General features: G+C 43.5%; 100 protein-coding genes, 3 pseudogenes and 1 riboswitch (2 of these 104 running past the window's edge). Of the genes and pseudogenes, 31 read left to right on the forward strand and 72 right to left on the reverse strand.

Features of this window, described 5'->3' with window-relative positions:
* Positions 1-434, reverse strand: the 5' portion of a protein-coding gene (locus NYE72_RS29815; RefSeq protein WP_076099754.1) for a class I SAM-dependent methyltransferase. 322 nt of this gene lie to the left of the window's left edge; only the first 434 of its 756 coding nucleotides appear in the window; the start codon lies at positions 432-434; the stop codon falls past the left edge of the window.
* Complete coding sequence (locus NYE72_RS29820) at positions 431-991, reverse strand: hypothetical protein (RefSeq protein WP_036682293.1); 561 nt, start codon at positions 989-991, stop codon at positions 431-433. The genes NYE72_RS29815 and NYE72_RS29820 overlap by 4 nt, the downstream gene beginning before the upstream one ends.
* Positions 992-1,086: 95 nt before the next feature.
* Here NYE72_RS29820 and NYE72_RS29825 point away from each other — a divergent pair, with 95 nt between their 5' ends.
* Positions 1,087-2,001, forward strand: coding sequence for a phosphatidate cytidylyltransferase (locus tag NYE72_RS29825; RefSeq protein ID WP_076099755.1), 915 nt, complete (start codon positions 1,087-1,089; stop codon positions 1,999-2,001).
* Positions 2,002-2,023: 22 nt separating this feature from the next.
* On the opposite strand, the gene NYE72_RS29830 is transcribed toward NYE72_RS29825, so the two are convergent.
* The 6 genes from NYE72_RS29830 to NYE72_RS29855 form a co-directional block, all read right to left on the reverse strand.
* A complete protein-coding gene (locus NYE72_RS29830) occupies positions 2,024-2,683 on the reverse strand; it encodes a uracil-DNA glycosylase family protein (protein ID WP_256717289.1) in 660 nt (219 codons plus the stop codon).
* Between the two features lie 97 nt (positions 2,684-2,780).
* Complete coding sequence (locus tag NYE72_RS29835; RefSeq protein ID WP_036682298.1) at positions 2,781-4,019, reverse strand: amidohydrolase; 1,239 nt, start codon at positions 4,017-4,019, stop codon at positions 2,781-2,783.
* A 104-nt stretch (positions 4,020-4,123) separates the two neighbouring features.
* A complete protein-coding gene (locus NYE72_RS29840) occupies positions 4,124-4,888 on the reverse strand; it encodes a polysaccharide deacetylase family protein (protein WP_076099757.1) in 765 nt (254 codons plus the stop codon).
* Entirely contained in the window at positions 4,888-5,493 is a 606-nt protein-coding gene (locus NYE72_RS29845; protein WP_038573845.1) for a hypothetical protein, read from the reverse strand. The genes NYE72_RS29840 and NYE72_RS29845 overlap by 1 nt, the downstream gene beginning before the upstream one ends.
* 23 nt (positions 5,494-5,516) lie before the next feature.
* Positions 5,517-6,113, reverse strand: a complete 597-nt coding sequence (locus NYE72_RS29850) for a sensor domain-containing protein (RefSeq protein WP_036682302.1) — start codon at positions 6,111-6,113, stop codon at positions 5,517-5,519.
* Positions 6,114-6,302: 189 nt separating this feature from the next.
* A complete protein-coding gene (locus NYE72_RS29855; protein WP_076099758.1) occupies positions 6,303-8,093 on the reverse strand; it encodes a hybrid sensor histidine kinase/response regulator transcription factor in 1,791 nt (596 codons plus the stop codon).
* A 281-nt stretch (positions 8,094-8,374) separates the two neighbouring features.
* Between NYE72_RS29855 and NYE72_RS29860 the strand changes: the two genes are divergently transcribed.
* The 3 genes from NYE72_RS29860 (at position 8,375) to NYE72_RS29870 (ending at position 11,159) form a co-directional block, all read left to right on the forward strand.
* Entirely contained in the window at positions 8,375-8,983 is a 609-nt protein-coding gene (locus NYE72_RS29860) for a LysE/ArgO family amino acid transporter (RefSeq protein ID WP_036682305.1), read from the forward strand.
* Between the two features lie 166 nt (positions 8,984-9,149).
* Positions 9,150-10,133 carry a GMP reductase gene (gene guaC, locus NYE72_RS29865; RefSeq protein WP_036682307.1) on the forward strand — a complete coding sequence of 328 codons (984 nt, stop codon included), beginning with the start codon at positions 9,150-9,152 and terminating at the stop codon, positions 10,131-10,133.
* 135 nt (positions 10,134-10,268) lie between these two features.
* Positions 10,269-11,159, forward strand: a complete 891-nt coding sequence (locus NYE72_RS29870; protein WP_036682309.1) for a diacylglycerol kinase family protein — start codon at positions 10,269-10,271, stop codon at positions 11,157-11,159.
* Positions 11,160-11,265: 106 nt separating this feature from the next.
* Here the strand turns inward: NYE72_RS29870 and NYE72_RS29875 are convergent, their stop codons facing one another.
* From NYE72_RS29875 to NYE72_RS29885, 3 genes are all read right to left on the reverse strand, one after another.
* The gene (locus NYE72_RS29875) at positions 11,266-12,447 is read right to left on the reverse strand and encodes a multidrug effflux MFS transporter (protein WP_036682310.1); all 1,182 of its coding nucleotides are present in this window, start codon (positions 12,445-12,447) and stop codon (positions 11,266-11,268) included.
* A gap of 272 nt (positions 12,448-12,719) precedes the next feature.
* On the reverse strand, positions 12,720-13,256 hold the full coding sequence (locus NYE72_RS29880) for a DUF2798 domain-containing protein (RefSeq protein ID WP_036682312.1): 537 nt from the start codon (positions 13,254-13,256) through the stop codon (positions 12,720-12,722).
* A complete protein-coding gene (locus NYE72_RS29885; RefSeq protein ID WP_036682313.1) occupies positions 13,253-13,819 on the reverse strand; it encodes a TetR/AcrR family transcriptional regulator in 567 nt (188 codons plus the stop codon). Before NYE72_RS29885 ends, NYE72_RS29880 begins: the two co-directional genes overlap by 4 nt.
* A 414-nt stretch (positions 13,820-14,233) precedes the next feature.
* Between NYE72_RS29885 and NYE72_RS29890 the strand changes: the two genes are divergently transcribed.
* Positions 14,234-14,635: a RidA family protein gene (locus NYE72_RS29890; RefSeq protein ID WP_036682315.1), complete on the forward strand. Its 402-nt coding sequence runs from the start codon at positions 14,234-14,236 to the stop codon at positions 14,633-14,635.
* Positions 14,636-14,772: 137 nt separating this feature from the next.
* Here the strand turns inward: NYE72_RS29890 and NYE72_RS29895 are convergent, their stop codons facing one another.
* Entirely contained in the window at positions 14,773-16,185 is a 1,413-nt protein-coding gene (locus NYE72_RS29895) for an alanine/glycine:cation symporter family protein (RefSeq protein WP_036682317.1), read from the reverse strand.
* A gap of 449 nt (positions 16,186-16,634) precedes the next feature.
* Positions 16,635-17,222, reverse strand: coding sequence for an NAD(P)H-dependent oxidoreductase (locus tag NYE72_RS29900; RefSeq protein WP_036682318.1), 588 nt, complete (start codon positions 17,220-17,222; stop codon positions 16,635-16,637).
* A 121-nt stretch (positions 17,223-17,343) separates the two neighbouring features.
* Here NYE72_RS29900 and NYE72_RS29905 point away from each other — a divergent pair, with 121 nt between their 5' ends.
* Positions 17,344-17,781, forward strand: coding sequence for a MarR family transcriptional regulator (locus NYE72_RS29905; RefSeq protein ID WP_036682320.1), 438 nt, complete (start codon positions 17,344-17,346; stop codon positions 17,779-17,781).
* A gap of 447 nt (positions 17,782-18,228) precedes the next feature.
* Here NYE72_RS29905 and NYE72_RS29910 read toward each other — a convergent pair whose 3' ends face one another.
* The 7 genes and pseudogenes from NYE72_RS29910 to NYE72_RS29940 form a co-directional block, all read right to left on the reverse strand.
* Positions 18,229-19,110: an SMI1/KNR4 family protein gene (locus NYE72_RS29910; RefSeq protein ID WP_036682322.1), complete on the reverse strand. Its 882-nt coding sequence runs from the start codon at positions 19,108-19,110 to the stop codon at positions 18,229-18,231.
* A gap of 222 nt (positions 19,111-19,332) precedes the next feature.
* Positions 19,333-20,250, reverse strand: coding sequence for an HPr(Ser) kinase/phosphatase (gene hprK, locus NYE72_RS29915; RefSeq protein ID WP_036682323.1), 918 nt, complete (start codon positions 20,248-20,250; stop codon positions 19,333-19,335).
* A 118-nt stretch (positions 20,251-20,368) separates the two neighbouring features.
* The gene (locus tag NYE72_RS29920) at positions 20,369-21,445 is read right to left on the reverse strand and encodes an ankyrin repeat domain-containing protein (RefSeq protein ID WP_339211027.1); all 1,077 of its coding nucleotides are present in this window, start codon (positions 21,443-21,445) and stop codon (positions 20,369-20,371) included.
* 248 nt (positions 21,446-21,693) lie between these two features.
* A complete protein-coding gene (locus tag NYE72_RS29925; RefSeq protein ID WP_305953524.1) occupies positions 21,694-21,930 on the reverse strand; it encodes a YiaA/YiaB family inner membrane protein in 237 nt (78 codons plus the stop codon).
* A gap of 27 nt (positions 21,931-21,957) precedes the next feature.
* Positions 21,958-22,170, reverse strand: a pseudogene (locus tag NYE72_RS29930) (YiaA/YiaB family inner membrane protein); the annotation flags it as partial.
* 229 nt (positions 22,171-22,399) lie between these two features.
* The gene (locus NYE72_RS29935) at positions 22,400-22,684 is read right to left on the reverse strand and encodes an alpha/beta-type small acid-soluble spore protein (protein WP_036682328.1); all 285 of its coding nucleotides are present in this window, start codon (positions 22,682-22,684) and stop codon (positions 22,400-22,402) included.
* Positions 22,685-22,759: 75 nt separating this feature from the next.
* Positions 22,760-23,947: an MFS transporter gene (locus NYE72_RS29940; protein WP_051491242.1), complete on the reverse strand. Its 1,188-nt coding sequence runs from the start codon at positions 23,945-23,947 to the stop codon at positions 22,760-22,762.
* A 293-nt stretch (positions 23,948-24,240) separates the two neighbouring features.
* On the opposite strand from NYE72_RS29940, the gene NYE72_RS29945 reads away from it, so the two are divergent.
* Entirely contained in the window at positions 24,241-24,822 is a 582-nt protein-coding gene (locus NYE72_RS29945; protein ID WP_036682330.1) for a TetR/AcrR family transcriptional regulator, read from the forward strand.
* Positions 24,823-24,903: 81 nt separating this feature from the next.
* Positions 24,904-25,623 (forward strand): DUF4386 domain-containing protein, encoded by a 720-nt coding sequence (locus NYE72_RS29950; RefSeq protein ID WP_076099759.1) that lies wholly within the window; start codon positions 24,904-24,906, stop codon positions 25,621-25,623.
* Positions 25,624-25,631: 8 nt separating this feature from the next.
* Here NYE72_RS29950 and NYE72_RS29955 read toward each other — a convergent pair whose 3' ends face one another.
* The 8 genes from NYE72_RS29955 to NYE72_RS29990 form a co-directional block, all read right to left on the reverse strand.
* Entirely contained in the window at positions 25,632-26,216 is a 585-nt protein-coding gene (locus NYE72_RS29955; RefSeq protein WP_036682333.1) for a Crp/Fnr family transcriptional regulator, read from the reverse strand.
* A gap of 14 nt (positions 26,217-26,230) precedes the next feature.
* On the reverse strand, positions 26,231-28,657 hold the full coding sequence (helD, locus tag NYE72_RS29960) for an RNA polymerase recycling motor HelD (protein ID WP_076099760.1): 2,427 nt from the start codon (positions 28,655-28,657) through the stop codon (positions 26,231-26,233).
* A gap of 459 nt (positions 28,658-29,116) precedes the next feature.
* Positions 29,117-30,703 carry an ABC transporter substrate-binding protein gene (locus tag NYE72_RS29965; protein ID WP_036682336.1) on the reverse strand — a complete coding sequence of 529 codons (1,587 nt, stop codon included), beginning with the start codon at positions 30,701-30,703 and terminating at the stop codon, positions 29,117-29,119.
* Between the two features lie 54 nt (positions 30,704-30,757).
* Positions 30,758-31,639, reverse strand: a complete 882-nt coding sequence (locus tag NYE72_RS29970; protein ID WP_036682338.1) for a carbohydrate ABC transporter permease — start codon at positions 31,637-31,639, stop codon at positions 30,758-30,760.
* Positions 31,640-31,679: 40 nt separating this feature from the next.
* Positions 31,680-32,600, reverse strand: a complete 921-nt coding sequence (locus tag NYE72_RS29975) for an ABC transporter permease subunit (RefSeq protein ID WP_036682339.1) — start codon at positions 32,598-32,600, stop codon at positions 31,680-31,682.
* A gap of 195 nt (positions 32,601-32,795) precedes the next feature.
* Positions 32,796-34,376: a response regulator gene (locus NYE72_RS29980; protein WP_339211030.1), complete on the reverse strand. Its 1,581-nt coding sequence runs from the start codon at positions 34,374-34,376 to the stop codon at positions 32,796-32,798.
* A 5-nt stretch (positions 34,377-34,381) separates the two neighbouring features.
* Positions 34,382-36,118 (reverse strand): histidine kinase, encoded by a 1,737-nt coding sequence (locus tag NYE72_RS29985; RefSeq protein WP_326046189.1) that lies wholly within the window; start codon positions 36,116-36,118, stop codon positions 34,382-34,384.
* Positions 36,119-36,218: 100 nt separating this feature from the next.
* The gene (locus tag NYE72_RS29990) at positions 36,219-36,653 is read right to left on the reverse strand and encodes an Lrp/AsnC family transcriptional regulator (protein WP_076179256.1); all 435 of its coding nucleotides are present in this window, start codon (positions 36,651-36,653) and stop codon (positions 36,219-36,221) included.
* 158 nt (positions 36,654-36,811) lie between these two features.
* On the opposite strand from NYE72_RS29990, the gene NYE72_RS29995 reads away from it, so the two are divergent.
* The 5 genes from NYE72_RS29995 to NYE72_RS30015 all read left to right on the forward strand — a co-directional run bounded on the left by NYE72_RS29995 (position 36,812) and on the right by NYE72_RS30015 (position 41,093).
* Positions 36,812-37,276, forward strand: coding sequence for a VOC family protein (locus NYE72_RS29995; protein ID WP_036682343.1), 465 nt, complete (start codon positions 36,812-36,814; stop codon positions 37,274-37,276).
* Positions 37,277-37,662: 386 nt separating this feature from the next.
* Positions 37,663-38,250, forward strand: a complete 588-nt coding sequence (locus NYE72_RS30000) for a class I SAM-dependent methyltransferase (protein WP_038573872.1) — start codon at positions 37,663-37,665, stop codon at positions 38,248-38,250.
* 224 nt (positions 38,251-38,474) lie between these two features.
* Positions 38,475-39,017, forward strand: coding sequence for a sigma-70 family RNA polymerase sigma factor (locus tag NYE72_RS30005; RefSeq protein ID WP_235219471.1), 543 nt, complete (start codon positions 38,475-38,477; stop codon positions 39,015-39,017).
* Entirely contained in the window at positions 39,010-40,164 is a 1,155-nt protein-coding gene (locus tag NYE72_RS30010) for a DUF4179 domain-containing protein (RefSeq protein WP_076140594.1), read from the forward strand. Before NYE72_RS30005 ends, NYE72_RS30010 begins: the two co-directional genes overlap by 8 nt.
* Before the next feature lie 23 nt (positions 40,165-40,187).
* Positions 40,188-41,093 carry a DUF5643 domain-containing protein gene (locus tag NYE72_RS30015; protein ID WP_076140593.1) on the forward strand — a complete coding sequence of 302 codons (906 nt, stop codon included), beginning with the start codon at positions 40,188-40,190 and terminating at the stop codon, positions 41,091-41,093.
* Between the two features lie 87 nt (positions 41,094-41,180).
* On the opposite strand, the gene NYE72_RS30020 is transcribed toward NYE72_RS30015, so the two are convergent.
* From NYE72_RS30020 to NYE72_RS30035, 4 genes are all read right to left on the reverse strand, one after another.
* Positions 41,181-42,398 carry a HAMP domain-containing sensor histidine kinase gene (locus NYE72_RS30020; protein WP_076140591.1) on the reverse strand — a complete coding sequence of 406 codons (1,218 nt, stop codon included), beginning with the start codon at positions 42,396-42,398 and terminating at the stop codon, positions 41,181-41,183.
* Positions 42,399-42,719: 321 nt separating this feature from the next.
* Entirely contained in the window at positions 42,720-44,102 is a 1,383-nt protein-coding gene (locus NYE72_RS30025; protein WP_036682353.1) for an amino acid permease, read from the reverse strand.
* Between the two features lie 147 nt (positions 44,103-44,249).
* A riboswitch (glycine riboswitch) is annotated at positions 44,250-44,332 on the reverse strand.
* 244 nt (positions 44,333-44,576) lie between these two features.
* Entirely contained in the window at positions 44,577-45,284 is a 708-nt protein-coding gene (locus NYE72_RS30030; protein ID WP_038573880.1) for a DNA alkylation repair protein, read from the reverse strand.
* Between the two features lie 70 nt (positions 45,285-45,354).
* A complete protein-coding gene (locus NYE72_RS30035) occupies positions 45,355-45,909 on the reverse strand; it encodes a TetR-like C-terminal domain-containing protein (RefSeq protein WP_038573882.1) in 555 nt (184 codons plus the stop codon).
* A gap of 166 nt (positions 45,910-46,075) precedes the next feature.
* On the opposite strand from NYE72_RS30035, the gene NYE72_RS30040 reads away from it, so the two are divergent.
* The 3 genes from NYE72_RS30040 (at position 46,076) to NYE72_RS30050 (ending at position 49,186) form a co-directional block, all read left to right on the forward strand.
* Complete coding sequence (locus NYE72_RS30040; protein WP_038573885.1) at positions 46,076-47,548, forward strand: DHA2 family efflux MFS transporter permease subunit; 1,473 nt, start codon at positions 46,076-46,078, stop codon at positions 47,546-47,548.
* A 267-nt stretch (positions 47,549-47,815) separates the two neighbouring features.
* Complete coding sequence (locus tag NYE72_RS30045) at positions 47,816-48,391, forward strand: C39 family peptidase (protein WP_076105127.1); 576 nt, start codon at positions 47,816-47,818, stop codon at positions 48,389-48,391.
* Between the two features lie 135 nt (positions 48,392-48,526).
* A complete protein-coding gene (locus NYE72_RS30050) occupies positions 48,527-49,186 on the forward strand; it encodes a hypothetical protein (protein ID WP_076105128.1) in 660 nt (219 codons plus the stop codon).
* A 153-nt stretch (positions 49,187-49,339) separates the two neighbouring features.
* On the opposite strand, the gene NYE72_RS30055 is transcribed toward NYE72_RS30050, so the two are convergent.
* On the reverse strand, positions 49,340-49,888 hold the full coding sequence (locus tag NYE72_RS30055) for a pyridoxamine 5'-phosphate oxidase family protein (RefSeq protein WP_076140589.1): 549 nt from the start codon (positions 49,886-49,888) through the stop codon (positions 49,340-49,342).
* A 153-nt stretch (positions 49,889-50,041) separates the two neighbouring features.
* Between NYE72_RS30055 and NYE72_RS30060 the strand changes: the two genes are divergently transcribed.
* Positions 50,042-51,472, forward strand: coding sequence for a PLP-dependent aminotransferase family protein (locus tag NYE72_RS30060; RefSeq protein ID WP_076140587.1), 1,431 nt, complete (start codon positions 50,042-50,044; stop codon positions 51,470-51,472).
* Positions 51,473-51,980: 508 nt separating this feature from the next.
* Here NYE72_RS30060 and NYE72_RS30065 read toward each other — a convergent pair.
* From NYE72_RS30065 to NYE72_RS30095, 7 genes are all read right to left on the reverse strand, one after another.
* Positions 51,981-53,345, reverse strand: a complete 1,365-nt coding sequence (locus NYE72_RS30065) for an MATE family efflux transporter (RefSeq protein ID WP_076140586.1) — start codon at positions 53,343-53,345, stop codon at positions 51,981-51,983.
* Between the two features lie 75 nt (positions 53,346-53,420).
* Complete coding sequence (locus NYE72_RS30070) at positions 53,421-54,080, reverse strand: dihydrofolate reductase family protein (RefSeq protein WP_036682374.1); 660 nt, start codon at positions 54,078-54,080, stop codon at positions 53,421-53,423.
* A 20-nt stretch (positions 54,081-54,100) separates the two neighbouring features.
* Complete coding sequence (locus NYE72_RS30075; RefSeq protein ID WP_038573897.1) at positions 54,101-55,237, reverse strand: extracellular solute-binding protein; 1,137 nt, start codon at positions 55,235-55,237, stop codon at positions 54,101-54,103.
* Between the two features lie 15 nt (positions 55,238-55,252).
* The gene (locus tag NYE72_RS30080) at positions 55,253-57,193 is read right to left on the reverse strand and encodes an alpha-amylase (protein ID WP_081382521.1); all 1,941 of its coding nucleotides are present in this window, start codon (positions 57,191-57,193) and stop codon (positions 55,253-55,255) included.
* Between the two features lie 36 nt (positions 57,194-57,229).
* Entirely contained in the window at positions 57,230-58,270 is a 1,041-nt protein-coding gene (locus NYE72_RS30085; RefSeq protein ID WP_076099764.1) for an alcohol dehydrogenase catalytic domain-containing protein, read from the reverse strand.
* A 272-nt stretch (positions 58,271-58,542) separates the two neighbouring features.
* Positions 58,543-59,925, reverse strand: a complete 1,383-nt coding sequence (locus tag NYE72_RS30090; RefSeq protein WP_038573899.1) for an SMI1/KNR4 family protein — start codon at positions 59,923-59,925, stop codon at positions 58,543-58,545.
* 122 nt (positions 59,926-60,047) lie between these two features.
* The gene (locus tag NYE72_RS30095; protein ID WP_051491236.1) at positions 60,048-60,791 is read right to left on the reverse strand and encodes a glycoside hydrolase family 16 protein; all 744 of its coding nucleotides are present in this window, start codon (positions 60,789-60,791) and stop codon (positions 60,048-60,050) included.
* Positions 60,792-60,939: 148 nt separating this feature from the next.
* Between NYE72_RS30095 and NYE72_RS30100 the strand changes: the two genes are divergently transcribed.
* The 6 genes from NYE72_RS30100 (at position 60,940) to NYE72_RS30125 (ending at position 70,812) form a co-directional block, all read left to right on the forward strand.
* Positions 60,940-61,860, forward strand: a complete 921-nt coding sequence (locus tag NYE72_RS30100; RefSeq protein WP_036682380.1) for an ABC transporter permease subunit — start codon at positions 60,940-60,942, stop codon at positions 61,858-61,860.
* Positions 61,861-61,878: 18 nt separating this feature from the next.
* The gene (locus tag NYE72_RS30105; RefSeq protein WP_038573901.1) at positions 61,879-62,763 is read left to right on the forward strand and encodes a carbohydrate ABC transporter permease; all 885 of its coding nucleotides are present in this window, start codon (positions 61,879-61,881) and stop codon (positions 62,761-62,763) included.
* Between the two features lie 65 nt (positions 62,764-62,828).
* Positions 62,829-64,493 carry an extracellular solute-binding protein gene (locus NYE72_RS30110; protein WP_036682383.1) on the forward strand — a complete coding sequence of 555 codons (1,665 nt, stop codon included), beginning with the start codon at positions 62,829-62,831 and terminating at the stop codon, positions 64,491-64,493.
* Positions 64,494-64,640: 147 nt separating this feature from the next.
* The gene (locus NYE72_RS30115; RefSeq protein WP_038573903.1) at positions 64,641-66,479 is read left to right on the forward strand and encodes a histidine kinase; all 1,839 of its coding nucleotides are present in this window, start codon (positions 64,641-64,643) and stop codon (positions 66,477-66,479) included.
* A gap of 3 nt (positions 66,480-66,482) precedes the next feature.
* Positions 66,483-68,054: a response regulator gene (locus NYE72_RS30120; protein ID WP_038573904.1), complete on the forward strand. Its 1,572-nt coding sequence runs from the start codon at positions 66,483-66,485 to the stop codon at positions 68,052-68,054.
* Between the two features lie 136 nt (positions 68,055-68,190).
* The gene (locus tag NYE72_RS30125; protein ID WP_076099765.1) at positions 68,191-70,812 is read left to right on the forward strand and encodes a family 16 glycosylhydrolase; all 2,622 of its coding nucleotides are present in this window, start codon (positions 68,191-68,193) and stop codon (positions 70,810-70,812) included.
* A 187-nt stretch (positions 70,813-70,999) separates the two neighbouring features.
* Here the strand turns inward: NYE72_RS30125 and NYE72_RS30130 are convergent, their stop codons facing one another.
* From NYE72_RS30130 to NYE72_RS30145, 4 genes are all read right to left on the reverse strand, one after another.
* On the reverse strand, positions 71,000-71,380 hold the full coding sequence (locus NYE72_RS30130; RefSeq protein ID WP_038573907.1) for a FlxA-like family protein: 381 nt from the start codon (positions 71,378-71,380) through the stop codon (positions 71,000-71,002).
* 202 nt (positions 71,381-71,582) lie between these two features.
* Positions 71,583-72,293, reverse strand: a complete 711-nt coding sequence (locus NYE72_RS30135; RefSeq protein WP_038573909.1) for an ABC transporter permease — start codon at positions 72,291-72,293, stop codon at positions 71,583-71,585.
* Positions 72,290-73,135, reverse strand: coding sequence for an ABC transporter ATP-binding protein (locus NYE72_RS30140; protein ID WP_038573911.1), 846 nt, complete (start codon positions 73,133-73,135; stop codon positions 72,290-72,292). Before NYE72_RS30140 ends, NYE72_RS30135 begins: the two co-directional genes overlap by 4 nt.
* Before the next feature lie 104 nt (positions 73,136-73,239).
* Positions 73,240-74,175, reverse strand: coding sequence for a LytTR family transcriptional regulator DNA-binding domain-containing protein (locus NYE72_RS30145; RefSeq protein ID WP_038573913.1), 936 nt, complete (start codon positions 74,173-74,175; stop codon positions 73,240-73,242).
* Between the two features lie 673 nt (positions 74,176-74,848).
* Here NYE72_RS30145 and NYE72_RS30150 point away from each other — a divergent pair.
* From NYE72_RS30150 to NYE72_RS30170, 5 genes are read left to right on the forward strand one after another with little or no spacing between them, the layout of a single operon-like run.
* Positions 74,849-76,246, forward strand: coding sequence for a radical SAM protein (locus NYE72_RS30150; RefSeq protein ID WP_036682396.1), 1,398 nt, complete (start codon positions 74,849-74,851; stop codon positions 76,244-76,246).
* Positions 76,243-77,703: a radical SAM protein gene (locus NYE72_RS30155; protein ID WP_036682397.1), complete on the forward strand. Its 1,461-nt coding sequence runs from the start codon at positions 76,243-76,245 to the stop codon at positions 77,701-77,703. The genes NYE72_RS30150 and NYE72_RS30155 overlap by 4 nt, the downstream gene beginning before the upstream one ends.
* An 18-nt stretch (positions 77,704-77,721) precedes the next feature.
* A complete protein-coding gene (locus NYE72_RS30160; protein ID WP_052097394.1) occupies positions 77,722-78,954 on the forward strand; it encodes a hypothetical protein in 1,233 nt (410 codons plus the stop codon).
* On the forward strand, positions 78,914-79,627 hold the full coding sequence (locus tag NYE72_RS30165) for an ABC transporter ATP-binding protein (RefSeq protein WP_036682398.1): 714 nt from the start codon (positions 78,914-78,916) through the stop codon (positions 79,625-79,627). The genes NYE72_RS30160 and NYE72_RS30165 overlap by 41 nt, the downstream gene beginning before the upstream one ends.
* Before the next feature lie 7 nt (positions 79,628-79,634).
* Positions 79,635-82,190, forward strand: coding sequence for an FtsX-like permease family protein (locus NYE72_RS30170; protein WP_051491238.1), 2,556 nt, complete (start codon positions 79,635-79,637; stop codon positions 82,188-82,190).
* 126 nt (positions 82,191-82,316) lie between these two features.
* Here NYE72_RS30170 and NYE72_RS30175 read toward each other — a convergent pair whose 3' ends face one another.
* From NYE72_RS30175 to NYE72_RS30190, 4 genes are all read right to left on the reverse strand, one after another.
* A complete protein-coding gene (locus NYE72_RS30175; protein WP_036682399.1) occupies positions 82,317-82,850 on the reverse strand; it encodes a YceI family protein in 534 nt (177 codons plus the stop codon).
* A gap of 251 nt (positions 82,851-83,101) precedes the next feature.
* On the reverse strand, positions 83,102-83,536 hold the full coding sequence (locus NYE72_RS30180) for a MarR family winged helix-turn-helix transcriptional regulator (protein ID WP_036682401.1): 435 nt from the start codon (positions 83,534-83,536) through the stop codon (positions 83,102-83,104).
* Position 83,537: 1 nt separating this feature from the next.
* Positions 83,538-84,494, reverse strand: a complete 957-nt coding sequence (locus NYE72_RS30185) for a zinc-binding alcohol dehydrogenase family protein (protein WP_038573919.1) — start codon at positions 84,492-84,494, stop codon at positions 83,538-83,540.
* Between the two features lie 172 nt (positions 84,495-84,666).
* A complete protein-coding gene (locus NYE72_RS30190; RefSeq protein WP_038573921.1) occupies positions 84,667-87,555 on the reverse strand; it encodes an S-layer homology domain-containing protein in 2,889 nt (962 codons plus the stop codon).
* Between the two features lie 316 nt (positions 87,556-87,871).
* Here NYE72_RS30190 and NYE72_RS30195 point away from each other — a divergent pair, with 316 nt between their 5' ends.
* Positions 87,872-88,342, forward strand: a complete 471-nt coding sequence (locus NYE72_RS30195) for a pyridoxamine 5'-phosphate oxidase family protein (protein ID WP_036682406.1) — start codon at positions 87,872-87,874, stop codon at positions 88,340-88,342.
* A 98-nt stretch (positions 88,343-88,440) separates the two neighbouring features.
* Here the strand turns inward: NYE72_RS30195 and NYE72_RS30200 are convergent, their stop codons facing one another.
* From NYE72_RS30200 to NYE72_RS30255, 12 genes and pseudogenes are all read right to left on the reverse strand, one after another.
* Positions 88,441-88,767: a hypothetical protein gene (locus NYE72_RS30200; RefSeq protein ID WP_038573923.1), complete on the reverse strand. Its 327-nt coding sequence runs from the start codon at positions 88,765-88,767 to the stop codon at positions 88,441-88,443.
* Between the two features lie 327 nt (positions 88,768-89,094).
* Positions 89,095-89,763: a cyanophycinase gene (locus NYE72_RS30205; protein ID WP_038573925.1), complete on the reverse strand. Its 669-nt coding sequence runs from the start codon at positions 89,761-89,763 to the stop codon at positions 89,095-89,097.
* 21 nt (positions 89,764-89,784) lie between these two features.
* Entirely contained in the window at positions 89,785-90,678 is an 894-nt protein-coding gene (locus NYE72_RS30210; RefSeq protein ID WP_052097397.1) for a DUF2785 domain-containing protein, read from the reverse strand.
* Positions 90,679-90,772: 94 nt separating this feature from the next.
* Entirely contained in the window at positions 90,773-91,693 is a 921-nt protein-coding gene (locus NYE72_RS30215) for a YafY family protein (protein ID WP_038573927.1), read from the reverse strand.
* Between the two features lie 51 nt (positions 91,694-91,744).
* Complete coding sequence (locus NYE72_RS30220; RefSeq protein WP_038573929.1) at positions 91,745-94,336, reverse strand: FtsX-like permease family protein; 2,592 nt, start codon at positions 94,334-94,336, stop codon at positions 91,745-91,747.
* The gene (locus tag NYE72_RS30225) at positions 94,333-95,016 is read right to left on the reverse strand and encodes an ABC transporter ATP-binding protein (protein WP_339211036.1); all 684 of its coding nucleotides are present in this window, start codon (positions 95,014-95,016) and stop codon (positions 94,333-94,335) included. The genes NYE72_RS30220 and NYE72_RS30225 overlap by 4 nt, the downstream gene beginning before the upstream one ends.
* Positions 95,017-95,040: 24 nt before the next feature.
* A complete protein-coding gene (locus NYE72_RS30230; RefSeq protein ID WP_038573933.1) occupies positions 95,041-95,979 on the reverse strand; it encodes a VanZ family protein in 939 nt (312 codons plus the stop codon).
* Between the two features lie 101 nt (positions 95,980-96,080).
* Positions 96,081-96,920 (reverse strand): annotated as a pseudogene (locus NYE72_RS30235) (HAMP domain-containing sensor histidine kinase); the annotation flags it as partial.
* A pseudogene (locus NYE72_RS30240) lies at positions 96,917-97,063 on the reverse strand (DNA-binding response regulator); the annotation flags it as partial. The pseudogenes NYE72_RS30240 and NYE72_RS30235, both read right to left, overlap by 4 nt.
* A gap of 95 nt (positions 97,064-97,158) precedes the next feature.
* The gene (locus NYE72_RS30245) at positions 97,159-99,402 is read right to left on the reverse strand and encodes a U32 family peptidase (RefSeq protein WP_076099773.1); all 2,244 of its coding nucleotides are present in this window, start codon (positions 99,400-99,402) and stop codon (positions 97,159-97,161) included.
* A gap of 745 nt (positions 99,403-100,147) precedes the next feature.
* On the reverse strand, positions 100,148-100,627 hold the full coding sequence (gene rlmH / locus NYE72_RS30250; RefSeq protein ID WP_036677839.1) for a 23S rRNA (pseudouridine(1915)-N(3))-methyltransferase RlmH: 480 nt from the start codon (positions 100,625-100,627) through the stop codon (positions 100,148-100,150).
* Positions 100,628-100,884: 257 nt separating this feature from the next.
* Positions 100,885-101,235, reverse strand: coding sequence for a helix-turn-helix transcriptional regulator (locus tag NYE72_RS30255; RefSeq protein ID WP_038573939.1), 351 nt, complete (start codon positions 101,233-101,235; stop codon positions 100,885-100,887).
* Between the two features lie 142 nt (positions 101,236-101,377).
* Between NYE72_RS30255 and NYE72_RS30260 the strand changes: the two genes are divergently transcribed.
* On the forward strand, positions 101,378-102,790 hold the full coding sequence (locus NYE72_RS30260; protein WP_339211038.1) for an MFS transporter: 1,413 nt from the start codon (positions 101,378-101,380) through the stop codon (positions 102,788-102,790).
* A 98-nt stretch (positions 102,791-102,888) separates the two neighbouring features.
* Here NYE72_RS30260 and NYE72_RS30265 read toward each other — a convergent pair whose 3' ends face one another.
* From NYE72_RS30265 to NYE72_RS30300, 8 genes are all read right to left on the reverse strand, one after another.
* Complete coding sequence (locus tag NYE72_RS30265) at positions 102,889-103,056, reverse strand: CxxH/CxxC protein (protein WP_063829780.1); 168 nt, start codon at positions 103,054-103,056, stop codon at positions 102,889-102,891.
* Positions 103,057-103,286: 230 nt separating this feature from the next.
* Positions 103,287-105,038 carry a thiol reductant ABC exporter subunit CydC gene (cydC, locus tag NYE72_RS30270; RefSeq protein ID WP_339211040.1) on the reverse strand — a complete coding sequence of 584 codons (1,752 nt, stop codon included), beginning with the start codon at positions 105,036-105,038 and terminating at the stop codon, positions 103,287-103,289.
* Entirely contained in the window at positions 105,035-106,801 is a 1,767-nt protein-coding gene (cydD, locus tag NYE72_RS30275; RefSeq protein WP_339211042.1) for a thiol reductant ABC exporter subunit CydD, read from the reverse strand. The genes cydC and cydD overlap by 4 nt, the downstream gene beginning before the upstream one ends.
* Positions 106,801-107,817 carry a cytochrome d ubiquinol oxidase subunit II gene (gene cydB, locus NYE72_RS30280; protein ID WP_038573947.1) on the reverse strand — a complete coding sequence of 339 codons (1,017 nt, stop codon included), beginning with the start codon at positions 107,815-107,817 and terminating at the stop codon, positions 106,801-106,803. The genes cydD and cydB overlap by 1 nt, the downstream gene beginning before the upstream one ends.
* The gene (locus NYE72_RS30285) at positions 107,804-109,207 is read right to left on the reverse strand and encodes a cytochrome ubiquinol oxidase subunit I (protein ID WP_036677831.1); all 1,404 of its coding nucleotides are present in this window, start codon (positions 109,205-109,207) and stop codon (positions 107,804-107,806) included. The genes cydB and NYE72_RS30285 overlap by 14 nt, the downstream gene beginning before the upstream one ends.
* Before the next feature lie 222 nt (positions 109,208-109,429).
* Positions 109,430-109,657 carry a cold-shock protein gene (locus NYE72_RS30290; protein ID WP_036677829.1) on the reverse strand — a complete coding sequence of 76 codons (228 nt, stop codon included), beginning with the start codon at positions 109,655-109,657 and terminating at the stop codon, positions 109,430-109,432.
* A 92-nt stretch (positions 109,658-109,749) separates the two neighbouring features.
* Complete coding sequence (locus NYE72_RS30295) at positions 109,750-109,950, reverse strand: cold-shock protein (RefSeq protein WP_019914582.1); 201 nt, start codon at positions 109,948-109,950, stop codon at positions 109,750-109,752.
* A 419-nt stretch (positions 109,951-110,369) separates the two neighbouring features.
* A complete protein-coding gene (locus tag NYE72_RS30300; RefSeq protein WP_036677827.1) occupies positions 110,370-111,617 on the reverse strand; it encodes a trypsin-like peptidase domain-containing protein in 1,248 nt (415 codons plus the stop codon).
* A gap of 388 nt (positions 111,618-112,005) precedes the next feature.
* Here NYE72_RS30300 and NYE72_RS30305 point away from each other — a divergent pair, with 388 nt between their 5' ends.
* The gene (locus NYE72_RS30305) at positions 112,006-112,212 is read left to right on the forward strand and encodes a hypothetical protein (protein WP_036677826.1); all 207 of its coding nucleotides are present in this window, start codon (positions 112,006-112,008) and stop codon (positions 112,210-112,212) included.
* Here NYE72_RS30305 and NYE72_RS30310 read toward each other — a convergent pair.
* The 4 genes in view from NYE72_RS30310 to walK are tightly spaced (at most 38 nt apart) and all read right to left on the reverse strand, a layout consistent with a single transcriptional unit that may run on beyond the window.
* A complete protein-coding gene (locus NYE72_RS30310; protein WP_036677825.1) occupies positions 112,181-112,987 on the reverse strand; it encodes an MBL fold metallo-hydrolase in 807 nt (268 codons plus the stop codon). The two genes, NYE72_RS30305 and NYE72_RS30310, sit on opposite strands and share 32 nt — an antisense overlap.
* A gap of 14 nt (positions 112,988-113,001) precedes the next feature.
* Positions 113,002-113,742 (reverse strand): two-component system regulatory protein YycI, encoded by a 741-nt coding sequence (gene yycI / locus NYE72_RS30315; protein WP_036677823.1) that lies wholly within the window; start codon positions 113,740-113,742, stop codon positions 113,002-113,004.
* A 38-nt stretch (positions 113,743-113,780) separates the two neighbouring features.
* Complete coding sequence (gene yycH, locus NYE72_RS30320) at positions 113,781-115,073, reverse strand: two-component system activity regulator YycH (protein WP_036677820.1); 1,293 nt, start codon at positions 115,071-115,073, stop codon at positions 113,781-113,783.
* Positions 115,070-115,343 carry the 3' end of a cell wall metabolism sensor histidine kinase WalK gene (gene walK / locus NYE72_RS30325; RefSeq protein ID WP_036677817.1) on the reverse strand. It continues 1,556 nt past the right edge of the window, so the window shows 274 of its 1,830 coding nt (coding positions 1,557-1,830); the start codon falls outside the window, past its right edge; its stop codon occupies positions 115,070-115,072. Before walK ends, yycH begins: the two co-directional genes overlap by 4 nt.

The following is a 115,343-nucleotide window of genomic DNA, read 5'->3' on the forward strand; positions in this document are numbered from 1 at the left end:
GTACCGTAAGTAAGCCGGGAATTCCATATCAGAATAACTTTTCCACCCGGTTTTAGAATCCGCTTGAATTCCAATTGCGTTGCGTCCCTATCAAACCAGTGAAACGCTTGGGCGCATACTATAAAATCCATCGACTGATCTGATAATTCTGTATGTTCAGCAGACCCCGGCGATACAGAGAAATGGTTATCCTTTGCGAACTTCTCTTCCGCAGCTCTACGCATTTCCGGATTGGGTTCAACGGCAGTCACACAACTCCCGCGCTCCAGAAGTAATGCTGAGAATATTCCTGTTCCTGCACCAATATCAGCAATATCACAATTGGGTTGGAGCCCAATAGTATTGTACAAATAATTAATGGCTTCTCCAGGATAGCTCGGCCGATATTTCACATACGAATCTACCCGATTAGAAAATATTTCTTTGCTATTCATCCTTCGTCTCCTCCTAGGCGCTCAGGTTCATATTCACTTAATTTACCTTGGTAAACCAATCTCAGCCGATCACTTTGGCGAAAATCATCCGGAGTAACGAGTGCAGGCAGCTTATTCCATAACTTAATACCCGACCGCTCTAGAATTTCCGCTACAAATTGCGAACAAAAATAAGAGTTGCTGAATTCGACAGGCTCCTTTAGGGCAATGCCAATTACGCCGAGAATATTATAGAGATACTTTTGACGGCTTCGGATAAAGACTTGCAAGACCCGCTCCATTTTCTCCACTTCGCGGGCTGTAACTTGAAGTTCATATAGGACACATGTTGTATTTGGATATTTGCTGAACGTACCTGTCTTAATATCCTCCTTCACAAACCCTCCATTCAGGGGGTTGCTCGGATGCTTCCTGCCAAAGCTATACAGCTCAGAAAGCTCTCGATTAAAGGAGATCGAGGCATGATTATAGGGTGCTTTTGTATAGCCTTGAATGAGCTTCGTAAAAAGCGTCCCGGTATTCGTCAGTAATATAAAGACCGATGGATCTGCTGCCATTTACAATTTTCCCCTTATCAAGTTTGAACGTTTCCTTCATAATAACATATGAACCCATTAATGGAATCTACTCTAGGACAAGTTGGTGATCAGTTATCGACCGCTCTTTATTAACTATAATTCTTATCTTTGCGGCCCTATCGGCCATTCACTTGATGTATGTAGTTATAGGGAAGCTACAGCCAAATAAAGATTATACGGGCATTGGCTTTCGCATCAAGACGTGGTGGGGAATGCTTTTTATCTTTTGCCTAGCTACCCTATTTAATCCCCTCGTCTCTCTGCTGTCTCTCATGGTCCTCTGCTTCTTTGCACTGAAGGAGTATTTCTCCATGATGAAATCACGAAAATCCGACCGCAGGCTATTTCTGTGGGCGTACTTATCCATTCCGTTACAGTTCTACTGGATTTATATCGAGTGGTACGGAATGTTTATTGTCTTCATCCCAGTTTATGTATTCTTGCTCCTACCACTGCCCAGAATGATTAATAAAGGCACGGTTGGTTTTATGCGTAGTGTCAGCTCCACGCAATGGGGGCTAATGCTGATGGTATTCGGGCTTAGTCACTTGGCCTACTTTCAATTTGCTACACCGGAGTATGGAGCCGGGCTTGTACTTTTTCTAGTAGTGCTAACGCAGCTCAATGATGTGGTCCACTATCTGGCATCACTTTATGTAGGGAAGCGTAAAATAGTTCCCACCGCCAATCCGTATTTGACTTGGGAGGGTTTCGCTTTCGCATTTGTCATCACGACAGGAGTTTCCTATCTAATCTATCCCTACCTGACGCCGCTCAACCCAATCTTCGGGTTACTGTCAGGCATGTTGGTCAGCTTGAGCGGCTTCTTTGGCAGTTTAACGGTTTCCGTGTTAAAGCGGGATCTGCTAATCGGCGATGGCGATAAATTCGTGGCTTTGAAGCAAAGCCATTTAAGCCGGATCGATAGCTTGACCTACACTTCACCGGTCTTTTTTCATGTCATTCGTTATTTTTTCGACTTCATGTAGATCATCTGATGGGAAGCTTGAATCAGCCCTTCCATGAATGATTATGCAGTATCTTCATCATCTGTTCTTGATGGCTGGCGAACTGCTTATATCGATGTCCGTTGGCGCCCGAGGGGTGGGGAAATCCCCATAAGCAGCGTTGTTTATCTAGCTCACCTGCGGACACAAGGAGTTGAAGTATACTTTCCACTGTTTTTCCTAAGGGAATAATTAAGGCCCGGCTCAGTATGTTCAGCTCCTCACGCAAGGAAGATAATGCCTGCGCCCTGAGGAATGAATTTGAAAGTAGCTTGGGCTGGGTCCCACTATAATTTTTCTTATCCACGAACACAGGAAAACGCAATAAAGAGCTGGTGTGCAGGATCGTCTGCTGCTGCTGAAATAGTTCTTCACAAGAGGTTAGGTTCAAGTGTTGATGCAGTTTAAGTGTATCTAACATATGAATTAACGTGTTCCGCATGGAACCTGCGAATCTCGCCGCTTCCTTTGCTGTTCTACATACCTCTTCATCTGGCAAACCAGCTTCCAGACCTATGATCGCTTCTTGTATCGCTAAACCCATTTGTGTGAACCCGGGTGTTAACCCCATAATGATCACCTTAGCAGAAGGATTAATGTACTCATTATGGGGCGCATAATAAATTTCCACCTTGCCATTACGCTCCATTAGAAGCTTATCCACCTGCAGATCCTCTTTAGTTAGCACTGTACCCTTCGGGAGTGAGAGGATCGCCGATTTATACTGATGCAGATAGTTAGAGAGGAGCATATCATCTGCCTCACAGGTCTCTATTTGTTATCGAACCACTCACCAGACGGCCTTCGTACCAGACAGCTTGGCGCTGCGCTCTTCGGGCTACTGCTTCTGCCGAACAGCTGGCATGCAACAGCACAAAACTAGCAGTGTCGCCAACCTTTGGCCATACCTGCTCGCCTTTTGGATCAAGGGGTGTTAATCCTCCTGTTATAAATCCGAGGGATTGAGATAATGCCAATTCATCGTTGCAGCCGTACAACTCCGCGTAACGTCCTGCCTTTTCCAATTGATCTCCATTACCAAAAGGGGACCAGTGATCGGTAAGACTATCTGTTGCCAGCTTCACTTTTACCCCTTGGCTATGCAGCATCGGAAGTGGCATCATCATTCTTCCAATAGGCACTGTGGATGCAATAGTCATACCCAGTGATGCCATCCGTTTAGCTACCTCTTCTGCCTCTTGCTGCTGAGCTCCTGCGAACCAGAACGCATGACTGACCGTGACCTTTCCTTGCAAGCCAGCTTCTTCCGTCAGATCAGCTAACCGCGTCAGTGTTTTCTTTCCCGCTTCTTTTCCATCATGTAAATGAATATCAATGCCGGCATTACTCATCACTGCTAGTTCCACCATCGTCTGAAGTGACTTCTCGATATCTCCATCCACCGTATAAGGATCTACTCCGCCTACAAAGGTTGCCCCCTCTGCCAGAGATTGTTTTACCAGTTGCACAGAATCCGAGCGCAGCAGGCCATGCTGCGGAAACGCCACAATTTCAGCTGAAATTGTGCCCGCGAATGTATTTAATGCTTGTACAGTTGCCTCTAATCGCTGCAAACCACTGACAGGCTCAATATTGCAATGGCTACGCACATGTGTGGCACCAAACCCCTGAATAAGCGTCAGGATGCTCTCTGCTTGTTGTCTCGCCATGGGCAGCAGCTTAGGCAATAATACCTTCTCTTCCTCAATCCGTTCGAAAACACTGGACGCAGGCTTTACCGCTCTCCATGGTCCACCGTAATACGTTTTATCTAAATGGATATGTGCTTCTTCGAAAGAAGGCAACATCAACAACTCTTTACAGTCATATTTCGGGAGCTGGCTCTGAAGCTCTATGTCTGCTCCAACAACTTCTGATATCTTATCCCCGTCAATGCGGAGATGACAAATCTTCGTATTCGTACCCGCTACTTGCCCATCCTCAATAACATAACCTTGTTCTAATCTTATATTGGTTAACCAGTAAGAAGCATTCAACATGCTACCCCATCCTTTTCTCAACAATTTATATAGGAACGGACCGCTTTACTCTAAATGTTACCATAGCCCTTGCCATATAAAAAATGATTGAGAAATTTCAATAGCTACAGATCAATCTGCCCCCGATGTTTGACTCTGGATCTAGCTTCTCTACTATGACTAACTTCCTTGTTCAGCAGTTCATCCATCCGAAGACACTTCAGACCCTTTTTATCCATTTCTTTTAAGACTTCTTCTAATCCAGTGATCATATTCAAGGGCGCTTCTTCATCTGCCCACGGTGTATCTCCGCTGTCGTGTAGAACGATGATTGAGCCTGGTTTTATTTTTTTTATTAAGGCATCCTTTAATTGTTCTGCACTCAGTGACGCTTTCCAATCTCCGACCATGACAGACCACAATACGATTCGATAAGATTCTCTTAGCAAAAAGAAATCCCCTAAATTAAGAAGCCCCCAAGGTGGGCGGTAAAAGATAGGCCGCTCTCCTGTAATTCGCTCAACAATGTCTGCTGTGCGATCTACTTGCTTCCGTCTATTGGTCCAGGGGAAGTGGATCCAGTTGGGTGTATGAGTATAATTATGAATGCCGATTTGGTGTCCTTCTCTGTGCATACGCTCGATCAATTCCGGATATTGCTTTGCCTTTTTGCCTAATACGAAGAAGGTCGCCTTTATGCCATGCTCTTTTAATAGATCTAGAAGTTCAGGTGTATAACAAGGATCCGGACCGTCATCGAACGTAAAGGCAATTTCCTTCTCTGCACCTACCTCCGAGTGAACCCCCCATCCCAATATTCGGGTAAGTGCAAAAGGAACGATCATATAAAGAACAATCACATCCACTGCTAAAATTATGAAGGCCCACATTAGGAAGCCGCCTCTGTCTTACGCGGGGCAAACCGCGCTTTCAAGGACTGCTTACTAAGCACAAGCATCATGGGAGATAACTTCTCTGTGCTGTCCTCTACACGATGTTTCCCTTCCGGATGCAGCATGCGCAGTAAGAAACGAAGGTATATCCCGAACCAGTGCCGCTGCCATTTGGACTTGATGGGGCGCTGCTCAAAACCTATTCCATGAATAATCCCCCGGTGAAGCAGCGTAATCCCGGTTAGCGCATTTACTTTGCTTAGTTCCGGATTGCTGTCTAGATCACGACTGATCTCCTTCATAGCCTCGCGAAGCATGCGTGCCGTACGAATTCCGGCCCGATCTGCACCAAGCGTCCGTGTCAGCTGCACGATCTGGCGATTGTCCAAATGAAGCTCACCCACCCAATCTCCAGGAAGTATCCGTTGCCCATCTTGGCAGACCAAAATTTCTCCGTGATATTTCAACACTACCAATTTACATATCCCGTATCTACGCACGGACTGACTACGAAATTTGGTGATGACAGCAAATATGTTCTCCCACATCATCCAAAGGGATTGTGAGAATAATTTTATAAATGGAACTGAGGTTATCATCATTTTTCCTTCTTTCCTGTTTGAGTTTATCTTCTAGCAAAATCCTTCACTAAACGCCGCGTATACCTGCCGATCATCTTTACCAGACTGTTTCCGAGATAAGCACCTATCCATAGAGACACTGCACCTAACAACATGAAGAAAAGTGAGATGTTGAATGTTTTATTTTCAATCCCAAATAGCGTTATAGAGGATACATCTAATAAATACAGGATAGGTGACAACAGGAGAATAATAGGGGTCAAGTAAAAAAGAGTGGCACAAATGAGACTGACCATGCCGATGCCAAGTTGCAACATCAACCCTATAATCGCTCTCCAGTTATGATTATCCTGCAACTCCATCTTCACCTTTTCCCACAAGCTGCCTTCTTCGTGAGATCGGGTTGGTAGCGTGCGAACGGAGATATCCGTATAGACTTTAGTTCGAATTCGCTCATACTGTAAAAAAGTTTCGGTAGAACGCAAAACATAATAGAGGATCGGAATCCCCACTAAGGTGAAGGACATCGCAACTCCAAAGGTAATGCCCACCAAATAAAAACAAAAGTAAAATAGCCCTGTGGCAAAAGTAATTAATAAGAAACAGAAATTTCTCACATGTTTCCGTATCATTTGATTCATGCTTTTCTCTCCCTCTCTGCAATAAAAAATTGTTCATATCTAAGCAACTCTTATGCTAGTGCTTTTGGTGTAAAATCGACCAGTGCCATAATGTCATATGACAAAAAAAACACCCTACTGCCCACTCCCACAAGGGAAAGCAAACAATAAGGTGTTTCTCAATTTTAACTGATTTAGATTTAGTCAGCGTTAATCCGAAATGCCAAAAGCCTTCTCGACTGCCTCCTCACGGTTTCGTACCCCGAGCTTAGCATAGATGGTGGACGCGTAATTTCTCACCGTTCCATCGGACAGATATAGTTTAGCGGCAATAGATTTATAACGCATTCCCTTCGAGAGGCATTCTAGAATCTCCAGCTCACGCGAGGTCAGCCCATATTCATTATTCTTCTCCGTCGGCGACGCCTCTGAAGCTGGATGCATCTCATAGTGATCAATTAATACATTCGTAATATCGGGTGTAATCATCTTTACGCCCCGATGTACGAGACGTATTCCTTCGAACAGCTCCTGCGGCTCGGTAGACTTTAACAAGTAACCATCTGCCCCATTTTGCAGTGCCTCGACTGCCATATCTGCTTCTTGAAAAGTAGTTAGGACCAACACTCGTACCCCTGGCCACTTTTGCTTAATAAGCTTAGTCGCTTCTGCACCGTCCATGTCTGGCATATTTAAGTCCATCAGCACCACGTGAGGTTGTTCCTGCTCGCAGAGGCTTATTGCTTGTTCACCATTCTCAGCTAACCCAATAATCGCAAAATCCGGCTCCTGCTCTAGAATAATTCGCAGACTATCGCGGATATAGGGTTGATCATCCACCAGCAATAAACGAACCGTTTCCTCCTGTATCTCTTCAAGCCTTGGTAAACTGCAGGTCACTAAGGTTCCTTCCCCTGGCTTAGAGTAGAAATACACCTGTCCTTGCAAGTTGGAGGCACGCTCCTTCATCGCATTCACACCAAATCCTGCTTTTAAATCTTCAGTGCCTAATCCATTATCCTGCACATCCAGCCGAATCAACTTCTCTTCATAATGTAAGCTGATGACAATTTCAGTGGCGTGACCATGACGTGCAGCGTTGGTTATCGACTCCTGCAAACATCTGTATAGTGCCATTTGGGCCTGCTTAGATACTGTATACGGCTCTCCGAATGTTCTTAAGCGAATCTTAACCTTGGAGAAGGTCTGGAAGTCATCCACTAATTTCTGTAGGGACTGCATAAGCGTCAATGCATCCTCCGAAGCGCCCACATGGTGCAAATATCGCCGAACATCATCCAAGCCATTGCGGGTTAGCTTTAACAAGGCATCTATTTTGTGCTCTCCTTCAGAGGTGTTCACCTCCGAACGTAAAGTCTCTAGCCCCATAATAATTGAAGTATAAGAATGCCCCACCGTATCATGCAGATCTTTGGATAAACGATCTCGTTCTTCCAGAAGTGTCATACGTTCAACTTGCGAGATATACTGCTCTAAAACAGCATTTTGCTCCTTAATAATTCTACCCTGCTTGTGATTCACCACTAGTAAATGAAAAGCGAACCCAAGCGTATACACTAAACCCATGTTAAAAATCATTGATACAGCATCCATTTGTTGTGACAATCTAGATAACATAATTGGAATCAAAATGACCGTGATCGGAGCTGTCCAACGATAGGACTTCTCTGCACTATTGCTGGCAATCATAAAAGCGATAGGCAGAAAAGTTACGTATGATTCAGGAAACAAAGCAGCCAAATATAAGCAAAGTCCACCCGAAAAGAGGATCTCCGCCATCAGATAATACTTGTAGTGCAGCTGCAAACAAAACCAAGGCACAGAAAAAGAGACCACGCCCCAAACAAACGCGATCCAGAACGGAATCGTAAAATCCTCCGAAAGATAACACATGGTGACCAAAAAAGAAGTAGAAAAACAAATCCGAAACAGGAGGACGAGCCAATCGTACCAGAACCACTGTTTGACCAGATTAAACAAGACATTTCCCCCTATATACTCTGCTGACTTAATCTTTATTATAGTGTAACCCCTTAAGGGCTCACTAGTTACAAAAAGTCATGAGTTGAGATGACATTCTTACTAATGGTGTAATTAGTGTAATTGATCATTCAATGTCCCTCTGAATAAGCAGCTTTTTAAATCAAAACACAGACTGTATGATAGTACATATTATTTATCCATAAAATTGTAGTAGACCAATCAAACCAATAGGTCCGTAAATTTCATAACGTATGACCAGTATCGGGGGAATAATAACTATGTTAGCCGCACTACTTCATGGCATTGCACTAGCCTTTGGATTAATTCTTCCACTTGGCGCACAAAATGTCTTTGTATTTAACCAAGGGGCCTCGCAGCCACATTTTAAAAAAGCCATTCCCGTTATTGTTACAGCCGCTTTATGCGATACCCTGCTTATTTTATTAGCCGTATTAGGTGTTTCAGTCCTTGTGTTTGCCATCCCCGTTCTGCAGACCGCTTTATTTGCTGTAGGACTTTTATTTCTTTTGTATATGGGATGGTCTATCTGGAAAAGTACACCGGCATCGTCAGCGCAAGACGCAACCCCTTTATCCTCCAAAAAACAAATCCTGTTCGCGCTGTCCGTTTCTTTATTAAATCCACATGCGATTTTGGATACTATTGGCGTTATCGGCACTAGCTCGCTTAGTTACACAGGTGTAGACAAAGTTGTATTTGCTGGCGCGACTATCCTAGTGTCATGGATTTGGTTCTTTGGGCTGGCTGTAGCCGGAAAAACCGTAGGACAAATCGACTCAAGTGGCAAAATCATGCGGATCATTAATAAGATCTCCGCGATCATTATCTGGACCGTTGCTGCTTATATTGCCTTCAAGCTTTTTTAAATGGAGGGAAAAGAATGCCGTACACGAATTTGCCGTATAATTATGTCCAATTTACACCATAATGTACTAGAATTTTGACTTACGGCGCAGAATGAGGTACATTACAATTTGGACGAACAATTAACAAACCAAAATACTATAATGTTCGCATTTAGAGGTGTAAATTATGAAAGAAGTATTCGATTATGAAGATATTCAATTAATTCCTGCAAAATGTATCGTAAACAGCCGTTCGGAGTGTGATACATCAGTCACCCTCGGTGGGCATAAATTTAGATTGCCGGTGGTACCTGCCAACATGCAAACCATCATTGATGAGAAGATCGCTATCTCCTTGGCGCAAAATGGCTATTTCTACATTATGCATCGTTTTGAACCGGAGAAACGTACGTCTTTCATCAAAGACATGCACTCCCGTGAATTAATCGCATCCATCAGCGTCGGAGTTAAAGAAGAAGAGTATGATTTCGTCGAACAATTATCCAAAGAACAGCTGGTTCCGGAATTCATTACAATTGACATTGCACATGGCCATTCCGAAGCAGTCATTCGGATGATCAAACATATTAAACAATACCTGCCTGCTAGTTTTGTTATTGCAGGAAATGTAGGAACACCTGAAGGCGTTAGAGAATTAGAAAACGCTGGGGCTGATGCTACTAAAGTTGGGATTGGACCAGGGAAGGTATGTATCACTAAGATCAAAACTGGATTCGGTACAGGCGGCTGGCAGTTAGCTGCGCTACGCTTGTGTGCCAAGGCTGCAAGCAAGCCTATTATTGCCGATGGAGGCATTCGCACACACGGTGATATTGCTAAATCCGTACGATTTGGCGCTTCTATGGTCATGATTGGTTCACTATTTGCTGGTCATGAAGAATCTCCGGGTGAAACCATCGAAATCGCTGGGAAGCTCTATAAAGAATACTTTGGCTCCGCTTCAGAATACCAAAAAGGTGAAAAGAAGAACGTCGAAGGTAAGAAAATTGCGGTTGAGCATAAGGGGGCTTTAGCAGAAACCCTAAGAGAAATGGAGCAGGATCTTCAATCCTCCATCTCTTATGCAGGTGGCAATAAATTAGAGGCTATCCGTAATGTGGATTACGTTATCGTTAAGAACTCCATTTTTAATGGAGATAAAGTCTATTAATTGAATACACAGGTGGGCAGGATGACTTAGGTCAATCTTGCTCACCTTTTTTTATGAGAACGAGTTCCGCTGGCCTACTTTGGGGTAATGGTAAGAATAAACTTCTATTAGATCACAATAGAGAGGATTATCCTTATGCGGCAAGCTATGATTATTATTAACCCCTCATCCGGTAAAGAGGAAGCCAGCCAATATGTCAGATACGCAACAAGAGTCCTAAGTGACAAAGACTACTCCGTTACGATCAACGAGACGGCAAAAGAACTAGACGCCACTCGTTATTCCATCACTGCTTGTGAGGAAGGTTATGACCTGGTTGTCTCTATCGGCGGGGATGGCACGCTTCACGAGACCATTAATGGTCTTATCGATCAGGAACACCACCCAATATTAGGTGTGGTTCCTTTAGGAACGGCTAATGATTTCGCCCGTGCATTACAAATTCCACTGAATCCCGAAATAGCCATTCAAACCCTTGCCTCCTCTAACCTAAAAAACGTAGATATCGGTCGCTTAAATGACCGCCTATTCGGCAACGTTGTTGCTGTAGGTTCAATTGCCGGATCATTATCCTCTGTATCCTCCGAAGATAAAACCAAACTCGGCTCATTGGCATACTTGAAAGAAGGTCTTAAACAACTTACAAGCCCTACAGCCCACCCCCTTGTCATTCACCATGATGAACAAATATGGCAAGGAGACTCCTTACTCTTTCTCGCCGTATTAACCAACTCAGTCGGCGGGTTCGAGAATCTAATACCGGATGCTGCGGTTGACGACGGTCTGCTTCATTGTTTTATTATTTTGGACCTCAGTATATTCAATACCATTACAGCCAGTATATCTTTACTGCTGGGTACCCTCAAAGATCATAAAGACGTTGTCTATTTCACAGCCCACAATGTAAGTGTAAGCTCTCCAGAAACCGTAAGAACCAATGTAGATGGCGAAGAAGGTCCAACTTTGCCTATTACACTAAGTGTTCTCCCTCGTCATATCCAAGTCATTGTGCCAGAAGTGGACTAACAAACAAAAAGCAGTCCGGAACTCAAAAAGTTCCAGACTGCTGCCCTTAATTTATGGACGCCCCGATCCATATCTTCCTACTAATCAAATGACTAAGAAGTTATTTCTATTCCACTACAATAAATTTTTTGCCTAATAACCACATTCCGCCGCTAATCCCCAAGAAATAAATAGGCATCGTCAGTAATGAACCATTATGAAGAGCGCTCATTCCCCACGTCGCCAAGCTAACAAGCAAATAATAGCCCAAGCTAAATATTGCGCCTGCTGTTCCTACAACATCCTGAAATTGAACAAGAGCAAGACTTAGACAATTAGGTAAAGCAATCCCTGCACCCATTAATAGGACAAACAGCGCTATTAGAATACATACGATCACTATCATGTCCGGCAGCGAGTCAAGACTGCTTGCGATTGTTAATAGCAAGGCTCCGCCCGCCATTACTAGACAGCCGATATGGATTATTTTTTCTGGGGCATAGAGGGTTAATAACCTTTTGGAGATCATTGCTCCTACAATCGACGCCAAAGCCACAATAATGCCGAGAAAACCATAGACTCCTGGCGAAATCTGAAAGTGTTCAATAAATATAAAAGGAGCTTCAGCATAATAGCTGAATAAGATTCCGTTAATGCCTCCAATTAGTAATCCAAACACCAATACACGTGGCAATGCGAGCATTTTTTTGACTATAGGCAGAATAGCCACCTTTTTTCTCATGGAAACATCAGTGGTTTCTGGCAGCTTCCAAAAAGCATACATAAATAACAACACACTCATCATCACTAATGTAAAGAAAACCGCTCGAAAACCAAAAGCTTGATCCACCCATCCGCCAATTAACGGACCTACTGCGGGAGTAAAAGCAATGACCGCCGAGATTTGGGCAAACATAACATGCCGTTTATTCCCGGAGACACTCTCACGAAGAATGGTTTGGGTAATAATCGAACCTGTTGCTGCTCCAAACGCTTGTATAAACCGGCTGACTAACAGCAGATGAATGGATTCTGAGTAAAAACACATCAGGCTTCCCATACCGTATACAAGAAGTCCAGCCAGCATGGAAGATCTCCGCCCGATGAAGTCAGACAACCAACCCCAGCTAAAAACACCTAAAGCAAATCCAATAAAATATATACTTAACGTTAACTGTACAGAACTATTGGTGGCCCCAAGTGCTACTGCGATATCCGGTAACGATGGGGTGTAAATCGTCTCACTAATTTGCGGAAAAGCCACAAGAACAATCATTAAAAGTAACGATGGTGCTGCATATTTTTTCATCTTATTTTCGCCCTCCTACAAGCTTATATCCTCGAACAACTACAAGAATATGAGCCTAGCTAGGGAAATGGGGGCATCATTATGGCAAGACGACTATAGATCATCATGTCAGAAAATCACCTTTCATTGTTATGCTTTCATTGTTATATAGGAGGGCTTACCCGAAAGATATCGGGCAAAGATTTGAGTTTCAATTATTCAACCAAAACATCATTATACACGGTAATAGAAAAGCTCTCAAACGAATCGCTTCGCCTGAGAGCTTATTTAGGTTAGGAATTTTGTTCTGATAATCCATGTATAGTTACGCCAACAGCGCTGGATTTCTTTTTGTCCTGAGAAGCATGTAGCTTTACCATCACAAATCTTGCAAACGGCTGTATTAATATACTTTCAGCGAACAGTGCAATCAGGAAATTTCTTGGCCAATTGGCTAAGAAGTGATTAAACGTTTGAGAACTCAACCCGTTTCCGATAATGTCTCCAATAAACGTCATACAAAATGACATCCCTAGTACGGTGAACAAGATACGGAATAGGATTTTGGCGTTGAAGCTATCTGTGGGTTGTGTGAATGTAGCTGTCAGCTTTTCGGCAATACGGCCAATAACAACAGGCTCAATAATCATGACAATTACCCAAATGATCGGAAACACCTTAAGAATCGTTAAGGCAACCTCACCATTAAATTCTCCAACCCCTAAAATGATATTTATTGAAGACATAAACAGTACCGTCAGTGTACAAATGATTGCACCATATAATGCCCCCTCCTTACCGTTTCTTGGTAATCTTGCTTCTTGATTCATGATGTTCTTCCTTTCAATATTGTCGGTAATAGTTTGGCGATAGTTTTTAAGGGAGTTGTAGATTTTTGCGTTAGGCACAACATCATCGCCCCTTCAATCGAAGCCGTCATCCACAAAGCCATATCGGAGGCTGATTCCTGCGAATAACCTTCAGTTACAAGCTTATCGCAGTAAATTCGTTCCATGTTCTCATAGAGCAAGCTACATGCCTGGCGAACAGGTTCACTCACCGTAGCCATCTCACTGACAATACTGCTAAAGGTATATCCGGTAATCGTGCCCTCAGTTTCTAAGTTGTGAACTAACTTGTCAATCATGGATTGTGTAGCTTCTAACGTCGATGGATGCTTTTTAAAAATATCCTCAATATCTATCGTAATTGCTTCATTTAAGCCCTTTAAACAAGCAATTAATAGTTCTTCTTTTCCATTTGGAAAATGATGATAAAGCGCTCCTTTGGTCACATTACAGGCTTTTAAAATTTCACTCACGCCTACATTTTTATATCCTTTTTGCTGAAAAAGAAGTGTCGCCGTCTCAATCATTAGCGATTTTGTATCCACAATAACGTACTCCCCCTAACATACCAACCGGTCTGTTTGTTATTATAACAATATAAAAATGATTAATGTAAGTCTTTTTTGCTTTTTTTTCAAAAAATATTTCATTATTTTCATTTATAACAGCAAAAAAAGCTTAGAAAATTGTGTCGAAAGTGGAATTGTTGCAGTATCACTTGGATTAATGATATCATTCTGAGGAAACTTATCTTACTTTAAATATGAAGGAGGAATACCCGGTGAAAAAGAGATCGCTAAAATATCTATCTTTTGGTATTGGGTATTCTACTGCTGTTTTTTTCTAGAATTAATTATTGATAGGATAGGTCTGTCAAAAATTAAAAGAAACTAAAAAACAGCGGAGATATATAACTTAGATATCGGTATGTATCTTCTATTTAAAGGAGAATTCACAAAATGAACTTAAATAATAATGTTATTACAAGATATAATCCAGAGAATATTGCTAAACCGGTTGGTAACTATAGTCATGTAACAAAAATAAGTAGAAATGCTGAAATGTATGTATTTTCTGGCCAAATTGGAATCGATCAAAACAATCATATCCCTACAGATTTTAACCAACAGGTAACAAATACGATGAGTAATATTGTTGAAGTCCTTTCTTCTCAAAGGCTAACACCTGATAATGTAATCAAAATCAACATTTGGGCTACGGAAGAAATCGATTGGAACCATTTCTATGAAATTTGGAATAAAGTATTCGGCATGACACCTCCTTCAATGACAATTGCTTATATTAAAGGATTAGGGTTACCTGAATTAAAAATTGAGTTAGATGTATGGGCTGCTGGTTAAACCCTAAATCAAGAGGGAGTAATTTAATTTTCTGTACACCAAACGAGCCTTAGAAGCGATTCTAAAGGCTCGTTTTTCTAACTACCCCTTTATACCAAAAAGGGCTCAGTTTCCTGAGCCCTCAAATACTTACCCTACTATGTTTTTATATCTGAAGAATTGTCCCAACATTCCACGTTCTCCAAACCCTCTATGCTATCTTTATAAAAGACAGGGTCCTTGCCTGCACGCTTCTGGCGCTTATAATCCTGCAGGGCGGCAAAGGCCACCTTAGATAATAGAAGAATAGCGATCAAATTCACGATGACCATGAAGCCCATAAATAAATCAGCCAAATCCCATACCAATTGAACCTTAGCTACGGAGCCAAAAATAATCATCGCCAAGACGCTGTATCTATAGAATAGTAATACTTTTTTATTGGAGTTCAAGAATTCTATATTGGTCTCACCATAATAATAATTTCCGATTAACGTACTGAAAGCAAACAACAAAATCATGATCGCTAGGGATCCAGAGGCCCACGAACCAATATGTTCGCTTAATGCCGCTTGTGTCAGCTTAATTCCATCCAGCCCTGGCTGTTTATACGCATCAGATAACAAGATAATAAAAGCAGTACTCGAACAAATAAGTAACGTGTCTGTAAGTACACCCAGCGCTTGCATCAGCCCTTGTTTCACCGGATGACTAGTTGTTGCAGTTGCCGCAGCATTTGGAGCACTACCCATCCCCGCTTCGTTGGAGAATAGTCCTCTTTTCACCCCTTGCAGAATGACTGCCCCAAAAGATCCCCCCGCGATTTGTTCAAATCCAAAAGCACTTTTCACAATAAGCGCCAGAATCGCCGGTATTTCCGTAATATTAATTAACATAATAATAACAGCGGCCCCAATATAGATCCCTGCCATTACCACTACAATATATTCGGACATTCTAGCAATACGTTTAACCCCACCAAAGATAACAGCCGCAAAAGCAGCAGCGACTACAAGTCCAAGAATCACCCGATTAGTGCCAAATGAATTCTCAAAGGCCACTGTAATCGTATTGGATTGAACTGCATTAAATACAAGACCAAAGGATAACGTGATCAAAACCGCAAATACCGCGCCCATCCAGCGTTTTTTCAGGCCTTGCTCCATATAATAGGCGGGACCACCACGAAATCCAGTCTTGTCCTTCACTTTATACACCTGTGCCAGAGTACTTTCAATAAATCCGGACGCTGATCCAATAATAGCTATGACCCACATCCAAAAAACAGCTCCTGGTCCACCTATTGCGATAGCAATTGCGATCCCTGTAATATTCCCTGTCCCAACCCTTGCTGCCATACTGATACAGAAAGCCTGAAACGACGAAATGGAATCTTTTGACCTTTCATTGGACTCTTTAAGGACCCTAAACATTTCTTTAAACATGCCAAACTGAACAAACTTCGATCGAATGGTGAAATAAATTCCACAAACAATAAGCAGAACCACCAAAATTTTCGACCAAAGAAAGTCATTTGTTGCGCTAATCATACTGTCTAACATTTGTTGCATGTGAATCCGCCTCTCCATTGTGTCGATACCCAGTTGCTGAACCTTAAGTTACATAGTATTTTCAAATATAACAGCCCTTATTTCAAAAGCCAACAAAAAAAATTAGCCAGCAACACCATACCTTACACCGGTGTGAGAGCTATTTCTCCATCTTCATCTGAGCCACAAGCTGCTTTAGAATAATATAGGCTTTTTTTACATTAATTATATTTAATCACATACGAGTTGTATATAATTAAGGCTTTCACAATTAATAGTAAATAAGGAGGCTGAATAAAAAAAGCAGCCGGTGGAAGAAATGTATGACTACAATGTATGCGCGTATTTATATCGTGGAGAACATTTGGTTTGATCCCACCGTTCTTTTGAACCATCCAACTATGGGATCGCTTGAGACATCCACTTCCAGTGTTATCTTGAATAATCATAGAGCAGATATTTTCGAGGTATTAATTAGCCACAGCTTTAAAATATTGGTACACCTGATTTAACTTCTTATCATGTTTCCCTTTCGGACTCTCCATATTCCCAAATTCGAAAAACTTCACTTTCTTGATGCCACAATATTGAAATAATGCTTTTCTCATCAGCACTTTATGGGAATTATTCAGCCAATATAAAGGATAGAGGGTCGGCCCCTTCATGCTGGAAATGCAAACCACTGACTTTCCTTTCAGCAGCCCTTCGGGGATGAGGCCACCCTTTTCTCTGTAAGCGAAATTAGAAGCAAACATTTGGTCAATATAACCGAGCAACATCGCGGGGGGACGTCCCCACCAGATTGGATACACAAACACAATTTTATCGGCCTGACGAATCTGCTCCCGATACTTCTCGAGCTTGGGATCAATATGCATGTCTCTTCTACGTTTATTTTCATTAAAGACCAGCACAGGATCAAATTGCTCTTCGTAAAGATCAAGGACCTCTATCTTCGTGATCTTTTGATTCTCATTACTTCCCTGAATGACTTTATTGAAAAAAGCATAACTTAAACTTTTATGATTCGGATGTGTATAGATGACCAAAACGTTCATTGCTCCACCTCTTTAATTATCATTTGATAACAAAATGGTATCACAACCGTTATTTAGTTGTCAAATGATAATTGTATTATGATAATTATTTTGTTAAGGTTTACAATAAGAGGTGATCCTTATGGACAAACAAGCGTTTTTTCAGAAAATTGTTACCTTTACGACAGCAGTCCATGAAGTAACATTTGACTTTACCAAAGATGTTAGACCGGAAGGCATTACGCCCGTTCAATATAGTATTCTGGAATATATTGCGGTTAGCCAGCCTGTTACCCTCAGCCAAATCAGTGATTGTAAGAATATCTCTATGCCGAATACCAGCCGTGAGCTCAAGAAATTAACAGAAAAAAACCTGTGTGAGAAGCTTGATGTCGCCGAGGACCGGCGTAAGCAAATGATTCGGTTGTCTGATGCTGGACAAGCGATGATGAACGAGGCTTTTGAACGGATCGGTGAACGTTTTCTGAACCGGATTAAAGAGGTTCTCCCAGAGGAATTAGCCGAGATTAACCATGCCCTCGATATCCTGCAATCTAAGGTGTTTAGCACCCAGCAATGATCCGAGAAAAAGACAGCAGAGCAGCGGTTCCCCATTAATGGGGGCACCGCTGCTCTGTGTTTTGGGTCGTTGGTTAGCTGACTCAAGACCGATTATTGGCTAGTAAAACCCAACGACTTCGAATCAGCCCCACCTTCAGCTAAATCGCCGAATCGCATTCGTCCACTGAGGCTTTCGGACCCAGATGACGTTATTGGCATATTTTTAGCCTTTTGTGCGTAGTTTCGGACTCCAGCGACGCTATTCCTATGAATCGGGTTCATATTGGGTGTTTTTTATGCCAATAGCTGCTATGCGGTCCGTTGGCATTTCAAATATGCGAAAAAGCTGCATTTAAGGTCAGCTGAGTCCGAAAGACGCTCCCCTTATAATCACCTAATAGAAATAGGCACTCCTCTTAAGGAATGCCTTGATTTGATTATAAGTATTCTTAGCCAGCGAAATAGACTATTTCACCAGTCCGCTGATAAAGGTCTCAAAATTATCAGCCAAACGTGTGATTTTGTATTTGTTATCCCGATCTACATGAATAACCTCAGGTTCGCCATCATTCCCGAATTCGCGGTAATCCAGCATCACCACTTCATTCTCAGAAGGACAATCACAAATCACCACGCCAACTTCAGGATAACGTCCATTTTCAATCACAGTCCGGCTGCCTGAAGCTCCACACAGCGACTTATTCTTATCTCGTCCAATTCCGAGGATACCAGAAATCGTAATAAATTCTCCTGTTCCCGGAATCGGATAACGATTGTTATGAGGAATTCCCCCATTATGTAACTTCATCATATCCACATAGGAAGCAGGCAGCTTGAAGACCAGCTCTTCTTGTACTGAAGTAATCAACGCATCTGAAGGCGGATCAGAGATATATTCTGAGAACGCATACTCGCTGTCATCCCAGAAATTAGTGGTATCCAACGCTATTACAGGCTTCTTTGCAGGTTTGTTTACAGGCTTTCTCGCAGCTTTTTTAGCCAATTTACGTTTGATCCAGCCCAGAAACTCCAATGTGTCTTCATCATCAGGCTCCAGCTGATCGGCAATCGTAAACGCTTTTAAAGCTTCGTCATATCTTTTCAGATAATAATAAGAAACCCCGATACGGTAATGCCAGAGCGGGTCACCTTCACCCTCTTCTTCAATGCTCAAATACTGCTCTAAAGCCTCTTCATATTGACCGAGATTATTAAGCGCCCTGCCCAAATGACTAGTTAGAACATAATCTCTTTCCTCTTCAGGAATTTCCGCGATTGCATCCACGATTTCTTGAAATTCATCTTCCTCATGCCATTCATCCAATTTTGCCAATAACTCATCACTCATCATTAATACCTCCTATTAACGATCACTCAAAATACCTATTAGAAATTATACCATTTCTAACCTATGCCCAGCCAATAACGCATGTCCTAGCCATATCAATCAAAAGACAACTTCCCTTTTTGCTGTGAAAAACAGACCGCAGCGTTTATCTGCGGCCTGTTTTTCGTATACAGAAAACCATTTATTTATGGGTAACTATAATTGCTGCCTTCTATCTTGCCTTTACGACTGCATCCCGTTTTCGATCCTCTGCAGGAACTCTTCAGCGGCACTATAGCCAAGCTGCTTAAGGTACCAATTATTCGCAGCCGCTTCGATCAGGCCAGCCACATCGCGGCCAGGCTGAAGCTGAACTTCAATATGCGGAATTTGCACGCCAAGATAGTCTGTGAACTGGGGTTCGATTTCGAGCTCATTATTCAAGGAATTCTCCCGCCATGGTGACAACTCGATGTCGAGTACAATTCGTGTCTCTTCCTGAAAAGCTCTACGCCCGTACTGCCGTACAACATTGATTAGACCAATACTGCGCAGCGCTAGGAATTCACGGGTCGTTTCATTATGCGTGCCGAGAAGCGTCGCCGGTCCCAGCTTCTTAAGCACAACTACATCATCGGCCACAAACCGATGGCCTCTCCTAATGAGCGTGTGTGCGGTTTCGCTTTTTCCGATCCCGGACTTGCCTCTCAATAGGACCCCTATGCCGGACACGTTCACACACACTCCATGAATTGAAAGTTCAGGCGCCAGCGCCTTCACCAGATAAGTATCAATCTTTGCGATGAACTCTGACGTCGTCTCTTCCGTTCGAAGTAGTGGTATACCTTCTTGGTCGCAGAATAAAGTCAAATAAGGAATCTCCTGCTGACCCGTCGTCACAATAAAGCATGGGGGATGATACTTAACAATATTGCCAATATGTAACTTGCGTTGCTCAACGCTTAGCTTTAGCAGATAATTGATTTCTTTGCGGCCCAATACTTGTACTCGCTTCATGGGGAAAAAATCGAAGTAACCCACGAACTCCAGGCCAGGTCTATGTGTCTTTGAGCGAGTAATCTCACGGTCCATGCAGCTAGCACCCGCAAGCACTTCCAGCTTAAACGTTTCCGTAAGGCTTTGAACGGTAATCGATTTCAATGTTGTTCTCCTCCTGTGGCTACGTATTTTGAATACGTAATACGGTTACCGGGATATATTCAACGACGAATAGAATGATTCCTGCAAAAGAAATAGACAGATCAAGAGATATTAACAACTATGTTCCTTCAAGAAAATTAATAAGGTATATCTCCGGCTGCGTGAGAAATTCTGCAAAACTACATAAATCCGCGTACGTCTGATGTTCCACGTCGTTACAGCCGATCAGGCCTTTTTTCTTCGGATTCCACATAAGCAGCAGATCAGAGTAATTATCTATATCGGCTGACAGACGGAGCAGCTTTTGCCGGCCGATTTTCATTTCAATGGTATCAGTTAATGTGAAAAAGTCGATATATCTAATTTCATATTCATTTTGTGTTAGCTCAAGACGCAGATTTTTTCCAGTAAGAAAGCTAACCAATTCATCAGACAATTTATATTTTCTCAGCTCAAACTTCTTGTTATCGATATCATGAAATTCAGCCGGCTCTAACGATTTCAAATAGTCAGCCAAAGCTGTATTCTTATTACTCACTGCAATGGTGTACGGGCGATCGCCATCTTTTTCTGCCAAGGTAACGTCTGCGCCACGTTCAATCAAAAATTGTACCATCGCTTGATTACCAATTCTCGTGGCAACTGTTAACGGAGTCGCTTGATAAGGATAGACCATATCGGATTTGTTGTAATTAATGTCCACCCCATGATCCAGTAAATAAGTAACGGTCTTAAGGTCATGATCTGACACCGCTTTGCGTAATACGCCCCCACCATGCTGCTTAATATCTAATCCTAGCTCATGTATGAGCGGGATATTGTTTTTGTTGCCATAGTAGGCCTGCGAATATGCACCTGACTTGACCTGATTAAGCTTGTCCAGTTTAGCCCCTTGTGCTGCAATATAGCGGACGATATCTTCTTTGCAATAGCGAACCGCGAGCAAAAAAGCCGGATTATTCTTCACATTCAGATTTACACCGTGCTGTACCAGCAGCTTTATGACATCCATTCTCTCTGATATAAGCGCCAAATCTAACGGGGTTAACGTAGTATATTGGCTAAGGACGATGCCCTCTTCAATATCCCAGCCTGCTCTAATGGCAGCCTCTAATTCCGGAATGTTTCCATTGTAAATATGCATGGCCATTTGCGGCAGTTCCTGGAACTTCCCTATATCCTTCAGACGGATCATCCATTATCCACTCCTACTTCAAGTATTATGAAGAGTATAGAGAACCGTATAGTAAAAAACAATCCAAACTAAGGATGTTGTTCTAACAAATAGTCCTCATAATATTTAGATCGGCAAGATTATTGCTGCTATTCAAAAAAATAAAAAGAAGCTCCGTTAATACACGAAGCTCCTGTTTACAATTTATGATGGTAAGTAAAGTTGAAGCAGCTTGCTGTTGGCAGCGAGAAAGCTGGCTATATCCCTCTTTATCCTTGGATGTCCCGTCTCGCCTCTTGCTCGGCAAGAATCTCGTTATCTTCCGCGTTATCCCGCGTCACTTTCTGAACGCCAATAGCGCTATAAGAAATCAAGAGAATAACAGCTATGTAATACCCCTTTACATTTAATTCAAATGGAGCATTGTAAAGGCCAATAAAAAACATCGCATACCCGATAATCAAACCCACAAAAGCCATAATTGTGAAGGCCCCTGTGTTTCTCATCCTGTGTTTAGGGTTATCCAAACGAAATTCTTTATCCTCTGTATTGTCCCTGACCACCTTTTGCACAACGATACAGGAAATCGTAATTAACACCATACAGAGCAAATAATACCCTTTTACGTTTAGCTCCCAAGTGTCGTTGTACACTCCCAAACAGAATAGAAAAAGTCCTGCCCCCAATGCAAAATACGATGCCCCCGTAAAAGCAGCCGTGTTGCGTTTGCGATATCTCTGATTCATCTGATAATTCCTCTCCCACTACAGACTTGAATGATGATATATCCTTCTCCACTATACCGTGGAACATCGGTAAAATTCTACCATGAATCAGGTTGTTTTAGGGAATTTCAGGAATTTTTTTACTATACAAATATAAAATAACGCAAACACCGAAAGGACGGTCTCAGTCCCATACAATATAGGACAAAAACCGCCTCCCGCGATCTCAGCAACATATATTAGAAAAATGCTACTGCCTTTCCTGGTCCACCAATTGCTGCTGTGCGAGACGAATCATTTCGCGGACCATCGATCCACCAATTTTACCGCCGATCTGGCCCACCGATTCTGTGCTCAAATGACCATTTTGACCGTGCTCCAAAGGGACACCCAGTTCTTTTGCAACTTCGTATTTCACATCATCAGGCCGCTCCGGATCTACGTCATACCCCTCGCGGCGCATCACTTCCGCTTTAAAAATTTGCATTCCGCGGCTGGCTCCCGGCACTGCATATTTCCTGTTTCTTCTAGACATCCTTATCCCCTCCCAAACCTGTTTTAAATAACATGCCCGGAAACCGGAACCTCCACCCTTATTGACTTGCCCCGATTATTTCCAAGCAGGGCGCCGTTGCAACGCGGCATTCGTAGCACGCAAGGTTACAGCCCAAAATAAAAAAGCCACAGCACTAACAGAAGCTCCAAGCCAACATACCCCGTTCCAGCCATAGTGAGAATATATTTGAGTGGAAGCAATCGATCCGGTAGCACTTCCAATGGAGTAAAAAACCATATACCCTGCGGTGAGCCGACTACGTGCCTCCATGCGCAAGGTAAGTATGATACTTTGATTGGTGACATGCACCGCCTGCACAGCCAAATCAAGCAGAACAATACCAATGACCAATGCCAACAGCGACTGCTCCGTAAAACTGATAAACCACCATGAAATCAACAATAGAAGTAATGCTATGCCTGTCGTTCTCTGTCCATGACCCTGATCAGCTAGCTTTCCCGCCCGCGCAGCAGCTAATGCTCCCACAATTCCCGCCAGACCAAATGCCCCAATTGCAGTATGTGAAAGTGATAACGGCGGAGCACTGAGAGGCAAGACCACAGAAGTCCACAGAATACTGAAAGCAGTAAAAATCAGCAAAGCCAGAATAGCGCGGATACGCAATACTCTCTCTTGCACAAACAACATAAACACTGAACTAAGCAGCTGAGCGTATGACAGTGTTTTTACCTCACGTTCCACATTTGGCAACACCCTAAATAATGTACACACCATACAAAGCATTAAAGCAGCAGAAAAAAGGTATACGGAACGCCAACCTGCAAGATCTGTAAGTATTCCTGAAATGGATCGCGCAAGAAGTATTCCAATCACAATTCCACTTGTGACCATGCCTACGACTCGCCCGCGTTCGGCAGGGGCAGCCATTGTCGCCGCGAACGCAACAAGCGTCTGTGTTACAACAGCGAGTAGTCCCACTGAGGCCATACCTACGAATAGTACCGTGCTGGAAGAGGCAGTACCCACGATAATCAAAGCCACCACAGATAATAACATCTGGCCGATAATCAGGCGGCGCTGATTCAGTAAATCTCCTAGTGGCACGAGCAGTAACAGCCCCACTGCATAAAAGATCTGCGTGATAGTAATAAGAATACCAATGGTTGAATAATCAATACCAAATTCTCTCGACAAATGATCAAGCAATGGTTGTGCAAAGTAGATGTTTGCAACCGACATCCCGCAGACAACGGCAAACAAAAGTGTCATATAACGAGGCATCGAGGAAGCATGAATAGAATCAGATGGCGTATGCGTCTCTTGTGACGAAAGCTTCTCTTTAGTCCCTTGCATTTTGGACACACCCTTTCTCTGTTAAATTTAAATCGCAAACACTTTCCATACCGATCAGTATGTTATTGTGCTCAGTAAATTTATCTCACAAAACAAATGATGTCAACATAAATATTTGACGCCACCGACTTTCATTTGACAATTTATACGACTAGTTCTAGTATTATAAAATACTGTTCGGTAATCAATTATTGAAATCAAATATAAAGAGGGGTGTTATAATGGCTCGAACCCGTGAATTTGACGAGGAAAAAGTATTAGAATCAGCTATGGAGCTATTTTGGGAAAAGGGATATGAGGCTACCTCATTAAGTGATTTAACTTCCAGAATGGGCATTCAACGCCCCAGTATATACTCAGCTTTTGGAGACAAAAAAGAATTGTTCGAAGCTGCGCTACGTAAATATACGATGTCCCATGCTTCTCGTGTCCGAGCCCAACTTCAAAGCAATCCATCCGTGAAAAAAGCCTTTCGTAGTTTTTTTGAAGATGTGGTGGCGGAGGAGTATTCAGGCAGTGTGAACCGAGGATGTTTTTGCATCAATACAATGGTCGAGCTGGCACCTCATGATGAGAAATTCGAGATCCTTACAAGAGAACATCAAATGTATCTATCGGTCATATTTCAAGAAACTATTGAACGCGGTATACAATCAGGTGAGCTTAAGGGTGGTGTAAATGCGAAGGCCTTGGCACAGGCACTAATCGTATCGCTAATAGGGCTTACTGTACTCTTGAAATCTCGCCCAGAGCGATCCTTTGTTGATAACGCGATAACAATGATACTTACTTCGCTTGATTAAATTCAGAGTCTTGATTTAAGTCAATGCCCGACATAGTACTCCTAATTACAATGAAATAAAAGTCCTTTAGGAGGCTATCTTATGGCTATCTCAGAAAAAGACCTGTCGAATCAGCGCAAGTCCGCTTTAACAGCTGGAATATCACTGATCATCATGACCATTGCTTCATTTTTTTCATATGGCTTTGTCCATGGGACTCTTGTTGTGCAAGGCGATGCCAGTGCCACATTTATTAACATCGTATCTTCCAACAACCTTTTCAAAGGGGAAATCTTGGGCTGGATCATCATTATGATTGCTGACATTCTGGTCGCCTGGGCGTTTTATATGTTTCTAGAACCCGTCAACCAAAATCTTTCATTACTCGGCGCATGGCTCCGTTTAACCTATTCCGCTATATTGGCAATCTCTATCTTAACCTTGATATTTGTGCTGCTGTTCACGGGAAACACAAATGGCTTTTCCACATTAACAATCGAACAAACTCAAGCATTTATGATGTTATTTCTGGATGCATTTCAATTCATTTGGTCTATGGGGTTAGTCGTTTTTGGCGGGCATTTGTTAATAGTGGGCTATGTGGCTTTAAAATCCGATGTCATTCCTAAAGTAATCAGCATCCTGCTGCTGCTTGCTTCAATAGGCTATATTATCATTCATCTAAGCAAAATGTTTCTCACACAATATGAGGCAGTCATTACAACACTTAATTTTATTTTTACTATTCCTATGATTGTAGGAGAACTAGGCTTTGGGATATGGCTACTGCTTAGAGGTGGAAAAATCCCCAAAAGTGTATAACGATTTTGCTATTCATCACCGGAATGAACCCGCTTCTTAATTCTACTTAATGACTCTGGCGTAATCCCCAAATAACTGGCTAGTTGATGTTGGGGGACACGGGTAAGTAAATGAGGTCTTTTTTGTAACAAGGCTTTGTAACGTTCTTCAGGATTGGAAGCAATAAAGGAAGTCAACTCATCCTGAACCTCACCCAGGTTTTCCTCTACCATTTTGCGTATCATGGTTTCCAGCTGAGCGTGTTTATGGAGCATATCCTGTTCCGCATTAAGATCACCAACCACCAATATGCTGTCTTCTAGGCAGGTTAAGGTGTACGCTGAGGGTCTACTCTCTTGATGCCGATTAAAAATCGAAACCGCTTGCTCTTCCGTATAAAAATTAGATGTGACTTCTTTGCCCGATTCATCTACCGAGGACTGCCTCACACATCCCTTTAACACAAAAAAACATTTTGAGGGAACGTCTCCTTGTCTAAGGAGTACCGTTCCCTTCTTGTATTCCTCAATAGGAATACCTTCAACAATATCCTGCTGTTCCATTTCGTTAAGAGATGTAAATTTACTCATATACTTATACAATATGCTTTTCATTTATCTCTCCAATCTCATTGCACGACCTCATATAAAGATACCTCTAACCGCTGAATAAAGTGTGACCAATCACCCGTTGTGTACAGCAGAAGCCGATGCATCGCACGCGTACAGGCTGTATAAAAAAGCTTGCGTTCGCTTTCCCGATCATACGTCTGTGTGGAAGCATCATAAATCAGTACGGCGTCGAATTCAACCCCTTTTGCGAGATAAGCGGGAATTACTAAAATGCCCTTCTCAAAAGTGAGCGTCTCCTTCGTAATAAGCCGCAGAGCTTCGCATCCTTGTTTCTTTAATTCTTCATAGGCCGCACGGCTTTCAGCTGCAGTCTTGGTAATAACGGCAATAGAGTCGAGCCCTTCAGCCATCAGCGCCGCGAGATCCTCTTTAATTCTTATCGCCCGCTCTACGTCGCTACTCGCCTTCACTAGGAACGGCTTCTCACCCTCTCTTTCAAAAGGTACGATCTCCTCCTTAGGCAGCAACGCCTTCGTAAACTCCACAATCTGACGAGTTGATCGATAACTTCGAATTAGACGGATCAGGCTCGTTTCATCTTCCCCATAAAGCCGGATCAAAGGCGAATCCACCTCGTGCAAATTCGTTGCTTGCGGGAAAATCGCTTGGCCGAAATCGCCGAGCACAGTCATGCGCGCGCGGGGAAACAGCTGTTTGAGAAACGCGTATTGGAACGGCGAATAATCCTGGCCTTCATCGATAAACAGATGCCGCACCTCTGTGTTCATACGAGTCCCCTCGACAAGTTCTTTTAAATACAGGAATGGAGTCGCATCCTCGCAAAAGAGTTCATCGCGGCTCAGCTTTTCCTTCGTTTGCTTACAGATCCCCTGCCACTGAGCAGGCAACTCAGTCTCGTTTGTCATTCTCCGATAGATGGTTTCATCAATAAACAACTGATCGTATAACCCAATCGTATCTATGAACTTGAACCGTTTGACATCGCGTCTCAGCGGTTTAAAGTGCTCCTTCACAATCATGCGGCGCAGCAGTTCTTCTTCCTGCAGACCAAAGTCAAAAACGTTCTCTTCCCCTTGATCCTGATTAGGAAAATCCCCATAGTTCTCAAGATACTGAGTCGTAAAATCAAAGACGGCTTCCTCCCGCCGATATTTCTTAAGTATCTCACTGTAGGCTTCGGCATACTGATCGGTATCGAGGTAATCGAGTTCATCTTGAACCCAGAATGCCTCCTGTTCCTGACGCTCCAGCGAAGCCAACTGACGCAGTAGCCATTCACGCAATAAAACGATGCGATTAGCCAAACGAATGGAGCTATCATAGCTGTAAAATTGCGATTCCATCTGCTCCGCAGTAATCAACTCGCGATCCCGAAAGCGGATACTATGAAACAACATCCCTTCCTTCCCTAACCACAACGCATAGTTTTGCAGAGCATGCAGAAAAGCTTCTGAAGCTTTATACTGCATGCCAGTTAGCCGCGCTTCATACTCTGGAGAAGCTTTGGACGTCAGTACATATTCAATCTGCTCGAACGGGTCCTCTAGACGAAGCGTAGATCCAAGCCAATAATCAATATACTCCTGAAAGGTAGTTTGCTGCATATTCTCTTCGCCAAGCTCGGGAAGCACCGTGGATACATAACTGTTAAACATCGGGTTAGGCGAAAAAAGAACAATCTGATCCGCCTTGAGCCTATCGCGGTGTTTATATAGCAAATAGGCTACCCGTTGCAGCGCTGCGGATGTTTTCCCACTGCCCGCAGCCCCCTGCACAATGAGCATACGACTACTATCGTTGCGGATAATAGCATTCTGTTCCTTCTGAATAGTCGCCACGATGCTCTTCATTTGTGAATCCGCACCCTTACCAAGCACCTGCTGAAGTAATTCATCACCGATCGTTAAGCTCGTATCGAACACGTTCTGAAGCTGACCCTGACGGATCTGGTATTGCCGCTTCAGCATCATCGTTCCCGAGATTTGTCCTCCCGGTGTATCGTAAGAGGCGGGGCCTGGCGAATGGTCATAATACATACTTGCAATAGGTGTCCGCCAGTCATATACCAGAAAATTCACACCTTCTGCATCGATGAAAGACGTCACCCCGACATAGATTTGCTCACTGGAGTTCAACCCATCTTCTTGAAAGTCCATTCGTCCAAAATAGGGCGACGGCAGCAGCCGTTTCATGTTCTTATAACGCTGCATCCGTTGGCGGTGACTACGCTCCCGTTCAGACAACAACGCTTCTTGCTGTTTTATACTGTAAAAGGTCTCCTCGAAATCCTCATGTGTGCTCGTATTGACCGTAACTTCCTCCCAAAACCGCTTGCGGATGTCCGTTACCTGTTCACGTAATCCTGTCACTTCCGGTTCCAGCTCGCCAATCTTTGATTGCAATTCTTCCGTGACCAAATCTAGCCGTTCCTGTTCTCGCTGCCAATCTTTTTCGTTTAACATTTTTACTAACACGCTCCTTTTCAAGGTTGTTATCAAGAAGCAAAAATACAAATTTGACAAACTGCTAATCCGCATGGTATTATTAATGTATAAATAAGATGTAATAAATCTGTCTAAAATACGCGAATTAACAGTGGTCTTCTCATATTATCACGTTATTTCGTTGTGCGCAAATTATATATTAAGAAGAACCGGCAGCTCATGCCGGTTCTTCTTTTTTATTCCTTTTGACAAAGAGTATCCGTTCTCCTGAGTCTACTGATTTTCAGCCTTTAAAGCAGACTTTCGGACTCCAGTGCAGCTATTCTTTATCCTGAGCTTCATTCTAGGCATGTTTTAGGCTGATAGCGACTGTGGGGTCCGCTGTATCCAATAGCGACTTCACCCGCGGATGAGTTCAATTAAACAGGGAGACCTAACAGCCATTTGATGACTGTTAGGTCTCCCTTATTCCTTATCTTATTTGTTTGCCAAAAAAGCATCAATTTGAGTTTGCAGTTCGGTTTGGATTTTATCAATGCCAGCGGACTTCAGTTGCTTGTTCAGATCTTCAAGACCTTTATCGATATCTTTAATTACGCCGTATTCGAGCGGAATCGCATAACGGAGCATTACGTTACCAATGTTGGCAATTTCCGTTTTCACTTTGCTGTTATCGAATACAAAGGTTTCAAGCGCGTAGTGATAGACATTTGCTTCCCAGCCTTTAGCCAGATCGTTTGCTTCTTGCGGGAATGCTTCATTGTCACGGTTAAGTGGCGAGTTGAAGTTCCAGTTAGAGAAGCCCATAAAGTTCGGATTCTTTTCAAGTGCTTTATATTTGTCATCGCCAACCGCTTCGTAATGTACACCGCTAAGGCCGTACATCATCAGGTCGTGCAGTTCTTTATCATTTTGCATCAGATCGAGGAACATCAAGGAGCGTTCCACATTTCTGGAAGTAGCGTGGATCGAAGTACCGTTTTGTGTTGAAATTGCCACTGATTTCTTCTTGCCTTGGTTGATGTCAGCCAAAGCTACTTCATAAGGGGAATTCTCTTGGCGCATCAAAGCCATAAGTGCTCCAAGTGTTCCGTTGTTGTGTGTAATCGATGCTGTTTTGCCTGCTTTAAAATCGGCCTGATGATCATTTTTACTGTTAAGGACGTTTTTCGACCATGCATTGTTATCAGCAAGATCTTTGTAATATACGAGTAGATCTTTAAACTCTTGGGTTTCATATACGTTAAATACTTGCCCTTTTTCATCCGTCAATTTGAAAGCAAACGGAAGGTCGAGATCAAACATATTCCATTCGTTTTGCTGCTTCAGCAATACACGGTCCAAATTATGAAATTTCCAGTCTCCTGTTTCCGGAGTGAACGGTGTAATTCCTTTTTCGTTTTGCGCTATGGTTTTCAAGTAAGTGGCATACGCTTCTGGGCTGTTGATCTCAGGAAGATTGTATTTCTTACGCAAATCCTCACGGTACAAAATCAGTTTTTCAACGGATTCCCCTCTGTTTTGTGGAACCATGTACAGTTTGCCGTTTACTTTAGCCTGATCCCAGCTCACATCAGACATGGCTGCTAAAGTCTGCGGCATATATTTGGTAAGCAGCTCATCAGTCAATTCCAGGAATCCGCCTTTCAACGCCTGGTCATTGTAGCCAGCCCAGTTTGCCGAATAGATGAGGTCAAAATCTTCATTTGCTGCCAGCTTCAACGGATATTTTTGCGCCCAGTCCGACCAATCCAGGAACTCGCCCTCTACAGTAGCATTAATTTTTTCTTTCAGCTTTTTATTAATCTCAGCAAAAACGCTATCATAGTCTATCGGTTTAGGGCCAACAAAAATCATTTTCAGCTTCACTTCTTTTGAGGTATCAAGGGTGTCTGAGGTAGTTGCAGGTTCTGAGGTGTTCGTAGTGTCGCTTCCCCCCTCTGACGCATTATTTGTAGCCTGTGCAGAAGTATTAGCATTGTTGTTTCCACCACCACATGCACTTAGAATCATTACGAAGGTTAAAACGAGCGCTAGCATTATCAATCTATTTCTCTTCAGCATCTCAAGCCTTCCCCCTTGTGTTTAATTATATTGATAAACCGAGTGTCCCCGGGTTCATCCTTTCACAGCACCAATCGTCAAACCTTGGACAAAATACCTCTGCACGAATGGATAAGCCAGCAAAATCGGGCCAGTGGCCACAACTGTCATCGCCATTTTCAAACTCTCGGTTGGGATCGATGTCGTTACGACTGCCCCTGCACCCATCATCGCTTTGCGCATGCCATCCATATTGCCTAGCATTTTATACAAATAATATTGAAGCGGCATCAAGTTTTCATTCGATACAAACAGCAATGCATTGTACCAGTCATTCCAGTAGGCTAGTGCTAGAAACAATCCAATGGTAGCTAACGCCGGCTTGGACAGCGGCAGGATTAGACGAGCATAGATCTTAAAGTCGCCTGCACCGTCAATTTTTGCTGATTCTACAATCGCTTCCGGAATGCTGCCCATAAAAGACTTCATAACAATGATATAAAAGACATTGAGCATCATCGGAACCACTAAGGCCATCAGCGTATCCTTCATATGCAGGTAGTTGACCATAAGCAGATACCACGGAACTAAACCGCCGCTGAACAAAGTCGTAAAGAAAAAGAAGAATGAAAATTTATTGCGCCACTTAAAATCTTTTCGGGATAGCGCATAAGCAGTCATCGAAGTCAGAAACAAGCCAAGCACCGTGCCGAGTATAGTAACCCCTATTGTCACTATATAGGCTTGAATCATCTGTTCGGGATACTTAAACAAAATGCTGTAGGCCTCGGTTGAGAAGGCCGTCGGTATAAATTGATAACCATCCGTTAGGATTTTGGTTTCTTCCGTAAAGGATGAAGATACGACAAGTATAAAAGGGAAAATACATAAAACTGAGAGAAAAATCAGGGACACATAACCAATACCTGAAAATATTTTACGATCGAGCTGCTTCATATCGTTACCTCCATTATGAAAGACTTAACTCCTGATACGATTAGAACAGAGCGCGGTCTTTGTCGTATTTACGGACAGCATAGTTCACTGACATGATCGTCGCAAAGCCAAGAACGGACTGGAAAACACCAGCTGCAGCTGACATGCCGATATCATTCGAAGTAATCAGTGACCTAAATACGAAAGTGTCGATAACGTCTGTCGAGGAGAACAGCAAGCCGTTGTTGCCGATCATATTATAGAACATCCCGAAATCACCACGGAAAATATTTCCGACCGCCAGCAGCACCAGAATAATAATCGTCGGATACAAATTTGGAATGGTTACTTTCATAATTCGCTGAAAAATATTAGCCCCATCAATTTCGGCCGCTTCATACATTTCTGTATCTATCCCCGTAATCGCAGCCAAGTACATTACCGTTCCGTATCCGAGACTTTTCCATGCAGAAACTATAACCAGGATATACGGCCAATAGGAAGGTGTATTATAAATATCGACAGGCTGGAGTCCGATACCTCTGAGCAAAGCATTCACGGTGCCAATATCATAATTGAGCAGGTTATAAGCAATCGCTCCGACAACGACCCATGAGATAAAGTAAGGCAGGAACAACGCCGATTGTGTGATTTTGCGGAACCATTTACCACCGACCTCAAACAACATAATCGCTGCAAAAATTTGCAAACTGTTATTGACGACGATAAACGCAATGTTATATAGTGCTGTATTTCGTGTTACCCGCCAAGCATCGCCTGATTCAAAGAAAAAGCGGAAGTTGTCGAGTCCGTTCCAGGCACTTCCAAAAATACCGCCCGCGTAATCGTAATGCTTGAAGGCAATAATAATACCCGCCATCGGGACGTAGGCAAACAGAAGGAAAAAAGCAACCGCCGGAGCCAGCATCAGCAAGAGAACCCTGTAATTTTTCAAATCGCTCCAAAATGTATGCCCTTTCATCTTTGCACCCCTCTCTTCTCTATATCTCTCATTATAAAAGGGCGAAGACGCTTAGATAATTCAGCGAAACAACTAAACATAATACTAATTCAACGATTCGACAAAAAAAGGTTAGCGGATAAACCAAAAACACCCGGCAGCGATTCTCCAATAACAGAAAAATCATCGCCGGGTTTTCATTTCACCGCTGTTTTGTTAGATTTTATTTTTCTTCCGGTACTCGCCGGGCGACATGCCCATGTATTGCTTGAACTGTCTGTTAAAATAAATAATATTTTTATATCCGGCTTGTTCCGCAATCTCATACACTTTCTTAGTCGGATCTTCGAGCAGCTCGCATACCCGTTTCATCCGTAATTCACTTAAAAAATCGCTGAATAAACTGTTGGTTTCAACCTTGAACAAATGACCCAGATAGTTAGGCGTAAAATCGAAGTGGGCGGCCACTTCGTTCAGCGTTATTTTTTGATCTAATCTTTCTTTCACATATTCCGTGATTTCATCAATTAACTTCCGCTTTTGTCTTTGCCGTTTCAAATAAAGCAGCTCCGACAACTCAAAGAACCTTCTTCTCAGCCACGAGAGAATATCATGCACCGTTTCGAACTGAAACAGCACAAAGGGATGATGCGAATCCCAATTTAAAATCTCGTATAGATGCTCGTTCATTTGCTGCAGATCGGCATGAAGCTTGGAGGTAATTCGAATAATGATATCGTAGATGTCGTTTTTCTGGGAGAGCGGACTGTCCCCGGCAAACAGCTTCAGCAAACAATCATCAATGGTGGTAAGGTCGTAGTCGAGCATCGCTTTAAGCATCCGGTCCACAATAACCTCTAAATCTGAGGCGATTTTTTCCTTCGGGCTCCATTCCGAAGCATCTTGGATGATTCTGTTTTTCCCAACAATCCATTTAATACTTAAAGCAGCCTGAGCTTGCCGATAGGAATCATGCAGCTTACCCAGTTCTGTTGTGTACATCCCTCTTCCAATCGTAATTGAACAGGAAAACTCCTGATAGAATGACCGAATGAGCTCTTCCATCAAAGCGGTAAAATATTGTTCCTGAACCGCAGCTAGGATCACAAAATGATAGTCATAGGTTGTGATGACCATGCCTAAATTTTGATCTTGCGCGAACCTCCGGATAAACTGATTGGCGGTGCTGCTCCATAAACTCCGCTCTTCTTCCGTCCAAGTTTGGATTTTCCGTGCCATATCGTCGATCTCGACGATGGCGACCGCCGACGCGCCTTGTAAGTATGACGTGAGAACGTTGTGAATGTGCGTCTCGACCTGCCCCGGGGCAGTCTCGTTAAACCAGCGCAGCAGCAGCTCCTGATTCACAAGCGTCAGTGTTTCCGACAAGGAAATATGCTGCTTCCTCTCCTTCTCAATCTTGGCGCAGAGTTCAGTCAGCGTCTTATTCAACTCGTCATCATCGACGGGTTTAAGCAAATAACCGGAGGCATTTAATTGAATCGCCTCTTTGGCATAGTTGAAATCCTGATGTCCGCTAATAAAAAGCAGATGGACCTCAGGGTTAATCTCCTTCGCTTTCCGGGCAAATTCCACACCTGACATAATCGGCATGCGGATATCGGAGAGAATGATATCAACGCGGTGCTGCTCCATCATTTTTAAAGCGGAAAAACCGCTCGTTGCCGTTCTCACGCTATGCAAAGGCAAATGATCACTGCCCGCCACCCGCCGTCTCAGCCATTCCAAATCGATCACTTCATCATCCACCAGCAGAACGTTGATCTCCATCGCCATACTATTTACTCCCCCATAACTTCCCGGATTTCCGCATTATCCACCGGTAAGATAATTTGAACGGTCGTTCCTGCCCCAAAGTAACTGCCGATATGAATGCCGAAATCATTGCCGTATCTCAGCTTGATTCGTTCCTCCACGTTTCTCAGTCCATAGCTGCTCGAATGGAATGAGCTCGAACGCATATTTCGCAGTGTGTCCGCCCGCATACCAATTCCGTTATCGATGACCTTAAGCTCGATGCGTTCACCCAGCCGTTTTCCGGTAATCCGGATCGCAATCGTCTCCCCAAACCAAGCATGCTTGAATATATTTTCTACAAATGGCTGCAAAATCAGCTTGATGATGGGAACCTGTAAAATATCAGGATCAATATCATAATAAACCTCAAAAGCATCGGCATACTTTACCCTCTGAATTTCAAGGTACATCCTTACCTGCTCCAGCTCTTTTTCAAGAGAGATATAGACATGTCCTTCATTCAAGGTGAGGCGATAGAATTTAGAAAGACCTTGTACCATCTGTGTAACCTTCTCAACTTCGCCCAAATTGGCCAAGCTGCCAATGGTCGACAATGTATTGTACAAAAAATGCGGACTGATCTGAGCTTGAAGCACATCCAGTTCTCCTTGCTTTTTCTGAATACCTTGCTCATAGACGTTCTGGATCAAGTCCTGGATGCTAGTCGCCATCTGATTAAAACTATTAGCAATGTAGACAAATTCATCGTTCCCGGCAAACCCAATTCTTTTATAAAAATTCCCTTCCTGAAACGACCGGACCAAATATACGATTCGCTTAATTTTTTTGCCTGATATGCGGGCAACGAGGAAGCCGATCACCGCCATGACTAAAAAGCTGATTAAACAAACAGTGGTGATCACCTTCTGCATTCGGCTAGCATCTTTATTTAAGTATGCATGCGGCACCCGTACCTCGATAGCATAGTCAGACAACGGAATATCTTCACTAATGATCAGATAAGCATCTTGCTTCGCATGTTCATCGACAATACCTTGTTCATAAAGCGTTAATCCACTAACCATATCCACTAGGCGAAGGTCTATGCCCTGTTCAATTGGAAAGGTATCGAAATTGCCAAAAAGCTCGTCAATTCTCGCCGTGACGCGAATATAACCAATAATCGACGGGCCTCCCTTGGAAGAAACCAGCTTGCGGAAATACGAAATATTGCTTAGTTCACTGTCGCTGTCCGCCTGAAGCCACAAGCTGTCTTTGTTATTGGCAACGATCGACTTGAACCATTCCTTATTTTCAATAACCTGATCAGAAAGAATATAATAATCGCTTCTACCGATAGGTACAGACATATCATCACCGGGGATTTCAAGCATCGTCTCATTCGCGGTATAAAGCACAAGTCTCAGATTGTTCCCATACAATTGCAGAGGGGCTTTCATATAAGGAACGATGTCATCCCTCATTTTGAGCATGTTTTCCAATGCATCTCCCCTAAACTGCAGAGCATTCTGAAAATTCGTATTGAGAAACAGCGAGTTAGTCATTCGTTTGATTTCATCTGTCTGATATTCGATATTGTTCCTCGTCTGCTTCAAAGCTGTCCGGACATTCGTTTCCGCCATTTCCGTTCTGGACTCTACGAGCATCGTATAAGCTATATAACCCACCAATACATCTGTCAGCAATACTAGAATGAGGTACGGTATCATCATCTTATAGGTGAACGGAATATACTTTTTACTAAATAAAAACCTCTCCATACCCATGCTCCCTTGTATCCGAGTCAATGCTAACGTTGTTTTCATCCATTCTACAATGGAATGAAAGCGGTTACTAGATATTGTGTTTGGAAAATGGGCTTTAGAGCAACACCCTGTTTTCCAATATATTTTTCAGACTGATATGAGATTTTGAAGGTCCAAACTTTATAAGGTTGTCTTGGAATTCAGCTAACTCCTCAATCGACGCGGTTTGCACCTTTATGAGATAATTATATTCACCGCTAATCCGATATAAATCGGTAACTTCCATAGCATTTTTGCAAAAATCCGTAATCTCTTGGCAATGTTCTGTTTTTAATAGAATAAACGTAGTTGTGCCCCGATCCAGATCTCGTAGATTAAAAGCTGTATGATACCCAGAAATGATATTCCTTTCCTCCAGCTTGATCATTCGTTCTTTAACAGAGGGTTGTGACATCGAAACCTCTTTGCTGATTTGTGAAATAGACATTCGGGCATTGTACTGAAGTAATTGCATAATCTTTTTATCAATCTCATCCACAAGTTGTTCCATAGCAAGCGCCTCCTAGACCCATTTTATAAAATAAACTGATTCCACTAAAATACCTTAAATTTAATAACCATATTACTACAAAACACTTATCTTATATATATATCTCATATTTTAATACAACTATAATAAGTATATATTAAAGTTGGGAGCGATTATAAATGAGTGTAAAAGGCCTTGCACATGTAGCGATTCAAGCCAAAGACTATAAAGCAACTATTTCTTTCTATATTGACGTTTTAGGATTTAAGCTAGGTCATCATTGGAGTCTGCCATCCTTTCAGATCAAAGAAGCCTCCATGCTGATTTCACCTGACCGCAGAACCTGCATTGAGATTTTTGATAATGATGCAGTCATCGCCGCTCAAGGAAAAAAAGCCTTGTCTGATGAAGATATAGCGCACGGAGCGTTATTACATCTTGCCTTCTATGTAGATAATGTAGAGGAGATGTATCAAAAAGCCCTGGCACATGGGGCAAAAGCTTTTATAGCACCGGACTCTCTGTCTCTGGGCGAACCGCCTCTTCTAATAAAAAACGCGATCATTCACAGTCCCAATGGAGAAGTTATTGAATTTCTTGAAGAGGTTGATTTTGATATGTCCAGCAAAGTTCATGTAGAATAAACGCTAGGGAGGGTTATGAATTATAAAACATACCATTCTCAGTAAAAAGTCGCTTTTCCTCTTAATTTTTTTGATATTTCTTATAGGAGTCTACTTTTTATTCTTTGGACTTCCGTGGAAGTCTCTGGCTTTAAAAAAGCAATTTGAAATCTATTTAGAAGATAAATATCAAATCGATTTCCAGCTGGGTAAGATGGATTTTGATTTTATACATCGCACTTACCTTTCTTATGCCCATCCAGTAAATGATCCCACTCTGATTTTTTATGTAGGTCAAGATATTGAAAGCAAGGAAATTCAGGATCTTTATAAATATCAAGTTGATAAACGAAATGCTGGGAGAAAGTAAGAGAATTTGAAGCCAACTTCTAGCAGATGAAGAAGGAATGATCGTATTGATTGTGATTCAAGCCATCGCTTGGCTCATCGCCTTCGCAGCCTTGTTATCCATGGTGTCGATTGTGCTGGTGAGCTGGAGGAACGGGATATCGCCGATGCCTACGTCAAAATCTGTACGCTCGGCTGTTGCCGTTGAGGTGAATCGGATTCCGGGATATAGCAGCATTGTGGAGGCGGGATCGGGTTGGGGAACACTTGGTATGGATGTTATTCGCCAATGTCCAGGCAAAAGGCTGACAGGCATTGAAAATTCCAGTATTCCCTTATGGACATCCCAGTTGCTTACTAGGTTCGGCACACGTATGCTGCGAGCAGCCAAAGGCCAGAATCTGCTCCACGGAAGGCTCCGTTATGTACGTGGGGATATTTATAGCAGTTCTTACGAGCATGCGGATATTGTTCTTTGTTACTTATTTCCCGGAGCGATGAAACGGCTGGCGGAAAAGTTCAAGCGTGAGCTACTGCCGGGTGCGGTGGTTATTAGCATTTGTTTTGCCCTTCCAGGCATGCAGCCTGTCCGTACCATAACATGCACGGACACACTGCGTACCAAGGTATATGTATACACTTTTTAATTCAGGATTACCCCACTACTTCTTTTCAGTTAAGGTGGTAATTCTGGATTTTTTTCAGTTTATCCACTTGAAACTCCCCTTGCCAAAAACAATGAATTGCACGGACTTTATACCACTACCGAGGTAAGTGATTTGTCCAGGAGAATGAATTTTATCCTAAATATAACTTTTTGTATGTCTTCTCCATCTAATTATACAGAGGGCCCTCAAGGAGGAAAAATCATTTGCTGGAAAACGAACTGGATATCAAAAAAGCGCAGAAAGGCGACCACGAGGCGTTTACCCGTCTTTTCAGGCAACTGGAATCCCAGTTGTACAGATTAGCCAAAACCATTCTGCTAAAAGATGAAGATTGCGCGGATGCTCTTCAGGAAACAACACTGAAGGTGTATAAAGGGTTGGCCAACCTTAAGCAGCCTAAGTTTTTCAAAACCTGGGTTATACGCATCCTGATTAATGAATGCAATCAGTTACTTCGTATGCGAGAACGAACTATAGCTGTGGCGGAAATTCCCGAGGAACCGGTCGTTTCCTATGTGCATTTTGAAGATTCAGGCAACGTAGACCTGCAAAGCTTCATTAATCAGTTGGACGAATCCCTGCGGCTTGCTATCGTGCTTTTTTATTATGACGATTTATCCATTAAGCAGATTGCAGATGTGCTCGACATCTCCGAGGGAGCGGTCAGGGCACGACTCCATCGCGCACGGAGATTGTTGTCCAAACAGATACATCCTGTGCCGGAGGAGGGTCTTGCTAATGAATAATAACAATTTAGAAAAGCAGATCAGGGAGCTAGGGAAAGCTAATATACAGGAGCTTCCTCCTTTACTACGATCACGGCAGGATTCGATTTATGCATCGCTGGCCACCATTGTCCAGGATCCTGTGGAAAAGGAAAAGCGGATATATCCAAAAATCACAGCTGCTGTGACTGCAGCGATATTGTTAAGTGTTATGCTAACGGCTATCTATCCGCCTACGTTGGCCAATGCGCTCAAGCAGCTTCCCTTGATAGGTGGTATTTTTGAACGGGCAGATGATATAGGATTACAAGCGGCCCAGCGTCTGGGACTGACTTCCCGTCTAAACAGCAGTGATACGCATGAAGGGATTACCTTGTCTGCCGAAGAGGCTGTATTTGATGGCAGCCGGTTGGCATTCTCGGTGAAGCGTGAGGGAGAAGAACTGGAAGGTAAGCTAGCCGGAGTAACGATTGGAGCGGATGGGAAGCCTTTTCTAGCGGAAGGTGCGATAACCTCTGCAGAAGTATTGATCGACGGGGCTTCCCTGGAGCAATTTTCAGAAGGTCTCTGGAAAGCTATGCCGTTTCTAAGCTGGATAGAAGGTGCTGAAAGCAACACAGCTATTTTTAGACTAGTGGATTCCTCGAATTCGGGGATCTCCAACAAACCTTTTCCTGATCGATTTGTATTGACCGTAACCCTTGACTTAAACGGTATTGATGAACCGTTTGTTCTCCAAATTCCTGCGCGGAAGGCTACGATTAATAAAATTTCCACACCTGATATACGCGCACAAGTTGGAGGATGGAGTTTGATCCTGAAAAAGCTGGAATATAGTCCATTAACGACACGCCTGTCGCTCATGCTGGAACAGGATACAGACGAAGATCATACAGCATTGAGTTTAGTGGGCTTTGAAGTAAAGGATCAACAAGGACAGGTGCTGAAAGATATTTCGCAGAAAGTCCTCTCGACTTCCAATAGGTCACTTAATGTCGATTTGCTTACTGAGCCATTTGAGAAACACCCTAATATGCTCACAATCCGTGGCTATCTTTATGAGTTTGAGAACCCACAAAGTAAGAATGGAGCATTTAAAACAGACAGTTCTGGAAACCCAGTGAAGCATTATATTGACGGTCTAGAGATAAACGTGCTAGTTAAATAAAAATTAAGGAGCTTGATAATATCATGAAAAAAATGACTAAGAAGATGTCTGTAATTTTAAGTGCTGCTGTATGCCTAGGAGCGTTGGGAATGCCAGCTTTAACTCAAGCATCCAGTGCCCAACCCGCTGTTGAAGCTTCCCTGAATACAACAAAAGTGGCCGATTCACACGATCAGCTTACTTTAAAGGGCAGTGCGCAGTTTGATGGTAACTATATTAAGATCGACCTGAGCCGTGAGGGATCGCTATTTTCAGGAATGCTCGCAGGAGTAACTTTAAATGATAAAGGTGAGCCCTATCTTGCAGAAGGTACTATTGTGGGAATAGACGCCAAGCTCACTCAACCAGGAGGCATTGATTTAAAAACACCACGCTGGATCAGTGACGGTGATGCCAACAAGGCGGTTGTTGTATTGCAGACCGAATGGCTAACTGAGCAACAAAAGGCAAGCCTGGCTTCCTCTGAATTGAGTATCCATGTGAAGCTTAACGGAATCGATGAACCGTATGTACTTAAATTTTCTCTCAAGCAAGCAGGATTAGTGCGTAACATTCAGCTGCCTGCTATAAAGAAAGACAACCAATTTGAAATCAAAACCACCCGTGTTGCTGCGGGAGAGACTTCTGTGCGTATCGCTTTAGCGGTTAAAGGGGTTGCCACCCAAGGCCAGGCTTTAGGATATGACATTTATGATAATCTGGGCAATAAATTAGAATCTATTGCAAGAGATTCTATTGCAGCAACTCAAAATACGGTTTCTGAAGATTTATTGTTCGAAGCGCCTCGCTCAGCCGCTGAATATCTAGTTATCAGACCTTATCAAGCCGTATTTGAAAAAGGCAACACCGGGGCTTATAAATTAGATGCCAAAGGCAATGTAGTTAAAAATTATAACAAGCAACTGGAGATCAAAATCCCTCTAAAATAATCGTTAACGCAGCTAGGAAAAGGGGATTACCTCTCCAGCCGAAGGCTTGAGGTAATCCCCTTTGTTCAATTGAAAGAAGGCTCATTATTACTGATCATTTATAGCTAAAAAGCGGATAGTAGCTGTTGTCCCCTTACCTTCAGAGCTACTATAATAAATTTCCCCGCCGTATTTTTCTACGATATTAAAGCAAATCATTAATCCTAAACCTGTTCCATTACTTTTTAATGAATAAAAAGGAGTGCCTAGCGACTTAACCTCAGCTTCCGACATCCCGCTTCCTTCATCGATGATTGTTATCTCAATAAAATTATTGTTCCTATTCGCCATAATAGAGACAGATTTACCAACTTCCGAAGCCTCTAAAGCATTTTTTATTATATTAATAAGCAGCTGCTTAAATTCAATTTTATTAATAGAAATCATGCAATCTTCTTCTACGTAGGTAACGATTTGATTATCAGATAACATTGCGTAGGAATGGAGCAATCCTGTAACACTTTCAAGTACATCCTTCACATCTACTTTTTCTAATTTTTGCTCTCCATTTGGCTTTGAAAGGGTTAGAAATTGCGAGATAATCTGTTCTACTGTGTTTAATTCATCAATCATTAATTTAAATTTTCTTTTCATAGGATCATCAAATGAAGGATCCTCATCAAAAAACTGCAAAAAACCTCTAACCACTGTCACTGGATTTCTAATTTCGTGCGCAACGGCAGCTGTTAATTGTCCAACCATCTTTAAACGCTCAGATTGCTGTAATTGTTCATAATAAAGCTGCTGTTTTTTCATCCGTTTAAATGATATTTGAAAAATGAAAAATAATAACACTTGAACCGCTATTATATTAATGAAATTGCCTAGCATATCATAATGTAAATATGTATATAAATCCCCTCTATCAATCAAGAGGATATAGCCAAATGTAACTACCATTAGTACCCCATTTATAATGAAGGAAAAATAGAACAATTTTAAATCAAAAAATAGAATAGACAGTGCAGGAATAAGACAAATGAGGATATAGGTAGTCCATGTTTGAGGATATAAAAAGAATAGCGTATAAAAATACGCAAATCCAAATAGAATGATAATCTTTCTAAAAGTATGTGTCTCATGCTCAGGGTAAATCCATAAACAAACCGTTAGAAACGCCACACATAAAAAATGAATGATATAACCAAAATCAATCCCATCTAACTCTAGGGTAGATAGTATCAATCCAAACATCATAAGAACGATGATCATTAACATTAATATGTAATAGGTTTTTCGATTCACCCGACTGTAGAACTCTCTCATGAATTCACCACTTTTAAATTGATTTTACCATTACGATAGTTATCTTACTTGTAAACTTATTGTCGAAATAAGAATTATATCAGTTGAAATAGTAATAAACAATAACTGAAAAAAACTGTAAACTCGATGATATTATAGTTTGTAAAAAACTAAAAAACCGGGAGATACCATTTTAACAGTATCTTCCGGTTTTCTGTTTAACTTTGCATATTCTTTAAGCAAACGTCCATGTAGGAACGCTTGAAACCGGCAAGGGCTCCCTGCCCAGTCGCGGTTGAATATAACCACGGCTTCTGCGCCGGTTAAAGCTTTCCTCATAAACTAGAGAGGTGTTTCGGTCCTGATTATTTTATTATCTCTTTCCCTCTTTCTTCTATTTATCGAATACAAAACAAATAATAAAATAAACCATAAAGGCGTCAACAATAATGCCGGACGAGTTTCATCAGCAAACAGCATAATTATGAGTATGATTGCAAACAAGGCTAGAACAACATAATTCACAAAAGGTGTGAACGGTGCCTTGAATTTTGATTTGGCCTGCAATTCCGGCTTCGTCTTTTTATATCGCAAATGGCAAATTAGAACGACGCCCCAAACCCAGATGAAACAAATGGCACTAATCGTTGTCACGATGCCAAAGGCCGTCTCCGGAATCAGCTTACTCAACAAAGCCCCTACAGATAAGACAAGCGTGGATATGAATAAAGCATTACTTGGTACATGATTTTTATTAAGCTTTGCAAAGTTGGCTGGAGCCTGGTCATTTCTGCTTAGATTGTATAGAATCCGGCTTGTTGAGAACATCCCGCTGTTACAAGCAGAAGCAGCTGAAGTTAATACAACGAAATTAATAACCCCCGCGGCAATCGGAATCCCCACTAAACTAAATGTTTTAACAAAAGGACTTTCTGCCGGGTTTAGTTCTGTCCAAGCGTTGATGCATAATAAGGCAATAATAGCACCCACGTAGAAAAATAGAATTCGTAAAGGTATTTTATTAATCGCCGATGGGATAGTTTTTTCTGGATTGGATGTTTCCGCTGCTGATACCCCCACCAATTCCACACCCACAAAAGCAAACACAACCATTTGAAATGAAAGTAAGAACCCGGAAATCCCGTTTGGAAATACTCCCCCATGTGCCCAAATATTACTGAGCGCAACCGTTCCGGTAGTTGTTTTGAATCCAATCACCAGTAAAACTACCCCTATGGCAATTAACGCGAGAATAGTGATTACCTTAATTAAAGCAAACCAAAATTCCAATTCGCCAAAGCTTTTTACAGTTAATAAATTGAGTCCTAATAAAATAATTAAACAAATGACTGCGGGTATCCATTGCGGGATATCAAACCAATATTGTACATAGACCCCAACAGCTATAATATCGGCCATAGCCGTCATGATCCAGCAAAACCAATAGGTCCATCCAGTTACAAACGCCGCCCGCGGTCCAAGATAGTCTTCGGCAATGTCTGTAAAAGATTGATAACCTGCTTTTGACAACAGAAGTTCTCCCAATGCCCTCATCACAAAGAAAATAGCGATACCCACGATTAAATAAGCAAAAATGATCGATGGTCCTGCCAGCTGTATAGCTTTTCCAGATCCTAAAAATAATCCGGTACCGATGGTTCCACCAATCGCAATGAGCTGAACATGTCGATTCTCTAAATCTCTCTTTAATTCTTGTGCTGCCATTTCGAACTCCCCCTTATGTGAAAAAAATAACAAGTGAAAATGATAACAAAAAAGAGATTGGATACGCTCCAATCTCTTAGGTATAAGAATAATAAATAAAATACATTTATTTATTCTGACGATGATCAGAATAACAAATGAATTATCTAGTACTCTTCTGTCCTTTTGCCTGAGATTGTGAACCCTTCGGCGCCGGGGGATTCCCCCACGGTCTCTCCAGAAGCTGCTCCTGCTATAGTGTGATCCATAGCAATCATAGCTTGCGAATTATTTAATTTTTATGTCGCTAACTTCATTTTTAATATTTTTCAATACTAATCATTGTCAAATATTTTGTCAATAACATTAATTACCGCTTTATTATTGTTCCATTAACTTTTATTGCACACAATTAAGGGCTTGTCAGCCAAGCCCCCAATTCTTCTGTCTGCAGGCACAACCTTCAATACGCTCTCCTTAGCACTCCATGACTGACTAACACCTTACATGTTTTCGTTTGAAGCCCAGCTGCGATTTATCAACTGCCTTTTGAATATTAATTGAAGCATTCAAAATCTTGCTTTTTGCACTACCGGTATGGACTTCCACCGGACCAACTTCCTTTGCAATCTCAACCGCTTTATCATGAAGCGGCAGATAGGATACGCCCACAGTGTAGATGAAATTGTTCATTGCGTATTTCGTTCGTTCAGGGGCATCATGAATCGTATTTTTAGCAAGCTCCAACATAGCGGCCAATTTTTCTGCGGAAAATTCACTGTCCGGGCGATTTCCGAGCAGCCAGCAGTAACAGTTCCAGCCCGCCGACATTTTCAACTCTATCTCACTTGCAATCCATTTATCAGAAACCTCTTGTGCAATATCCGTCTCCGCCAACGTTACTGCCACCACAAAGTCCGATAGCATATAAAAATAAGCCCCAGCAATCCACCGCTCAAAATCCGACTCTGTCATTGCTTTAGGCTCCGCGATCACCCCGGCAAAATACATAGCGTCATAATTTCCTGTAGCATAAAGCTGCTCGGCCAAGGGTTGATTATGTTTTATTTTTCTGAAGATAGGCTTCATCTGGCCTGTGGCCACACCAAAAAGCGGTTCGTGCGCGCCATTGGATAGATATATTTTCTTGGTGCGTTCCTTGCCGAGAGCTTCAAGCTCTTGCATGACCGTTTCTAAATCCATTGTTCGCACTTCCTTTTTTATGAATATTGGCTAGGGACTCAAACTTTACTTGAATATATCATAAAAGCCCTTATAAATATCTTCTTTTATACATCAAGGTAATTTGCCCCGCTATGTATTCAGCGCTATATTGGTTGCCATCCTTAATCCACCACATAATAATCCCCAGTAGTGAGGCTGCAATAATATCAACGGAGACTACCTCCTTAGTAGAGTCAATGTTCCTCGCGTTTCTTCGTTTTTCGACAGTATTTTTTAACAGGTTGGTCAAGTGGTTTTTGAAGCCTTTATGCTCAATCAATACAGCAAAAACTTTCCGGTATTCAAAAAAATAATTTAAAAAGGTGATCAGCTGCTCCTGTTCGTTGTTGCTCTTCATTTGTAATAGCGGTTCAACCTTCATGGATAGGTCATCGAAGATTTCATGTACGATCTGGCGCAATAAATCGTTAATATCCTCATAATGCAAATAAAACGTTGCGCGATTTAGTTCCGCGCGGTTGGCGATTTTTTGGACGGTCAATTGCGAAATCTCCACATTGTCGGCCAATAATGAAAAAACAGCGTTTTTCAACATCTTTTTTGAGCGAATGGCTCGTGGGTCAACTCTTTTATGTTCAGTCATTTCATCCCTCTATTATCGTTTAAATGGCCTTTCATCAACTAATTTGCCTATTCTGTCGATTAGTCGACATTTTCAATAAAATTGCAAATAGGAATACTTTTTAAATCCTGATATGATTTATTTTATTGACACTATGTCGAAAAAGCAATGAAGAGAGGACTGCAACATGCAAGAAGACACTAAGAACATAAATAAAGGGATCTTACTAACCATCTTAATCTTTGGTTGTTTCTTATCCACACTCAATCAGACGCTTTTAAATGTCGCCTTAAGTAGTTTGATGGATGTTTTTGATGTCACAGCAACAACCGTACAATGGATTTCAACAGGATTTATGCTGATCAACGGGATTTTGATTCCGATTACGGCCTATTTAATGAAACGTTTTACAACACGGCAATTATTTATAAGTGCCATGTCATTTTTATTAATCGGTTCTATAATTTGTGCAGCAGCGCCGAGCTTTAGTCTACTCTTAATCGGACGGATGATCCAAGCTGCCGGTGCTGGCATTATAATGCCGCTCATGATGAGTGTTGTGCTCGCGATCTTCCCCGTTGAAAAACGTGGCAGCGCTATGGGACTGCTTGGGCTGGCGATGATATTCGCTCCTGCTATTGGGCCGACCCTTGCGGGATTTGTTGTCGAATACCACTCTTGGCGCTGGTTATTTATCGGGCTTATTCCACTTGTCCTCATTGTTATAGCGTTGGCGTTCAAGTATTTAGTGAATGTATCTGAGACGTCTAAGTCGAAGCTTGATGTGGTAAGTGTTCTTTTATCAACCGTCGGATTCGGCTTAATTTTATACGGCTTCAGTAGTGCAGGAAGTAAAGGCTGGGATGATGTAATCGTGATCCTAACCTTAGGGATTGGGGTCGTGGTAACAGCCGTATTCTGTCTTCGACAAATCAAATCGGATGATCCACTGCTAAACCTGTCGGTCTTCAAAAATAAAGTGTTTACGATGACATCTCTTATTAACGTATTAATCACAATGATGATGTACGCAGATATGATCTTATTGCCTATTTATCTGCAGAATGGTCGCGGGTTTACAGCATTTGATGCAGGACTACTATTGTTGCCGGGCGCACTCGTAAATGCGTTCATGTCACCCGTCACCGGTAAATTATACGACCGTTTCGGTGCAAAACCGCTGTTCATCATTGGCCTATTGTTTATTATTCCATCTATGTGGGCGGTAACAGATTTATCTGAATCGACCACGTATACTTATCTAATGATTCGTACCATAGGCCTGCGAATTGGATTAAGCTTCATTACTATGCCACTCAATACAGCCGGACTAAATGCGTTGCCCAAACAACTCGGCACTCATGGTACAGCTGTGAATAATACCGTTCGCCAAATTGCCGGGGCCATTGGTACTGCTGTCGTAATTACAATTTATACAGTGCAGGCAACCAGTCATGCAACTACACTGATGCAGAATAATCCCTCCGCTACTCCTGAGATCCTTAAATCCCTTACATCGATTCTTGGGGCAAGTGACGCCTACTACTTCATGATGATTTTATCCATTGCCGCATTTGTTATAACATTATTTATGCCCACGAAAAACAAGCTCATGATTGAAAAGAAAGCAAACCTAGTTAGCAAGGAACCTCAGTTGTAACTAGTAATTGCAGAGTAAATGAAGAAAAGCCATTCCTTAGCGGAGTGGCTTTTGTTATGAATGGCTTGCTTTGGATCATTGGAGCACGTATTCCTACGAGCATCAATATTTCCTTATCCATATCAGTATCCCCCTCTCCATATCAAATGTGTAGAATCTATTATAAAAACGAAAAAATATTTAAACTTTACACATAAGTTAATATATGGTATTTTAATAGTGTTATTAAAAGGAATATTAATCCATAATAAGGAGCTGATTCCATTCATGAAACTATCTTTAAAAAAGAGATTGATGCTTGTTGGAACCTTTGTTTCAGTCTTTCTTTTTTCTTTTGTTTCCCAAGCATATGCGACTAATTTAATTGGCTACCCTACAGCTACACAAGCTAAGAATAATTGGTGCTGGGCTGCGACCAGCGTTACCATACTTCAATATTACGGAATCTCTGTAAGCCAATGTTCTTTTTATGATCATGTGAAGGGAACCTCCGGCTGTACAACAGACGAGAGTGAATCTTATGGAACTGTTCAAGAAGGCATTCATGATTATGGTGTCTCCAGTTGGAATCATACAGGAGCACTATCTTACAGCGATGTAAAAAACCAGATTGATAATGTTGGCAGTCCTATATATGTAAGCTGGAAATGGAATAGTGCTACCGGTGGCGGGCACGCAGTAGTTATCTATGGGTACGACACATATAGTGGAAATGATTGGATTCAACACATGAACCCGAGTGGGGGCACAAAAACCTCCATGTTATACACCAACATTAAAGGTGGCTCCAGCTACGATAGAACCTGGAGATGGGGACTTCATGGCTTCAACAAATATATTTAAGGAGGGCTTCCCATTAAGAAAACGCTGCTGTTAACTGTAACTTCATTCGTTTTATTTCTGACTTTTTTCTCACCTGTATGGGCTCAGACCGTAACTGAAGATGTTGTTTCTTTTGCAAATACAGAAGGATTAACATTGATTAAAGAAGGGCTATCTAAAGATCCTGAAGGGTATGGTTACAAGAATGAAGCAGAGATTAGTGAAATTACCGTAGGTCAAGGAATGCAGATTCATTTTATTGATGGTGCTAAGCTTAGGGCGGCTTCCGATAGTCTGATTGAAACGGTCACACCCCAAGACAACTGGGAGTTTCTTATTTTATCGGGCGGAATACCCAAATCTAAAATGATCATTCAAAAGGATTCAAACGGGTCCTATCAAGTTACTGAGTTTGGAGGAAATCCTAATACTTTGGCCTATGCTATTCATTCACTAGAAGCTGAGGGTGAAGTGAGTGAGCCTACACTTATCCGTGAGCGGGACGAATATATAGCTGCCTTCAAGAAAGACAATCAGGAACTAATCATCGCCCCACAACAAGCCTCATCAGCAGAAACAAAAGGACTAAGCAATATTTCGGAGCCTCAAGCACCCGGGCATTTAATTGATGTGTTACAAACGATGCAGAACGATTCTTCCGATGACGAGCAGGATGGGTCGGGAACCATTGCTTCCGCATATTATGCGGACGATAATAATCATCTAACAAGGTCTATCACCATTAGCGCCATTATTGCTCTAGTAGCGGTATTTGTGTTCTGGGCCTATCTCAGAAGACGTAAACAACCTAAATAAATGTAAAAATAAGTAGGCCGCCCTCCTTCATTGGATTGCGGCCTACTTTGATAGATAGTACCTCTAAAAAGCCTCCCTCTCCCCATATGATTAGGACATAAAGGCTGCCAAAGACCTCGTTAGCATAACACCATTTGTAATGGTATCTTGCGGCTAAACATCTCGTCCAGTACCCATGCCACTTTTATACATTTTTTCTGCTTCAATAGGACTTTCTTTTGCCGTGATATGATACGGAATTACCCGATAAACTTGAACCGGACCGCCAAATACAGCCGATCTATACTTTTCCACATGCTGCTTGGACAAGGGGCGATTATAATAACCCGGTACGTATTTATTGATCAATTCCTGAAGTACGTGTGTGGCTTCATCCAAATCTGAAATCGGTTCTGCTTGTCCAAAAATCATTACGCTCATGTAAGCTGTATCCGTTTTGGCTGGTACCGGGTCTGTAATAGTTCCGTATTCCTCACATACCGTAAAACATACCTCCGGATTATCACGCATGACCTGATTACGTCTTCCATCTCCAGCCCCGTGAATATACAGTTTCCCTTCAGTCCATACATAATTAAGTGGCACAACATAAGGGAGGTTCCCATCAACCAACCCCAGATAACCTAATCTCGTTTGGTGAAGGAACCTTTCAATCTTCTCTTGATCTAGGCATTCCCTGGTCTTGTAACGAACCGAATTCATATCGAATCTCTCCTTTTATTTAAATTGCGGATACCAGCGTTGTTACGGTAGTATATCAATGAATGGATTGCATTAAAATATCCAAAATTCGCTGTTTAGAACAATCCATAATTCGTTTTTTATGATTGGAGTTTCTATTTGGAGGTATGTACGATGATGAAAGTAATTCGCAATGATAAGAGACCGATCTGGCAGCAATTGCTTGATCAAGCGATTCATAATATTACTAGCGGAGTCTGGGCACCAGGAGAATTACTGATTCCTACCCGCGAACTTGCGCACATCGTAGGTGTCTCCCGCTCAACTATACAGATCGTCTATGAGGAATTGTTAAGTCGAGGTTATACAGTTACCTCCCGCCGGGGAGGGACGCGAGTTAGTACGTGGAAGCAAGTCACTATGTCCACGAAGGAAATAGAAACAGAGGGCCCCACACCTCCGTCACTCTCCTTGCTAGACTCAGCTGTTGATCAATTACATGACTGGTTCAGAGGTAAAGAACAGCTAGAAGTGGATATTGATTTCAGTCCCCATGAACCCTATTTGGATGAACAATTTCAAAAAAACTGGCGGCAATCGCTGCTCCAGGCATCCGCTGAAATGGATTTATCAAGCTGGGCTTACGGTAACTGCTACGGGTACACACCATTACGTGAGCAAATACAGCGTTATTTATCACTTGAACGGGGCATACATGTCCAAACCAATCAGATTCTGTTGACCTCAGGAGCTCAGCATAGTATTGACTTAATCGCACAGTCACTTTTAGCTGATGGGGACACTGTCTCAGTAGAGGATCCAGGTTTCCCAGCTGCTTGGATGGCAATGAGATACCGCCGTATGAATGTGGTACCCGTTCCCGTTGATGAGTATGGTCTAGTGGTTGAGCATATTCACCCGCAATCCAAGCTGGTCTTTGCCACCCCTTCCCACCAGTGCGCAGTAGGGGTCGTTATGTCGGAGCCCCGCCGGCAACAATTGCTGTATAAGGCCGTTCAAGAACGATTTTGGATCATTGAAGACGATTATGATAGTGAATTTCGATATCGCGGGGAGCCGCTGCCAACGCTGTTTAGTCAGGTATCTAATAATACTTTGTACCTCATGAGTTTCTCTAAAATGATTGCACCAGGCATTCGTATTTCGGCTATTGTTGGATCAGTCGAGGCAATTGCTCAGCTAGCGAAGGTGCAGGAACTGACTTACCGTCATCTTCCGATTATGGATCAGCTAACACTAACCCACTTCATTAAAAATGGTCATTTTATGCGCCATATGCGAAGAGTCAGAAATGTGTACCGGCGAAGACACGAGGTCATGGCAAAAGCTATTATGGCTAGCGGATTAGGGGAGCGCTTCACGCTCAGTGGAGTAGAAACTGGATTACATATGTTATTAGAAGCTGAGGAAACATTCGACGAAGAAGCTGTGACAAAGTTAGCCCTACAACATGGAATACGTGTGTACCCTCTTGGGCCCTATTGTTTGAATAGCAAAAGAAAAGGATGGGTATTAGGGTTTGCAAAAGTAGATGAGGCAGCGATTGAGCAAGGCATTCATCGTCTTGCGGAGTTGATCCTATAAAATCACCTCCGCAGCACTCACACAATTTGTTGAACAGTCCATAGACTATTTTAGATTTATGAAACCATTGAAACTTCAAACAAAAGTTAATATATGGTAAATTTAAACTATGATAGAACCTGGAGATGGGGACTTCATGGCTTCAGCAAATATTTTTCAGGAGGGCTTCCCATTAACAAAATGCCGTTGTTAACCATAGCTTTATTTTTATTATAAGCGGTATTTGTGATCCGGTCCTATCTCAGAAGACGTAAGCAACCTAAGTAAAATAGAAATAGACGGCTCTCCTTAAAATACCCTCCAATTTTGCACACCAAGATTTCTCGCCCTACTTATGATATGGCTCACCGCGCTGTCCGTAATCGCAAGTTTTAGGACCATCTTTTGTGGGCTGGCCCTTTTTCACCCTTTTTCTTTATGAAAATCATATCGGTAGCTAAAAAAACTCCCGATGCATCCCCTTATCGGGAATACATGGGAGTCTTGAGCGATTCAATCAGGTCCTACATTACATAGCTTTTTCAGCCAGATCACTAACTAAATTTCTCATCCACTTACGGGAGTAAATCCGGGCGTAGCCGAAGCCAAAGCGGACAACCTCCTCCAGCGAGATGACGAGATACACAAGGTAGACAGGTTGCTTCCAAATGTATGACAGCAACAGCCCGGATGGGACACCTATCAGCCACGTTGCGGTAGACTCCATGCCGAATACGAACTTGCTGTCTCCTCCGCTGTTTAGAATACCGCCGGCTATAATCATATTGGATACTTTGACCCAAAGAAATCCAGCAAACACGATAACGATATACATGCTCATTTGTTTAGCGTCCTCGGAGATATTGAACGCAGAGACATACAGCTTCGAGCCTGCCGCAATAATAACCCCGACGATCAGAGAGATAATGATGCCTAGACGAATGAACTTTTTCGCGTGATCGAGTGCGATATCAGATTCATTCGCACCCAAACGGTTGCCGACCATTACCCCTGCTGCACTAGCCAGACCCGATAATAGGCCAATGCAAAGACCCTGAAGTGGGAAGGTAATGGTCATCGCAGTCATTTCCATCGTCCCCATACGGCTATAAATAATCGCATATGCTGTTTCGCCCAATACCCAGATTAATTCAGTCAGTAGCAGCGGATAGGTCGTTCCAAAAAACTTGCGAATGAGCGGTTTAGGAACAATGAATAAGTTCTTTAACCCGACAGCTCCCGGTAAACGATACCGGTACACGGCACCAATGATCAACAAGCATTCGAAGACCCTAGAGATAAGAGTAGCAATGGCAGCGCCCTTCAGACCAAGCGCAGGAGCACCGAAATGTCCGTAAATAAGTACGTAATTCAGTATAATATTCAAGCCAACTGCAATTAGACTTACATACATCGGCCATTTGGCATGGCCAGTACTGCGTAAAATCGCGGAATACATCATCGTGAGCATGACAGGCACAAAACCGATCGACATTATCTGGAGAAAGATATAACCCTCATCTATTACATTCATGTCTGTAGTGAATAGGCTCAGAAAGAGCGGCGAATCGATAAAGACAGCCGCAGAGAACAGGAACGAGAACGCAAAGCCAGTGATCAGTCCGAGACCCAGTACTTGAGAGACGCTTTTGGAATCTTTATTTCCCCAAAACTGGGCTGCATATATGGATACACCCGTCGATAAACCGGCCAAGACAACCGCGATGATCCCGTATATTTTGGTCGACATCCCCACCGAGGCAATTGCCACATCTCCCAGCTGCCCAACCATCAATTGATCCGTCAAATTAAGCAATGCCATCAGCAAGCTTTGAAGCGTAACGGGCACAGCGATTTTATACACACTTTTGTAGAAATCTTCTTTCTCTGACATGTATCGTTCACAACCCCCATATTCTCGATTTTTCCAGAACTTATAGCCATTCGCAGTCTATGACTTAGTTTGAGGTTAGATCACCTTTTTGTAGCGCATGAGCGTGTAGTTATCTTTTGGTTGAATTTCTACAACCTTGAACTTTTTCGCAAAGTTCAATTGCTGATACCCGTCTCCATCCACTAAAGTAATGTTTGTGGAGCCGCCTATGATGATTGGAAGCTGCATTAGAATAATCTCATCGACGATATCCTGATTGAAAATATGCCAGTTTAAGAATCCGCCGCCTTCGACCATCAGACTGGTAATCCCATAGTTCTCCTCCAACTGACGTTCAAGCTCCACAAAATCTACTTTATCCTCGCCGCAGATAAGGCACTCCTTTCCTCTTTGCCGGATCTGTTTGATTTTTTCTTCATCCCGTCCTTTCTCGGTCGTGACAATAATCGTCTTCCCTTGGTCCGAGAGTACATTGCAATCTAGCGGAATATCCAAGGTAGTTGTCGGAATGATACGAATTGGATTTTTATTTTCCTCATACCGATTAGTAAGAAAGGGATTGTCCGTCAAAATTGTATTTTTGCCGACCATAATTCCCTGCACCTTCCCCCGGAATAGATGAATAAATTCCATATCCTCACTGGAAAATAAAGAAAAAAGCTCTTTACTCGAATTACCAGCGCCCATAGTGAGCTTTCCATCAATAGAAATTTGGCTGAATATCGTTGTTTTCATTTGGCTCTCCCCATCTCTAATTAGCTTTTAAATGCGCCCCAAGAGGCTTGAATAGTCTGTTCTATTTTGTTCAATGCTTGTTCAGGATTGCTCAAGGGCAGCTCGATAAGACCCGCATTTAACGCCTCCCATACATGGATCATGAAGGGATAAGTCGGCATCGGCCGTGAGTGATCCAAAAGCGATAAAATCATCTTTCTGTTAGGCGCAGCAGAGGCAGCTAGATGGTTCAGCACCTCTTCCTGAGCCGGAATCCGCTGTACACCCAGCGTCCACATAGTTTGGCATTCGTCACTCAGCATAAAGCGCGTGAATGATAAAATATCTTCCCGCTCCTCGGACGTTAATGAATGATTAGGGTAGATCAGGCCAATAGAAGAAGACATGGATAATGATTGCCGCCCTTCGATGCTCGGAAGCTGGCAAACCGCAAGCCTATTGTTCATATGTTTATCTAGATGGTTATAAATCCACTCGCCACAAATAATGGCGCCGATCTTACCGTCAATGAACTGCTCAAGCAGTCCTGTGGAGCCGTCGAGACTAACGAGCACGCCTTGATCCATCTTGTCGCGAATAAACTGAAGCGCCTGCTTCATTTCAGAGGTGACGATATTCGGCTTTCCATTCTGTACAGGCCAACCGCCGAAAGCTGTAAGGAACGGAATAAACCAATAGCCTTGCTGTAAGTCTGCTCCAATCGGTATGATACCTTGGGCGGATAACTTTTCTGCTGCCTCTTCGAACACGTCCCATGTCGTCGGCGCACTAGGGTAAATCAACGGGTTGTAATACACAACCAGATGATTACCCCGCAATACAGGGATACCATACTGAACACCATTCATTTGCATCGTTGAAAGGGCTCCCTCAGTCAGCGTATCGTCAAATAGCCCGCCCGGTACTTCGGAGTAAAGACCGTTCTCCACATAGGAGGACATGTCAGCAGGAACCATCGCCAGATGCGGACCTTGCTGGGTGTCCTTAATTTGGTTCAGGCGCGCAGTCAGCTCCGTAATATTCATCACTTGTGGTGTAATTTGTACGCCGAAGCGCTCTGTATACAGCTTACAAATTCCCTCCAGCACCTCAATCGAGGTATCTCCTGGACCATCAAACTCATGCCATACCACGACTTCCTTATTGTTCTTTTCCATTGCAGCCTCTCTCCCTTACCTAAATTGTCTATGATTGTTTACGAGCACTAAAGCCTGATTAGGCGCAAGCAGCAAGCAATCGAACGCCTGACCTACGCTGCTACCCGTTAAGGAACTATCCAGTGTTACCGTCATTGGGCATCGGCCAGGTACGGCAACCTTCAAATCAACTTGGCAGAAAGCATCAGCACTCAAGTTAAAGCAGCACAGCAGCGTTTCATCCCCTTGCATATACCCGTACAGAACAATACCTTCCGGGGATTGAGCCACGAAAAAGTTTTCCGGCTTCACTAGGTGGCGCCAATCTTTCTTGAGTTCACTTAGCTCCGCCAACAGCGGCAGCATCGGTGTAGGATTGGTCCAATTAATTTGCATAACGTTAAAAAAAGCTCGGGAAATCTCCTTTCCGTTCGTGTTGTCTCCAAGACCACAGTTGAGCGGCTGCTCCTCATTCATTTCATAACCCGTCGTCACGTATGGAATTGCGTTCGGAAGAAATTGATTAAATACCGCGATCATCCGAGCAACCTCTACACCGCCACGGCTGGTGATCCGAGGAGTATCTGCTGTTTCTGCACAGGCAAATATATGAATATTCAACTCAGGCAGCTCTTCTAAGAATGAAATGAGATTCTCTTTAGTAATTTGTGTCATGACGTTCCATCCACTGCCAAGCATAATGTTATAGCCGGTGTTTGCTGCCTTCTTGTGGTTGCGATTGAACAAATCTTCGCTGATTAAGATCGCATTTGGATTCATCTCTTTAATCGTGTCAAAAATACGAGTCAACAACGGAATAGGAAGCACGTGTCCGATGTCGATGCGGAAGCCGTCAATCCCATATTTTTCGAGATTAACCCGTACTGCCTCCTCCAGAACATCCCACAGCTCCAGATTCGGCTCCTCTCCCGGGTAGTCATTGCATTTAATCGTATCAAAAAGGACATATGGCGCCTGATCCGGACTTATAAGATGTCTCACTTGCGGAGAGAAATCCTGGTAGAGGCGTAAGAACGTAATGTCTGTCCAAATCGGCTGCACATCATTTATCCAATCCGAATGCGCTGGAGCAGTCGTTATCCCCATCTCTTGCTCCACCAAAGTTAATAGCTCCTCTCCTGTTTTAGCAGCTTTCTCTTTCAAGTGCTGCCAAAGGATTGGATGGAGTTCATTGGGCGGTGGCGTGAACTTCCGCAGAAATACTGCTGTCTCCTGGCTGCGGTAGACCGTCTCCAATTTGTCCGGCGTACACTCCTCAAAAAATCCAAGCTGGGGAATTGCGGGCGGCGCAAAGCCTTCTAATTCATCCATTTTGATCCAATACACCCATTCAGGATGCTCGGTAATGAACGCACTGTTTTTCGCCGTCACACGGGGAATGAAGTCAACAACAGTCTTAATATCAAGTAAATGACAAGCCTCTACCAAAGCGCTGAGCTCATCGTGGATCGTAAACTCCTCCATATCATCCAATAGGCTATCGTGCAGGTTCTCGTCCAAATGGAATAACGATTGCACTGCGTAAGGGGACCCAATATCCCCCTTCAGATTCAACTTGCTGTACTGGTTAACTGGAAGCATGTACAGAATATTGATGCCCATTTTCTTTAGCAGAGGCAGAAGAATAAAGAATCTTAAAAAAGTACCCGATTCAATTTTTCCGTCATGGTTGTAATCCCAAGCCGTAGAATAGCGAATAAGCGAAGAATAGATCGCGCTATCGTCCAGATTTGTGCGTTCCTTAAGCAGATATCTCCACGAAAGCCTGTCCAGATAATTCAAATGATCTGTCAAAAAATCATACGGGTGTACACAAATTTCACCCTCTTTTTCTAAGAGAACACGCTCATATTGGCACTCATTCCACACTGCGGGTATCCAAATTGGCTCTATGTCTTTAGCCTTTTGTGTAGACAAGTAATCTTTAATTAATCTGAATTTGCTATCATTGCTCATCAACAGTGCCACCTCTCATTGATTGTAGTCTTACGTTTAGGGAACAAAAACCGTCTTTACGGTTTCACTCCCAACCACCTTCAAAGAGTTCAATTCATAGCCGATCAACTCGTCTATCGCTGCTTCATGCTCACTGAGCTTAACTTTTCTAGTCACTAGTTTCTCCATTTCAGGAGTTTCAGCGGCAAACCGCAAAGCTTCCTCGAACATGTAGCGGTATTCACCTGCTGCTATAATTTTTATTGCATGCTGCACGAATTTAGTAGGGGAAAAGGTGTAGCGATACTTCGCATTAATACCAAAAGGAACGATGCGGCCTCCACGTTCAATCCACTTTTCCGCCATTTCGAGTTGAGTGCCCACCGTATCGATAATCACATCAAACTTATGTCCCGCACAGATTTTGTCTACGGTAGCTTGATTTAATTGGGCAGGGGTTAAAGCAAAATCTGAGATCTCTCTGGCAAAAGCTAGCCGATAGGGATTAACTTCAGTCGCTACCGTGAGCGCAGATTTCGACTTGCTCACAATTTGGCTTAACAGTCCCATTGGACCCGATCCAAGAATGAGTACCTTGTCGTCTGCTGTGACATTGGCTTCTTTGAAATTGTGCAGTACACAGGCAAGCGGCTCAATCAAAACCCCCGTCTCCCAGCTCATATGATCGGGAAGACGGTGTGCAAACGTTTGTGCAGTTGAGTAAAAAAAAGTGAATGTCCCATTTCGATTCAAACCCGCAATAGGCATCCCATTTCCATCGATGCCCGTACAGAGGTGCGGCTGTTTCTTCAAGCAAAAATAGCATTCATCACAGCTTTGATTCGGATCGATAACTACGCGGTCGCCTACCTTAACACGGTCAACGTTGCTGCCGATTTGGATTACAGTCCCTACTGCCTCATGACCACGAATGACCCCTGGAACCCCCTCCTCTTTCCCAGTTATGACTGCTAAATCTGTTCCACATACACCTGTCATCTCAATCCGGATCTTGACTTCATCCGGTGCTGCAATCTGCGGCTCTTCCCATTCGCAAAGCTCCAGCTTATGATTAGATGTCCACACCAACGCTTCCATACTCATTCCCCTTTCTTTTTTGTTATCCATATTCGCCCAGAATATATCATAACTACCATGTAAAAGTAAGGTGAATGTTGTCGAAAAATGTTAATAATTACATTTATATATAAATACTTCACGAGTAAGCGCTTTAATTTTCTTTCGCTTATTATGCGGAGTGCACTGTCTGAAACGGCAAGTTTAAGGGCCATCCTTTGTGGGATGACCCTTGAATACGATTGTGATCAACCGAGCTCCGTGCGGGAGAGTAGCCCCCGAATCAACGTCTCCTATTTTGCAGCTTCCGCTTCCAGCCGTGCAATGACCTCAGAGCGGGCTTGATCTGTGAAGCGAAGCACCCCGTTTTCCTGGACGATTAGCTCTTCCCGTATTCGCCCATCCAGCCAGTCGCTGATCCATCCCGGAGCGTATCCTCCTTGCCCGAACTCGCCGCCAAAAGCGATCATTTTCTCATATACATCCAGATATTGTTGACGGCTCGTATTTGGATAAGAGCTTGTGTACAGCCAGAACTGCACATCGTACATCAGAGTAGAAAGCTCATCCGCATGAAAGGAGAAGTGTCCCTTCTCTTCAACGATTCGGGTACAGACTTTACGGATCTTCTGCTCAAGCTGATCTACCTCAGACACATCGCTGCACAGCTTCGCAAGCAAAGGTGAGAATTGGCCTACGGCTACTTTGCGCAAATCCTCCTCTTTATCTTCTTCAGAGGTGTCGTATTCCTCATCACTCACCAGGCCGCGTATAAACGTCTCGAAGTCTTGGGCCAGAAACGTAATCTCATAATTATCTTCCTGATCCACATGAATTACCTCGGGTTCGCCGTCCCTCCCGCAATTGCGGTAATCCAGCATCACGACATCATGGCCTGCCGAAGGGCAATCACAAATTACCACGCCGATGTCGGGATACCCCCACTCCTCAATCATGAACGGGCTGCCGAGATCGCCGCAGATGGAATAGCTTTTCTCACGTCCGATGCCCATAATGCCCGTAATCGCAATATGATCCTCAGCCCATGAGGTCGCGTCCTCGGTCGGAAAACAAGTATTATAAGGCACTCCCCCATTGTGCTGCTTCATCAGACTGATATAAGAGGCAGGAAGCTTGTAACCCAGTTCTTCTTCTACAGAAGCAATCAGCTCATCCGTAGGCGGAGAAGAAACATATTCTTTTAGCGCATAATCGCTATCGTCCCAAAAGCCGGAGAGATCCATCCCGTCAAAAGGAGCTGCAGTCGTCCCCGAATCATTATGCTGTTCTCTGATTGCCCGTCTGGCTGCGGCGTCTTGTTCTTTGCGAAGCTTGCGCTGGCTGAATTTCAAAAACATGGCCGTGTTCTCATCATCCGGATCGAGGTCATGGGCAATACTCAGCACTCTCACCGCTTCCTCATATCGATTCAAATAATAGTAGGAATATCCCACACGAAAATGCCACAGATAATCATTCTGCCCTTGTTCCGCAATCATCGCGAAGTGTTCAAGGGCTTCTTCATAACATCCCACATTGTTATACGCTCTTGCCAGACTGCTGACTACCTCGTAATCTCTGTCCGCTGGAGGAATCTCCATCAGAGTGTCTACAATCTTCTGGTGTTCATCATCTTCATGCCACTGTGTCAGCTGTGCCACTAGTTCTTTGTCCATAGTCTACCTCCCCAAGCTTATAATTAAGTTACTAGAATATAGAGAAATATGGTTTTCCCTATTCTACCAGATGGGATGTAGGTATTGAAAATCGAAAAAGAGGGCATCTCCAAAATTTTTAATTATGGATACAGCCATATCCCTGAAACCGTCATCACCGCTGGCAGTGCAGTCTCGTCAACCGCTACATTGTCATACCAGCCGCCCACTGCAAGGTTCAGCACCAGATAAAATGACTCGTTAAAGGGCATAATGCCTGGCTCCAAGCAACGCTCGGCAAAGCAATGTCCGTCTACCAGCCATCGAATCGAACTGGCATTCCATTCCAGTGCATAATCATGGAATTCATTAATGGTTCCGCTTTCAAAATGGTGCGAGAACTCCTCAACGATTTGATGTTCCCAATTCTTTCCGTAGTGCAGTGTTCCGGATATTTGCTGAGGCAAGCGGCCTTTGGCTTCCATGATATCAATCTCGCCGGAAGCTGGCCAAGGCCCGTAAGCCTGTTCCTGCGGAAGCAACCAGATGGCAGGCCATACCCCTTGCCCTACCGGCAGTTTTGCACGCACAACCAACTTGCCATAACAAAAGGAAAAATGGTCCTTTGTATCCAAACGAGCCGAGGTATATGCAAAATTGCGCCCATCCTTTTCAATGGATTCGCTGCGCGCGCACAGGTTTAAGCCAAATTCATCGATATACAGATTGCTGGAATGATCCGTGTAATACTGCTGCTCTCCGTTGCCCCAACCTGGGTCTATGGGATTACCCTCATTATCTAACAAGTCGTTGCCAAGGCGGACATTCCATAGCTTTAAATCGGCATTTCTATCTAAGAAATTCTGTTCCCATATAGGTTTATTCATCCTTTGCACACTCCCTTCATTTAATCACAGCATACTTAATTTTTGCGGCTGGTCAAACAAATCTAAAAAAATGGGATAGGGTCGATAATCATGGGCTTTTTTTCCTATACGCTTTTTCATACGATGAAATAGAAAGGGGGCACGGAAAATGTTCCAATACAGAACGGAACAAATGAAAGCGCTTTTTAAGCAGTGGCAATTGCAAAGCATGGTTATCCCGGGAATCATCTGGATGTTTATCTTTTGTTATATCCCTATGTTCTGGCTCATTATTGCATTTATGGACTACAGCATCGCCAAACCCTTACTAGAATCACCGTTTGTCGGGCTGAAGCATTTTCAGGATTTTTTGACGGATGAGCGTTTTTGGCGTTCGATTCGCAATACTCTGGGAATGAGCAGCATCAAGCTGGTCTTGGGTTTTCCCATTCCTATCTTGTTCGCCTTGCTGCTGAATGAAATACGGAGTCTTCGATTTAAGCGAACGGTACAAACCATTTCGTACCTGCCGCACTTTATTGCCTGGACGATTTTTGGCGGCATTGCGCTCAATTGGCTGGGCGAGGGCGGTGTGATCAATCAGTTGATGATGGCGTTCGGGTTCCAGGAACGCGAAATCCTGTTTAACAGCGACCCTAAGTACTTTTGGTGGATCACCTTTTTCACCGATACGTTAAAAGAAACCGGCTGGAGCGCCATTATCTACATAGCGGCAATATCCGGCATTGATCCGGGGCTGTACGAAGCGGCTGAGCTGGATGGCGCAAATCGGCGGCAGCGGATGTGGCATATCACCATTCAGAGCATACGCCCCACCATCGCTATTTTGTTCATCCTCGCTGTCAGCGGGATACTCGGCAGTAACTTTGAGCAGATCTTTATGTTGAAGAACAATATGAACATGAGGATGGCGGAAAGCCTAGACTTGTATATCTACAACATGGGGTTGGTCTCCGGGCGCCATTCCTTCTCAACAGCCGTCCTGTTCGCCCGCTCTATTGTGGCGCTAGGTTTGTTGTTTTTGGCCAATCACACATCCAAAAAACTAACCGGCGACAGCATTTTTTAGAAGGGAGAGGACAGAGGTATGGAAAGACGCAAAAGATTTCGGCAAATTGGAGTATTTGAGGTCTGCAACACCCTGCTGATGCTGGCGGTTTGCTTTTTAACACTGTACCCGATGTGGTTTGTATTCATTAACTCGCTTAATGCTCCGCAGCAGGCATCCCTGGGCACCGTCAACTGGTTTCCCAAAGAATTATCGCTGGCCAGCTATAGCGTTGTGTTCAATGATAAGACTATGATGAACGGTTTTTACATTACCACTCTGCGCACAGTGATCGGGACAGCAACGCATGTGTTGTTTACCGCCATTATTGCTTACGGAATGAGCAAGTCTAATCTGATCGGACGCAAGCTGTATCTTAAAATCGCATTGGTTACGATGCTGTTCTCAGGCGGGCTGATCCCTACATTTATTCTGATGACGAAGCTGGGCTTATATGATAATTTTTGGATATTCATCATTCCCTCTATGTACACTTTTTTTAATATGGTCATTTTCATGAGCTTCTTCCGCACCATACCCGATAGCCTGGAGGAGTCTGCGAAGGTAGACGGTGCTTCAGACTATGGCGTCCTGTTCAGAATCGTATTGCCCAATAGCATGGCTGTCATTGCGACTATATCGCTTTTTTCAGCCGTTTATCATTGGAATGATTATTACCAGGGGGTCATCTACATCCGTTCGCAGGAATTACTGCCACTGCAGACCATGCTGTACAAAATCATTGCGGAGAACTCTATGTCCTTCATGCAGCAGCAAGCTATGGCGCAATTCGGCGCAAGACTTCCCGGCAACTCTATTAAATTTGCATCCATGATGGTGGCCACACTGCCTATTCTGATAGTCTATCCTTTCATTCAACGCTATCTGGTCAAAGGCGTGATGATTGGCGCCATTAAGGGATAAGAGTGTGAGTGTCTAGAAACTGGTATTCAAAAATTCAGAAGCAGCAAAGAAAGGATGATTATGTCATGAAACGTAATCTCATTAAGCCGGGGTTGACCCTCGTTCTGGCCGCAAGCCTGATGCTAGGCATAGCCGCGTGTTCCAATTCAGCGAATAGTGAAAATAAGCCGACACCACAGCCTACAGATAGTACACAGCCGCCCCCGAGTGAAGCAAAGCTCAATCCCGATGATCCGGCATGGAAGCTGGATACCAGCCCTGTTGATTTAACCTGGTTCGTAGGTGCTAACTGGTATGCCCACACTTGGGGAGACAGCTTGACCTCCAAGTACGTAACGGAAAAAACAGGCGTAAACATCAAGCTTGAAGTACCTTCCGGTGAAGCCAATGAACATATTACCCTGATGATGACCTCGGGCAAGCTGCCAGACTTGATATCAATGGGTTCGTGGGAAACCGCTGTCAAAAAGCTGTGGGAAGGCGATCATGTCTACGCCTTAAATGAATTAGCTGACAAGTATGACCCTTACTTCTTCAAGGTGGCCGGGGACGGTACACTGAAGTGGTATCGTCAAGAAAATGGCAATACCTATGGCGTTCCGAATGATTCATATAGCCCCAACCTGATGCATGAAACTGGCATGACGGCGGCTAACCAGACTTTCCTGGTGCGGAAAGATCTGTATGAGGAGATGGGCAGCCCGGACCTTAGCACTCCAGAGGGCTTTCTGAACGCACTGCAACTGGTAAAGGATAAGTACTCCCAATATAAAGGCCAGCCCATCAGTCCCTTTTTTGCACAAGGGAACGTCCCTTACGGGATGACCGAATATCTGCAGAACCTACTGGCCGTTCCGCATGAGAAAGACGGAAAAGTATACGACCGCATTACCGATCCCGATTATATTGCCTGGCTAAAAACCTTCCGTACGGCTTACGAGCGCGGGTTGATTAATGTGGATTTCCTGGTGGATTCCGATACTCAGGTAGAGGAAAAAACAAACAACGCCCGCTATTTCATGATGGTCCGCGAGTGGACCGGTATGTCGGCTGTCAATCCTATGCTGGCTGCTAGCGGCAACCCGGACTCTTACTACATCGCAGTCGATGGGCCAAAGAACAGCAAGGGCGATAACCCTAAGTTATTCCCTGGCAACATGGACGGCTGGATGGTGACGATGATTAGCAAATCAACCGAAAACCCTGAACGAGCCATCCGCTTTTTGACCTATCTGGCCAGCGAAGAAGGCCAACGAGATTTGTTCCTTGGCAAGGAAGGCGAAACATGGGAGATGGTAGATGGCAAGCCGCAACTGAAGCCTGAAATGGTAAAATTACTCGACACTGATATTGAGAAGCTGGAGAAAGAATACGGCATCATGGATACCTATTGGATGATGCGAAACCCTGTAATCGTCAACCAGTGGAGACCGGAGAAATCTCCTGTCATTAAGCAAATGGAAGACTTCGCCAATAAGCAGGCCGATATTGATAGCGGTATCTATAAGGGCTTAGATCCACAGGGCGATTCTGATGTGTCGGTAGCCTGGTCCCGTATTTCGCAAAATTGGGAGGAAGTACTCCCTGAGCTAATTACGGCCAAAAATGAGGCTGAATTTGATAAAATCTTCGACAATTTCCTTGACCGCCGCGAGAATTACAACTTTGGCAAGGTGATGGAATACCGCCAGGCTGAACTGGATGTGCGAAAATCCAAAATGGCAGAGTAATAATGCCCGTATTAAGATTGCTGCCGGCCACCGAAAGGGTGGCCGGTATTCCCTTTTTCGCTTCTTTAACCATTTAACAAAACAGCCTAGTTACCTACCGGGCAGTTTGTAATATATGGTATATTACAAGGGTAGGAGGCTACTTAAATGAAGTATCTGCTGACTAAAATGAGGAAGCTGTACCGTAATTCCCGAATCTCCCAAAAGTTGTTTCTGGCTTTTAGCATGATGATTGCCATCCCTGCGATTGTGGTATCCTTTTTATTTATCCGCACACAGGAAAGTCAGCTATACAAGGACGCTATGGCTACCGGCAGCAGCCATGTCTCACGAATTAACGAACAACTGCGCAGCAAAATGGGCATTATTGAGAACGCTTCCTCTACTGCGCTGAATCAAAAGGCATTTGTAGATTTTATTCACTCCAATATGCGCGGGGATGGCCTGCGTCTCGTAAAATTTAGACAAAATCAATTTGAGCAAATGCATAATATCATTCAAAGCTACGAGATGATCAGCGAGCTAAGTTTCTATGTCGATAATCCAAACCTATTTGAGATTTGGCCTGAAATCTACCATTATGACAAGTTCTGGCCGAAGGACTACTGGGTGACACTTCGGGAGGAAGGCGGTGCGGCATACCGCTTATTTGCTTTTAAAGATGGAGAGCATACGCTATCCTATTACCGGCTGGTACGCCTTCAGGGGCAACAGCAGAAACTCCCTACCATTATGGAAATCCGCGCCCAGCATAGCGTCTTTTTCAGTGACCTGCTTGAGGATAGCGGGGGGGATTTCTTTTCTGTAGTGATGGATGGAGCCGACTCTTCCCGATCTGTATACAATCCTGAGCATATCTTTTCACAAAATGCCGGTGAGGAATTGGATAACATTCTAGGTAGCATTCACCAGCGGCTGGATGTGCTGCAGCAGAGTAGCCCCATTAAGGTCAAGGTAGGCGACCATACTTACTACGCGTTGTATCGCTACATCGCCCCACTGAACGCCTATGTAGTGGATATTGCCTCTCATCAAGCGCTGATGAAAGGCCCACGAAGCTGGTATTTGCTCGTAGTAGCGATCACATTGTGTGTATTGCTGCTAATGTTACTGCTCGTTTCACATACCACTCGGCGCATTTTCCGCCGGCTCGACAGGGTGCTGGCTTCTATGCGCAAGGTGCGGCAAGGCCAACTGGATGCGAAAATTGATACCGGCCTGGATAAAAACGAAACCGGTGACGAAATCGACGAGGTGGCCGTCAGCTACAATAATATGTTGGACGAAATCAAACATTTGATGACCCAAGTGGTAGATAAGCAGCTGATTGCCAAAAATGCACAGCTGCACTCGCTGCATTCGCAGATCAATTCACACTTTTTATATAACGCGCTGGAATCCATCCGTATGCTCGCGGAGGTTCAGCGACAGCCCGCTATCGCCGAAGCGTTGGTGTCTTTAGGCTCACAACTGCGATACAGCATGCAATGGCGCAGCGATACGGTTGCGCTTAGCGAAGAACTTGCCAACATACACAGCTATGTCCGATTCATAAACTTTATGGAGGGTGGCAGCATTGAGTTGACGGCGGATCTCCCGCAGGAGGTACTGCGTTATACAATTCCTAAAATGTGCATGCAGCCCATCGTCGAAAATGCCGTTCATCATGCAGCGCCCTCGGGCGGCAGCGTACGTATCCATATTACCGTATCGGTAGAAAATGAAAGCCTTCTGCTAATTGAGATACGAGATGATGGCGCAGGTGTTGACCCGGAAATGCTGTCCAGTCTGCAGGCTGTGCTGCGGGGCGACTCAGATTCACCGATTGTTACCAGCAAAAACGGACTGGGCTTGGAGAACGTGCATAAGCGCATACAGCTTCATTATGGTAAGAACTGCGGTCTTTGGATTGACAGTGTGCAGGGTGCCTATACTTGTGTAACCATACGTTTGCCTTGGGAAAATGTGAATCTTGGAGGATGGTAGGGCATGATCAATATTCTAATTGTGGACGATCAAAAGCACATTCGTGATGGGCTGCAGGCGATGCTGCGTCAATTTCCGCTGCAGCTGGACAATATTTACTGTGCAGTAAACGGAATTGAGGCCTTAGATATATTGAGTCAGCACAACATCCAACTGGTGATTACTGATATCAGGATGCCCGATATGGATGGACTGACGCTGATGGCGAAGAGCAAACAGGAGCATATTGAGGTAGATTACCTGATTATTAGCGGCTATAGTGATTTTGCCTATGCTCAAAAAGCCATCGAACTTGGAGCAAAAGGCTACCTGCTCAAACCTGTGAAACGTGAAGATCTGCAAACCGCAGTAGAACATGTAGCAAATGAGATAAAAACACGGCAGGCGCTCTCGCGTAATATGGAGCATATCTCCCGCCGCGCCCGGGAGACAGACCGCAAAGAACTGAGTATGTTCATGCAGGGTGCAATGATTGATGAAGCGTGGGTTCTCCAGACCCAGCAACAGAATCCAGAGTTGTGGAGTAATTACCGCCTGTGTCTGCTGCGGGAGGAATTATGGATTAACCAACCGGGGGCCGACAGTAGCCACAGTATGGAATCCCTTGCCTACCGTGTGTATGGCAGACGAGGGTGTATATGCCTGCAACACCGCCCGTACCTGATTCTCGCGGTTGATGCAGCCGTAGATACGGGAGCCTTCCCGGCCGCCCTCAAAGCAGGACAGATAGATGCCATTACTGCCATGACCAGCCCGCAGCAAGGATTGAAGGAGTTGCCCCGCAGCTATACACAAGCGCTAGAGCTCTATCGCCACAGTTACCTGTTTCCAGAGAAGAGCTGCATCTTGCCAACACATATTGAGCGACTGGAGCAGCAGTGGGAGCTTCCCTATGAGGAGTTATATGCCCTGTTCCAGTTAATCGGCACCAAAAACAGCGGTACAATCACCCAAGGCATTTCTATGATATTTCACAAAGATACATTGCAACGTTATCACATCCAATACACACAGCAGCTATGCCGTGCCATTGTACAGATGCTGGAGGAATCTGTGCGTGTAATCCGCCCGTACATGGGGGAAGAAGCGCTGGACAGCGAATGTTTACGTAATCTATTCGATTATCCGGGTATTCGCGATTATATTCAGGCGCTGCAACAACAGCTGCTTCGGCTGAACCAATTTTATTATGAATATAAGTGCAGCTATCGCAACTCGCAAGATTTGAATGAAGCCATACGCTTTATACACGAAAGCTATCATAAACCCCTGGATCTCGCGATGGTATCGAACCACGTGTCGCTTAATTATGCCTATTTTTCTAACCTGTTCAAAAAAAATATCGGCAAAGGCTTTGCAGAATACTTGCGCGATGTGCGCCTGGATAAAGCCCGGCGGCTGCTGGCCGAAACCGATCATAAAATTGTAGAGGTAGCCACCATGGTAGGGTATGAAAGCTACAAAAGTTTTACACGATCATTTCGGGATGTCATGGACATGCAGCCCACAGAATACCGGCAAATGATGCGCCGGAAGCACGACAGCGAGGAAAAGTTCCGTGACACAGCGCTATAAATAATCAAAAGCCAAAAAATTGGGTTATAACAAAAATAATTGTACCTTTTAGCTGATTATTATATTCGATAGAATAGAGATGACCCTAAATGTAAGCGGTTTCGTTTCTTCATTATTTTATTAAAGGAGGGCAAGTATGAAACGACTTTACAATACGGAAAGTGGTTTTAAGCAGAAGGTATTTAGTTTGTTCTTAGCAGTAGTACTGTTGGCTGGGGTTGGTCTATTGCCGACTTCTAAGGTGCAGGCAGCAGGAACCACAGTTACCTCTATGTCTTACTTTTCAGCGGCAGACGGTCCTGTCATCTCAAAATCAGGGGTTGGGCAAGCTAGCTATGGTTTCGTCATGCCCACATTCAATGGGGGCTCTGCCACCTGGAATGATGTTTCCGATGACGTCGGTGTAAAAGTAAAAGTTGCTGGAAACTGGGTGGATATTGACCATGCAGGCGGCTATACCTACAACCAAAACTGGGGACACTGGAGCGACGGTGGCTTGAATGGCTATTGGTTCACTCTCTCCGCAACAACGGAGATTCAGCTGTTCTCCAAGGCTAATGGAGTTACACTTGATTACACCCTGGTATTTCAAAACATAAACAAAACGACCATTACTGCTATGGCCCCTACACAAGGGCCGCAGATTTCAGCAGGATTTACAGGAAGTGCAGGCTTTACTTATCCTACCTTCAACAATGATCCGGCCGTTACCTATGAAGCCGTAGCTGAAGATCTGAAGGTATATGTAAAACCTGTAAGCAGCAGTACATGGATTGATATTGACAATAATGCAGCCAGCGGCTGGATCTATGATAACAACTTCGGACAATTCACCGAAGGCGGCGGTGGCTACTGGTTCACCGTAACAGAGTCTATCAACGTCAAGTTAGAATCGAAAACCTCAACGGCTAACGTCGTTTATACCCTCACCTTTAATAAACCTGTAAGAAATTCATATGTCTTAACTCCTTATGAGGGAACGACCTTTACCGCAGATGCAAAAGGTGTAATAGGTGTACCGCTACCTAAGATTGATGGGGGCGCTCCAATAGGCACTGAACTAGGAAATTACGTATACCAAATTAACATCAACGGACAATGGGTTGCTATGAGTGATTCCAGCCAGAGCGGATTTGTATACGCCGGCAATGGCTATAACAACATGTCCGATGCCAACCAGTGGGGATATTGGGCTGACTACATCTATGGGCTTTGGTTCCAGCCTGTCCAAGAGGATGTGCAAATCCGTATTGGCTATCCATTAAATGGACAGGCGGGCGGAAGTGTCGGCAACAATTACGTCAACTATACCTTTATTGGTAATCCAGATGCCCCACGTCCGGATGTATCCGATCATGATGACATTGCCATCGGAACACCAAACGACCCGGCGATAGAGGGCATGAATCTCATTTGGCAGGATGAATTTAACGGAACAGCACTCGATACGAGCAAATGGAGCTACGAACAAGGTTATTATATTACTGACGATCCGAATAGCTGGGGCTGGGGCAACGCGGAACTGCAGCACTATACAGACAGTACACAAAATGTATTTGTACAGGACGGAAAGCTGAATATCAGAGCTTTGAACGATTCAAAATCCTTTCCACAGGACCCAAGCCGGTATGCCCAGTACTCATCCGGCAAGATTAACACCAAAGATCAGCTGTCCTTCCAGTACGGCAGAGTAGATATTCGTGCTAAGCTGCCTACAGGTAACGGCGTTTGGCCAGCACTTTGGATGCTTCCGGAAGATGCCGCTTATGGAGCGTGGGCCGCATCCGGGGAAATTGATATTATGGAAGCCAAAGGACGCTTGCCCGGCACGACCAGCGGGGCCATACACTTTGGCGGACAATGGCCTGTAAACAGATATATTGCTGGTGAATATCACTTCCCTGAAGGTCAGACCTTCGCCAATGATTATCATGTGTACTCCATGATCTGGGAAGAAGATAATATGAAATGGTATGTGGACGGCAAGTTCTTCTTTAAAGTCAGTAGAGATCAATGGTATTCCGTAGCTGCACCTAACAATCCGAACGCCCCATTCGATCAACCCTTCTACATCATTATGAATCTGGCGATCGGCGGTCACTTCGACAGCGGTCATACCCCAGATCCGTCGGATATTCCTGCAACAATGCAAGTGGATTATGTTCGTGTCTATAAAGAAGGCAACAGCGAGAATCCGGTAAACGTGCCGGTTACCGGTATTTCTCTGAATCAAACCACTGCGCAGGTGGAGGTCGGACAGACTGTGCAGTTGAACGCCAATGTTGCCCCGTCTAATGCAACCAATAAGCAGGTCACTTGGACCGTATCAGGTACCAACGTCGCTTCCGTGAATCCGAACGGTCTCGTGACGGGACTCACTCCAGGCACAACAACCGTAACGGCTACAACAGCCGACGGTAATAAAACAGCCCTCTCCACCATCACTGTTGTACCGGCAGCATCATCCGGTGTTATCATTGTCGGCGATGAGGTGCGGGGCCTGAAGAAAATAGGTGACGACCTGCTGTTCTATGTGAACGGCGCAACCTTTGCCGACTTACACTATAAGTTGAATAACGGTGGGCAGCTAAACGTAGCCATGACCCCGGCAGGGAACGGTAGCTATACCTACCCTGTAAATCACCTGCAACACGGGGATACCATCGAGTACTCCTTCACCTATAATCCGGGACAAGGGGCCGTCGATTCCCCGACGCTCTCGTATATCCATGGGGTAACCCAAGGAACACCAGAATAAAATAGTTGAACCCTAAGCAACTGCATGAACACAAATAGGCGAGGAGGAAGTGTTGAAGCTTCCCTCTCGCCTATTTTGTTGTTTTTACCGTGCTGCGGGTCTTCTCGGGGGAAGCTCGGCTAGCTAGCCTCATGATTATGGAGTGTCAGTTTATCACCTGACGCTTTCCGCACCTTCGCTCGCTTGCCTAAATTAACGCGTCGAAATGACCCTCCGCGTCCACCGTCGCCGTCCGGGGATCAGTCAGGCCGATGCCCTTGAGGCCTCCCTTTCCTTCATTTCCCCAAAGGGGGAGGTGATCTTGAAGCGGAGAAGCAGGCACAAAATTTACGGAGGTACTGCTCCCGCTTTTCTGTACCAGTTGGGACTCCAGCAGCCGGATTTGCCGCTGCAGCTGCTCCCTGCGATAAGGAGTTTGCATCTCACTTCCTTGTGCCGCATTCACTTTATCCAGTTCCATCATCAGCCGGTTTCGCTGTTTCTCCAGAGAACTGACATCACTCTGTGTACCGCCGTAGGCCGCAATGGTCTGTACGGAGCTGATGCCTGATACTGTCTGTGCCGCCATGATCTTTCCCCCGTTTCCTTGGCTCCCAATCCAAAATCAGCCAAATTTGAAAGTTCTAATCATCTTTATTACCCGGCAGGCCCCGTCATGACAACATCACAGCCTCAATTGGAAAATAATCGTCGTATAGTCTCAGTCGGCCGCTTGTTTCAACCCTACCAAAGACCCACCGAAGGCTGGCTAAAGTCCCTTCAGAGCTCCCTTACTCGTCCTTCAACCGCCGCTGATATAAAATGACAGACACTACTGTTAGCACAACCGTCCATGCCAAATTAATGAGGAGTGGTTTCACTACATCGCCCGTCGTATAACCTGTATTGCTTAGACCCAGCAGATGCACAAGCTGACTGCTTGGCATGTAATCCAGCACTTTGAAGACCGGATAATCCTTCACTAGTACTTCTCCCCACGGTGCCCCCATAAATATGAACGCCACAGGGAGTATAGATAATGAGGATTCAAGCAACGTCTTGGAGAATAAACCGCAGATCGTCCCGGCTGCAGTGTACAGAATAATCGAAAGAATGATTACTGCCACAAATGCCCATATATTAGCTGGCTCATAGCCAAATAATAATGTAGAAATAGCGAGAACAACAGCAGACATGACAAAGACCAAACTGCTTTTACCGATTAGTACATCCATGGTCGTAGCCGGTGTCATCATTAATGACCGTAAAGTGTTACGTTCCTTCTCTTCCGCAATCAAGCAGGCTTGTGCGAAACATGTTAGCAATACAAACGAACTATTAAAAAGAAAACCGCTGGCTCCAGGTAAAGACGCACCTGCCCTCTTGAAAATCAGAGCGATAATAATAGGAAAAATCAGCATAATGGACAGCGCGTAGTTACGTGAAAACTCTTTGTAATCCTTCACAAATATCGCCCGGGCACGTTTGTATGAGATACTCATAGTAGCTCACTTCCTGTCATTTTAATAAAAATATCACCTAGACTTGGCTCTTTCGTTTCTAACCGGTCAATTAGCCCCCGCTTCATCCAATCCGCGATTTGGTCAGCCGCCCCCTCATCGATCGGGAGCTCGTAGGTTTCCCCATTGATTAAGTCCACACTAATTACGTTCTCCCGGTGCTGCCGTTTAAGTTCCTTCGGTGAACCGATGGTTTGGATTTGACCCTGATACAGAATCGCTACACGGTTGCATATCAATTCTGCTTCAGACATATCATGCGTAGTCAGAAAAATCGTAGTTCCTTTCTCATTTAAGTAGCGTAAGCCTTTATAGATATGTGCTGTGTTTACCGGATCTAGAGCCGAAGTTGGTTCATCCAGGAATAATAATTCCGGCTCATGGATAATCGCGCATGCCAGCATGACACGCTGACGCATCCCTTTGGATAAGAGGTTAGCTTTCTTTTTGCGCTCCCCGCTTAAGTTTACAAACTGCAGCACCTTGTCGACCGCAGATTTGGGAAGATCATATAACTTACGATACAACTCCAGATTTTCCTCAATACTTAACCTCTCATATAGACCACTGTTATCCGTCAAAATGCCAAAACGCATCTTCTGAGCAGACTGCTGCATCATCTCCGCCGGCTGGTCAAATACACTTGCCTGTCCACTTGTCGGATTTAACTGTGCCGTTAGAATCTTAATTAATGTTGTTTTGCCTGAGCCACTCGGGCCAAGGAAACCAAAAATTTCACCCTTAGGAATTGAAAAAGAAACATCTGCTAACGCATCCTTTTCTCCAAATCTCTTATGGATACGTTCTACCCGGATAACATTCATTAACTCCACATCCTTAGTGTTGATGGCTTAAACATATACAGATTACATGCTTCCTGCCATCAAAACGCGCCGAAATGTAGCTGTAAGCGCCTGAATGGTACCATTTAAATGTTAAGAAGTGCTTTTAATTCAGGCAATTTTGAACGGGATAACGGAACCACGGCATCTTGACCTGTATTTAATCGCAAGCTGTAGCTATTTTTCGTCCATGTAATAATCTCTCTTACTTTTTGCAGATTAACAATGTAAGATCGGTGACACCTAAAAAAACCGAAATTTAATAATCGCTGCTCGAGCTCGGTCAGCGTCAACGCACAGTCATAATTTTCACCGCCCACATGAACAAGGATTGACCCCTCTACACTTTCTATAAAATCAATTTCAGGCGGATTAAATAAAATCACTTTATCATTTCTTTTGGTAGAGATCTTCTGCAAGGTTATATTGGCCTCGTCTTGTTTCTGTACTTCCTGCTTATCCTCGTCGAAGTCCCGAATATCCAATGGATGAAATCCCGATTCGTTCAACCGATAAATGGCATCACAGGAAATAAGGGCATCCTCTAAATTCGAAGTTAAAATTAAAATCTGCTTTTCTTGAGAAAGATCATCCAGAATCCGTTTGAGTTGACGACAATCTTGCTCTTCCAAGTAAAAATAGGGTTCCTCCAGTACAAGTGTAGGCTGATGCGCAAAAAAGACACGCAGCAATGTCACATACATCCTTTTCGATGAGCTTAGATCCTTGATCTTTACCTTCCGTTCTTCTTTTAAAGCAAAATAATCTATCAACGAAGCGGTACGCTCATTCCTCTCTGTTACTCTGATTAGAAAAGTGATTAGTTCCTCCACCGTTAAACGCATATACTCGTTTTGCCCAGCCCGAAATAAATAATATTGGGAATGATCCCCTAATTGATTCATTAAAAGCTGCTTTCGCTTCAAGTCCGTTATGATGCCAACCGATTGGTTCGGTGTCATATTTAATTCGATCTTCGGTAGAAATAATTCCCCATTATAATAAATTGGTTGAAATTGCATGCCATCCTCCCGGTCAGTGCTGCTATAGGGTATACTTTTTCAATTTTGTTCCTGTTATTTCCTCCTCGATAAATACGATTTAGGTAATATTTAATGCAAATATTAGTAGTCAAGGCATCTAGTTTACCGCATCTCTAGTGAGCAGGAATTCCCTCAACTTAAATTCCTCACTGAGATTTAATACATTTATTTCGAAAATTTTGGAAGAGTTTTGATTTTGTGACTAAATTCACATAATAAGTAGATTTAAAATTATAGAATAACATTGTAAATAAATGGGTTATTAGGGTATCTAAAGAATCAATGGATGTCATTAGGTTTGGGTTAACAATTTTATCTAAAAGCATCTTTCTTCTAGATAAAAATAATATAAAGGAGGTTTACATATGTCGAGTGAAAATCAATTCAAAACTCGCTCCGTGAACGACGACAAGGATCTATGGACAGAATTATTTGATCAGGTAGAAACATTGGAAAATCGTGACGAAATGGCCTGCATTAATCTTTGTTGCTGGAATTGTTGTTTCCAAATTTGAGTCGATGAAAAAAGCCGTTCTCTGCGGCTTTTTTTTACGAATAATTCTTTAATACCCAATATAAGTGATTCACAATAAATTATACAATTAAACAATATTTTTTAATAATTCCAAAATTGTATAGAGGTGAAAATATCATGATAGTAAATAAATACCATTTAAGATATGAGTTTGATGAAAAAAACCTTGTTATCAATACTTTGACAGGTGCTGTAGATTTTTTCTCTGCAGAAATGCTTGATTTACTGGATTCAGCAGAGAGTTGGGAACTATCTAATTACCCGCCTGAGCTTAAAGAAGACGATATCGAGTTCTTATTGAGGAGAGGCTACATTTTTGAGAATAATGAAGATAAGGAGCGACGATTAAACCAAGCATCACAAATCATGAATTATGATCAATTCATGCATTATATTATTTGTCCGACTTATGCCTGCAATTTTCGTTGTACATATTGCTTTGAAGATCATTTGCTTCATGAGAGTACACGCTTCATTACCGAAGAACAAATAGAGCATGCGTTTTCCGCAATTGATATTCTGCATAAAGAAAGCGGAATGGACAAAGGATTAATTAACCTATTCGGAGGTGAGCCCCTCTTACCTCCCGCCAAGAACATGGTAGAAAAAATCTGCGAAGAAGCGGAAAAACGAAATTTTATAATCGGTTGTAATACAAATGGTTATCACTTGAAAGCTTACGCCGACATTTTAGAACGCTTTCGCGATTGTTTAAGTGTTATGGTTTCTGTCGATGGCCCTGAGGAAATACATGATAGTCGGCGCTTTTTATCTGGAGGACAGGGTACATTTCAACGGATACACCAAGGCGTTAATGAATTATTAAACCGTAACATCCCTGTTATGATCCGGATTAATATAGATCAAACTAATATTAAAACTGTACCTGAGTTAATAAAGTACTATCATCAATGCGGCTTCTTCGGGCATCCTTCCTTCTCAATAACCTTTGCTCCTGTAACAGATCATACTTGTCTAGGTCTGAGTTCTACTTTGATGAAAGGTTATGAGATTGCAAAGTCTTTAATCCGACACGTCCCTAACTTTACAGAACTTGAAAAACAAAAGAAGATCGGCCTTAGTCCTGAAATGTTCCGTTTCTTCCGGACAGGCATGTTACTTGATCCTGAATTACAAGATAGAGTTGGGATTATTTCGCCACAACTTGTCTACTGTGAGGCTACTGAAGGAAAAACCTATGCTTTTGGACCTGATAATAATATGTATGCATGTCCGGATTTAGTGGGAAAATCAGAATATCGCATCGGCCAGTTCTCCCCTGTTTTTACGAAGGAACCCGTTTTTGACCAATGGAGAAATTTTAATGTTCTACAAATACCCAAATGCAAAGACTGCTCTGCAGCAATGATTTGCGGCGGCGGCTGCGCTGCACAAGCTTTATCAACATACGGAGATCTGGACCTTCCTTGTTGTCCGGATGCAAAGAACATGCTTGGTCAATATCTACACGAATTGCAGGAGGAAGCTGCACAATACGAGGAGGTTAAATCATGATCAAAAGCACATATAATTCTATTCATCCTATTAACAATGGGAATTATATCTTGATTAATTCTCTTAGTGGAGCAGTAGATGTAGTGGATGGTCTAGTAAAGGAACGGCTAGATCGGATTGAACAGACTAATCTGCAACGAGATAATCAAGATGAGGTTGAACTACTTACTTTTTTCAAAAAAAGAGGGTATATCTTTCATAGCCTTGCAGAAGAACAACAAATACTTTTTAAAGTTAAAGATGCAATGGAAAAAATGACGGCAAAGAGTAAATGGGGTATGACCTTCAATGTTTGTACAACATATGCTTGTAATCTAAGGTGCCCCTATTGCTATCAAGGCCATCAAATTCATGACCATAATCATGCATTAGACTCAGATGAAATAACCAAAATGTTCGAAGCTATTACTCAAATTATTAAAATGGAAGAAAATCGTGGCCGCTTCATAGGAGCACAACATCGTATGGTTTTATATGGAGGAGAACCACTTCTTCCGCAGACTAAAAATACAGTTAAAGAAGTGGTAGAACGTGCTGTTAATGAATATGGTTTCCGTATGTGCGCTATTACTAACGGGACATTCTTGCATCAATTTTTAGATATTTTTCAACCTTACCGTGACCAATGGGATTTCTTTCAAATTTCACTTGACGGCCCCAAAGCTGTTCACGATAAACGGCGTATCATGGCTGGTGGACAAGGAACATTTGATCGTATAGTCCAAAATATTGATATGGCCCTGGAACGAGGCTTTGCCGTTGCTACTAGGACAAATGTTAACAAAGAAAATCTGGGTCATCTGGTCGAACTGGCTAATTTCATTGAACAAAAGGGCTGGAATAAGTTCCCCCACTTTGGTTGGCAAGTCACGCCTGTTACTAATCACTTCAGTGAACCAATGCCCGACCACTTACCTGAACATGAACTGTTGATAGCCCTATATGAAATGTTCGGCGACTTGGATTCTTTTATTGATAAATACAACGCAAGACTGGGATCAGTGATAAACATGCGCACCTCACGAATTAGAAACACGATCCGATCTTTTGATTGGAGCAGGATGGACGATATGGATGCTTGTACTTCCTCGGGGGTCACTAGTGTTCCACATTTTAAAGAATGCAGCGCGCGCGAACAACGTTTCTATTCATTTGGGACAGAAGGACTTATCTATGCCTGTCCCGACTCTGTAGGCCGTGCAGAGACCGCCGTTGGATCATTTTTCCCAAAATATGAGCTGAATTCTGAAGCTCATCAGCAATGGGACCGGGGAATTACAGATTCCAAGGAATGCACGGAATGCTCTATCTCTCTCTTTTGTGGTGGTGGTTGTGCTTATGCCAATTTAATGAGGAATGGAGATATTACAAAGCCCTATTGTAATTATGCCAATGAAACAATAGATGTTTATATCAAACATAATAAACACCTTTTCGAAGAATTGGGTACCGTCTAAAGAAAGAGGGGGATAATTATGAATGCGATAGCAGCAACAAAATATCCCCAATTGATACCCTATATTATCCATGAAATGGATGTTTGGGAAGAGGGGGCTCGCTATTTAGTTCACTTTGACAATGGTCTACAAATGAAAGTAACAGAAAAGATTTTAACCATTTTTAACTGTATGGACGGAAAAAAGTCGCTTTTAGAGATTTCTGAGCAATTATTAGAGAAATATGAAGTTGCCCCACGCTTAGAAGAGCTACAATATTTATTAGAACATCTTCTAACTGAGAAGGGTATCGTTGTAGGGAGCGAAAAAATAGCAGAACATTCCTCGGCCATCCGTTTTCGTACTCCACTATTAAATGCAAGCCGACTGGAAGGCTGTTCCCAACCCTTTCAGCATCTTTTTTCTTTAAAAGGTATTTGTATTTTTGGAGTTCTTATGAGTATTGCCCTCTACAACTACATAATAAATTTAAGTCTTTCTGCAAATAAAGCAGATTTAGGTTCTTATCTTTTTTGGATTATTACTTTTTTCATGATTTTGTTTTCGGCTATATTCCATGAATTTGGGCATACAGTGGCGGCTTTTAAATATAATGTTAAACCAAGAGATATGGGGATCGGATTGTTTTTTTTAGCCCCTGTTCTTTTCGTGGATTTGAGTGATGCTTGGAAAGCAAGTAGAAAAGAGCGAGTAGTGATCGACCTTGGAGGTATATATTTTCAATTATGGATATTTATTATATATGAATTATCATCTATAATAACAGGGAGCAATATACTATTTACTGCCAACCATTTTATTTTGCTTTCCATTATTAGCAATCTAAATCCATTATTACGTCTTGATGGTTTCTGGGTACTTACAGATATCCTCGGAATTCCCAACCTGCATACTAGAACTTTTACATTGGTAAAACAAGGATTATTGGGATATGTATGTAGGAAACGACTTTTCCGCGAGAAATTTAGATTAAATATTATCAATATGAGCAGTACTTACAAGAAAGTGTTTTTAGCGTATTCCTCTTTATACTTAATTGTTTTCAGCATTGCTTTAATGTATATGTTACGTTTTATTTTTTCATTTACTTCCCTCTTTCATTCTTGGAACTGGACAAACTTCAAAGGCCTTTTGATAGTGATTGTGATATTAATTCTTCATTTCACCATATTACTTATTAAAAAAATTAACAGAAAGAAGGAAAATTCAGTTGATTGTAGAACAACCGATTCTGGCCATCCAAAATCTTAACAAAGAGTACGAATCCGAAGCCGGCATAATATCTGTTCTTAAGGGAATAAATCTGAAGTTTTACAAAAGTGAGATTGTAAGCATTATGGGACCCAGCGGCAGCGGAAAATCAACCCTGCTTGGGATTATGGGATCCCTAGATAAGCCTAGTACAGGGAAAATCGCACTTGAGGGTAAGTCAATCGAATCTTTATCTGAAGAAAAACTTTCTGATTATCGCGCACAAAAAATTGGGTTTGTTTTTCAATCCTTCAATCTAATCTCTACAATGACCGCTCTTGAAAATGTAATGCTTCCCATGTTCTGCATCAAAGGCACCCGACATAGTGAAATACGTAAAAAAGCAGAAGAAATGTTGAAGCTTGTGGGGATGGGCGATCGGATGAAGCACCTGCCTAATCAACTATCCGGCGGACAACAGCAACGTGTCGCTATTGCAAGAGCTCTGATTAATAAGCCCTCTCTAGTCATTGCTGACGAGCCAACCGGCAATTTAGATCGTGATTCCGGACAGAAAGTTCTTGACCTTATCTTCCGCTTAAAACAGCAAATGAGAATGACCTTCATTATTGCTACCCATGATCCAGAGGTTGCTTCAAAATCCGACCGAGTGATTTACATTAGAGATGGAAGGGTTGAAACTGAGGATCCTTGTCTGAGTAAAGGAAGGTGAATATCTGATGATATGGCTGAGCTCTGCCGGGAGAAGTTTATTACGTAACAAATTAAGAACAATTTTCACTATATTGTCTCTCATTATTGGAAGTGCAAGTTTCTTTAGTATGTTCCTATTATCTGAATTGGCGCCACGTTCTATTGAGAATTCTGCCAAACTGCTATTAGGTGGGGATGTATTAGTCCAGTCCTACCTTAAGCCACTACAGAGCAATATAGTGAATGATATATTCCAAGACATGGGAGAAATCGACAGCCATTCATCTTCATATGTCGGACAGAGCATGGTGCAATCCAAAAATAAAACAACAAGCGTGATCTTGAAGGGAATTGATACGAAGACTTACCCTTATTATGGGGAAAATCAATATCCTGGCATCCGTTCACTTCAAGCAAATGAGGTCCTTCTTGCTGATAATGCAGCAGATCGCCTACAGGTAAAGGTTGGAGAAAAAATTTGGTTGCCGAGCGCGTCTGATGGAAGTCTGCATGAGTACAAGGTAAAAGGATTAGTACTTAATGTTCAAGAGTCTTACGGAGATGCGGATATTTTTGGAGCTGCTTATCTTCCGTTGAATGAAGCAGCTAATCTGCTAAACGCTCCAGCCGGAAGCACAAATGAAATTCTTATCCATTGGAAAGCGGGCACACCAAAGACTTCTTGGCAAGCAGAACTTGAGAAGCATCTGCCAAGTGCTACACTAACGGACACGAAAGAGCGGACAGACGAAAGCTTGGCTCAAGCCAAGACCCTTCTTTTACTTTTACAATTGTTCAGTCTGCTTGCACTGGGAATCAGCGCTTTGACAGTTTCAAATACAATGAAGCAGGCAATGAGCACTAGAATGCGCGATATTGCAGTTATGAAGGCAATAGGTGTACGCTCTCGCTCAGTTGCCGGTACCTTTTTAACAGAAGGTATTCTTATCGGGACGATAGGAACTATTACTGGAATAGTAACAGGTCTTCTAGTGAGTACTTGGTTAACTTCTTACGTAGGCAAAATGTTAGCTATACCGTTGTCTTGGGAGTTTTCATGGAAAGTCACAATTGTTACCTTCGCAGTAGGAATGCTAATGGCACTGATATCAACATGGATTCCTCTAAAAGGAATGCTCATCGTCTCTCCTATGCAGCTATTGCTTGAAGGAAACCATCAGATCCCTTCTTATCGGGTACGCTTTTGGAAAAGAGGACTCTTATTATTACTGATTTCGCTAGTTGTAGCATTCTACTTACAAAAAACACTTTTTCTGGGTTCAACCGAATCCATTAGTTCTAGAGTCGTTCTATCTTTTTTAGGGATTCTACTGATTATTATATTGGTAAGTATATTTGTGAAGGTATGTTCTTCTGCTTTCTCTTTCATTTTCAGAGTGGTTGGAAGCATGAGGAAACTCATCTCTCCTCGTTGGTTTATCCCTTTTCATAATTTATCATCTGGAAGAAAACGATACGGACTATTGGCTCTTATCTTGAGTGTTGGTGTTGCATCAGCAGTATCAAGCGAACTTTTCGCTGATAACTTAACTCAGTCTGTCAGTCAACAGTTAGAGACCGAGGCCAAAGGAAATCTACTCATCACAAGCTCCTTAGTAGAGTCTGAAGCAGTCAAGGAAGCTTTTCAATCTCTCGATATTAAAAAGTGGACAGAGGGTGTCCAGATGAACGGTCTTTTAAGTTCAATTAACGGAAGTGAAGCAACTTCTCTTTTTCAGCAAAAGTCAGACGGGAATAAGTTCTTCGCTTCCAATAAATTGAGCATTGAAGGTGTTGACCCTTCACTTGCATCAAGGTCCTATTCCATTATTGGTGGACGTGACCTTATAGAAGATGATTCATCGCACAAGACCGCATTATTATTGGAAGATTATCAACAGTTGGGAATTAAGACAGGCGATACAGTTGAAGTTACAATGGGAGAAAAGAAGATTCCTTTCAAAATTGTTGGCTTTTTTGAATCAGGGTTCGTAAAAACAGTAGGTATGAGAACAACTAAAGATATATTGTCTAAATATGGGGCGCCTAACCGGGTAATGTTTTCTATTGACGGAGGGACCCTGACTACGGGTTTACTCTCTGAATTAAACGGTGTACTTCCAGCATCCGCTATGGCGTATTCAGTATCAAGTACAGCCTCCGAAAGCTTAAATTCAATGATACGTATGATAAGTGTATTCTTCTCTATAGTGACTTTATTTGCCTTCATTACAGCGATACTTACCATCGGGAATCAAATTGTGATAAGCCTTTTAAGAAAACGCAGAGAAATTGCAATCATCAAAGCAGTGGGAGTATCCAATGGTAAGACATTACGGTCAATCTTGTTAGAGAACTTTGTTTTATCTTTAGTCTCAGGAACTGCTGGTACAGGGATAGCTTTGTTGTTAACGACTGTAGCTCTAAAACTTATGTTCAAGTTACCTGTCCTGGTTGATGTTAAATGGGTGATTTATGGGATTGGCCTATGTGTTATAACCACACTCTCAGTGGCTTGGATAGCGGCGAGGCCTGCTCTGCTTACTAAACCTACGCAGCTCTTACAGACCAACCAGTTATGATCTAATAAGGCTCTAATGAATTGGTACTTAAATAGTTACTGTCCCTCTCTATTACGCAGAGAGGGATTTTTTTATACCTTGTCATAACTACGTTTGGTGTAAAAATACATTAATTTGTGATACGGTTCACAGTATTTTAATTGCCTCAATATAAAGCTCGATCCTCACTTCATTTCCGACTATAATTCCACCGGTTTCCAGAGGCGAGTTGAATTTCAAACCAAATTCATTACGATCAATACTGGCTGTTGAATGAAATCCTACACGTTCCCGTCCGCGTGGGTCCTTGTTTAGTCCTTCAAATACAGTATGAAAAGTAACAGATTGGGTTACTCCATGCAGAGTTAGATTGCCTGTAAGTTCATATTGCCGCTCACCAGCAAAGACGCAGTTGGTGCTTTGAAACGCAATGGTTGGATACTTGGCAGCATGAAGGAAGTCGTCGCCCCTCAAATGTTCATCTCGTTGCGCTTGGCGAGTTGTGATACTATTTGCGTCTATGGAAGCCTGAATACCCATAGTTGTTAACTCGTTGGGATCAAAACTTAAGATAGCCTGGAAACGCTCAAATACTCCTTTGATTTTATTAATCATTAAATGCGTCACCGAAAACTCGACGGAGCTGTGGTCCGGATCCACTTCCCATTTGATATTACTCATGAATAAATTCCACCTCTATAATAAGATTATGAGCAAGGTCACCCTATCTCCAAAACACTGCGCTACTCGCTATACCCCTAATATACAAAAACGCTACTGACAACGTTGTGTCAGTAGCGTTTTAGCATTTTTGCGGCTTCCTCGTAAATCCGATTTCAGAATGGTTCCCCATTGAATCCGTAATTCCTTTTACCCGAATATCCACCATCGCAATAAACATTGAGCTGTGTGTGAACAGTCATAATCTGCAACTAGTCGAATCTTTGCAACGATTCAAATAAACGCCTTAAGTTATTCAATAAGCTGTTTTTTTCCTCTAGAGTCCAGTCATCCAAAGCTTCATGCAAAATGCGTTCACGGGTGAGGCTAATCATTGCATTGATTTCCTCCCCGCTTTTCGTCAATTCAGACACACGAATGCGGGAATCTGCACTTGATGGATACGTATGAACCAACCCCGCGTTTTCTAACTTATCAATTTGCCGGCTAACACTCGAATAGTTTTTTCCCATCATGGCGGCCAAATCACCAACACTAGTCGGTTGGAGATGCACGATGCCCACAAAGACACGAAAGGTTGCTGCTTCCAAATTTACGCCAGCATTAGCAATCATCTTCTTATCACGGTCTGGCCTATTGATAATGGAAACTAAATCGATCAGTGCTTTAAAAATATCGTTTTCCATTTTATTTCACCCTTACAACAGGACGAGGCATTAGTGGGGCATTCCAAGCCTCTTCAATATCTTCTAGAGCGAACTCTTTTGTGGTAATTTTTATCTTCCCCTCGGCAGCCATTTCAAAGACACCTCTAACAGCAGATAGCATATCAGCTTTAGAAACACTCTTATCTCCGCTACCTACGAGTTCGATTGTTGATGAGCGTAAAAGAGATGAAGGTAAATGAATGCTTTCTTGGCCAGATGAAGTTCCAATGCTTACAAAACGAGTTGAACGATCCGTTTTCGCCTTAACAAGAGCTGACATGATAGCGAGTGCGCTGTCGCCCCAAAGATAATCCAATATAACATCAACACCTTCAGCAATAACTGGCATTAGGGCGTTTTCAAACATTTTTTGACCGTTGTCGGCTGTCATATCAAATGCAATAGCCTCATCAGCTTCAAGTGCTTGCAACTTCGATTCGTTGCGTCCTGTTACAATGACCTTCTTGGCCCCCAGACCCTTAGCAATCTGAACTGCTAAACTACCGGATGCACCAGTAGCGCCATTAATCAATACAGTTTGACCGGATTTAAAACCAGCTCGAAATACCAATGCAGCCCATGACGACATAGCAGGGTTGGCGATAGCGGCAGCAGTGAGATCATCAATACCATCTGGTAAACGGACAGTCAGCTTTTCGTTGACGATTGTTTGCTCAGCCAAACTGCCATATGGTGCAGTAGGCAGCGCAAAGTAAACACGAGACCCATCTTTCAAAGTTCCTACACCGTCGATACCGGCTACAATTGGAAAGTTAACTTCAGAAGAGTAGTGCATACCCATTGAACGGAACTTGCTAACTCGACTCAAGGCTGTGGCCGTAACGTTAATTATAACTAGCCCCTCTGTCCCAACGGGGGAATCAAAATGACCCATTACGGGAATCGTCCCCTTATCCTTTACGATTGCTGCCTTCATATTTACACCCTTCTTCCACCCCATATTATGTGCATATTGCACATAATAAAGTATAACACAAATTATGTGCAATATGCACATTTTATTTGGAATCCATATCCGGACGCAAGTCCATTAGCTTATTTCCAAAAGAAACGGCTGGTCAGGTTCCCCTGATCCAGCCGTTTTTTGATTACTTTAATATTACATTATCGATTAGTACTGCCGTATCGTAGATACTATCTCCTTGATCCCAAACATGGAACCGAAGGACAATGGAGCCCTTGCCGGCAAATTGGCTTACATCAAATTGTACATGCTTCCAATTCGTCATGTATGTTGTATGATCCCCGCCGTAGAAATCAATCGCTACTTTGTTCTCTTCAATCCAATAGGCCGTGGATTCATTAATCGATTCAGCCCCGATAATAACAGAATCATTGCCATAGACACTGGACGTCACTGTATTGCCGCCATTCATGTGAGAAGTAATGAGGGAAGCCGTATTAATGTATACACTGGAAGTTACCGTTGCTCTGAAGGTGTCATTGAATTTGCTTCCAACGAATTCCTTAGGCTCCTCAGAAATGAAATTGTAATCAAACGATAGGGTTGTTGCACCCGCTGGAACAATGAAACTTTGCTCGATATAACTATCTGAATTGTAGTCATATCCTCCTTGATCATTGTTTTCATACCCAAGGCCAGTGCTGATAATAGCCATGTAGTTCCCCTCTGGCGGTTTAAGCGGTCCCAGCTTGGAGATCACCCGAACATCGCCGTTTCCATTCCAGCCGGTCCAAGTTCCGTTTTCAAAGGTTCCGTTGATGACCCCTTCGGTCTTAGTGCCAATGCTGCTTCCTTTCATGAAGAATGCCGCCAACCCATCGTTTGCTCCATGGGCAGCCACTGCTGCTTGAAAGGCTTTTTCGGTTGTCATGTTCTCATCGTTTAAAGCGGTAAATACGGATTTAGCAATAGCTTGATCATATGCAAGCTTTACATAATCGGTATATCCATAATAAGTGCCAGCACCATTGTTGATGAAGGCATCTGCCATGGAATCGTTGTACGCGCTGCGGCAGCTGCCATTATATACGATGGTATCAGGAAGCATATCGTTGTACCGTGTAATAAAAGACGGTGTAATAGCATAATAACCGGATATAATAGCCAATCTTCCCTTTTTCAAGTCCAACTCATAGGTCTTTTTGCTCTCTGTCGTTGCCTTTTCTCCTGTCAGGAACATGACTTGCGGTCCAGCGTATTTGAAATCAATGCCGTATTTATTATGGAGCTTCTGTAGCACTATTTCATCATAATAAGTATCTCCGTGGGTATCCAAGACCACGACGCCATACTGATTCAGTCCTTTAAAGAAATTCACGCCCGCTGCGGTGTCCTTTACTCTTTCCACAAGGAAAGGGTAACTCGACTGGTCAAAGCTGTGATATACAGCGTCATAAACAGTCGAAGATGGAAGTGTGCCGGAGAACGGAGAAATTACAGCAACCCGCTGGCTTCCTATGGTGGCTACAGTTTGTTCCACATTTTGCGTTAGCGCCTCAGCCGCCAATGCAGTACTGGACGCAGCCTCTTCTACGGTGCTGCTTAACCCTTTTGTATTCTCAGGAGCTGCGGATATCCCCCCTAGAATCCCGTTGTCCAGCAAATACCAGATGCTTCCTCCTTCACCCGAAATTCCAGCATGCTCTACTTCTGCTTGGGTTTGGAGCCAAGCCACAGTTTCTTCCTTTGCTTTTTGCAAATTACCATATGAAGTAGCCAGTTGATCAAGCTTACTCTGTGTATTATTTTCAATGATTTCCGTTTGTGCAAGCTGTTCATCCGTAAGATGCTTCATTACAGATAATTTAAAAACTGTGCTGCTTGGCACATCTCCCACAAACGCCTGCAGATTTATGTAACCCTCCGTACTTTCAGTCAATACTGCTTTGCCACTGTACAGCCCGTCTGCCTCAAGACTGTCTCCATGGGCTTCCAAACCGTCATCGTACAACGAAATGATTTGGGAAATCACTTTGCCGCTGTCATCTACTTGATAGACACTAGCGATTACCGTTCCTGCCGCATTAATCGATGAGCGGAATATAACTTCTGTTGGCTCTTCCACATAAATGGCATCTGAACTCTCCCCCTTCACCACAACCTGGAGAGCATTTGCCGGTGCCGGGGTTGCCGGTGTCGGTGTCGATGTTGGTGTTGGTGTTGGTGTTGGTGTCACTGGTGCTGGGGTTGCCGGTGCTGGGGTTGCCGATGCTGGCGTTCCCGGACCTGAAGCTCCCGGCGCTGGTGCTGTCACAGATGTCCCGCGGTCAGTTGTTGCCGGGGTGGCAGTCGGTGTTACCTCAGGACTCTTGCCCTTATTAACCTCTTCAGCCAGAAGCTGTTTGGATTTCTCGACATATACTGACTTATTGGTTTTGAACTCATAAGCCAGACGAGCCAGAGCTTGGCGCTCCGCATGCTCTTTGGGTTTGAATTTCAGGGTGCCGTCACTGCCTTGGACCCCGTTGATGAAACCATTTTTAAAGGCAAGGGATACTTGCGCTTTTGCCCATTCGGACACCTCTGAGATATCTGACAGCTTGCTATCAACCGGGAGCTTCTTCGCTGTTTCATCCAATTCGAAAGCTCGGATGAAAAATACGACCAGCTCTTCACGGGTGACATTTGCATTAGGACTGAAGGTGGTCGCCGATGTCCCCTCCGTAATGCCTGCCTTTACCAATGCACCTACATAACCGCGATACCAACTGTTCGCGGCAACGTCTTTAAACGGTGCGGCTTGATCAGCATTTGCTTCTAGACCCAACGACAGGACTATGATTTTCGCCAGTTCGGCACGTGACATAGCCTTTTTCGGTTTAAAAGAGTTATCTTCATACCCTGAGATTATTCCTGCTTCAGTTAATGAATGAATCTCCTTTTGCGCATAAGAGCCTGTGATGTCTTTGAACTGTGCGGCCTCACCAAACACCATATGTGGCGTAAGAGTGCTTACTAATAGGGCAAACACAATCATCAGACTGAGTTTACGGCGTGCTGCTTGGAATAACATTGTTTCTTCCCCCTTCTTACTCTAAAAATATCAATGAGTCTGTCGTCCTAGTGAGTTCCAAGGATGGCATTTTACACCATTATTCGACAACTTCTTGATTCTACAATAGGACCAGGGTAATTTACAATGTCTATTACATAAAAAAAATAGATATATTTGTAGACTGGAGATTAAATGGCATAAAAAAAAGACCATCGAGTATAAGCTTGGATTGATGGCGATTTAATCTTTTATCGTATTATTCTTCACATGCACCAATATTTTACAATGATAAGCTTAACAATGTATACCTTATGACATTTTAGGAGGTAGTATAATGAGCAAGTACGACGAAGCCATGAAGCTGCTGGAAGAACAAGTGGGTAACAAGGACGGCCTGATTACTCTGTCTACCATCGCGCTGGAACCCGGGACCAATGGTATAAGCCGTCCCGCCGCCCGCATAGTGGACGCCTATTATGAGGACGGCGCGTTCTACACCGTCACTTATGCGACCTCAGGCAAAATGCGGCAGATCGCCCAGAACCCCGAAGTCGCCGTTTGTATCATCGTCGAAAACTTTACGGCCGATGGTATCGGTGAGAACCTGGGCTGGGTATGTGACGAGAATAACGCCGAGATGATGACTAAGTTGCGCACTATATTCGCCGATTGGTATAACGAAGCCAATAACGACGAAGACCCTAACACATGTCTGCTGCGCATTCGCCTGACAAAGGGCCTGTGGAATGACGCCCATAAAGGGATCAGAAATGAGATTGATTTTATCAATAAGACGGCAAATTAAGTGATCTATGTGATAGAACAGTCAGCAAAAAAGGTTCATCGCAGCAGTCCGCCGCGATGAACCTTTTCATAAGAACCAACTAAATGATAACAACTACATTAGAACTTTATAAAACCCGTAAGGCCTGGGAATTGACTTCCCGGAAATCCCGGAAAACCTGGAAATCCCGGATTTTCACCCTCTCCGCCTTCTCCGCTTCCTTCGTCAGGCAAGATAAGCTCATAAGTCACATTTTGTGCCGGTACTAAGTTCATAGCATACTCATCAATTTCCGGTGCCCCGTCTAACGCCTTCCATCCAATTCCAGTCACTCCTAATCCCCAGACAGATTTACTTGGAATCGTGAATTGTACGCCGAAACGATAGGTTTCCTCATTGATTAGCTTTTCTTCTTGTGTAAATGGATCAATGTAGATAAATTTCATTTTATACACATTTCTATAATAAATGAATTACATGAAAAAAAACGACTGACACCCTATTACAGTGTCCAGCCTCTTGTGCATCCAATTGTTATCTTCATTTATGTTAGCATAGCAACTTAACCCTCATCTGAAACTTAAAGAAAACTTTAACTTTAGCTTAAATAATGGGAAATAGAAATAGAGCGAAAATAATGTTCATCTAAAAAAAATAGCGGCGGAAGAGAGTTTATCTCTTCGCCGCTTACCGGAATACTCTGGATACAGGTCCATATTGAGAGGTGACTAATTATTATTTGAGCGTTTCATTTCGGTAGCCCCTCTCCCTAGTTAGAGCGTTTCAACCAATTTTTGAATCTTTGAGCGGGAAATTAAATATAAAGGACCCATTGTTTCGATTTTGCCGTCCTTTACACGTATAGCGCTCTCCTGTTCTGCCGCATAAACATCGATCTCTTCAGACAAGGGGAACAGATAGCCTTGAACAAACGTGGTGTAGCCACGCTTAGAATGGGATTCATAGGCAAAATGATCAAAGCCAATCCCCTCATAAATCGTACTTGTTTCAACTTCATGACCAGTGTCATTCAAGCTTAACCATTGAGCAGACATGTTTAGCGCACCGGCGCTGGCACCCAGTATAACGGCATCGCTATTTTTAATAACATCCGATAATTCATAATCCGCCAAAAAATCCTTCTGCAAAACAGGATACCCGCCGCATAAAAAAATGACAGAAGCGTTCTGAATGAACCTCTGGGCATCCTCCTTCTGCATGCGGTAATCAATGAAATGATATTCATCAAAAATAATGTTAGCCTGATTCAGCCATGTCCATTCAGAGATATCATCAAAGTTAATTGGCTCTTCTGTGTAACCAGACGGGTCAGCGCTAATCATAACAAGCGATTGTCTGTCTTGTATATCCTCATGCAAACAATGGACCAGCTTCTCTGGAAAAAAATGATTAAACCAACTGAAATAGTAGTAAGTACTCAAACTTAATTACCTCCATATGTATTAATTAGCCTCTTTAAAGTGGTTCAATTTAGCTTCAGCCGTCAGCATGGCGCCGTTAAGAATAAGATTATTCCCGTCATTGTGGGCCCTCGTTCTAAAATATAGGCTGCGCACAAAATTTTTCCCGTTTACTCTGGCAATTCTCGGCGCGCGCGTATCCGGCCATTCCGTACACAGCGACAAGCTATGAATCCAGTCGGCAATCTCCTGCTGCGGAAGCAGTGCTTCGCTAATCATCGTATCCACAATGCTGGCCATGCGCTCGTCTTCCTCCTCGTCAAATATCCGGACACCGTTATGCAGCATCCCTTTAATCGCCCCCAGCACCTCGCGCTGCACTGCATTATCGCTTTCCGGACAGCGGATCAGCTCCTCGAGGGCATCTGCCCCGTGAGCCGCGGCATGCGCCCAGCCTTCAACTGCCAGATAACCGCGCAGGTCCTTCTCCTCCTGGTAGTAGCGAAGCAGCGAATGCTTTAGATGCTGGAACTCATCCGGAGTCAAGAATGAATTATTCCTGTGCCGCTGTACAATAAGAACGATAGGCAGAACCGCAAACGCCCTGGTGAGTACGCTATGGTCATCTTCGCTTCCAATCTGATAGAACAGATGCCGGTCATCCATCAGGACAGCCAAAAGATGCTGCATTTCCGCACATGAGAACTTATTATCGCGCTTCAGCCATATGTGAAAAGTGGAATAGATCTGCTCACGGAGCTCCGATTCCGGATCGCCAATATGCCGCAGCATCAGATTGGTAAAGTCTTGTAACCTTTCTCCCTCACGCAGGATATAGCGTTCCTCCTCCAATCTTTGCAGCTTCCGTATCAGTTCTGTTCGTGTGTCCTCCGTACCCCATTCATTGAAATCATCGTCCAAAATACTGGCTTTCATTTAGTCGGTTCACTCCTAGCCTAGTTATAGCGGGCGTTATGGATTTCTCCCGCCGATATCCCTACTATAGAACACAATGACTGACACCAGGGCGTCAGTCATTGTAGGATAGAATCATATTTTGCATATATTGCTGCAGCTCCGCCCGTAATTCACGAGGCTCCAGCAGCTCGCACTCCTTGCCGAAGCTTAGAATGAATTTCAGCAGGCCCTCCTCATAAGGAAATGTATCCGAAACGAGATAGAAACCATCTTCACCCCGGCTAATCTTCTCTTTCTGAAAATACTCGGGAAGCTGCGCACCAATTCGTGAAGTGAATCTGAGCACAACCTGTATGTCCCGCTGCGAATAGCTGTGCTCAATGACCTCGGCGATTCGGTCATCGGGCAGCTCTCTTTTTACAAAAGGCGGTCCCTGCTTCAGTTGCTTGATCCGCACGAGCTTGAATCTGCGGTAGTCCCCTCTGACCCGGCAAAAGCCTATCACATACCAATCTCCATGGCGAAAGTCAATCCAGCTTGGCTCTACCGTTCGCTCCAGGTATTCCATATCCCTGTTGATATAGTCGAACACCAGCAGCCTGTTATCCGTGATGGCCTTGCTTATGATCCCAATGTATTCTTTAATTTCCTGCTCCATGCTGAAATGGGACATATCCAGAGTCAGTTTGTGCTTCTCGGGCTCCCGCTTATAGGTATGCTCAACCTTTAGCATAATGTCATTAAAAGCTTCGTTCCTGCCAAACAAGCCATGTAAATTCTTCATTACAGCTACAAACGTATGAGCTTCATCCCGGTTTAAAAAGAGGCCGCTTATATTATAGCTGTCCATAATATAGTATCCTCCGCCCTTGCCGCTGGACGAGGCAACCGGTATGCCGGCTTCTCCTAATTTTTCGATATCCCGGTAGATCGTCCGCAAGGATACCTCGAAATGCTCGGCAAGCTCCTTGCCCGTTACCGTACCTTTACCGGAGATGATAAGCAGCATGGAGAGCAATCGGTCAACTCGCATGATTGTGTGTGACGTCGGGTAACGTCTCCTCCTCTGGGTGAAGTAAGTGAATCATATACTCTCTTGCTTTAATGCATCAATAATATTCTCCTTTTTTACTTTAGCTCCGGAATAAACAACCGCAGAGCTGACAATGACAAATACACACACAATGACAGACAGAATGCTCATCCAGGGCAGGGTGAACCCATAGCTGAATTTGTTCGCAAATGCTTTATAGATCAGAACCATCACGGCGAAACTGACAGGAAGCCCATACAAGAGCGACTTGACCCCATAAAAAACACTCTCATAGTTCAGCATTTTTGCAAACCCCTTTGGCGTCGCGCCTACGGATTTCAGCATCGCGAATTCCCGTTTGCGAAGAGCCAGCCCTGTTGAGATCGTATTAAAGATGTTCGCAACAGAAATCGCAGAGATTAATACGATAAAACCGTAAGAAAAGACCTTCATCAGCAGAATCTGTTGTTCTTCTCTTATTCTGAATTGATATACATTGTAGACATTCAGATTGGTCTCATTCATCGCTTCAATTTCCTGCTGCGTTTTCACCGGTTCCGTGCTTTTCAAATGGAGGTACATCGAAGCGTTAGCCAGCTCCTCGCCGTCTGCCAGCCGATTCATGACGCGTTCCGACACGATCATATTTAACCCGCCTACGCCTACCGGGCTCATCCCCATCGGTGCCTTATCCGTCAATGCGGCAAATATCACTTTATTTGCCTTCGTTTCTTCCCCGCTCGCTTTAATAAAACTCGTTAGCTCGATATGTTGTCCGATATTCGCATATATGGACTTCGTCTGAATATATTTCCCCGTATCTATATCTTTGTAATGAATCGTATCCATCACGATTGCGGCGGGATGATCCAGATCCGTAAGCTGTTCGTAATCTGCGCCAACCGCTCTGGCATAGGCTTGCAGGCTCGAATCATTCATTGCATATAGCTTAATTTCGTAAGGGTATTTCCCGTCTTGCAGCATACTCTTATCCTGCTTAACCTTCTCTTGCAACTCGTCGGCGATGCTTGCTGCATCGACCCAAGCGATCCCGACTAACTCATGACTCACGTTGTATTCCGTGACGCCAACAAGAGATACAAGCGATTGCATCAACCGGTCATCTAGTCTTTCGCCATTACTGGACGACACTTCAATATCGTAATTGATGCCTTCCAGCGACAATGCCAGAGATTGTGTCAGGCCAGTCGTGAAAAACGATATCGTCAAAAACAAAACGATGCTGATGACAAGCGAAAAAAGAATAACATGATGTCTTCGTTTGTTCCTTTTTAAGTTTTTCAGCCCGATTTCTGCTTCGATTCCAAAGAGCTTACGAATGATCTTCGACGTCTTCACTGCTTTGGCCGTAAGCTTTACGTCAGTGGTTTGGCGAATCGCGTCCACGGGAGATACCCTGGATGCTTTAACCGCCGGGAGATACGCCGAAACGAAAATCGTCAGCATCGAAACAAGACAAGTAATCAAGAGCAATAACGGCGTGACGATAAGCCTCAGCTTTTCACTAGTCCATAATGCCCCTTCAATCATTGTGTTCATGAACGAAAAGGCGATTCCGATTCCGGCAAGACCGCATAAGATGCCAATGGGAATGCTGATCAAACCAATGACGATACCTTCAAAAAATACGGAATTTCGCTTCTGCCTTTTCGTCGCCCCCACGCTCGCGAGCATCCCTAAATGGCGGGAACGTTCCGAGACGGATATCGCAAAAGCGTTATAGATGAGTCCAACCGAGCCAATTATAATAGTCCCTATAATGATTGCCGATAATGAGAACATCATGCTGGATGAGGCCCCGCTGCTGGACAAGCCATAATAACGAAGCAAATCGTCATTATATTGGACAGTGTCAATTTGGTTTTTCTCAGCCAGCTTCTCCGCATGTGCGAACAAGAACGGATTGACCCGCTGCAAGACCACCGACGCATCGACCCGATCGTCCCCCCCGATGATATGATCATCGACATAGCTAATGATCGTATAAGCCGGGGCCCAAGCCGTTTCCGACACCGGATGTTTAATGAAGCCTACCACCGTATAATCCCTAATTATGCTATGCTGTAATGTCTCGGTTAATGTGCCGTCTTTCCTGCGCAGCGGTTCCGTCTGATCCAGGGGATGATCGCCCCCTTGTTCGAATCGGTCGCCGACGCGAAGCGTTAGACGGTCGCCGATTTCGTACTTCACTTTGCCATTTGTTGCAACAGACTCGGAGATCACAACCTCCTTGTCCGTGTGCGGAAGGCGCCCCTTGCTTATTTCAATCTGAAATTGTGTGAACCCTTGCACATCATATTCCTTAATGAACAAGTACGGCTTATTGGAATTTTGTCCCCCTTCTAATGGGGCATACCCAAGGTCTCTTGTGATTGCAACCGTTTTGGTTGCATCATCGCCCTGTATCGCCGCAAGCTGTTTCTTGGTTATATCTTGATACTGAATATGCCACTCCCCTGTATCTGTGATAGTTTGTCTGATCATTAAATCCGCAAAGGAAAAAATAAGCGTAATGACAGCGGTCATCATGGATACCGAAATAATTACGCCAAAAATAGTCACAAGTGTTCGTCTCTTGTTCTGCTTCAGATGCCGGATGGTTAATGTATTGACAATATTCATCGCCTTATCACCTCGTTTTTGGCAATCCTCCCATCTTCAATCGAAATGATTCTGTCGGCTTGCAGGGCGATCCGTTCGTCATGCGTGATTACGATCAGTGTCTGATGATAGGTCTTATTCAGCATTTTCAATAAAACGACGATCTCAATGCTATTCCTGCTGTCCAGATTCCCGGTGGGTTCGTCGGCCAGCATGATCGCAGGATTGCCGATGATCGCCCTGCCAATCGAGACACGCTGCTGCTGTCCACCGGATAGCTGATTCGGCAGATGGTTTAATCGATGCTGCAAATTCAACGTATTCACAAGATCAGCCAATTGCTTTTGATCTACCTTTTGTTGATCCAGCAAGAGCGGCAGCGTAATATTCTCTTCCACCGTCAGGACGGGAATCAGATTGAAAAACTGGTAGATCAGCCCGATTTGCCTGCGTCTGAAGATGGCCAGCTGCGTTTCGTCCAAGGTATACGTATCCGTATCCTGAACATACCCTTTCCCGCCAGTCGGTCGATCCACACCGCCCAGCATATGAAGGAGTGTCGATTTCCCCGATCCGGAAGGTCCGATAATTGCGACGAATTCACCTTTTTGGACCGAAAAGGAAACATCATCAAGCGCCTTCACCGCCGATTCGCCTGTGCCGTATATTTCGGACAAATTTTCAATTGTTAAAATCTCCATTGTCATCCCTCCTTCCCTAGATGCTCAATTCCAGGTATATACCATCTCTCTATATCCAACATCCCAAAGGGTTTCATTCCCCTCAATGGTTATCTTAAGCTCATTAGCCCCGGTGAGATAAAGGATCCTCATATCCGGCTCATGGAGCTGATCTTCTGCAGATACAGACAGGAGCTCATGCCCGTCAACGGTAACCTTAATGCTGCCCTGAAAATCCTTATGATCAGGAATTCCATAATTCAAGCTAAGATACAGATCTCCCTTATTACCTAGCGAATACGTATATGTTTCCTTCTTTTTACCTTCGATGCCATACACATTATATTGGGGTGTCACGTCTTGACCGCCAATCTTAAGACTGTTCTGTTTGGTTCCCGTTAATCGATTTCCGGTACTATCTTCCCATTCGTTTATCGCTACAAAAGGGGCCAACTCTTTGGTGAACACTTGATCAGCTACTCCTAAGACCCCCCACACGCCGAGCATTAAGACAGCACTGGCAATTCCCGTAGCAGTGATATTTCTCCAGTAGTTTTTTGTACGGAAGCCAATCTTGTACGCCCCGAATCCAATAGCAGCGCCCAATGAGTTCTTTATGACGTCGTTCGTGTCAAAGCTGCCGAGGAATGTTAGTGCCTGGATGGTCTCCACCACAAGAATGGACAGGATAAACCCTGTCATGAAGCGAACAAAGCTGGTGCGGTATAACAACGGAAACAGTATGCCAAAAGGTATGAAGGCTGCAATGTTTCCAATACCCACCAAGTCCATCAGTGTCGGATGTAGAAGATCGGAAAGACCCGGCACCCTAAAAAAATCGTCCGGCAAAAAAATAAAGGTGTACTGACTGGTTAGATCTACCTTATCCGCTCTGCCGAAAGCAAAAAACATAAAATAAAGAATAATCAGGGTGTAGCCTATGGTGATAAAAAAAGTAATCTTGCGCTGCTGCTTCATTTGCATGGTTGTACCTCCATCGTTCATCTGATGAATATCATTTTATCTGTCCAAAATGACTTTACAGTGACATTGGAGGTGACAGTTTAGTCACTTATGGAGTGCTGTTAAATCACATGCTTATAAAATTTGATCCGAAACTCTGTACCAGTCCCGCTGTCGCTCGTTACATCAATCACGCCGTTCTGGCTTGCAATGATGCTGTGAGCCATCGCAAGCCCTATACCGATGCTTCCTTCATTAGCATTCTTCCCTTTATAAAAACGTTTGAATATATAAGGCAAATCCTCTTTCGGAATGCCCTCTCCGTTGTCAGCAATAACGATTTCCGTAAATAGCACGTTGTCGGAAAATGTGATGGTAATCGCACCGCCCTCAGGTGTATGCTCCACTCCATTCTTCAAAATATTGATAACCGCTTCAGCAGTCCAATGGAAATCGCCGTCAAAAGAGACGTTGTCATCCCCTGTGATGGAAACGGTCTGTCCCTTAATATCCATCGGAATCATAACCGGATCCAGTGCATTTTGGATTAGGGTTTTCATGTGTATTCGATCTTTTTTGAACGGGATAGTTCCCGCATCCATTTTCGCTAGCTTTAATAAAGATGAAACAAGCCAATCGATCCGTTCAAGTTGAATGCGAATATGATGGGTGAACTTCGTTCTTTTGAGTGGAGGCAGATCAGGGGCGCTTAACAGATCTGCCATGACTGTCATAGAGGTGATCGGTGTTTTGAGTTGATGTGAAATATCGGAGATGGCATCGGTCAGTTGAAGCTTATCCTGCTGCAATAGAGAACGATGCTCGGAGAGCATGCGTGTCACCTTGTAAATATCATTCTTTAAGATGCTAAGCTCACCTTCTTGATTATCGCGAGGGTCAAGGGAGGCCTGGCCGCTGCTAATCTCCCGTAAATAGATGGACAGCTTCTCTAGCTCGTAATAGTGAACTGATCGATGTCTTCGGCGAGCACCTTTCGGGCTGAAGCGGCATTATGGCAGAGAACAGTCCAATAAACCTCTTGCTGCAGCGAATATTCCAGTCCCGACGCGATCGTCTTATCATCTTCAACTAATAATATTTTCATCTGAAGTTCATCCTTATGATTGGATTGAATTGCACCTGTCTCGGATTTACTTATAGTATTCCCCAAGATTTTAGAACATTTAATGAATTCAACGACTACACAATCTCTTTATTATAATGCCCTCTTGTGTCTGTTTCCTGATTAAAGACAGCATGATTCATTGAGCCATTTAATTTGCCTGACGCCATATTAATGACTTTCACAACCTGCTCTTTTGATTCAACTGTGAAGTTTAATCTGAGCGCCTCAATTCCTTGGATATCTTGTAGCTCATCTAAAAGATTAAGCGTCTTCCCGTTAAGGAGAGTCGTTGTACAATCATCATGGGAAATGATAGGGAACGTTCCGTGCTCATCTTTTAACTCATAGCTCTTCGTTTTGCAAATTCTGCATTGATTCATTTTTTTCATCGGACAATATTTCGTAAACATCAAAGGAGCCCTGCCATATACAATCATTTCCAGTGCAGGATAGCCGTCATTTTCTTTAACATAGGCATTCATTAAATCTTCAATTTGGCCCTTATTCAATTCATAAGATAAAGTGACTCGCTTTGCACCTAATTTATATAATTCATAGCAACTAGTGGCATTAATAACATTTAGAGAATAGTCCGTAACAAACGGGTTTGTTTCTCTATAGTGATTAATCCCCCCATATCCTCCAATTAGTAGCTGTCCTTCTTGTTCCTTATAATCATTCTGATTTCTTCTAACCACATTTTCGTAATAGATTTCCTTAATTCCACAGCTCACGCAAGCATCGTACTGTTCCTTAGTCGTTACAGAGGCCGTAAGGTATGGTTTTCCAGGGGCAAAGCTTATTTTTTCTTTTGCTTCCAAAGCCTTGGTTCTTTTCTGCTGGCTGTTAAGCTTTAAGTCATACAAGCCCAGTACAATATCTCTTCTTGCTGCATTTAACAGTTTAGCTGGAATAAATGCATTGCATTCCTCATACTCGACATGATTAAGTTCGAATATCGTATCATTTAATCTTGAGAATTGCTTGATTACCTGGTCTTTTGTTGTTGGATTATTAATGGCTTCGCCCAGTATTTCCTCGCTTTCATAGGAATAATTAAAGCCTAAGCCTTCCGCATCTATGAAAAGCTTTGAATCTGGACATGCATATACTCTAATATCGAGGTCAAACCGCTTAAATTCTTTTTCCAGTGATGCTTCTAATTCTTTGTTATAGAAATAATCCTTCGTTTTATATACTAAATCTCCCTTAGACATCTTTTCTTTGATTTTGATATAGCAGACATCCTCTGCTTTGTTGATTAATTCGCCATCTTTATCGTACAGTTTGGCAACCGTTAAATTAACATCTTCATTGTTGTGACTGATTCGAATGGTATCGTTCTGATTTAAAGGACGTGTAAGTGTTATTTCATACATGTCTTTAACAATCCCGCTGATTGTTCCAATTTCATAACCAAAGTTATTAGGTTTTAAGATGTTTGTAATATTTCTCCTGTCTTCGTGAAACAAATACCCTTTAGTAAATGTTCTATTGAATGTTTTTTTCAGATTTTCTTTGTCTTCTTCGGTTATTTTATGATCTAAGGCCTTGCGGTATTTGGATACAACATTAGCAACATACGTAGGCGCCTTCATTCGGCCTTCTATTTTTAAAGAATCGATTTCTTTTAAATCATGGATATAATCGATGGTGTTTAAGTCCTTAGTAGATAGAATATAGCTTTTCCCTAAAGATGTATCTGTTGTCTTATCGATTAGTTCATACTCCTTACGGCATGAACCCACACATCTTCCGCGATTTGCGCATCGATTGCCGAGCAATCCTGACATTAGACAATTTCCCGAATAAGATACACATAAAGCACCGTGAACGAAAATTTCTAAAGGGATTTCAGCTATTCTTTTGATCTCTTTTACTTTTTCAATCTTGACCTCACGGGACAGAACAACTCTTTTAGCACCAAGTTCTTTAAATAATAAAGTTCCATCTAGATCGTCTATTCCCATTTGAGTTGAACAATGTGCTTCCATATCAACAAAGTTTTTAACGATATAATCAAAAGCAATCAGGTCCTGGACGATAATGCCATCAACACCGATTTTATTTAATTCGTGTATCTGCTCTTTCATCTCTTCAACTTCGTTTTCAAAAACGATGGTATTCATTGCAACATAGATTTTAACGTTCCTCAGGTGCGCATACGTAACAGCCTCTTTTAACGTTTCTAAATCAAAATTAGACGAGTATGCACGTGCACCAAATTTTTGCATTCCTAAGTATATTGCATCACAACCATTAGATATTGCAGCTTTTAAAGCTTCCATATTTCCTGCTGGAGCTAATAATTCAGACATTTTTTCCTCCTATGACCCATAAATTGTACGCTAGTTAAAGCGAAATTCTTTATTAAAGATATTTTTTGTTACGCCTCAAACTTCAGACTATTTCCATTAATCATAAAATAAGAAATATACTTAAGCTGCAGCAAAACGCACAAGTCAATGGCTTGTGCGCTTGTTTTAAATGACCTCATTTGCTCTAAGGGACGTATCTCATAATAATTCTTTAAGTACATTTTTTGCCACGCGTATCTTCTCATCATTAGCGTCACGAAGCATACCCACAATATCCTGAATATCGCTCTCAGCTGAGGTAACCATAAACACTGCACTCCTCATGGGGTCTAGATATGACGGTAATATACCGAACGATATGGAAGAACTAATTCTTCATCCATCTGTATTTGCAGTTTTCCCCAACGATAACATTAATTATTGGCAGCGCTTACATACAAAACAGCTTCCTAAATTTGGATATGAGCTTGCCAATCATCCTTGTATAGAGAATTATTTGGCTCCTGAAGCCAAAACTGAGCAGGAATTATGGGTGCCTATCATTGCCAAGTAGCTAACATTTAATTTTACATAAGTATGAGCGAGCATCTGGCGCATTGATTAGCAGCCTTAAAAGAGCCTCCACTAAAATCGAAGTGGAGGCTCTTTTTACATTTTTGTTATTTCAATTGTATTGGCTTTAACCGTTATGCTGTGCAGTTCAAGTCATTTAAACTAATATTGAGTTCTGTTCTCCGCTTTACCACTATTTGTGATAAGGTTCCCCCCGATTGATCTTCACCGCGCGATACACCTGCTCCACCAGCACCAGGCGCATGAGCTGATGAGGCAGCGTCATGCGCCCGAAGCTCATGCGTTGCTGCGCGCGGCGCATGACCTCGTCGGAGAGCCCGTGGCTCCCTCCGATGACGAACACGACATGGCTCGTCCCGTAGGTGCCGAGCCGGTCAATTTCTGCGGCAAGCTCTTCCGAGCTCCACAGCTTGCCGTCGATCGCGAGCGCAATGACATGCGCCTCGCTCTTAATCTGCGCGAGGATGCGTTCGCCCTCGCGTCCCTTTACCTGCACGACCTCTGCTTCGCTTAGAGAATCGGGTGCTTTTTCATCTGCCACCTCAATGACCTGAAACTTCAGGTATGGTGTCAGCCGTTTTGCATACTCCGCGATGCCATCGATCAAGTACTTTTCCTTCAATTTTCCTACGCCAATAATTTGAATAAGCATAAGTGCCTCCTGTCATAATCCTCTATAGAAATAGCAAAAGGACGCGCACTGGGCGTCCCTTGTAGTTTTAGTAAGTACCTTCTGTTCTATCACATATTTGGTGGAAAAGAAACGACAATTAAAACGGCCTACTCTTGCGCAGTCCCTAAATGTCCTATTTTTCATGCAATCTATGGATCTCCTGATCCCACGTATTCCTAGATTGCCTGAATCTAGAATTTCATGTATTCCTCGTCCTCAGCAGGTTCAATCCATCCCTACTTACTTTCTTCCTGCTCCTCCATCACTAAATCCGGTTTCCCCCCAGCTTCATAAGCGCTCAATATAGAGTCCAGCAAGCCTGGGAAACGTGCATTAAGATCCTCAGTCCGCAGGGACAACATGCGCTGTGTTCCTTGAACTCGTGTAAAAACAACTCCTGACTCGCGCAAAGTACGGGCATGGTGAGACATAGTGGATTTTGCGATCGGGACGTTGAAGCCGTTGCAAGCCTGTTCTCCATTTAAGTGAATATCCGATACGATATGTAAGCGAATCGGATCGCTGAGTGCATACAATACGGAGGCAAGCTGAATGTCCTTGCGGTCCGGATGAAATAGTATTTTCACGGATGATTATCCCCTTTTGTCGTACGATGAATGCGAAAAAAATATTGGTGTTCCTAATTGCATTTTATATCAACGCATGCTATATTTCAATTGTTCGTAAGTAATCGAACTATTAAACAATAATAAAAGGAGTGCTTCGCACATGACTTCTGTAAATAACCTCTCCGCGAATGCGGATCATGAAGCCTCCGTTCCGGAAGCGCCTCTTCCACGAGAAGGCCTGCTGACCCTGCTGTTCAGTGTCGCTGTGGTTCTCGTCATCATGAATACGGCTATGTTCAATCTGGCGCTGCCTGATGTGACCGAAGCCTTCGGGATTACGGCTGCGTCCGCTTCTTGGATTGTCACCGGGTATTCCATTATGTTCTCGATTGCCTCAATCACGTACAGCCGGCTTTCTGATTTTCTGCCGATTCGCCGTCTGTTGGTTATAGGCTTGTTGACGCTGGGCCTCGCGGCTGTTGCCGGCTTTTTCAGCACTAACTTTATCTTCCTGCTTATCGTACGCATTCTCCAGGCCTCAGGCGCGGGCGCAGTAATGTCCTTGTCGCTTGTCCTGTTTACCCGCTATATCCCGCAAGCCCGCCGCGGCAAAGCAATGGCGACAATTATGTCAGCCGTCTCGCTGGGTCTAGGGCTTGGGCCGGTCGCGGGCGGAGCCATCGTCGAATATCTCGGCTGGATTTGGCTATTCTCTGTAACGGCAGCTATTCTGCTTCTAGTGCCGCTGTTCCTTATCCTGCTGCCCAAAGAAGTACCCACCCGTGGCTCCTTTGATGTACTTGGCGGGCTGTTCTTGGGCGTCGGCACGACCGGGCTGCTGCTGTTCCTGACCAGCGGGTTGTGGATTGCCTTGATCGCCGGAATTGTCGCCATTGCTTTATTTGTTGGCCGTATCCGCAGCACACCTGATCCATTCGTGATGCCGGAGCTTTTCCGTAACCGCTCATATCTCGTGTTGGCTCTGATCGGAGTTGCCTCCTACCTATGCAGCTTTGCCACGTTATTCCTGCTGCCGCAGATTCTGACTCACCGTTTCGGCTTCAGCGCAAGCCATGCCGGGCTTGTGATCTTTCCGGGTTCGCTGCTCGCCATCTTTGTCTCCCGCTCCGTCGGGCGAATCATTGACCGTTATGGCAATGCGGAGATTTTGCGTTTTGCACCATTGCTCGTATTGACCGCTACCATCCTATTCGCTTTCTTTGCTGGGCGGTCATGGATTGCCGTCATGTTCATCTATATGATTATGAGTCTGGCCTTCACGACACTGTCCAGTAGTGTATCCAATGAAATTTCTCGGATTCTGCCTTCTTCACAAATTGGCTCCGGGATGGGCCTGTTCCAGCTGCTGCAATTCTTCAGCGGCGCCTTCAGCGTGGCTATGGCCGCGAGCGCACTAGAATGGCAGCGCGGACTGCCGCTTTCTGCAGCCTACTCCAATATCTACTGGGGACTCTCTATTGCAGCATTGATCGCCATCATCTCAGCTATTCTCTACCGCCGAGGCAACCGAAGTAGCTCGCTGACCGACATAGTAGATGCAGCAGATGCATAAGACCTAATCGGCTAACACATATATTATTTCATGCAAAAAAACACCCTGCGGCCCATTTCCGGGACTGCAAGGTGTTTTTAATAAATTTTAACAGTCCTTTAGACCACTAAATATTCCGCATTCTTCTCACATTCCGCACATTTGGCCGGCGGGTCCCAGTCCGAGAACTCGGTCTCCTTCAAGTCCACAATATCAGGTGCATCCTCATACTCGTCCACAAATTTGTCGATGGCTAACTCTACATGTTCTTTACATACTACATACATTCAACCAAGCATCCCTTTCTGTGCCGCTGCGGCCTATACTCCTTCTATTGTTCTACCATACTTCCCACGAAAATGGAACTCCTATCTATCCATTCCAGCAATCTGTTCATCCATTGTCTATATTCTTGCCCTACCGAAAAAAAAGATTCCTCTCACCCCAAACGGGCAAAAGGAATCTCTTCACTAATATCTCTCTAATTTCTATAAATGTTATCTACAAACTCTCCATCTTACACTAGAAACTCCACTGGACGATCCAGCTCATACAATCTGCGGTAACGTGGTTCTTTTTCCATCAGCTCCGCATGGGTTCCACGCATTTCTACCGAGCCATTTTCCATAAAAACCACTTCATCCATCTGCTCCGCACCAACCAAATGATGCGTTACCCAGATCAGAGATTTACCGTCCATAGCTTCAAACATCGTCTGCAAAAGATTACGTTCCGTGCTTGGGTCCAGCCCTACGGTCGGTTCGTCAAGAATGACGACAGGTGTATTTTGCAGCAAAATACGCGCTAACGCTATCCGCTGACGCTCTCCACCGGAGAAACGTTGCCCCGCTTCACGGACAAAGGTATTGTATCCCTCTGGTAACGAGGAGATCAGCGTATCCATTTTGGCTAATGCGCCAGCTTCTTTAATCGCTTGTTCGGAAGCCTTCGGATCACCCATGCGAATATTGTTCGCTACCGTAGTATCAAATAAGTGTGGGCTTTGATTTAGCACCGCAATAATAGAAGGAATATTATCGCCATAGGCAGCCGCCGCGATTCCATTAATCATAGCCGAACCTGCAGAAGGTTGGATAACCCCTTGAATAGCCTTTAACAACGTCGATTTCCCTGCCCCACTACGGCCGATGATGGCAATTTTTTTGCCTTGTGGGATGTCGAGGCTGAGATCACGAACCGACCAGTTATCCTCTGATCCATAGCGGTAACCCACATTTTCGAGCTGGATATGAGCACTTTTTATGGCCTGAGGTAGAACATCGACTACAGATGCCTGTTCGGAAACTATATTCTGCTCTTCTCCAACCACTCCAGACAACCGCTCCAGCGAGTTACGGTACTGCGGGATTTTCTCCACAGCTTCGGATACTGGCAAAAAGGCATCTGCCACAGGAAAAACAACCAATACAAACGCCGCAATCAACGTACCTGCAATAGCACCATCCGCATACTCCCCGGCGGCCCAATATAACATCGAAAGCACGCCAACTCCAACAACTGCTTGCCCGATGAACGCACGTAGACGCGCCCAGCTGCGCAGCGCTGCATCCGTTTTGGCCACTTTTTTCTCATCTGCTTCATAGGTCTCCACGAACTGGCTTTGCCGTCCACTAATGACCCAATCGCCCATACCGAGAACGGCGTCAGTCAGCTTTTGATAGAGGCGATTACGCTCTACCTTCACTTCACGTTGACGTTTCTGGGTGAACAACAAAGATATAAGCGGCAATACCACGACCAACACCAAAATATACAAAGCCATTAATAACGCAAAACCGATATCAAAGGTGCCCAACGCAATCACCGCAACCCCGTAGATCAATAAAGCAATAACACTTGGAAATACAGTTCTCAGATATACATTTTGCAAATATTCGATGTCATCAGCTAACATCCCGAGAATATCCCCAGTACGGAAACGCGAAGACAGGAACAAGGCCTGTGGCTCCAAAATATTGTACAGGCGCACACGCATTTTAGAAAGAATCCGTAAAATGGTGTCATGCCCAATCAGCCGTTCCACGTAGTGAATGACTGCTCGGCTTGTTCCGAACGTACGTACACCAACAATCGGCACGTAGATCATCAGGATATTTTCGACCGGTGTAGACGCTTTTGAGATCAGAAATCCTGAAGTATACATCAATGAAGAGGCTGTAAATATCGTCAACGCCCCAAGCACAATAATTAGCACAAAACGCCAAAAATACGACGATACATAGGGAGCAAACCATCCTTCACGTTTCAATGGATTCCCTCCAATTGCGACCCAATCAACTCATAATACGCACCCTTGCGGGCAAGTAACTCCTGATGGGTACCGATTTCTGCCACTTGGCCTTGCTTCATTACTACAATAATGTCCATATCTAGCATCCAGTGCAGGCGATGGGTAGCCAGAAAGACCAGCTTTCCTTCAAAAAGGGGCACCATCGTCTCCTTCAACTCATATTCCGTTTCAATATCCAGATGCGCCGTTGGCTCATCTAGAAGCATAATTGGACGGCTGCTAAGCAGTGCCCGGGCTAATGCCACCCGTTGCTCCTGGCCACCGCTGAACGAACGGCCGCCGCCACCAATCATCTCATCTAAGCCATGCGGAAGTGTATCCACCAGCCCCGATAAACCAGTAGCTTTCACTGCCGCGACAACAGCTTCCATAGAAGCCTCAGGGTAATAAAAACGTATATTATCCGCTAACGTGCCGCTAAAAATATACGGACGCTGCGGGATATATGAGGTCTGTTTTCGCCAAGCCTCATCCGTTAATGCACTAACCGTTGTACTGTTAACCGTGATACTTCCTGAGGTAGGGTGTAAGAAGCCCCCTAATATATCCACTAAAGTAGATTTACCGGCCCCGCTCTCTCCGATAATCCCAATTTTGCTAGCTCCTTTAAATTGCAGGTTCAGCGCTTCCAGCGAAGAAAGCCCTGCTTCCTCATACTTCACGCTAACGTCATTTAATGTGAGCACGCTATTCTCATGCCAAGTGAATATTTGTTCCGATGTTTTTGCTGCAGAACCGACAGATAGACTACCGTTAGGGCCGATTACTTCAGCCTTCACCTCATCTTGATCTATAATGCTCTTCATTGCTTCAGCGGCTTCTTTCCCATCCAAAGTAGCATGGAAATCTGAACCCACCAATCTGACAGGCAGGAAATATTCCGGAGCCAAGATTAGAATCGTTAAGCCCGTAACCAATGTCATCTGTTCATTTACAAGCCGTAAACCAAGACTTACCGCTACAGATGCTACAGACAGCATAGTGAAGAAATCCAGGGCGAACGATGACAAAAAGGCCACTCGCAGCGTACGCATAGTCGCCGAGCGATAACGATCGCTGACCGTAGCAATGCTGTCGCTATGACTACGACTTCGTCCTAGAAATTTTAATGTTTCTAGCCCACGTAGTGAGTCTACAAAATGATTAGATAATGTGCGATATGATTTCAACTGCCGATCCATTTGCTTACGGGCCGTCATCCCAATCAAAATCATAAAAACAATAATAATCGGCATAGTTACCGTAAGAATAATCCCGCTCGTAGTGTCCATCGTAAAGACGTAAATAAGCACCAAGACCGGTGTAACAGACATCCCTACCATTCTAGGAATGATTGCTTCCAGATACGTGCGGAATTTAGTTACGCCTTCCAGCACTAGTGTAACAAGATCCCCGGTTCCACGCCCGCCCACCATTCTAGGGCCAAGCTGGAAGAGCTTGTCCATCATTTCCCTCCGCATAGTGCTGCCCGTTGCTTCCGCGAAGCGGTAAGAGACACGGCTCATCAGCATAGCACAAGCATGGCGCACAAGAAATGCAAGAAGGAACAATAGCGCAGTGCCCCATTGTTCCTTCAGAGGTTCTCCCGCAAATAGCGCAGAGATGACTTCTGCCAGCGATTTAGCCAGCAGAAGTATGGACAAGCTTTGCACCAGGGTAAGGAAGCCTACAATCAGAAAGACTGGCTTAACTCCTTTATACCCAAGCAAGTTTTTATCCATTAGTATTCAAGATGCTCCTTCTCGTGAACCCGTTTATGAAAGACAAAGTAACTCCAAATTTGATATCCCAATACGAACGGAAGGATGGTCAGTGCCACAATCGTCATTACCTTCAAAGAGTAATGGCCCGAAGCCGCATTAGTGATCGTCAAATTAAAAGCTTGATCAATTGAACTAATCATAACACGCGGGAACAATCCTACAAAGATAGAAGTTACCGAAAGCGCCATTACCGCTCCTGTCATTCCAAAAGCGTAGCCGTCCTTCTTCTTCGTCATGAAGTAACCGGACAGTACAAAGGCGATAACTCCCAGGGCTACAATAATCATAAGAACCGTTCCACGTTGCTCGAAAATATCCGTCATATTATAAGTCATAATCACAAAAGCAGTAAATAAAGCTGCGAGTGGTATCAGCAATTTTTGTGCCAACTTGCGAGCGCGAGCCTGTAGATCACCCACTGTACGCAGCGTTGTGAACATGAGACCATGCACCAGGCACAGAAGGACAACAGTAAGCCCTGCTACTACAGTGTACACATTCACGATATCTGTGAACCCTGCATACATTTGCATATCCCCATCAATAGGCAACCCTTTGATAAAGCTTGCAAACACTACAGCCAAGAGGAATGGTGGAAGGAAGCTGCCGATAAAGATACAGGCATCCCAAGTTCTTTTCCAAGCTAATGAATCACGTTTACCTCTGAATTCAAAAGCGACACCACGCGCTATCAGAGCTAATAAGGCAAATACAAAAGGAATATAGAATCCACTAAACAGCGTTGCATACCACTCCGGGAAAGCCGCAAACATTGCACCCGCAGCTGTGATAAGCCATACCTCATTCCCATCCCAGAAAGGTCCGATCGAGTTAATCAGAACACGGCGCTCTGTATCATTTTTAGCGAGAATTTGTGTTTCCATCCCTACGCCGAAATCGAAACCCTCCAGGAAGAAGAACCCTATAAACAGAACTGCAATCAGCACAAACCACAATTCATTAAGAGATATCATGGGAACCCTCCTCGTTATATGGATCATTCGAATCGCCGTGATCGTTATCCATCGCATAAGGACCTTTTTTAATCACTTTAATAAACAATCCGACCAACACTAATCCTAGAATTAAATAAATCGTTGTAAAAGAAATCACGGAGAACAGAACTTGACCACTTGTAATATTAGGCGACACACTGTCTTCCGTTGTCATCAGTCCGAATACCGTCCATGGCTGACGCCCGAATTCGGTCATAACCCAACCGGCTGTATTCGCAATCGGAGGAAGCAACAAGCCCCATAACATGAACCGCATAAACCAAGTGTTCGGACGGTCCATTTTTTTGCGCCACATTAAGTACATAGCGTACATTCCCAATACAATCATTAACGTTCCTGCTAGAACCATGATCCGGAAACTCCAGAATGTCGTACGTACAGGTGGAATATAGTCACCGGGGCCATAGGTTTGCTCATACTCCGCTTGCAGCTCAAGCATACCTTTAACTTCACCGGAAAATTTACTGTATGAAAGGAAACTCAGCATATAAGGAATTTGAAATTCTCCAGTACTGATTTGATTCTCTGGATCAATGTTTGCCCATACGGTCCAAGGTGCCGGGTCACCACTCTTACCCCACAGTCCTTCGGAAGCTGCCATTTTCATTGGTTGAGTTTCAACCAAATATTGCGCTTGGGCGTGACCAGCAACAGCTACACCAATAGAAGAAATAATCCCTACGATAGCTGCAATCTGAAAAGACTTCTTAAAGAAAGAAACCTCTTGTTTCTTCAATATTTTATAAGCACTAATACCTGTTACAAGAAAAGCACCTGTTGCATAAGCAGCCAGTACTGTATGTGGGAATTCAACCAGCAATTGTCCGTTCGTAATAAGCGCGAAGAAATCATTCATTTCTGCACGTCCATTATTTATCTCAAAACCCACAGGATGCTGCATAAAAGAGTTAGCCGCTAGAATCCAGAATGCAGATAACATCGTACCGAATGCTACCAGCCAGATGGACAGTAAATGTACTCGCTTGGATACCTTATCCCAGCCGAATATCCATATCCCAATAAAAGTAGACTCCAGGAAAAAGGCTGCCAATGCCTCAACTGCAAGTGGAGCCCCGAATACATCACCCACAAAACGTGAATAATCGGACCAGTTCATCCCGAACTGAAATTCCTGCAATATCCCTGTAACTACCCCTACTGCAAAATTGATGAGGAATAGCTTTCCCCAGAACTGCGCCATTTTTTTGTACTCTTCATTACCTTTTCTAACGTACATTGTCTCCATGATTGCAATCAAGAGCGCTAGTCCGATTGATACCGGTACAAAGAAATAGTGGAATATTGTCGTCGACGCAAATTGTATACGCGACAGCATTACTGTATCCATATTTGTCCCTTCCTTCTCCCCTTTTCGTTAATTATATTCTGTCAAAAATTTAAGCTTCTTTTTGTGATAAATGTCACATAAAGATAGTCATTTAACGGTGAAATTCAAATGATTTGTGACAAAGATCACAATTTAGCATAAAGAAAGCAAAAAAAATAAGACGGTTTACCCGTCTTGAGTGGTTCGTCGTTCTATTAAATGCTTGACTCATTTAGGTATTGGTTAGATGGAAATACCCTTCTTCAGCGATTTGAGATCGCCATTCGAATTAAGCAATTGGGGTAGCATCTTCGTGCTGCGAACCATTGGAGAGTCACATAGACGGCAAGAAGGCGCATGTTCAAATGCGAAATTATCCCTCATCCATCCGTTGCATCCCTCATTGGTACATGCCCAAATTGCGGTATTTTCTTCCGGTATTTCTTCCAAAGGTTTCTTCCGGTAGTTCATTGCCGTTCCTCCCATCCTGTAAGTCAATAGTGAGTAACTAGATATAAAAAGACCGTCCCAACTTTCACAAGCTGGGACGGTTTCTTCTATTATTACAGTTTTACAACGTTTTCGGCTTGTGGTCCACGGTTGCCTTGAACAACGTTGAATTCAACGCGTTGGCCTTCGTCCAAAGTTTTGAAGCCGTCGCCAGTGATTGCGCTGAAGTGAACGAATACGTCGCTTCCGCCTTCAACTTCGATAAATCCGAATCCTTTTTCTGCGTTGAACCATTTAACTGTACCTGTTTGCATGTGTGTTACCTCCACAAATTTAAATTAATATGTTCTTTTTATCTTCAAACAAAGAAAAAATTCACACATTGAAAAAGGTTGTATTACCAAATATGACAGCCCTTTTCAATGCGAGAATTAGGGACTAAATGTATGATTGATATCATATTACCACACCTGATTAGCAAAGGCAAGCAAGCATCCGAATATATCCGGTTTTGCCCTAATAAGTATTACCTTCCAATGTAAGGGCTGCCACTTAGTGTTTATTCCCTAAATAGATCCTTTTTCTGGCATAATTATCATGGTTTTAGAAAAATAGCTTTCCCAAAAACGTTACTTTTATCCGCTTTTTCAAGAAGGTACCCCCTCGGAATCGAAGGGGTAGTCCGCTCTACTTGTCGTAACTGCTATATCATTATATACCGACTTCCAGCATATTATTCCTGTGGTTTTTCAAGAAGTTTAACTGTTGCCTGTTTGGCCTCGCCGTTTCGATAGTAAGTAATTTTCAGATCATCACCGATCTTCGTATGATTATATAAGTACTTGCGAAGAGAAAGGGTAGATATGATGGATTGATCATTAAATTTGGTAATGACATCATTGAATTGCAGTCCAGCTTCCTTCGCAGGGCCAACGGCTTCTAGAACAACTACTCCATCCTTAACACTGTTCGGCAGGTTCAATTCATTGCGTTGATCTTCTGCTAGTGGAACGTACGGATTGTTCAAATCAACTGAATATACACCCAAGTACGAACGGGCAATATGCCCTTTTTCAGCCAGCTCATTAGCGATATCTATCACATGATTCGCAGGAATTGCAAAACCCAGACCCTCTACACCCGTATCTGAAATCTTCATCGTGTTAATTCCAATGACCTTGCCATCGAGATCCACTAACGCGCCGCCACTATTTCCTTCATTAATCGCCGCATCAGTCTGTATCACTTCTTGTTCCCAGTCATATACTCCATCCTGATTAAGGGATACGGGAACCATCCGTTCAGTATAGCTAACAATCCCCGAGGTCAATGTATCACCAAGTCCTAGCGGATTACCGATAGCAATGACCGTTTCACCTAGACGAAGCTTAGAGGAATCACCGAGCTGCGCGATGGTATCGATTCCTTTGGCATCAATAGAGAGTACCGCAATGTCGCTTACTTTATCCGTTCCAACGAGTGTTGCCTTACGGGTCTCTCCGTTCACTGTAACTACCTCGAGATTACCGGAGTCTTCGATGACATGATTATTGGTAATGATAAATGCTTTATTTCCTGTCTTTTTATAGATCACTCCTGAGCCTAGTGCGGACTCATCCAGAATGTTTAATTCTTCATTATCTTCTTTATGATTGATAATACTTACTACTGCAGGGCGAACCGTGGCAGCAGCTTGAATAATCCGGTCAAATGGATCACTACTGCTTGGGGCAACATTTCCAGTTGTTACAACCGGCTTTTGAGCAGTCTCATGACTCATCTGGCCTGTAAACATACTGAATAACAGAACTGCCACCACAGCGCTGACTAAGGAGCAAACGGCGGATATTTGCCAGGTAGATAGCCCTTTACGCGATCTGCGTACAGAATGTCTACGGTTAGCAAACGATCCCTTTGATGCTTCATCCCCTCTGGACCGCGAAACTTTAGTTGAATAGAAATCATCATCAAACAATCCCACCGAAAATCTCCCCCTTCTATTGCCAAGCGTTCACTGTTGTTAAGACCTGAACCTATAGCAACCACGTCCGAACCAAACCTCTGTAACCATTAGACTCCAAATATCACTAAAAAGTTTCACTTTATCCATTAACCCCACAAGAGTTTCGATCAATCGTTAGATTATGATAATCTTTTAATATATCTTCTCTATTAGGAATATTTTGCAACTTAAAAGACTACAATAAAATAGAAGTGTCCCTAAAATTTTAGCTTTGCTCATCACGCTTTTAATTGTATCACAGGCAACCTGCAATTCGGGATTTTCCTCAGCTAAAACACCTGCGAATTTTTTACAGTTTTCAGTTCTAATTACACTATAAATTCACACTATTAAAGGAGGATTAATTATGAGTTCTTTTTCAACAAGTATGGATTTAGTCGAGTTTATCGGTAAGCTTGGTGACTTAAAGGATGAACACTACCACATGACCCTTGCCTTTAGCGCAATGATCGAATTGATGATTGAAAAAGGCCTGATCTCCCGCCAAGAATTAGATCGCAAGACCGCTGAACTTGATCAGCTTATGACTGGCTCAGCTTATCCCATGGCGTAGGTTGATCATAATACGTATCACACAGTCTGAACTCACTATCTTTGAAAAAACAGCCCCGATCCTCCATTGCGCCGCGTACCGACATTTTTGCCAAATCCATCATATTGTGATCCCGGCTTAAATGCGCCAAATAGGTCCGTTTGGTCCGCCCTGTAAGAATTTCACTAAGCGCAGCTCCAGCTGCCTCATTGGAAAGGTGACCCATGTCGCCTAGGATGCGCCGTTTCGTATTCCACGGATAACGTCCCATTCTCAGCAATTCGATATCATGATTCGCCTCCAGCACCAATACATCTGCATCTGAAATTGCATCTCTTACCTTATCACTAACATAGCCCAGGTCTGTAGCTACACATAACTTCTCTTTTCCATCATAAAAATTGTAACCCACTGGCTCCGCTGCATCATGAGAAATCGCGAAGGATTCTACTCGCATACTGCCGAAATCCTTGTGCTGGCCAGACTCCATGATCATACGGTTATACTCCGGTATTTTACCAATTCCCTTCTCGATAGCTCCCCAGGTATTGGTGTTCGCATAAATCGGAAGATCGTATTTACGGGCCATGGCCCCGAGTCCCTTGATATGATCGGAATGTTCGTGTGTAACTAGAATCCCGTCTATATCATTACCCGTTAGTTCACGCATGGCCAACAGCTCATCGATCCGCTTGGCACTAAAACCTGCGTCAATCATAAGTGTTGTCTCCCCGTTTCGTACCACCGTTACATTGCCGGTAGAACCACTGGACAGTACTGTAAATGAAATCCCCATTTTCCTTACTCCTTCTACTCTGTTGTCTTAGGACTGATGATGTCCGCACTAATAGCATCCACATAATAGGCATTGCCGTTCTCCAGCATAAACCGCCACATCGGCGAAGCTACCTGACTTTCCGAGTTGAACAGCTCACCGTAATACCCCAGCTCAATCTCCTTCACTACGGAATCTGCCGGGAAATACTTCTCTATCAAACTACTAAGTGCTTGCGATGCTGGAAGCACCTTCTGTTCTTTATCGCTGCTGCTTGTCCCTATTTCAATCTTCGGCCAGCGGTAAGCTACGATTTTTTGATCACTGTTAATCAACTCTAGCCTAACACGGAACAACGACCACTGATTTTGAACCAGCGGATGAAGAACGAACTTTCCTACCTCACTTTCCTGTGAATCAAAGCGATAATTGGAAATGTCAGGAATCTTATCCTCAAGCGCCTTGCTAAGCTCTGAGAAGGAAGAATAGATCAGCTTGCTGTCTATAGGTACATCTAATTTAATTGGTGGTTCAGTCTGCTCTTCAGCAGAATAACGATAAGTAATGTTAGGAAGCTGCGGGGTAGACGCCGGAATGGGACACAATACACGAATCCCTTTCTGCTCCATTACGGCTTGGGTCTCAGCAGACAGGGAAGTAAAATCAAGATTAGCACTAACCTGATCGCGCAAATCGACCCACAGCTGGTAACATAGCAGCAGATTCAGACCTAAAAAGGCGCAAATCAGTACATTTTTAGCTCTTCCCCAATCCATACCCGAACCTCCTAATTGTTATATGAGCCATTTGTCCATTAATTTAAAGTAAGAACGCTGCCATCACTAAGTGTAACTTTCCAGACAGGTATCAGCTCCAGATGATCTTCCTTCACCTCAGGTACATAAGCAGGCGTTAAATCCTTCACTGCCGAAGTTTTACTGACCAGAGACAACCTATACTCCAGATCCGCACCTCCAGATAGCTCCACTACCTTTTTTACGGCCTTACTTTCATCTATATAGATTAGAGAACGTTCATAAGAGGATACTGTTCCCTGCTGCAGTTCCAGATTTATTACACCATACTGTAATGATGAATTGCTCATTATCGGATAGGAGCCGTACGGATAGGAGCCATAATATTGTTGAAAAGAGACCTTTCTCTCCTGTCTGCCTTCCTCTGTAGCCTCCAAACGGTAAGTCCCATTCCATCCGCCATGCTGGTTCACAAATTCTACAGCTTCCAAAGCATCCTTGGCAGGGGTACTTTCTCCAGCTGGAAGCGCCGCAGGGTCACTATAGCTCATCCAGTTCTTACCCTGGTCCACCTGAAGGCTCCGTTTGCTATCCGTATAAATCTCCGAGCCGTTTTTCTCCCGAATATATCTAGTGCTTCCAACATCGAAGAAAAGATTACTCTGCATTTGCTCTATGGTGTACATCCCGGAAGGCATGTCTACCTGAACCAGAGAAATCTTACTGTCTGGCACATAATAATCCCCGCTTACGGTCTTGTAAGGCGTCCAATTCTTACCGAAATCAACATGCTGCTGCACATCCTGAACCGTTAAATCCGCTTTTGCCGCTTCGTATATGATGTCGCCTCTCGTACTGAAGAAAATAGCATGGGCCTTGGAATCATTCTTAATGTTATAGATCCAAATGCGATCAATGCTTTCTCCTTCAAAAAGGGAATCTGGCGATAACTGCATCACCCGCTGCAATAACGTTACCGGAATGCCCGCTCCGAATGAAAGCTCAATCCCAGGATTCTCATTGCGGATCTTATCCCAATCATAATCCTGTACCGAGTGCCGTTGGAAGCTTTCGAAGCCACGACCTTTTAAGCGATTCATGATCAAGCTATAGAACGTAGAGTCCGGATAAAAAAGCGTATGTTTGCCTTCTCCCATATGGATGATCATTTTGTCAGGGTATAACAGGTTCTCTACCTTCTCTTCCGGACCCATATTATCTGTCTTCACATACAGGTTCTCAGAAAGCACTGCTGAATCAGCACCAGGCAAACGGTAGATCAAATAATAGCTTTCAACCAGGCTTCCGAGCACGAGCAAGGCTAGAATGCATGATTTGATTCGTTCCTTCATGCCTCACTCCCCCTTTGCTCGTTCAAAGGCAAGGTAAAGGTTACCTTTGAACCTTCATTTAGCTCGGATTGCAGGGAAATGGAGCCTCCATGTGCCTTCACAATTTCCCGGGCAATGGAAAGGCCAAGGCCGGTGCCTCCCATGTTCCGCGAACGTGCCTTATCCACGCGATAAAATCGTTCGAAGATCCGCTCGATATCCTTTTTCGGAATCCCTATCCCCGAATCACGCACAGAAATGGAGAGCATTCCATCCTCATTCTTCAACGCT

It is taken from the genome of Paenibacillus sp. FSL L8-0333, from assembly GCF_037965665.1.
GTDB lineage: Bacteria > Bacillota > Bacilli > Paenibacillales > Paenibacillaceae > Paenibacillus_AQ > Paenibacillus_AQ odorifer.

Bases quoted from the DNA above. Each gene is read 5' to 3' on its own strand.
- NYE72_RS29820 (WP_036682293.1), bottom strand. From the start codon at position 991: ATGGCAGCAGATCCATCGGTCTTTATATTACTGACGAATACCGGGACG.
- NYE72_RS29835 (WP_036682298.1), bottom strand. From the start codon at position 4,019: ATGTTGAATGCTTCTTACTGGTTAACCAATATAAGATTAGAACAAGGT.
- NYE72_RS29840 (WP_076099757.1), bottom strand. From the start codon at position 4,888: ATGTGGGCCTTCATAATTTTAGCAGTGGATGTGATTGTTCTTTATATG.
- NYE72_RS29845 (WP_038573845.1), bottom strand. From the start codon at position 5,493: ATGATGATAACCTCAGTTCCATTTATAAAATTATTCTCACAATCCCTT.
- NYE72_RS29850 (WP_036682302.1), bottom strand. From the start codon at position 6,113: ATGAATCAAATGATACGGAAACATGTGAGAAATTTCTGTTTCTTATTA.
- NYE72_RS29860 (WP_036682305.1), top strand. From the start codon at position 8,375: ATGTTAGCCGCACTACTTCATGGCATTGCACTAGCCTTTGGATTAATT.
- guaC (WP_036682307.1), top strand. From the start codon at position 9,150: ATGAAAGAAGTATTCGATTATGAAGATATTCAATTAATTCCTGCAAAA.
- NYE72_RS29870 (WP_036682309.1), top strand. From the start codon at position 10,269: ATGCGGCAAGCTATGATTATTATTAACCCCTCATCCGGTAAAGAGGAA.
- NYE72_RS29875 (WP_036682310.1), bottom strand. From the start codon at position 12,447: ATGAAAAAATATGCAGCACCATCGTTACTTTTAATGATTGTTCTTGTG.
- NYE72_RS29880 (WP_036682312.1), bottom strand. From the start codon at position 13,256: ATGAATCAAGAAGCAAGATTACCAAGAAACGGTAAGGAGGGGGCATTA.
- NYE72_RS29890 (WP_036682315.1), top strand. From the start codon at position 14,234: ATGAACTTAAATAATAATGTTATTACAAGATATAATCCAGAGAATATT.
- NYE72_RS29895 (WP_036682317.1), bottom strand. From the start codon at position 16,185: ATGCAACAAATGTTAGACAGTATGATTAGCGCAACAAATGACTTTCTT.
- NYE72_RS29900 (WP_036682318.1), bottom strand. From the start codon at position 17,222: ATGAACGTTTTGGTCATCTATACACATCCGAATCATAAAAGTTTAAGT.
- NYE72_RS29905 (WP_036682320.1), top strand. From the start codon at position 17,344: ATGGACAAACAAGCGTTTTTTCAGAAAATTGTTACCTTTACGACAGCA.
- NYE72_RS29910 (WP_036682322.1), bottom strand. From the start codon at position 19,110: ATGAGTGATGAGTTATTGGCAAAATTGGATGAATGGCATGAGGAAGAT.
- NYE72_RS29920 (WP_339211027.1), bottom strand. From the start codon at position 21,445: ATGATCCGTCTGAAGGATATAGGGAAGTTCCAGGAACTGCCGCAAATG.
- NYE72_RS29925 (WP_305953524.1), bottom strand. From the start codon at position 21,930: ATGAGAAACACAGGGGCCTTCACAATTATGGCTTTTGTGGGTTTGATT.
- NYE72_RS29935 (WP_036682328.1), bottom strand. From the start codon at position 22,684: ATGTCTAGAAGAAACAGGAAATATGCAGTGCCGGGAGCCAGCCGCGGA.
- NYE72_RS29940 (WP_051491242.1), bottom strand. From the start codon at position 23,947: ATGCCTCGTTATATGACACTTTTGTTTGCCGTTGTCTGCGGGATGTCG.
- NYE72_RS29945 (WP_036682330.1), top strand. From the start codon at position 24,241: ATGGCTCGAACCCGTGAATTTGACGAGGAAAAAGTATTAGAATCAGCT.
- NYE72_RS29950 (WP_076099759.1), top strand. From the start codon at position 24,904: ATGGCTATCTCAGAAAAAGACCTGTCGAATCAGCGCAAGTCCGCTTTA.
- NYE72_RS29955 (WP_036682333.1), bottom strand. From the start codon at position 26,216: ATGAAAAGCATATTGTATAAGTATATGAGTAAATTTACATCTCTTAAC.
- helD (WP_076099760.1), bottom strand. From the start codon at position 28,657: ATGTTAAACGAAAAAGATTGGCAGCGAGAACAGGAACGGCTAGATTTG.
- NYE72_RS29965 (WP_036682336.1), bottom strand. From the start codon at position 30,703: ATGCTGAAGAGAAATAGATTGATAATGCTAGCGCTCGTTTTAACCTTC.
- NYE72_RS29970 (WP_036682338.1), bottom strand. From the start codon at position 31,639: ATGAAGCAGCTCGATCGTAAAATATTTTCAGGTATTGGTTATGTGTCC.
- NYE72_RS29975 (WP_036682339.1), bottom strand. From the start codon at position 32,600: ATGAAAGGGCATACATTTTGGAGCGATTTGAAAAATTACAGGGTTCTC.
- NYE72_RS29980 (WP_339211030.1), bottom strand. From the start codon at position 34,376: ATGGCGATGGAGATCAACGTTCTGCTGGTGGATGATGAAGTGATCGAT.
- NYE72_RS29985 (WP_326046189.1), bottom strand. From the start codon at position 36,118: ATGGAGAGGTTTTTATTTAGTAAAAAGTATATTCCGTTCACCTATAAG.
- NYE72_RS29990 (WP_076179256.1), bottom strand. From the start codon at position 36,653: ATGGAACAACTTGTGGATGAGATTGATAAAAAGATTATGCAATTACTT.
- NYE72_RS29995 (WP_036682343.1), top strand. From the start codon at position 36,812: ATGAGTGTAAAAGGCCTTGCACATGTAGCGATTCAAGCCAAAGACTAT.
- NYE72_RS30000 (WP_038573872.1), top strand. From the start codon at position 37,663: ATGATCGTATTGATTGTGATTCAAGCCATCGCTTGGCTCATCGCCTTC.
- NYE72_RS30010 (WP_076140594.1), top strand. From the start codon at position 39,010: ATGAATAATAACAATTTAGAAAAGCAGATCAGGGAGCTAGGGAAAGCT.
- NYE72_RS30015 (WP_076140593.1), top strand. From the start codon at position 40,188: ATGAAAAAAATGACTAAGAAGATGTCTGTAATTTTAAGTGCTGCTGTA.
- NYE72_RS30020 (WP_076140591.1), bottom strand. From the start codon at position 42,398: ATGAGAGAGTTCTACAGTCGGGTGAATCGAAAAACCTATTACATATTA.
- NYE72_RS30025 (WP_036682353.1), bottom strand. From the start codon at position 44,102: ATGGCAGCACAAGAATTAAAGAGAGATTTAGAGAATCGACATGTTCAG.
- NYE72_RS30030 (WP_038573880.1), bottom strand. From the start codon at position 45,284: ATGGATTTAGAAACGGTCATGCAAGAGCTTGAAGCTCTCGGCAAGGAA.
- NYE72_RS30035 (WP_038573882.1), bottom strand. From the start codon at position 45,909: ATGACTGAACATAAAAGAGTTGACCCACGAGCCATTCGCTCAAAAAAG.
- NYE72_RS30040 (WP_038573885.1), top strand. From the start codon at position 46,076: ATGCAAGAAGACACTAAGAACATAAATAAAGGGATCTTACTAACCATC.
- NYE72_RS30045 (WP_076105127.1), top strand. From the start codon at position 47,816: ATGAAACTATCTTTAAAAAAGAGATTGATGCTTGTTGGAACCTTTGTT.
- NYE72_RS30055 (WP_076140589.1), bottom strand. From the start codon at position 49,888: ATGAATTCGGTTCGTTACAAGACCAGGGAATGCCTAGATCAAGAGAAG.
- NYE72_RS30060 (WP_076140587.1), top strand. From the start codon at position 50,042: ATGATGAAAGTAATTCGCAATGATAAGAGACCGATCTGGCAGCAATTG.
- NYE72_RS30065 (WP_076140586.1), bottom strand. From the start codon at position 53,345: ATGTCAGAGAAAGAAGATTTCTACAAAAGTGTGTATAAAATCGCTGTG.
- NYE72_RS30070 (WP_036682374.1), bottom strand. From the start codon at position 54,080: ATGAAAACAACGATATTCAGCCAAATTTCTATTGATGGAAAGCTCACT.
- NYE72_RS30075 (WP_038573897.1), bottom strand. From the start codon at position 55,237: ATGGAAAAGAACAATAAGGAAGTCGTGGTATGGCATGAGTTTGATGGT.
- NYE72_RS30080 (WP_081382521.1), bottom strand. From the start codon at position 57,193: ATGAGCAATGATAGCAAATTCAGATTAATTAAAGATTACTTGTCTACA.
- NYE72_RS30085 (WP_076099764.1), bottom strand. From the start codon at position 58,270: ATGGAAGCGTTGGTGTGGACATCTAATCATAAGCTGGAGCTTTGCGAA.
- NYE72_RS30090 (WP_038573899.1), bottom strand. From the start codon at position 59,925: ATGGACAAAGAACTAGTGGCACAGCTGACACAGTGGCATGAAGATGAT.
- NYE72_RS30095 (WP_051491236.1), bottom strand. From the start codon at position 60,791: ATGAATAAACCTATATGGGAACAGAATTTCTTAGATAGAAATGCCGAT.
- NYE72_RS30100 (WP_036682380.1), top strand. From the start codon at position 60,940: ATGTTCCAATACAGAACGGAACAAATGAAAGCGCTTTTTAAGCAGTGG.
- NYE72_RS30105 (WP_038573901.1), top strand. From the start codon at position 61,879: ATGGAAAGACGCAAAAGATTTCGGCAAATTGGAGTATTTGAGGTCTGC.
- NYE72_RS30110 (WP_036682383.1), top strand. From the start codon at position 62,829: ATGAAACGTAATCTCATTAAGCCGGGGTTGACCCTCGTTCTGGCCGCA.
- NYE72_RS30115 (WP_038573903.1), top strand. From the start codon at position 64,641: ATGAAGTATCTGCTGACTAAAATGAGGAAGCTGTACCGTAATTCCCGA.
- NYE72_RS30120 (WP_038573904.1), top strand. From the start codon at position 66,483: ATGATCAATATTCTAATTGTGGACGATCAAAAGCACATTCGTGATGGG.
- NYE72_RS30125 (WP_076099765.1), top strand. From the start codon at position 68,191: ATGAAACGACTTTACAATACGGAAAGTGGTTTTAAGCAGAAGGTATTT.
- NYE72_RS30130 (WP_038573907.1), bottom strand. From the start codon at position 71,380: ATGGCGGCACAGACAGTATCAGGCATCAGCTCCGTACAGACCATTGCG.
- NYE72_RS30135 (WP_038573909.1), bottom strand. From the start codon at position 72,293: ATGAGTATCTCATACAAACGTGCCCGGGCGATATTTGTGAAGGATTAC.
- NYE72_RS30140 (WP_038573911.1), bottom strand. From the start codon at position 73,135: ATGAATGTTATCCGGGTAGAACGTATCCATAAGAGATTTGGAGAAAAG.
- NYE72_RS30145 (WP_038573913.1), bottom strand. From the start codon at position 74,175: ATGCAATTTCAACCAATTTATTATAATGGGGAATTATTTCTACCGAAG.
- NYE72_RS30150 (WP_036682396.1), top strand. From the start codon at position 74,849: ATGATAGTAAATAAATACCATTTAAGATATGAGTTTGATGAAAAAAAC.
- NYE72_RS30155 (WP_036682397.1), top strand. From the start codon at position 76,243: ATGATCAAAAGCACATATAATTCTATTCATCCTATTAACAATGGGAAT.
- NYE72_RS30160 (WP_052097394.1), top strand. From the start codon at position 77,722: ATGAATGCGATAGCAGCAACAAAATATCCCCAATTGATACCCTATATT.
- NYE72_RS30170 (WP_051491238.1), top strand. From the start codon at position 79,635: ATGATATGGCTGAGCTCTGCCGGGAGAAGTTTATTACGTAACAAATTA.
- NYE72_RS30175 (WP_036682399.1), bottom strand. From the start codon at position 82,850: ATGAGTAATATCAAATGGGAAGTGGATCCGGACCACAGCTCCGTCGAG.
- NYE72_RS30180 (WP_036682401.1), bottom strand. From the start codon at position 83,536: ATGGAAAACGATATTTTTAAAGCACTGATCGATTTAGTTTCCATTATC.
- NYE72_RS30185 (WP_038573919.1), bottom strand. From the start codon at position 84,494: ATGAAGGCAGCAATCGTAAAGGATAAGGGGACGATTCCCGTAATGGGT.
- NYE72_RS30190 (WP_038573921.1), bottom strand. From the start codon at position 87,555: ATGTTATTCCAAGCAGCACGCCGTAAACTCAGTCTGATGATTGTGTTT.
- NYE72_RS30195 (WP_036682406.1), top strand. From the start codon at position 87,872: ATGAGCAAGTACGACGAAGCCATGAAGCTGCTGGAAGAACAAGTGGGT.
- NYE72_RS30200 (WP_038573923.1), bottom strand. From the start codon at position 88,767: ATGAAATTTATCTACATTGATCCATTTACACAAGAAGAAAAGCTAATC.
- NYE72_RS30210 (WP_052097397.1), bottom strand. From the start codon at position 90,678: ATGAAAGCCAGTATTTTGGACGATGATTTCAATGAATGGGGTACGGAG.
- NYE72_RS30215 (WP_038573927.1), bottom strand. From the start codon at position 91,693: ATGCGAGTTGACCGATTGCTCTCCATGCTGCTTATCATCTCCGGTAAA.
- NYE72_RS30220 (WP_038573929.1), bottom strand. From the start codon at position 94,336: ATGAATATTGTCAATACATTAACCATCCGGCATCTGAAGCAGAACAAG.
- NYE72_RS30225 (WP_339211036.1), bottom strand. From the start codon at position 95,016: ATGGAGATTTTAACAATTGAAAATTTGTCCGAAATATACGGCACAGGC.
- NYE72_RS30230 (WP_038573933.1), bottom strand. From the start codon at position 95,979: ATGCAAATGAAGCAGCAGCGCAAGATTACTTTTTTTATCACCATAGGC.
- NYE72_RS30245 (WP_076099773.1), bottom strand. From the start codon at position 99,402: ATGTCTGAATTATTAGCTCCAGCAGGAAATATGGAAGCTTTAAAAGCT.
- rlmH (WP_036677839.1), bottom strand. From the start codon at position 100,627: ATGCTTATTCAAATTATTGGCGTAGGAAAATTGAAGGAAAAGTACTTG.
- NYE72_RS30260 (WP_339211038.1), top strand. From the start codon at position 101,378: ATGACTTCTGTAAATAACCTCTCCGCGAATGCGGATCATGAAGCCTCC.
- NYE72_RS30265 (WP_063829780.1), bottom strand. From the start codon at position 103,056: ATGTATGTAGTATGTAAAGAACATGTAGAGTTAGCCATCGACAAATTT.
- cydD (WP_339211042.1), bottom strand. From the start codon at position 106,801: ATGGATAAAAACTTGCTTGGGTATAAAGGAGTTAAGCCAGTCTTTCTG.
- cydB (WP_038573947.1), bottom strand. From the start codon at position 107,817: ATGATATCTCTTAATGAATTGTGGTTTGTGCTGATTGCAGTTCTGTTT.
- NYE72_RS30285 (WP_036677831.1), bottom strand. From the start codon at position 109,207: ATGGATACAGTAATGCTGTCGCGTATACAATTTGCGTCGACGACAATA.
- NYE72_RS30290 (WP_036677829.1), bottom strand. From the start codon at position 109,657: ATGAACTACCGGAAGAAACCTTTGGAAGAAATACCGGAAGAAAATACC.
- NYE72_RS30295 (WP_019914582.1), bottom strand. From the start codon at position 109,950: ATGCAAACAGGTACAGTTAAATGGTTCAACGCAGAAAAAGGATTCGGA.
- NYE72_RS30305 (WP_036677826.1), top strand. From the start codon at position 112,006: ATGAGTTCTTTTTCAACAAGTATGGATTTAGTCGAGTTTATCGGTAAG.
- NYE72_RS30310 (WP_036677825.1), bottom strand. From the start codon at position 112,987: ATGGGGATTTCATTTACAGTACTGTCCAGTGGTTCTACCGGCAATGTA.
- yycI (WP_036677823.1), bottom strand. From the start codon at position 113,742: ATGGATTGGGGAAGAGCTAAAAATGTACTGATTTGCGCCTTTTTAGGT.
- yycH (WP_036677820.1), bottom strand. From the start codon at position 115,073: ATGAAGGAACGAATCAAATCATGCATTCTAGCCTTGCTCGTGCTCGGA.